Source organism: Streptomyces sp. NPDC096310 (assembly GCF_044763125.1).
In the GTDB taxonomy this organism is placed as follows: domain Bacteria; phylum Actinomycetota; class Actinomycetes; order Streptomycetales; family Streptomycetaceae; genus Streptomyces.
Genome location: NZ_JBIWFO010000004.1, coordinates 291,559 through 404,077 on the forward strand (window position 1 = coordinate 291,559; position 112,519 = coordinate 404,077).

Annotated in this window: 99 protein-coding genes, 2 tRNA genes, 4 pseudogenes and 1 riboswitch (1 of these 106 cut by a window edge); of the genes and pseudogenes, 42 read left to right on the forward strand and 63 right to left on the reverse strand. The window is 70.7% G+C overall.

What is annotated here, in order from left to right:
- Positions 1-148: 148 nt before the first annotated feature.
- From fxsA to ACIQ7D_RS12285, 5 genes are all read right to left on the reverse strand, one after another.
- On the reverse strand, positions 149-391 hold the full coding sequence (gene fxsA / locus ACIQ7D_RS12265) for an FxSxx-COOH cyclophane-containing RiPP peptide (protein WP_403936510.1): 243 nt from the start codon (positions 389-391) through the stop codon (positions 149-151).
- A 36-nt stretch (positions 392-427) separates the two neighbouring features.
- Positions 428-4,015: an SAV_2336 N-terminal domain-related protein gene (locus ACIQ7D_RS12270; protein ID WP_403936512.1), complete on the reverse strand. Its 3,588-nt coding sequence runs from the start codon at positions 4,013-4,015 to the stop codon at positions 428-430.
- Positions 4,016-4,022: 7 nt separating this feature from the next.
- Complete coding sequence (locus ACIQ7D_RS12275; RefSeq protein WP_403936514.1) at positions 4,023-5,111, reverse strand: AAA family ATPase; 1,089 nt, start codon at positions 5,109-5,111, stop codon at positions 4,023-4,025.
- Positions 5,112-5,238: 127 nt separating this feature from the next.
- Entirely contained in the window at positions 5,239-7,347 is a 2,109-nt protein-coding gene (locus tag ACIQ7D_RS12280) for a trypsin-like peptidase domain-containing protein (protein WP_403936515.1), read from the reverse strand.
- A complete protein-coding gene (locus ACIQ7D_RS12285) occupies positions 7,344-7,892 on the reverse strand; it encodes a CU044_2847 family protein (protein ID WP_403936517.1) in 549 nt (182 codons plus the stop codon). The genes ACIQ7D_RS12280 and ACIQ7D_RS12285 overlap by 4 nt, the downstream gene beginning before the upstream one ends.
- 165 nt (positions 7,893-8,057) lie before the next feature.
- Between ACIQ7D_RS12285 and ACIQ7D_RS12290 the strand changes: the two genes are divergently transcribed.
- Positions 8,058-8,249, forward strand: coding sequence for a DUF6104 family protein (locus tag ACIQ7D_RS12290; RefSeq protein ID WP_403936519.1), 192 nt, complete (start codon positions 8,058-8,060; stop codon positions 8,247-8,249).
- A 9-nt stretch (positions 8,250-8,258) separates the two neighbouring features.
- Here ACIQ7D_RS12290 and ACIQ7D_RS12295 read toward each other — a convergent pair whose 3' ends face one another.
- On the reverse strand, positions 8,259-9,068 hold the full coding sequence (locus ACIQ7D_RS12295) for a hypothetical protein (protein WP_403936521.1): 810 nt from the start codon (positions 9,066-9,068) through the stop codon (positions 8,259-8,261).
- 149 nt (positions 9,069-9,217) lie between these two features.
- On the opposite strand from ACIQ7D_RS12295, the gene ACIQ7D_RS12300 reads away from it, so the two are divergent.
- Positions 9,218-10,126 (forward strand): DUF4097 family beta strand repeat-containing protein, encoded by a 909-nt coding sequence (locus tag ACIQ7D_RS12300; RefSeq protein WP_403936523.1) that lies wholly within the window; start codon positions 9,218-9,220, stop codon positions 10,124-10,126.
- A gap of 1 nt (position 10,127) precedes the next feature.
- Positions 10,128-11,117 carry a helix-turn-helix transcriptional regulator gene (locus tag ACIQ7D_RS12305; protein ID WP_403936525.1) on the forward strand — a complete coding sequence of 330 codons (990 nt, stop codon included), beginning with the start codon at positions 10,128-10,130 and terminating at the stop codon, positions 11,115-11,117.
- Positions 11,118-11,158: 41 nt separating this feature from the next.
- On the opposite strand, the gene ACIQ7D_RS12310 is transcribed toward ACIQ7D_RS12305, so the two are convergent.
- The 5 genes from ACIQ7D_RS12310 to ACIQ7D_RS12330 form a co-directional block, all read right to left on the reverse strand.
- A complete protein-coding gene (locus tag ACIQ7D_RS12310; protein WP_403936527.1) occupies positions 11,159-11,746 on the reverse strand; it encodes a Clp protease N-terminal domain-containing protein in 588 nt (195 codons plus the stop codon).
- Positions 11,747-11,764: 18 nt separating this feature from the next.
- The gene (locus ACIQ7D_RS12315) at positions 11,765-12,718 is read right to left on the reverse strand and encodes a zinc-binding dehydrogenase (protein ID WP_403936529.1); all 954 of its coding nucleotides are present in this window, start codon (positions 12,716-12,718) and stop codon (positions 11,765-11,767) included.
- A gap of 113 nt (positions 12,719-12,831) precedes the next feature.
- The gene (locus ACIQ7D_RS12320; protein ID WP_403936983.1) at positions 12,832-14,409 is read right to left on the reverse strand and encodes an alkaline phosphatase D family protein; all 1,578 of its coding nucleotides are present in this window, start codon (positions 14,407-14,409) and stop codon (positions 12,832-12,834) included.
- A 5-nt stretch (positions 14,410-14,414) separates the two neighbouring features.
- Positions 14,415-14,993, reverse strand: coding sequence for a phosphoesterase (locus tag ACIQ7D_RS12325; protein WP_403936531.1), 579 nt, complete (start codon positions 14,991-14,993; stop codon positions 14,415-14,417).
- Positions 14,994-15,233: 240 nt separating this feature from the next.
- Positions 15,234-16,463, reverse strand: a complete 1,230-nt coding sequence (locus ACIQ7D_RS12330) for an NADP-dependent malic enzyme (protein WP_403936986.1) — start codon at positions 16,461-16,463, stop codon at positions 15,234-15,236.
- 511 nt (positions 16,464-16,974) lie between these two features.
- Here ACIQ7D_RS12330 and ACIQ7D_RS12335 point away from each other — a divergent pair.
- The 3 genes from ACIQ7D_RS12335 to ACIQ7D_RS12345 are packed head-to-tail and all read left to right on the forward strand — an operon-like array spanning position 16,975 to position 19,667.
- Positions 16,975-17,928: an ABC transporter substrate-binding protein gene (locus tag ACIQ7D_RS12335; protein WP_403936533.1), complete on the forward strand. Its 954-nt coding sequence runs from the start codon at positions 16,975-16,977 to the stop codon at positions 17,926-17,928.
- Between the two features lie 36 nt (positions 17,929-17,964).
- A complete protein-coding gene (locus ACIQ7D_RS12340; protein WP_403936535.1) occupies positions 17,965-18,909 on the forward strand; it encodes an amino acid ABC transporter permease in 945 nt (314 codons plus the stop codon).
- Between the two features lie 5 nt (positions 18,910-18,914).
- Entirely contained in the window at positions 18,915-19,667 is a 753-nt protein-coding gene (locus tag ACIQ7D_RS12345) for an amino acid ABC transporter ATP-binding protein (RefSeq protein WP_403936989.1), read from the forward strand.
- A gap of 132 nt (positions 19,668-19,799) precedes the next feature.
- On the opposite strand, the gene ACIQ7D_RS12350 is transcribed toward ACIQ7D_RS12345, so the two are convergent.
- Positions 19,800-20,582, reverse strand: a complete 783-nt coding sequence (locus ACIQ7D_RS12350; RefSeq protein WP_403936536.1) for a class I SAM-dependent methyltransferase — start codon at positions 20,580-20,582, stop codon at positions 19,800-19,802.
- A 97-nt stretch (positions 20,583-20,679) separates the two neighbouring features.
- Between ACIQ7D_RS12350 and ACIQ7D_RS12355 the strand changes: the two genes are divergently transcribed.
- Positions 20,680-21,327 carry a CGNR zinc finger domain-containing protein gene (locus tag ACIQ7D_RS12355; RefSeq protein WP_403936538.1) on the forward strand — a complete coding sequence of 216 codons (648 nt, stop codon included), beginning with the start codon at positions 20,680-20,682 and terminating at the stop codon, positions 21,325-21,327.
- Here ACIQ7D_RS12355 and sodX read toward each other — a convergent pair.
- Positions 21,213-21,683 (reverse strand): nickel-type superoxide dismutase maturation protease, encoded by a 471-nt coding sequence (gene sodX, locus ACIQ7D_RS12360; protein ID WP_403936540.1) that lies wholly within the window; start codon positions 21,681-21,683, stop codon positions 21,213-21,215. The two genes, ACIQ7D_RS12355 and sodX, sit on opposite strands and share 115 nt — an antisense overlap.
- Positions 21,684-21,833: 150 nt before the next feature.
- On the opposite strand from sodX, the gene sodN reads away from it, so the two are divergent.
- A complete protein-coding gene (gene sodN / locus ACIQ7D_RS12365) occupies positions 21,834-22,229 on the forward strand; it encodes a superoxide dismutase, Ni (RefSeq protein WP_403936542.1) in 396 nt (131 codons plus the stop codon).
- A gap of 10 nt (positions 22,230-22,239) precedes the next feature.
- Here sodN and ACIQ7D_RS12370 read toward each other — a convergent pair.
- Positions 22,240-22,863: pseudogene (locus tag ACIQ7D_RS12370) on the reverse strand (site-specific integrase); the annotation flags it as partial.
- Positions 22,864-22,898: 35 nt separating this feature from the next.
- Positions 22,899-23,834, reverse strand: coding sequence for a helix-turn-helix domain-containing protein (locus ACIQ7D_RS12375; protein WP_403936991.1), 936 nt, complete (start codon positions 23,832-23,834; stop codon positions 22,899-22,901).
- A gap of 128 nt (positions 23,835-23,962) precedes the next feature.
- Here ACIQ7D_RS12375 and ACIQ7D_RS12380 point away from each other — a divergent pair, with 128 nt between their 5' ends.
- Positions 23,963-24,901, forward strand: coding sequence for an SDR family NAD(P)-dependent oxidoreductase (locus tag ACIQ7D_RS12380; RefSeq protein ID WP_403936543.1), 939 nt, complete (start codon positions 23,963-23,965; stop codon positions 24,899-24,901).
- Positions 24,902-25,056: 155 nt separating this feature from the next.
- On the opposite strand, the pseudogene ACIQ7D_RS12385 reads toward ACIQ7D_RS12380, so the two are convergent.
- From ACIQ7D_RS12385 to ACIQ7D_RS12405, 5 genes and pseudogenes are all read right to left on the reverse strand, one after another.
- Positions 25,057-25,320, reverse strand: a pseudogene (locus ACIQ7D_RS12385) (NmrA family NAD(P)-binding protein); the annotation flags it as partial.
- 73 nt (positions 25,321-25,393) lie between these two features.
- Positions 25,394-25,837 (reverse strand): MarR family winged helix-turn-helix transcriptional regulator, encoded by a 444-nt coding sequence (locus ACIQ7D_RS12390; protein WP_403936545.1) that lies wholly within the window; start codon positions 25,835-25,837, stop codon positions 25,394-25,396.
- A 472-nt stretch (positions 25,838-26,309) separates the two neighbouring features.
- Positions 26,310-26,498: a hypothetical protein gene (locus ACIQ7D_RS12395; protein ID WP_403936546.1), complete on the reverse strand. Its 189-nt coding sequence runs from the start codon at positions 26,496-26,498 to the stop codon at positions 26,310-26,312.
- A 133-nt stretch (positions 26,499-26,631) separates the two neighbouring features.
- Complete coding sequence (locus ACIQ7D_RS12400; protein WP_403936548.1) at positions 26,632-27,030, reverse strand: RidA family protein; 399 nt, start codon at positions 27,028-27,030, stop codon at positions 26,632-26,634.
- Positions 27,031-27,153: 123 nt separating this feature from the next.
- Entirely contained in the window at positions 27,154-28,149 is a 996-nt protein-coding gene (locus tag ACIQ7D_RS12405; protein ID WP_403936550.1) for a LysR family transcriptional regulator, read from the reverse strand.
- Between the two features lie 211 nt (positions 28,150-28,360).
- Between ACIQ7D_RS12405 and snpA the strand changes: the two genes are divergently transcribed.
- On the forward strand, positions 28,361-29,017 hold the full coding sequence (gene snpA, locus ACIQ7D_RS12410) for a snapalysin (RefSeq protein ID WP_403936552.1): 657 nt from the start codon (positions 28,361-28,363) through the stop codon (positions 29,015-29,017).
- Between the two features lie 103 nt (positions 29,018-29,120).
- On the opposite strand, the gene ACIQ7D_RS12415 is transcribed toward snpA, so the two are convergent.
- The 4 genes from ACIQ7D_RS12415 to ACIQ7D_RS12430 all read right to left on the reverse strand — a co-directional run bounded on the left by ACIQ7D_RS12415 (position 29,121) and on the right by ACIQ7D_RS12430 (position 33,304).
- On the reverse strand, positions 29,121-29,564 hold the full coding sequence (locus ACIQ7D_RS12415; RefSeq protein WP_403936554.1) for a DUF6304 family protein: 444 nt from the start codon (positions 29,562-29,564) through the stop codon (positions 29,121-29,123).
- Positions 29,565-29,884: 320 nt separating this feature from the next.
- Positions 29,885-30,469: a GNAT family N-acetyltransferase gene (locus ACIQ7D_RS12420; protein WP_403936994.1), complete on the reverse strand. Its 585-nt coding sequence runs from the start codon at positions 30,467-30,469 to the stop codon at positions 29,885-29,887.
- A 202-nt stretch (positions 30,470-30,671) separates the two neighbouring features.
- Positions 30,672-31,721 (reverse strand): family 2 encapsulin nanocompartment cargo protein polyprenyl transferase, encoded by a 1,050-nt coding sequence (locus ACIQ7D_RS12425; protein WP_403936996.1) that lies wholly within the window; start codon positions 31,719-31,721, stop codon positions 30,672-30,674.
- 170 nt (positions 31,722-31,891) lie between these two features.
- Entirely contained in the window at positions 31,892-33,304 is a 1,413-nt protein-coding gene (locus ACIQ7D_RS12430; protein ID WP_403936556.1) for a family 2B encapsulin nanocompartment shell protein, read from the reverse strand.
- A gap of 306 nt (positions 33,305-33,610) precedes the next feature.
- Between ACIQ7D_RS12430 and ACIQ7D_RS12435 the strand changes: the two genes are divergently transcribed.
- The gene (locus ACIQ7D_RS12435; protein WP_403936999.1) at positions 33,611-34,525 is read left to right on the forward strand and encodes a 1-aminocyclopropane-1-carboxylate deaminase/D-cysteine desulfhydrase; all 915 of its coding nucleotides are present in this window, start codon (positions 33,611-33,613) and stop codon (positions 34,523-34,525) included.
- Between the two features lie 91 nt (positions 34,526-34,616).
- Here the strand turns inward: ACIQ7D_RS12435 and ACIQ7D_RS12440 are convergent, their stop codons facing one another.
- Positions 34,617-36,218 (reverse strand): Na+/H+ antiporter, encoded by a 1,602-nt coding sequence (locus tag ACIQ7D_RS12440; RefSeq protein ID WP_403936558.1) that lies wholly within the window; start codon positions 36,216-36,218, stop codon positions 34,617-34,619.
- Between the two features lie 222 nt (positions 36,219-36,440).
- Between ACIQ7D_RS12440 and ACIQ7D_RS12445 the strand changes: the two genes are divergently transcribed.
- The 3 genes from ACIQ7D_RS12445 to ACIQ7D_RS12455 all read left to right on the forward strand — a co-directional run bounded on the left by ACIQ7D_RS12445 (position 36,441) and on the right by ACIQ7D_RS12455 (position 38,426).
- Positions 36,441-36,701 carry a UBP-type zinc finger domain-containing protein gene (locus ACIQ7D_RS12445; RefSeq protein ID WP_403936559.1) on the forward strand — a complete coding sequence of 87 codons (261 nt, stop codon included), beginning with the start codon at positions 36,441-36,443 and terminating at the stop codon, positions 36,699-36,701.
- A 241-nt stretch (positions 36,702-36,942) separates the two neighbouring features.
- Positions 36,943-37,356: an anti-sigma regulatory factor gene (locus ACIQ7D_RS12450; protein ID WP_329829332.1), complete on the forward strand. Its 414-nt coding sequence runs from the start codon at positions 36,943-36,945 to the stop codon at positions 37,354-37,356.
- The gene (locus ACIQ7D_RS12455; RefSeq protein WP_403936561.1) at positions 37,245-38,426 is read left to right on the forward strand and encodes a SigB/SigF/SigG family RNA polymerase sigma factor; all 1,182 of its coding nucleotides are present in this window, start codon (positions 37,245-37,247) and stop codon (positions 38,424-38,426) included. The genes ACIQ7D_RS12450 and ACIQ7D_RS12455 overlap by 112 nt, the downstream gene beginning before the upstream one ends.
- Positions 38,427-38,629: 203 nt before the next feature.
- Here the strand turns inward: ACIQ7D_RS12455 and ACIQ7D_RS12460 are convergent, their stop codons facing one another.
- A complete protein-coding gene (locus tag ACIQ7D_RS12460) occupies positions 38,630-39,061 on the reverse strand; it encodes a hypothetical protein (RefSeq protein ID WP_403936563.1) in 432 nt (143 codons plus the stop codon).
- 104 nt (positions 39,062-39,165) lie between these two features.
- On the opposite strand from ACIQ7D_RS12460, the gene ACIQ7D_RS12465 reads away from it, so the two are divergent.
- Both ACIQ7D_RS12465 and ACIQ7D_RS12470 read left to right on the forward strand, forming a co-directional pair.
- Positions 39,166-40,134 (forward strand): diacylglycerol/lipid kinase family protein, encoded by a 969-nt coding sequence (locus ACIQ7D_RS12465; RefSeq protein WP_403936565.1) that lies wholly within the window; start codon positions 39,166-39,168, stop codon positions 40,132-40,134.
- 316 nt (positions 40,135-40,450) lie between these two features.
- Positions 40,451-40,708, forward strand: coding sequence for a WhiB family transcriptional regulator (locus tag ACIQ7D_RS12470; protein ID WP_004937597.1), 258 nt, complete (start codon positions 40,451-40,453; stop codon positions 40,706-40,708).
- Between the two features lie 200 nt (positions 40,709-40,908).
- On the opposite strand, the gene ACIQ7D_RS12475 is transcribed toward ACIQ7D_RS12470, so the two are convergent.
- Both ACIQ7D_RS12475 and ACIQ7D_RS12480 read right to left on the reverse strand, forming a co-directional pair.
- Positions 40,909-42,414: a PAS domain-containing sensor histidine kinase gene (locus ACIQ7D_RS12475; protein ID WP_403937001.1), complete on the reverse strand. Its 1,506-nt coding sequence runs from the start codon at positions 42,412-42,414 to the stop codon at positions 40,909-40,911.
- A 409-nt stretch (positions 42,415-42,823) separates the two neighbouring features.
- Positions 42,824-43,897, reverse strand: coding sequence for an SIS domain-containing protein (locus ACIQ7D_RS12480; protein WP_403936567.1), 1,074 nt, complete (start codon positions 43,895-43,897; stop codon positions 42,824-42,826).
- 234 nt (positions 43,898-44,131) lie between these two features.
- Here ACIQ7D_RS12480 and nagB point away from each other — a divergent pair, with 234 nt between their 5' ends.
- From nagB to ACIQ7D_RS12500, 4 genes are all read left to right on the forward strand, one after another.
- Complete coding sequence (nagB, locus tag ACIQ7D_RS12485) at positions 44,132-44,914, forward strand: glucosamine-6-phosphate deaminase (protein WP_403936569.1); 783 nt, start codon at positions 44,132-44,134, stop codon at positions 44,912-44,914.
- A gap of 121 nt (positions 44,915-45,035) precedes the next feature.
- Positions 45,036-49,373, forward strand: a complete 4,338-nt coding sequence (locus ACIQ7D_RS12490) for a LamG-like jellyroll fold domain-containing protein (RefSeq protein ID WP_403936571.1) — start codon at positions 45,036-45,038, stop codon at positions 49,371-49,373.
- Positions 49,374-49,606: 233 nt separating this feature from the next.
- Positions 49,607-56,488: a polymorphic toxin-type HINT domain-containing protein gene (locus ACIQ7D_RS12495; protein WP_403936573.1), complete on the forward strand. Its 6,882-nt coding sequence runs from the start codon at positions 49,607-49,609 to the stop codon at positions 56,486-56,488.
- Between the two features lie 13 nt (positions 56,489-56,501).
- A complete protein-coding gene (locus ACIQ7D_RS12500) occupies positions 56,502-57,008 on the forward strand; it encodes a hypothetical protein (protein WP_403936575.1) in 507 nt (168 codons plus the stop codon).
- Positions 57,009-57,174: 166 nt separating this feature from the next.
- On the opposite strand, the gene ACIQ7D_RS12505 is transcribed toward ACIQ7D_RS12500, so the two are convergent.
- Genes ACIQ7D_RS12505 through ACIQ7D_RS12515 form a run of 3 tightly spaced genes read right to left on the reverse strand, consistent with a single transcriptional unit; the run spans position 57,175 to position 60,301 of the window.
- The gene (locus tag ACIQ7D_RS12505) at positions 57,175-58,431 is read right to left on the reverse strand and encodes a tyrosine-type recombinase/integrase (RefSeq protein ID WP_403936577.1); all 1,257 of its coding nucleotides are present in this window, start codon (positions 58,429-58,431) and stop codon (positions 57,175-57,177) included.
- On the reverse strand, positions 58,431-58,619 hold the full coding sequence (locus tag ACIQ7D_RS12510) for a helix-turn-helix domain-containing protein (RefSeq protein WP_403936578.1): 189 nt from the start codon (positions 58,617-58,619) through the stop codon (positions 58,431-58,433). Before ACIQ7D_RS12510 ends, ACIQ7D_RS12505 begins: the two co-directional genes overlap by 1 nt.
- Positions 58,616-60,301: a replication initiator gene (locus ACIQ7D_RS12515; protein ID WP_403936580.1), complete on the reverse strand. Its 1,686-nt coding sequence runs from the start codon at positions 60,299-60,301 to the stop codon at positions 58,616-58,618. Before ACIQ7D_RS12515 ends, ACIQ7D_RS12510 begins: the two co-directional genes overlap by 4 nt.
- A gap of 352 nt (positions 60,302-60,653) precedes the next feature.
- On the opposite strand from ACIQ7D_RS12515, the gene ACIQ7D_RS12520 reads away from it, so the two are divergent.
- The gene (locus ACIQ7D_RS12520) at positions 60,654-61,034 is read left to right on the forward strand and encodes a winged helix-turn-helix domain-containing protein (protein WP_403936582.1); all 381 of its coding nucleotides are present in this window, start codon (positions 60,654-60,656) and stop codon (positions 61,032-61,034) included.
- Between the two features lie 571 nt (positions 61,035-61,605).
- Here ACIQ7D_RS12520 and ACIQ7D_RS12525 read toward each other — a convergent pair.
- Together ACIQ7D_RS12525 and ACIQ7D_RS12530 are read right to left on the reverse strand one after the other, a co-directional pair.
- The gene (locus ACIQ7D_RS12525; protein WP_403936584.1) at positions 61,606-62,016 is read right to left on the reverse strand and encodes a type II toxin-antitoxin system VapC family toxin; all 411 of its coding nucleotides are present in this window, start codon (positions 62,014-62,016) and stop codon (positions 61,606-61,608) included.
- Entirely contained in the window at positions 62,013-62,234 is a 222-nt protein-coding gene (locus ACIQ7D_RS12530; protein WP_403936586.1) for a hypothetical protein, read from the reverse strand. Before ACIQ7D_RS12530 ends, ACIQ7D_RS12525 begins: the two co-directional genes overlap by 4 nt.
- Before the next feature lie 580 nt (positions 62,235-62,814).
- Here ACIQ7D_RS12530 and ACIQ7D_RS12535 point away from each other — a divergent pair.
- Complete coding sequence (locus ACIQ7D_RS12535) at positions 62,815-63,012, forward strand: hypothetical protein (RefSeq protein ID WP_403936589.1); 198 nt, start codon at positions 62,815-62,817, stop codon at positions 63,010-63,012.
- Between the two features lie 82 nt (positions 63,013-63,094).
- Here the strand turns inward: ACIQ7D_RS12535 and ACIQ7D_RS12540 are convergent, their stop codons facing one another.
- Complete coding sequence (locus ACIQ7D_RS12540) at positions 63,095-63,817, reverse strand: GntR family transcriptional regulator (protein ID WP_403936591.1); 723 nt, start codon at positions 63,815-63,817, stop codon at positions 63,095-63,097.
- Between the two features lie 156 nt (positions 63,818-63,973).
- Between ACIQ7D_RS12540 and ACIQ7D_RS12545 the strand changes: the two genes are divergently transcribed.
- Positions 63,974-64,171 (forward strand): hypothetical protein, encoded by a 198-nt coding sequence (locus ACIQ7D_RS12545; protein WP_403936593.1) that lies wholly within the window; start codon positions 63,974-63,976, stop codon positions 64,169-64,171.
- A gap of 4 nt (positions 64,172-64,175) precedes the next feature.
- Here ACIQ7D_RS12545 and ACIQ7D_RS12550 read toward each other — a convergent pair whose 3' ends face one another.
- The 4 genes from ACIQ7D_RS12550 to ACIQ7D_RS12565 all read right to left on the reverse strand — a co-directional run bounded on the left by ACIQ7D_RS12550 (position 64,176) and on the right by ACIQ7D_RS12565 (position 69,000).
- A complete protein-coding gene (locus ACIQ7D_RS12550) occupies positions 64,176-65,705 on the reverse strand; it encodes a glycoside hydrolase family 3 protein (RefSeq protein ID WP_403936596.1) in 1,530 nt (509 codons plus the stop codon).
- Between the two features lie 8 nt (positions 65,706-65,713).
- Positions 65,714-66,574 (reverse strand): carbohydrate ABC transporter permease, encoded by an 861-nt coding sequence (locus ACIQ7D_RS12555; RefSeq protein WP_403936598.1) that lies wholly within the window; start codon positions 66,572-66,574, stop codon positions 65,714-65,716.
- On the reverse strand, positions 66,571-67,572 hold the full coding sequence (locus tag ACIQ7D_RS12560) for a carbohydrate ABC transporter permease (protein ID WP_403936600.1): 1,002 nt from the start codon (positions 67,570-67,572) through the stop codon (positions 66,571-66,573). Before ACIQ7D_RS12560 ends, ACIQ7D_RS12555 begins: the two co-directional genes overlap by 4 nt.
- A gap of 144 nt (positions 67,573-67,716) precedes the next feature.
- Complete coding sequence (locus ACIQ7D_RS12565; protein ID WP_403936601.1) at positions 67,717-69,000, reverse strand: extracellular solute-binding protein; 1,284 nt, start codon at positions 68,998-69,000, stop codon at positions 67,717-67,719.
- A 248-nt stretch (positions 69,001-69,248) separates the two neighbouring features.
- Here ACIQ7D_RS12565 and ACIQ7D_RS12570 point away from each other — a divergent pair, with 248 nt between their 5' ends.
- The 3 genes from ACIQ7D_RS12570 (at position 69,249) to ACIQ7D_RS12580 (ending at position 72,700) form a co-directional block, all read left to right on the forward strand.
- A complete protein-coding gene (locus ACIQ7D_RS12570) occupies positions 69,249-70,013 on the forward strand; it encodes a GntR family transcriptional regulator (protein WP_403937002.1) in 765 nt (254 codons plus the stop codon).
- Positions 70,014-70,250: 237 nt separating this feature from the next.
- Positions 70,251-72,473, forward strand: a complete 2,223-nt coding sequence (locus ACIQ7D_RS12575; protein ID WP_403936603.1) for a carbon starvation CstA family protein — start codon at positions 70,251-70,253, stop codon at positions 72,471-72,473.
- Complete coding sequence (locus ACIQ7D_RS12580) at positions 72,470-72,700, forward strand: YbdD/YjiX family protein (protein WP_403936605.1); 231 nt, start codon at positions 72,470-72,472, stop codon at positions 72,698-72,700. Before ACIQ7D_RS12575 ends, ACIQ7D_RS12580 begins: the two co-directional genes overlap by 4 nt.
- Before the next feature lie 78 nt (positions 72,701-72,778).
- On the opposite strand, the gene ACIQ7D_RS12585 is transcribed toward ACIQ7D_RS12580, so the two are convergent.
- A complete protein-coding gene (locus ACIQ7D_RS12585; protein WP_403936607.1) occupies positions 72,779-73,363 on the reverse strand; it encodes a Uma2 family endonuclease in 585 nt (194 codons plus the stop codon).
- Positions 73,364-73,459: 96 nt separating this feature from the next.
- A riboswitch (cobalamin riboswitch) is annotated at positions 73,460-73,602 on the forward strand.
- Between the two features lie 146 nt (positions 73,603-73,748).
- On the opposite strand from ACIQ7D_RS12585, the gene ACIQ7D_RS12590 reads away from it, so the two are divergent.
- Positions 73,749-76,163 carry a ribonucleoside-diphosphate reductase subunit alpha gene (locus tag ACIQ7D_RS12590; RefSeq protein ID WP_403936609.1) on the forward strand — a complete coding sequence of 805 codons (2,415 nt, stop codon included), beginning with the start codon at positions 73,749-73,751 and terminating at the stop codon, positions 76,161-76,163.
- Positions 76,163-77,185 (forward strand): ribonucleotide-diphosphate reductase subunit beta, encoded by a 1,023-nt coding sequence (locus ACIQ7D_RS12595; RefSeq protein ID WP_403936611.1) that lies wholly within the window; start codon positions 76,163-76,165, stop codon positions 77,183-77,185. Before ACIQ7D_RS12590 ends, ACIQ7D_RS12595 begins: the two co-directional genes overlap by 1 nt.
- Here ACIQ7D_RS12595 and ACIQ7D_RS12600 read toward each other — a convergent pair.
- Complete coding sequence (locus tag ACIQ7D_RS12600) at positions 77,182-77,718, reverse strand: ATP-binding protein (protein WP_403936613.1); 537 nt, start codon at positions 77,716-77,718, stop codon at positions 77,182-77,184. The genes ACIQ7D_RS12595 and ACIQ7D_RS12600 overlap by 4 nt on opposite strands.
- A gap of 177 nt (positions 77,719-77,895) precedes the next feature.
- Between ACIQ7D_RS12600 and ACIQ7D_RS12605 the strand changes: the two genes are divergently transcribed.
- Together ACIQ7D_RS12605 and ACIQ7D_RS12610 are read left to right on the forward strand one after the other, a co-directional pair.
- Entirely contained in the window at positions 77,896-78,717 is an 822-nt protein-coding gene (locus ACIQ7D_RS12605) for a Scr1 family TA system antitoxin-like transcriptional regulator (protein ID WP_403936615.1), read from the forward strand.
- Between the two features lie 22 nt (positions 78,718-78,739).
- Positions 78,740-79,024 carry a DUF397 domain-containing protein gene (locus ACIQ7D_RS12610; protein WP_403936617.1) on the forward strand — a complete coding sequence of 95 codons (285 nt, stop codon included), beginning with the start codon at positions 78,740-78,742 and terminating at the stop codon, positions 79,022-79,024.
- Here the strand turns inward: ACIQ7D_RS12610 and ACIQ7D_RS12615 are convergent.
- From ACIQ7D_RS12615 to ACIQ7D_RS12630, 4 genes are all read right to left on the reverse strand, one after another.
- Positions 78,990-79,667: a DUF3159 domain-containing protein gene (locus ACIQ7D_RS12615; protein WP_403936619.1), complete on the reverse strand. Its 678-nt coding sequence runs from the start codon at positions 79,665-79,667 to the stop codon at positions 78,990-78,992. The genes ACIQ7D_RS12610 and ACIQ7D_RS12615 overlap by 35 nt on opposite strands.
- A 6-nt stretch (positions 79,668-79,673) precedes the next feature.
- A complete protein-coding gene (locus tag ACIQ7D_RS12620; protein ID WP_403936622.1) occupies positions 79,674-81,674 on the reverse strand; it encodes a S9 family peptidase in 2,001 nt (666 codons plus the stop codon).
- A 139-nt stretch (positions 81,675-81,813) separates the two neighbouring features.
- Positions 81,814-82,476: a TetR/AcrR family transcriptional regulator gene (locus tag ACIQ7D_RS12625; protein ID WP_403936624.1), complete on the reverse strand. Its 663-nt coding sequence runs from the start codon at positions 82,474-82,476 to the stop codon at positions 81,814-81,816.
- A gap of 147 nt (positions 82,477-82,623) precedes the next feature.
- Complete coding sequence (locus ACIQ7D_RS12630) at positions 82,624-83,373, reverse strand: SDR family oxidoreductase (protein ID WP_403936626.1); 750 nt, start codon at positions 83,371-83,373, stop codon at positions 82,624-82,626.
- 218 nt (positions 83,374-83,591) lie between these two features.
- Between ACIQ7D_RS12630 and ACIQ7D_RS12635 the strand changes: the two genes are divergently transcribed.
- Both ACIQ7D_RS12635 and ACIQ7D_RS12640 read left to right on the forward strand, forming a co-directional pair.
- Positions 83,592-84,515: a D-alanyl-D-alanine carboxypeptidase family protein gene (locus tag ACIQ7D_RS12635; protein ID WP_403936628.1), complete on the forward strand. Its 924-nt coding sequence runs from the start codon at positions 83,592-83,594 to the stop codon at positions 84,513-84,515.
- Positions 84,516-84,614: 99 nt separating this feature from the next.
- Positions 84,615-85,151 (forward strand): hypothetical protein, encoded by a 537-nt coding sequence (locus ACIQ7D_RS12640; RefSeq protein ID WP_403936629.1) that lies wholly within the window; start codon positions 84,615-84,617, stop codon positions 85,149-85,151.
- A gap of 38 nt (positions 85,152-85,189) precedes the next feature.
- Here the strand turns inward: ACIQ7D_RS12640 and ACIQ7D_RS12645 are convergent, their stop codons facing one another.
- Complete coding sequence (locus tag ACIQ7D_RS12645) at positions 85,190-85,789, reverse strand: DinB family protein (RefSeq protein WP_403936631.1); 600 nt, start codon at positions 85,787-85,789, stop codon at positions 85,190-85,192.
- Between the two features lie 162 nt (positions 85,790-85,951).
- The gene (locus ACIQ7D_RS12650; protein ID WP_403936633.1) at positions 85,952-86,830 is read right to left on the reverse strand and encodes an aminoglycoside phosphotransferase family protein; all 879 of its coding nucleotides are present in this window, start codon (positions 86,828-86,830) and stop codon (positions 85,952-85,954) included.
- A gap of 134 nt (positions 86,831-86,964) precedes the next feature.
- On the opposite strand from ACIQ7D_RS12650, the pseudogene ACIQ7D_RS12655 reads away from it, so the two are divergent.
- Positions 86,965-87,315 (forward strand): annotated as a pseudogene (locus ACIQ7D_RS12655) (DUF2809 domain-containing protein); the annotation flags it as partial.
- A 333-nt stretch (positions 87,316-87,648) separates the two neighbouring features.
- Entirely contained in the window at positions 87,649-88,650 is a 1,002-nt protein-coding gene (locus ACIQ7D_RS12660) for a GlxA family transcriptional regulator (protein ID WP_403936635.1), read from the forward strand.
- On the opposite strand, the gene def is transcribed toward ACIQ7D_RS12660, so the two are convergent.
- The 8 genes and pseudogenes from def to ACIQ7D_RS12700 all read right to left on the reverse strand — a co-directional run bounded on the left by def (position 88,626) and on the right by ACIQ7D_RS12700 (position 96,733).
- On the reverse strand, positions 88,626-89,282 hold the full coding sequence (def, locus tag ACIQ7D_RS12665; protein WP_403936637.1) for a peptide deformylase: 657 nt from the start codon (positions 89,280-89,282) through the stop codon (positions 88,626-88,628). The two genes, ACIQ7D_RS12660 and def, sit on opposite strands and share 25 nt — an antisense overlap.
- Before the next feature lie 154 nt (positions 89,283-89,436).
- Complete coding sequence (locus ACIQ7D_RS12670; protein WP_403936639.1) at positions 89,437-90,441, reverse strand: tetratricopeptide repeat protein; 1,005 nt, start codon at positions 90,439-90,441, stop codon at positions 89,437-89,439.
- A 95-nt stretch (positions 90,442-90,536) separates the two neighbouring features.
- Positions 90,537-91,829 (reverse strand): HD-GYP domain-containing protein, encoded by a 1,293-nt coding sequence (locus ACIQ7D_RS12675; RefSeq protein ID WP_403936641.1) that lies wholly within the window; start codon positions 91,827-91,829, stop codon positions 90,537-90,539.
- A 287-nt stretch (positions 91,830-92,116) separates the two neighbouring features.
- Positions 92,117-93,481, reverse strand: a pseudogene (locus tag ACIQ7D_RS12680) (HD-GYP domain-containing protein); the annotation flags it as partial.
- 422 nt (positions 93,482-93,903) lie between these two features.
- The gene (gene rsrA, locus ACIQ7D_RS12685; protein WP_403936643.1) at positions 93,904-94,260 is read right to left on the reverse strand and encodes a mycothiol system anti-sigma-R factor; all 357 of its coding nucleotides are present in this window, start codon (positions 94,258-94,260) and stop codon (positions 93,904-93,906) included.
- Complete coding sequence (locus ACIQ7D_RS12690; protein WP_365812177.1) at positions 94,257-94,916, reverse strand: sigma-70 family RNA polymerase sigma factor; 660 nt, start codon at positions 94,914-94,916, stop codon at positions 94,257-94,259. The genes rsrA and ACIQ7D_RS12690 overlap by 4 nt, the downstream gene beginning before the upstream one ends.
- Before the next feature lie 289 nt (positions 94,917-95,205).
- Positions 95,206-95,895, reverse strand: coding sequence for an alpha/beta family hydrolase (locus ACIQ7D_RS12695; RefSeq protein WP_403936645.1), 690 nt, complete (start codon positions 95,893-95,895; stop codon positions 95,206-95,208).
- Between the two features lie 22 nt (positions 95,896-95,917).
- A complete protein-coding gene (locus ACIQ7D_RS12700) occupies positions 95,918-96,733 on the reverse strand; it encodes an SOS response-associated peptidase (RefSeq protein WP_403936647.1) in 816 nt (271 codons plus the stop codon).
- A gap of 148 nt (positions 96,734-96,881) precedes the next feature.
- Between ACIQ7D_RS12700 and ACIQ7D_RS12705 the strand changes: the two genes are divergently transcribed.
- The 4 genes from ACIQ7D_RS12705 (at position 96,882) to ACIQ7D_RS12720 (ending at position 100,571) form a co-directional block, all read left to right on the forward strand.
- Positions 96,882-97,595, forward strand: coding sequence for a M50 family metallopeptidase (locus ACIQ7D_RS12705; protein ID WP_403937004.1), 714 nt, complete (start codon positions 96,882-96,884; stop codon positions 97,593-97,595).
- 144 nt (positions 97,596-97,739) lie between these two features.
- Entirely contained in the window at positions 97,740-99,089 is a 1,350-nt protein-coding gene (gene aroA / locus ACIQ7D_RS12710; protein WP_403936649.1) for a 3-phosphoshikimate 1-carboxyvinyltransferase, read from the forward strand.
- Between the two features lie 4 nt (positions 99,090-99,093).
- Entirely contained in the window at positions 99,094-100,104 is a 1,011-nt protein-coding gene (gene rsgA / locus ACIQ7D_RS12715; protein WP_384996585.1) for a ribosome small subunit-dependent GTPase A, read from the forward strand.
- A gap of 143 nt (positions 100,105-100,247) precedes the next feature.
- Complete coding sequence (locus ACIQ7D_RS12720) at positions 100,248-100,571, forward strand: DMT family transporter (RefSeq protein WP_403936652.1); 324 nt, start codon at positions 100,248-100,250, stop codon at positions 100,569-100,571.
- Here ACIQ7D_RS12720 and ACIQ7D_RS12725 read toward each other — a convergent pair.
- Positions 100,537-101,274, reverse strand: a complete 738-nt coding sequence (locus ACIQ7D_RS12725) for a TetR/AcrR family transcriptional regulator (protein WP_403936654.1) — start codon at positions 101,272-101,274, stop codon at positions 100,537-100,539. The two genes, ACIQ7D_RS12720 and ACIQ7D_RS12725, sit on opposite strands and share 35 nt — an antisense overlap.
- Positions 101,275-101,404: 130 nt before the next feature.
- Here ACIQ7D_RS12725 and hisN point away from each other — a divergent pair, with 130 nt between their 5' ends.
- The 3 genes from hisN to ACIQ7D_RS12740 all read left to right on the forward strand — a co-directional run bounded on the left by hisN (position 101,405) and on the right by ACIQ7D_RS12740 (position 103,498).
- Positions 101,405-102,205 carry a histidinol-phosphatase gene (gene hisN, locus ACIQ7D_RS12730; protein WP_403936656.1) on the forward strand — a complete coding sequence of 267 codons (801 nt, stop codon included), beginning with the start codon at positions 101,405-101,407 and terminating at the stop codon, positions 102,203-102,205.
- Between the two features lie 211 nt (positions 102,206-102,416).
- Entirely contained in the window at positions 102,417-102,818 is a 402-nt protein-coding gene (locus ACIQ7D_RS12735; protein ID WP_403936657.1) for a cyclic nucleotide-binding/CBS domain-containing protein, read from the forward strand.
- A gap of 263 nt (positions 102,819-103,081) precedes the next feature.
- Positions 103,082-103,498, forward strand: a complete 417-nt coding sequence (locus tag ACIQ7D_RS12740) for a Fur family transcriptional regulator (protein ID WP_403936659.1) — start codon at positions 103,082-103,084, stop codon at positions 103,496-103,498.
- Between the two features lie 108 nt (positions 103,499-103,606).
- Here the strand turns inward: ACIQ7D_RS12740 and ACIQ7D_RS12745 are convergent.
- From ACIQ7D_RS12745 to ACIQ7D_RS12760, 4 genes are all read right to left on the reverse strand, one after another.
- Positions 103,607-103,680, reverse strand: a tRNA-Met gene (locus tag ACIQ7D_RS12745).
- A 133-nt stretch (positions 103,681-103,813) separates the two neighbouring features.
- Positions 103,814-105,781, reverse strand: coding sequence for a tetratricopeptide repeat protein (locus ACIQ7D_RS12750; RefSeq protein ID WP_403936661.1), 1,968 nt, complete (start codon positions 105,779-105,781; stop codon positions 103,814-103,816).
- Between the two features lie 192 nt (positions 105,782-105,973).
- A tRNA-Met gene (locus ACIQ7D_RS12755) sits at positions 105,974-106,047 on the reverse strand.
- 43 nt (positions 106,048-106,090) lie between these two features.
- Complete coding sequence (locus ACIQ7D_RS12760) at positions 106,091-109,057, reverse strand: UPF0182 family protein (RefSeq protein ID WP_403937006.1); 2,967 nt, start codon at positions 109,055-109,057, stop codon at positions 106,091-106,093.
- A 125-nt stretch (positions 109,058-109,182) separates the two neighbouring features.
- Here ACIQ7D_RS12760 and ACIQ7D_RS12765 point away from each other — a divergent pair, with 125 nt between their 5' ends.
- Positions 109,183-109,743 carry a PPA1309 family protein gene (locus tag ACIQ7D_RS12765; protein WP_403936663.1) on the forward strand — a complete coding sequence of 187 codons (561 nt, stop codon included), beginning with the start codon at positions 109,183-109,185 and terminating at the stop codon, positions 109,741-109,743.
- 135 nt (positions 109,744-109,878) lie between these two features.
- On the opposite strand, the gene ACIQ7D_RS12770 is transcribed toward ACIQ7D_RS12765, so the two are convergent.
- From ACIQ7D_RS12770 to ACIQ7D_RS12785, 4 genes are all read right to left on the reverse strand, one after another.
- Entirely contained in the window at positions 109,879-110,967 is a 1,089-nt protein-coding gene (locus ACIQ7D_RS12770) for a PDZ domain-containing protein (RefSeq protein ID WP_403936665.1), read from the reverse strand.
- A gap of 108 nt (positions 110,968-111,075) precedes the next feature.
- Entirely contained in the window at positions 111,076-111,309 is a 234-nt protein-coding gene (locus ACIQ7D_RS12775; RefSeq protein WP_403937013.1) for a hypothetical protein, read from the reverse strand.
- A gap of 122 nt (positions 111,310-111,431) precedes the next feature.
- A complete protein-coding gene (locus ACIQ7D_RS12780) occupies positions 111,432-111,890 on the reverse strand; it encodes a molybdenum cofactor biosynthesis protein MoaE (protein ID WP_403936667.1) in 459 nt (152 codons plus the stop codon).
- Positions 111,891-111,975: 85 nt separating this feature from the next.
- A protein-coding gene (locus tag ACIQ7D_RS12785; RefSeq protein WP_403936669.1) for an SDR family oxidoreductase crosses the window boundary here: on the reverse strand, positions 111,976-112,519 show its 3' end. 569 nt of this gene lie beyond the right edge of the window; the window shows 544 of its 1,113 coding nt (coding positions 570-1,113); its start codon lies beyond the right edge, outside the window — the gene reads right to left on this strand; the stop codon is at positions 111,976-111,978.

A 112,519-nucleotide genomic window follows, 5' to 3' on the forward strand; every position in this document is an offset into this window, starting at 1 on the left:
GCCCGGCGCGGGCTCGGCGCCGCGCGGCGTCCCCTGTCGAGACACCACTGCGCACCCCCATGCCGTACAGAGTCGTCGGGCGGCCCGGTCCCGGGCGCCGGCGGAACCGAACTCTCCGCCCAGAGGGTCCTGCCCCGTAACGTCCTCCTCAGAACGCGTTGTTGAATCCCCAGAGCATTTCGCGGGGCTGCTCGGCCCGGCCGCGCAGATCCGCCATCACCTCGCTGAGCACCGGGTGGTCGAGGGTCCGCAGGGACGCCAGGTCGAGGGCCAGCAGATCCGGCAGCTCACCGGCCGTACCGGACGGCGTGCCCGCCGCGCCGCCGGGCCCGGCCTCGTACCCCTCGTACTTCTCGTTCTCCCGCTCCGTGCCGTGCGCCGCGTCGGTCATCACGCCTCCCCCTCATGTCACTACGGCGCGCACCGCTCAGCGTTCCAGCTCGGCCAGCCGGTCCGCGGTCGAACGGGCCGTCTCGCCGCCGCCGTCCGGCAGCTTGCGCCACTCCGTGCGGGCCGACCGGTACGCCTCACGCGCCGCCCGGGGCCGACCCGCCTCCTCATAGGTCCTACCCCGCCAGTGGCCGGCCGCAGCACGCAACGCGATGGCTTCCAGTCGTTGGCGCGGATTCTCCATCTCCTCCTCGGCGGTCCTGGCCGCGTCCGCCGCGTCCCGGAACGCCTCGGCCGCGTCGTCCAGCCGGGCCGGGCGGTGCAGCGTGCGGTAGGCGTCGAAGTGGGAGCGGCCCAGCTCCAGCCAGCAGCGCGCGGCCGTCAGCGGGTCGCGGGCCTCCTGCGCGGCGAGCCCGAAGAGGTGTTCCGCCTCGCGCAGATCCACCCGGTCGTCGTTGATCCGGTGGCGCAGCATCAGCGCCTGGCCCAGCATCAGCAGCCGCTCCGCCTGGCGGGCGGTGCCGGTCGCCGTCTCCGTACGGCAGTCGCGCAGCACCCGTACCGCCGCGCCGGCGTACGGCGCCCCGTCCGGGAGCCCGGCGCGCCGCAGCACGGTGGCGCCCCACTCGGCGAGCAGGTCCGCGTGGGCCCGGGAGTCGCGCGCGGTGGAGCGGGCGGCGCGGGCGAAGAAGTCGGCGGCGTCGTCCAGATCGTCAGGGTCCTCGGACCGTTCGTAGCGGGCCACCCTGACCCGTCCGGCGCGGATCCTGAGCGAGGCGAGCAGCCGCTCGTCCCGTACGGTCGCCAGCGACTGGTCGACGAGGGTCGCGGCCTCCTCCAGGCCCTCCCCGGAGCGGAGCAGCGCGTCCACCAGGTCGAGCAGGATACGGGCCTGAGTGCCCACGGTGTGACCGCCGGGGGTGAGCGCCTTGCGCAGCGAGCGGGCCGCCTGGGCGGCGTACACCTGGGCCTGTTCGGGGTCGGCGGTCGCACCGGAGAGCCGCAGCAGGGTCCTGCCGTGCGCGAGCGGGAGCCCCGTCGGCCGGTTCTCCTGGTCGGGCCAGACGTCGGCGAACGCCTCCAGCATGCCGATCGCCCCCTGGAGCAGCGCGCTGTCGCCGCCGAGCCGCCACTGCGCCTCCAGGGCGCGCACCCGGTCCAGCGTGAGCCGCAGCGCCTCGCCGGGGGCGAGTCCGGGCGCCGCGCAGGCCACGGTGTACTCGCGGTCGGCGCGGCGCAGCAGCTCCAGGGCGCCGGACCGGTCGCCGCGCCGCCGCCGGTCGTCGGCCGCCGCGTGCAACACCTTGGCCAGGACGGCCCGTTCGCGTACGGCCCGGGGGTGGGCGGTGGCCCGTTCGGCGGCGCGCTCCGCCTCGCCGAGCAGTTCGCCGCCGCCCTGGACCTCCCAGAGCCGGAGCAGACAGCGGGCGAACTCGGCCCACAGCTCGGGGTCGGAGCCGCCGGGCGCCTCGCGTTCGGTGGCGCCGCGCAGCAGTTGTACGGCGTCGATCAGGTACTGGACCATGCTGTCCGACTCGAACTGCGCGGTCAGTTCGCGGGCGCTCTCGACGGCCGCGTTGACCGGTTGCGGCGCGGTGCCGGGCCCGCCGCCGTTGAGTCCGTACGCCGCGAACTGCTCGGGCAGCGGCATGAACTGCTCCAGTACGCGGGCGGCGACCTCGGCGAAGGGGTGCGGGACGCGCGGTCCGCCGCCGGGACCGCCACCGTCCGGGCCGAACTCCCCGCCGAACTCGGCGTCCTCGTCCGGGTCGTCGCCCGGGTGGAGGGGTCCGTGGCGTTCGTTGCCGAGCTGTGCGAGGGCCAGCGCGGGGAAGTTGGGGCCGCCGCGGCCGAAGCGCTGCTCTATGTACTCGGAGCAGTGCTTCAGTACGAGGATGGCCTCGTCCCGGCCCAGCGGGCCGAGCAGCGCCTCCTGGACGCCGGGGGTGAACTCGTACCAGGGTCCGTCGTCCGCGCCGTCGCCCTTGCTGCGTGAGAGCAGGCCGCTGAGCAGCACCTCGGCGAGTTCGGAGGGGCCCGAGTCGGGCAGCATCGTGCGCTGGACGAGCTGCATCACCGGCAGACAGAGCGGGGCCGCGGCGAGATAGACGGCGAGCTGTCCGGCGACCGGGGAGGCCGCCGAGCGGAAGCGGCTGACGAGCTGGAGCGAGGACATCCGGTCGCCAGGGCGCGGTGCGGGCGCCGGAGGCTGGTCGGCGCGCACCCAGCCGACCGCGCCGGAGATCCGGCCCGCGCCGGTGCCGGAGAGCAGCCGCGCCCAGGCGCCGAGCGCGCCCGCGACGGGCGGCAGTACGGGGACGGCGAGGGCGCCGGGCCGGGCGGCGGGCGCGGTGGCCGCGTCGCCGCCGACCTTCAGCACGGCGGCGCCGGCCGGTCCCTCGCCCCGGGAGAGGACCCCGTAGGTGACGGGCAGTCTGGTCCGGTTCCACATGCGCTGCGGCAGCGGCTGGAGGACGGCGGTGGGCGCCTGGCGGCCGAGCTGGTGCAGCAGCCGGTGGGCACGCCCGCTGTGCCAGAGGGGGCCCGCGCAGTCGCTGACGACGACGGTGACGCGGCGTCCGGTCGGATCGCTGAGCCGGTCGGCCGAACTGAGCGGCGCGGCGGCCGGGTCGGGGCTTCTGCTGACGGCGGGCGCGCCGTCGGGCCCCTGGTGGAGATAGCGCGTCTGCACATCACGGAAGGCGCCCAACTGGCCGAAGATCTGCTGGAGTTCGGCGAAGAGCCGTTCCCAGACCCGCATCGACGACGAGGCATCCATCACGAGCTGCAGAATCGCGTCCCCGCGCGAGACCCCACGGAACACCGGAATGATCAGCCCGCCGGCCCGGGCACTCAGCTCTACGGTCGCCACCTCGTCAAGGGTACGGCGCAGCGGGGGCGCGGAGGGCCGGTACCGCTGAAGCGGACGAAGGGCGCGCTGGAGTTCGAGGGGCGCGGGGAGCGCGGGGGCGGCCGGTACGCCCAGGGTGAGCGCGGCGGCGGCGCCCCCCGAACGGGTCCCGGAGGCGCGCGCTCCGGCCGGGCGCGGCACGGGGTGGAGGGCGATGCGCGGGTCCTCGACCGGGAGGCCCTGCAGCCGCTCGGGCGTGTCGTCGCCGTTCGCCCGAGACGTTCCCTCCGTACCGCCGGGACCGGGCGGGACGCGGGGGTCCTGCGCTCCGGCCCGCCCCGGTCCCCGCAGGCCGGCGCGGGGGGCCTCGCCGGGCCCGGCACCGGCCGGCGCTCCACGGTCGCGTCGGGTCTGCTGCGCGAGCCAGAGGGCGTCGCAGAGCTGCTCGGCATCGGGGTCGAGCCCGGCGCCGCGCAGCCGCGCGACGAGCGCGGCGAGGCGCGAACTGTCGTACGGGGGCGGCTCACCGGCGCCGCGGTCCGCCGCGCCCGCGTCATCCTCGGCCGGACTCCCCGCGCCGGGGACGCCGGGAAGCGGAACCGGAGCCGAAGCCGCCGGAACCGGAGCGCCAGGAGCCGTGCCTGCCGGATTCGGAGCGCCCGGCACCGGGACCGCCGGATCCGGAGTCGAAGGTTCCGCCCCGGTGACGGCTCCGTACCCGTGTCCCGGTTCCGGCTCGCTCGCCGGGCCGTGGCGCCCCGTGACGTCGGGCATCAGCGCATCACCTCGGTCGGTCGAGTCGCTGGATGAGCAGGTCGGCGAGGCGGTCACGGCCGGCGGGCGCGGCGGTGTCGGTGAGGTAGATCGCGTTCAGGAGCTGGTCGGTGGCGATCAGTTCGCTGCGCGAGCGCTCCAGGAAGTGCGCGATGAGATCATCGCCCGCGCGCGCCGCCTCGTCGCCGAGGTGGGCCCGTACGAAGGTGGCGAGCCGCTGGTGGTCAGGCCGGCCCAGCTCCAGATGGATGCAGCGGCGCATCAGGGGCGCCGGGAAGTCGCGCTCCCCGTTGCTGGTCAGGACGGTGAACGGGAAGGCGCGGCACTGCACCCGGCCGCCCCTGATCCGTACCTTCCTGCCGTCGTCGGTCAGGACCTCGGCCTCGCCGTCGGGCAGCCGGTCGGCGATCCGCTCCAGCTCCGGAATGCCGAACTCGCCCTCTTCCAAGACGTTGAGCAGGTCGTTCGGCAGGTCGATGTCGCTCTTGTCCAGCTCGTCGATGAGCAGGACGCGCGGCTGCCCGGAGGGGAGCAGCGCCGTACCGAGCGGGCCGAGCCTGATGTAGCTGCCGATGTCCGCAGACGGGTCCTGACCCGGGCTCACCCCGGTGCCGGCCGCGGCGCTGTGCGCGGCGAGCTGGACGTCCTGGAGGCGGGCGATCGCGTCGTAGTGGTAGAGCCCGTCCTGCAGCGTGGAGCGGCTGACGATGGGCCAGCGCAGCACCCGGCCGAGCCCGAGTTCGTGCGCGACGGAGTGGGCCAGGGTGGACTTGCCCGCGCCGGGGCTGCCGGTGACGAGCAGCGGACGGCGCAGATAGAGCGCCGCGTTGATCATCTCCAGCTCCTCGGCGCCGGGGCGGTGCAGCTCCGCCTCGTGCCGGTACCCGCCGAGCCGCCGGTCGGCGGAGCCGTCACCACCACCGGATCCGTCACCACCGGAGCCGTCCGCGCCCGCGCCGTCACCGGCCCCGTTCTCCGGCAGGGAGCCACCACGGCCCGCGAAGTCCCGCCAGGGCGGCGGCGGGGGCAGTTGGGCGATGCCGTCGTGCGGTTCGCCGGCCCCTCGGTAGATGAGCCATTCGCTGGGTTCACTCATGGTGATGTCCTCGTCCTCACTCGTCCGCCGGGGGCGGCAGCCGCCGAAGCTGCTTCACCGTAGCGATCCGGGCCGTACCCCGTAAGGGTCTTCCACGAGCCGGGCCCTGGACGGTGCTCCACATCTCTCACGGCGCCTCCAGCAACTGTCCTGAGCCGGGCAGCGGATGGTGCGGATCGTCGTAGAACAGCGCCACTCCGTCCGACCAGAACATCTCCGCACGGCCCGCGTGCACGCCCTGCCGCAGCTCCATCAGGATCCGCGGCAACTGCGCGGCGCCGTCCGCCTCCGCCACCGTGTGCACGGCCCGCCGGTGGAACTCCGCGCAGACCGACTCGGGCCGGCTCTCGCCGCGCCGCAGCAGCGCGACATGGAAGCCGCCGCGCACGACCCTGCCCAGACCGGCCGCGGTCTCGCCGTCCGGCTGGGCCGCGTAACGGCAGAGCACGGGCACCGTCTCGTACGCCAGGGAGCGCAGCCGCTCCTCCTGCGGTACGGGTACCCGTAATCCGTCCTCGCAGTCGATGATCTCGGCCTGTACCGCGGCCCCCGCCGTACGGCTCCAGCGCGAGCGGTGCTCCCTGGCCTCCTCCTCGGAGAGCGGCGGCTCCCGGTCGGAGCAGCGCACCACCACCGGGCGCAGGGCGCCGAGCGGCGGTTCGTCCGGTGCGAGGCGCCACGCCTCGACCTCCAGACCGAGCTGCTGGGGGGCGACGGCGACCTGGAGCACGGCCGGGCTGTCCGGCTCGTCGCACCGGCGGAACGCCTCCGTCAGCGACCCGGTCAGCCGGGCGGGCAGCGCGCTGCCCGAGGTGCCGCGGCTGTCCTCGGCGACGGGCAGCACCTCCCCGCTGTGCCGGGCGACACCGACGCGCCAGTCGTAGCTGTCGCGCTCCCAGCCGCGCGGCTCCAGCTCCAGCAGGACGAAGGAGTGCTCACCGGCGCGGGGCCGCTCCCCGTACGCCGGGGCCGCGCGCCGCTGAGCGCGGTCCGTACGGTGGCGGGCCGCGGACCACAGCAGCGCGATCTCGTTGCGGAAGTTCCGCGAGAGCTGGTCGTCGGCGACGAACTTCACCCAGTCCCAGAGCGCTTCCTCGGCCGCCGCGGTGGCCCCCGTGACATACGGGCGCTCGGCGGCGATGGCGCTCATGCAGTAGCGCAGGACGAGTTCGAGCGCGGCGCCGCCGCCGCGCGTCTCGTACAGCGCGCCGAGCCCGTCCCGCCAGCTCCGCGGCGCCGGATAGCGCTCCACGCGGTCCACGCCCGGCAGCCGGACCAGCAGATCGAGCAGGCTGTGCGTGGAGACCGGCGGCGGCAGCTCGGCCAGCTTGCCGAGCAGCAGGATCCGCTGCTGCGGGCTGAGCGCGCGGTCGGCCCCCGCGCCCAGCGAGTTCTGTACGTCGGCCCAGGTCCAGCCGGCGCCCGCCCGGGTCAGCTGCCGGTCCGCGTGGTACCGGTCATGGGCGTGGAAGACCGCCTGGTAGTCGTCGTCGGCCTCGGCCCCGGCCATCGCCGCGGGCACGGGCAGCGAGCGCAGCCGCTCGATACCGATGGACGTGCCGCCCATCCCGCCGACGAGCTGGGACTTCAGTACGCCGACCACCTCGCCGCGCGCCAGGTCGACCGCGGGCCCGCCGGACACCCCCGGCGGCAGCACGTCCCCGCCGAGCCGCACCTGCTCGTCCTCCGGGTCCGACCAGCCGCCGACCGTGCCCTGGACGGACAACTGCCCGCTGAGCCGCTTGATCCGGCCGCCGACCTCCGTCCAGCCGGAGTAGAGCACCGAGCCGCCGCCGAAGAACGCGGCGGGGCGCTCCGTGACGTACACGCAGGCGTGCTCGACGGGCCGGCGGAGCCGGACGAGCGCGAGATCGGGGGCGGGCCAGCCGCCCCCGCGTACCCCCGCCGGGCCGGGGTCGCCGGGCGACGGCTCGGGCAGCGCGGCGACCACCGTGCCGGACACGGCGGTCTCGCCGCTGCGGGGGCCGGTTTCGAAGATCACTGTCACGTCCCGCCCCTCCCCCTGCAACGCCACATGCGCGCACGTGAGAACCCAGCTCGGGGCGATGAAGAAGCCACTCCCCAGAAAGCTTCCGCCCGGCCCCTCAGGGACATACCCCCGGTCCGGGCCATGGATGCGCACGGTCGCCGCCATGACGAGGTCGCGCAGCGCACTGCGGGTGCTCCCCCCATCGGCCGGCCCGCCCTGCTCGACCCGGCCGAGCCCGTCGATCATGTGCCGCTCCCGGCCGGGGGCGTGGACCCGTCGGGGTGCGCCGGTGCGCCGGGGGGCGCGCCCCCGGGCGGTGCCGGCGCCCGCGGCGGCGCGGGGTGCGGGACCGCCGGCGGGGCCGACGGTGGCGGTGGTGTCGGCGGTACGGGCGGCCGCTGCGCCTGCGGCGGCACCAGCGGCGGCGCGGACAGGTCGGCGGGCGGTCCGCCGCCGGTCCAGGTGAGCGTGACCTTGATCCCTCCCTTGGCCTCGCCGTCGGCGAGCAGCCCGACGACCTTCCCCGATTTCGCGGTGAGTTCGATCCCGAACTCGATACTGACCTCGTCGGGCCTGACCGCGCGCAGCGGCCCGACGAGCGAACGCGCGACGCTGGTCACGACTCCCTGCAGGCTCTCGACCCGGGCCTGTACCTGGTCGGCGAACCCGGTGTCCGAGTACGTCAGCCCCCCGGAAGGGCCGGTCAGCTCCTCGGCACCGGAGATCCGGGCCCATACGGGTGTGCCGTCCGGCATCTCGATGCGCGCGACACTGGCCTCTCCATCACCCATGGCATCCCCATTTCCCCCAATTCCCCGCAGGTTAGCGGCAGTACGCCGCCGACGCGAGGCGCACCGGTGAGGACGGCGGTTCGCGCCCGAACGGTTCTCGCGTCCCTCACCGGCGCCGGCCGGCCGTCACGGCAGGCATGAAGACCAGGCATTAAGCTGAGGACCATGTACTTCACGGACCGCGGGATCGAGGAACTGGAGAAGCGGCGCGGCGAGGAGGAGGTCACTTTCGAGTGGCTGGCCGAGCAGTTGCGCACCTTCGTCGACCTCAACCCCGACTTCGAGGTGCCGGTCGAGCGGCTGGCCACCTGGCTGGCCCGGCTGGACGACGAAGACGAAGACGACGAGGACGCGTAGCCGGCCGGCTCACTCCCCGCCGGTTCGGAGCCGGTCGTACGCCAGTCCCAGCACCCCCTGCGCGATCAGCAGCGCCCCCGCGAAGGCCCAGCCCGCGCTGCGTCGGCGTACCGCCCACACCGCCAGCGGGGCGCCCGCCGCGAGCTGTACGGCGCCGAGCAGCCGCGCCCGGGGCCCGTGCAGCCAGGGGCCGAGCGGTCCGTCCTCGACCTCGTCCAGCTCGGCCCGTACCGCGTCGCGCCAGCCCGCCCACTCGATCTGCTCGGCCCCAGGCTGCACCCGGGCCACCTCGCGGAGCCGGTCGGCCGGTTCGCCCGGGGTGAGGCCCGCCGGGAGGATGAGGCCGGTGCGGGTGAGGACCGCGGAGAGCGCGAGCAGCCGGGCCCGCGCGTCGGCGTCCGGGTCGCCCAGGGTCAGCGGCTCCAGCGCCTGGAGGTCCAGTACGGGGTCGAGGCCGAGCCGGGCCGCGAAGGTCCGCATCGCCTCGTCCTCACCGGCCGCGGTGCCGTCCGCGAGCCAGGTGTAGCCGACCGTACGGCGGAAGCCCGCGGCCAGGACGTAGCCCGCCCGGTCCGGGTCCCACCACAGCGCGAGCACCGGCCAGTTCACGCCGACGGCGAGCGCGGTGGCCCATCCCGCGACCACCCGGTCGACCGGTTCCGTACCGTCGAGCCACGGCTTTCCCTCCGGGACCAGCAGGCTCCAGCCCTGGCCGGCCGGGGTCAGCAGCAGCTTCTCGCGGAGCAGATGGGCGGCGGGCCGTACCGCCGCCGGTTCGGCCCGGCAGAGCAGCAGCGCACCTGCGGATGTCGCGTTCATGGCCCTTACGCTAGGGCACTTTGCCCCGATAAGAGCGCCGGCCGTGGCCCGTTCCGCCGTCCGGTCTTGACTTTCCGTAACCGCGATATATCGTGTTCTCCAAGAGACGCGATATGTTGCGTCAAGCCGTGCCCCGGGAGGTCAGCACCATGGCAGAGTCGACGTGGCAGGTCACCGAGGACGAGCGGCTCACCTTCGACGAGCCGGTGACCACGCTGGACGTGCGCCTCGTCAACGGCACGGTGAACGTGGTCGGCACGGACGAGGCCCTGCCGGACCGGCGGGGCGGCACCCGGCTGGAGATCTCCCGCGTCGAGGGACCGCCGCTGATCGTGACCCTGGACGGCTCGACCCTGACGGTCGCCTATGAGGACCTGCCCTGGAAGAACCTTCTGAGCTGGCTCGACCCCAAGGGCCGGCGGCGCAGCGCCGTCGTCTCGCTCGCCGTCCCCACCGGGACCGCGGTGGGGGTGGGCGTCGTCGGCGCCGAGACCGTGATCACCGGGGTCCGGGGGCGTACGGCGGTTCGCGGGGTCAGTGGCGACACCACACTCGTGGGGCTGTCCGGCGAGGTACGCGCGGAGACGGTCTCGGGCGATCTGGAGGCCCAGGCGGTCACCGGCAGCCTCCACTACCACTCCGTGTCGGGCCGCCTGACGGTCGTCGAGGGCTCCGGATCGCGCGTACGGGCCGACTCGGTCAGCGGCGACATGGTCATCGACCTCGACCACCCGGCGGGCGAACCCACCGACATCAGCCTCACCACCGTCTCGGGCGAGGTCGCGATCCGGCTGCCGCACCCGACGGACGCACAGGTCGAGGCGCACACGGCGAGCGGTTCCGTGACCAACGCGTTCGACGATCTGCGGGTCAGCGGCCAGTGGGGCGCCCACCGGATCACCGGCACCCTGGGCGCGGGCGGGGGGACGCTCAAGGCGAACACGGTGTCCGGCTCGATCGCCCTGCTCAGAAAGCCACCGTCGGAGGACGACCGCCACGACGGACCGCACGGACCCGCCCCGGCCGGCGCGGCGCCCTCCCTGACGAAGGAGCTGTGACATGCCCCCGGTCTTCGCCCACGGCCGACTCCGCCTCTATCTGCTCAAGCTGCTGGACGAGGCGCCGCGCCACGGCTACGAGGTGATACGGCTGCTGGAGGAGCGCTTCCAGGGCCTGTACGCGCCCTCCGCCGGCACGGTCTACCCGCGGCTGGCCAAACTGGAGGCCGAGGGCCTGGTCACGCACGCCACCGAGGGCGGCCGCAAGGTCTACTCGATCACCGAGGCGGGCCGCGCCGAACTGGCCGGGCGCGGCGGCGAACTGGCCGATCTGGAGCTGGAGATCCGCGAGTCCGTCTCCGAACTGGCCTCGGAGATCCGCGAGGACGTACGGGGCGCGGCGGGCCGGCTCCGCAGCGAGATGCGGGCGGCGGCCTCCCACACCCGTACCGCCGCCGGTGCCCGGTCCCGCCCGGGGGCCGACGGGGAAGCGCCCCGCGGGGAGGCCCCCTTCGGGGACCCCGAGTCCTGGCGCGCGGCGAAGGAGGAGCTGAAGCGCGCGAAGCAGGAGTGGAAGGAACAGGCCCGCCGCGCGAAGGACGAGTCGCGCCGGGCCCGCGACGACGCCCAGCAGGCCCGCCGCCAGGCCAAGGAGGCCCAGGAGAACGCGCGGGAGGAGATGCGGCGCATGGCCGAGCAGGTCCAGGACCAGGTGCGGCACCACTTCGTACGGGGCGACTGGCCGACCGGCCTGCGGGAGGGCCTGTCCGAACTGGCCGGCCAGCTCGGCGGCCTGACCGGGTCCGCGTGGCCCCCGTACAGCAGGCCGGACGCGGCCGGGACGCAGGACGCCCCGGAGTGGGCACAGGACACCCCGGAGTCCGGCGATCCGGCCCGGGACCTGGACCGGCTGCTGGACCGCTTCCGCGACGAGATCCGCGACGTGGCCCGGGACCACGGGGTCACGGCCGCCCAACTCGACGAGAGCCGCCGCCACCTGGCGACGGCGGTGGACCGTATCGGGGCGCTGCTGCGCACTCCCGAGGAGTGACGGGTGGGGGGGGGAGGGCGGTGTCGCCCCTCCCCCACTGCTCACCCGGGCGGCGTCGCCGTACCCTCCCCGCCCCCTTCGGCCCCTCCGGTCCCCGCCGCGCCGAACATCGCCCGCTCCACCGCCGCGTACGTCGCCCCGTGGTCCGCCAGGACCTCCGACACCACCCCCGGGCGGGCGGTCAGCGCCAGCAGAAGGTGCGCGTCGCCGATGGTGCGGTCACCGCGGCCCTGGGCCATCCGCAGGGAGCGCGCCAGGGCCGCCTTCGCGCCGGGGGCGAACGGGCGGCGCTTTGGCCACCGCGTCCGGCCGGGCCTCACCGCGACGCGCAGCGCGCCCTCGCCGTGGGTCTCCTCGACCCGCGCGACGATCTCGTCCACGTCGATCCCGAGCCCCGCCAGCGCCTGCGTCTCCGCCTTCGACAGGCCGCCCCTGCGCCGGGCCTCCCGGAGCCCGTCCTCCACCGACGCGCGGCGGCCGGCCAGGCCCAGCGCGGCGAAGGCGAAGGAGACGCGGGTGCCCCGGCGTTCGAAGAGCGCGAGCAGCAGGTGCTCCTCGGTGACGGTGGCCGCGCCGGTGCGGCAGGAAACGTACGTTGACAGGTGAGCGACGTCAACCCTGGTTGACATGAAGGTGCGGCGGGAGGCTCAGACCGTCAGGACCACCTTCCCGAACAGGCCCCCGGCCGCCATCTTCTCGAAGCCCTCCCGCGCCCGGTCCAGCGGCAGCACCTCGTCGATGACCGGCCGCACTCCCCTCAGCGCGCAGAACGAGAGCAGGTCCTCCAGCTCGGCCCGCGACCCCATCGTCGAGCCCACCACCCGCAGCTCCAGGAAGAAGATCCGGGTCAGCTCGGCGTGGTCGGGGCGGTCCCCGCTCGTCGCGCCCGAGATCACCAGCGTGCCGCCGCGCCGCAGGCACTTGACGGAGTGCGACCAGGTGGCCGCGCCGACCGTCTCGATGACGGCGTCCACACGGTGCGGCAGCCGCGCGCCCGGTTCGTACGCCTCCACCGCGCCCAGCTCCACCGCACGCGCCCGCTTCCCGGCGTCGCGGCTCGTCGCGTACACCCGCAGCCCCGCCGCGCTGCCCAGCGCGATCGCCGCCGTGGCGACCCCGCCGCCCGCGCCCTGGACCAGGACCGAATCACCGGGCCGTACACCGGCGTTGGTGAAGAGCATGCGGTACGCGGTCAGCCAGGCCGTGGGCAGACAGGCGGCCTCCTCGAAGGACAGCTCGGCGGGCTTGGGCAGGACGTTGGAGGCCGGTACGGTGACGCGCTCGGCGAAGGTGCCCTGGTGGTGCTCGGTGAGGATGGAGCGCGGCTCGGTGCCGTGGTCGCCACCGCCGATGACGGAGTGGACGACGACCTCGTTGCCGTCCTCGTCCACCCCGGCGGCGTCGCAGCCGAGGATCATCGGCAGCTTGTCCTGGGAGAGGCCCACCCCCCGCAGCGACCACAGGTCGTGGTGGTTGAGGGAGGCGGCCTTCACCGTGACGGTGGTCCAGCCGGGGCGTGGCGCGGGGGCCGGGCGTTCGCCCAGCTCCAGACCGTCGAGGGGGTGGGCGAAGTCCGTGTGGGCTGCGTAGGCGGCAAACATGGCCCCGACGATAGGACGGCGGGGCGACGGGCGGGACCCGGCGTACCGGTGACACGCACGACACGCGCCCGCACCCGTCCCCCGTCCCCGCCCCGGGGCCCGGGGTCCGGGGCTCAGTCCCTGCGGTACTGCGCGGGCGACCCCTTCGTCGCCGGGTCCTCGTACGCGCCCACCGTGCCCCGGTCGACATGGAAGGTGGTCAGGGTGGAGACCGGTGACACGGGGTCACGGCGGTCCTCGATCACCCGCATGTGCGTGCTGAAGCGCTCGGGAGTCACCTCGTACACGTCGTAGCCGTAACGGTTCCCCTCGAAGTACTGGAGGTGCGGGTTGGCCCGGCCCATGAGCGGGCCGTTGGCCGCGTTCCACGCCGCGTCGTACGCGCTGGAGGTCACCGAGTGCGCCGTGAACTCCGTGCCGAGGACGGGCGATTCGGGGTTGTCGTAGTCCGGCCGTATGTCGTCGACGAAGGCGGAGTGCCAGTCCCCGGTGAGCACGACCAGGTCCTCCAGACCGCTCGTACGGACATGCTCCAGGACCTCCTTGCGCTCGGCGAGGAAGCCGTCCCACTGATCGGTGAACATGTACCGGCCGCCGGGCGAGCCGCGCAGTTGGCTGAGCATGATCGAGTTGGCCCAGATGTGCCAGGAGTCCGGGGCCCGGTCGACCGTCCGCTTGAGCCACGCCTTCTGGTCCGCGCCGAGGATCGTGCCGTCGGCGAGGTTCTGCGCGGAGCGGTACTGGCGCAGGTCGAGCACGGCCAGCTCCAGCAGATCGCCCCAGCGGCGCACCCGGTGGATCTCCGGGTCCGGCAGAGCGGCGGAGAGGCCGTCGCCGTCCCCCGCGTCGCGGTGCGGCAGATGCTCGTACCACGCCTGGTAGGCGGCGGCCCGGCGCTGGAGGAACGGCGCGCCCCCGCCCGTACCGCTGTAGTCGTTGGCGACCTCGTGGTCGTCCCAGGTCAGGAACCAGGGGTGGGCGGCGTGGGCGGCGCGCAGCGAGGGGTCGCCCTTGTAGAGGGCGTGGCGTCTGCGGTAGTCGGCGAGGGTCTGGATCACCGGGCCGTTGTTGTCACGGACGGAGTCGCCGCCCTCGGGCCCGTACTCGTAGATGTAGTCGCCGAGATGGATGACGAAGTCCAGCCGCTCACGGGCGATCCCGCGCAGCGCGGCATAGTAACCCTGCGGGTAGTTCTGGCAGTTGGCGGTGGCGAAGCGTACGGAGCCCACCCGTCCGGCCGGCGCGGTGCGGGTCCTGCCGGTGCGGCTGGTCCGGCCCAGGGCGCTGAACGCGTACCAGTACGTACGGCCGGGGCGCAGCCCGGTCACCGGTACGTGCACGCTGTGCGCGAGCGTCGCGGACGCCGGGACGGTGCCCCGGGCGACGACCCGGCGCAGCGCCCGGTCCTCGGCGACGACCCACCGCACCTCGGCGACCTCGGGCAGCGGCTGCTCGCCGGGCTCGGCGAAGGGCTCGGGGGCGAGCCGGGTCCACAGCACGACGCTCGTCGGCCGCGGGTCGCCGGAGGCGACGCCGAGGGTGAACGGGGCGTCGTCGTACGTCGAGCCGAGCGCGGCGGCGGCCTCGCGGGCCTGTGCGGGGGAGAGTCCGGCGCTCAGCGGCCAGACGGTGCCGAGCGCTCCGGCGGCGCCGGCGGCCTTGAGCAGATCGCGCCGGTTCAGTCCTGTCATGGCGTTCACGGCCGTACCCCTTCGGCGTGGAGGGTCAGTGAGATCCCGTCGGCGTAGCCGTCGTTGGAGGTGCCGGAACCGGTCCGGGTGAGGACCAGCAGCACCCGCGCGGAGCGGGCGCCGGGCGGTACGGCGGCCTCGGCGGCGCGCTCCACGAGGGCGGTACGGCCACCCCGTTCCGCGGCGGTGACCGGGCCGAGGACGGAGAGCGCGACCGGAGTGCCCCGGCCGTCGCGGAACTCCACCGAGAGCCGGGCCCCGTCCTCCTGCGCCGCGTATCCGCCGAGCCAGGCGGAGAGGGCGTACCGCACCCGCCCCGCGTCCACGGCGGCGCGGCCGGTGGCGCCCTTCGCGGGCAGCGGCACGTCCTGGACGAGCGCGGTGCGCGGGCTGTTCCCGCCGGAGAAGAACCGGCTGCCGCGCCGGGCGGGGCCGGGGTCGGCCGCGGTCGGGTAGCCGTTCCCGTGGGCGTACGCGACGAGGGCGGGCGCCCCCTGGCGTACGGACCAGCCGTCGACCGACGCCACCGGTTCGGCGTCCCCTCCCGGCCCGCTCTCGGCGTCCCCGTTCACAAGCAGGTTCACAAGCGCCTCCTGGTGTCGTCGTCAACGCCAGGCATCCCAGCAGCCCCACATGAACCGGTAAAGGCCGCCTGCCGAACTTCCGGGCGCCGGGCCGCCGGACGGGGCCCGGCGACGCCGAACGCCGGACGGACCGCGGTCGGTCCGCCCGGCGTTCGTTTCTTCGCGGATCGACGGATCCCTGGATCCACGGATCCCTGAATCGCAGGATCCCCGAATCCCCGAATCCCCGGAGGCGCGGGGTCAGCGGCGCGCGACGCCCTCCGCGCGGGCCGCCGCGGCCACCGCGGCCGTCACCGCCGGCGCCACCCGCTCGTCGAACGGCGACGGGATGACGTAGTCGGCGGCCAGCTCGTCACCGACGACGTCCGCCAGCGCGTCCGCCGCCGCGATCTTCATCCCCTCGGTGATGCGGGAGGCCCGCACCTGGAGTGCGCCCGCGAAGATCCCCGGGAAGGCGAGCACGTTGTTGATCTGGTTCGGGTAGTCGCTGCGGCCCGTCGCCACGACCGCCGCGTACCGGTGGGCGATGTCCGGGTGCACCTCGGGGTTCGGGTTGGCCATCGCGAAGACGAACGCGCCGGGCGCCATCGAGGCGATCGCCGGCTCCGGGACCGTACCCCCGGAGACGCCGATGAAGACGTCGGCGCCGGCCAGGGCGGCCTCCAGCGAGCCGGAGAGCCCCGCGCGGTTGGTCAGGGCGGCCAGTTCGCGCTTGACGTCCGTCAGGTCGTCGCGGTCGGCGCTGACGACACCCTTGCGGTCGGCCACCGCGACATCGCCGATCCCCGCCTCCAGCAGGAACTTGGCGATGGCGACGCCCGCCGCGCCCGCCCCGGAGATGACGGCGCGCAGCTCGCCGAGGGTGCGTCCGGTCAGCTTCGCCGCGTTGCGCAGGGCCGCCAGGGTGACGACGGCGGTGCCGTGCTGGTCGTCGTGGAAGACGGGGATGTCCAGCCGCTCCTGGAGCCGGCGCTCGATCTCGAAGCAGCGCGGCGCCGAGATGTCCTCCAGGTTGACCCCGCCGAAGGAGGGCGCGAGCCGGACGACGGTCTCGACGATCTCGTCCGTGTCGGTGGTGGCGAGCGCCAGCGGCACCGCGTCCACTCCGCCGAACTGCTTGAACAGGATCGCCTTGCCCTCCATCACGGGGAGCGAAGCCTCCGGGCCGATGTCGCCGAGCCCGAGCACCGCCGTACCGTCCGTCACGACGGCGACGACCTGTGACTTCCAGGTGTAGTCGTGCACCAGCTCGGGACGCTCGGCGATCGCGGTGCAGACCTTCGCCACGCCCGGTGTGTACGCGAGGGACAGGTCGTCCCGGTCCCGCACCGGCACCGTGGCCTGGATGGCCATCTTGCCGCCGCGGTGCAGCGCGAAGGCCGGATCGAAGGGCTCCTCCGAGGAACCCTCCGCCCCGGCGGCGCCGCTGCCGACGCTTCCGTCGCGATGATTGACGATCTCCGCTGCCATGTAGGTGACCCCTTGTGTCTTCATCAGTTGAGGGTGACCACTCCCCGGATGAGGAGGAGTGGGGTTGGGCACCGCGTCCGTACCCGCGCTCATGTGCTTGCCTGCCGGCTCGCTCGCCTGCATGCACACGTACGTACGGAGCGGGCGCGTCGCACACGCGCGCCGCAGCGGTGTCCGCGCGCGGTCCCCCACGGTGAGATGACTCATAGCCGTTTATGCCGACCAATGCCGCGCAATGCCGACACTTCCGGATAGCGGCATGAATCATGCCCGGTAAGGGATACGGACCGGAGATTCTACGGCCGCAAGAAGATGTACCGACAGAAGGTCCGGCTGTGATGGGCTGCCTTGTCGATGTGCCGGGGGTCTCCCGTTACCCGATTTTGACATGCCCGGCGCCCTTGAGGGGACCGTCCGAATGGCAAGATGCCACTCATCACACTAGGTCGCGACACTCGAAGACGCGTGCTCGGCCATTGGCAGCTCCCTCATCCGCCGGAGGACCCTGATCATGACCGCAAGCACCATCTGTCGTACGACCACCGCGAAGTCCCGGATGGCCGCGGTGGGCGCGATCGCGGTCGCGGGCACCCTGCTGCTGACCGCCTGCGGCGACCAGACGAAGAGCGGTTCCGACACGGGCGGGTCCTCCTCCGCCGCCAAGGGCCCCCTCTTCGACAAGCTGCCGAAGGAGATCCAGAGCAAGGGCGTCGTCAAGGTCGGCTCCGACATCGCGTACGCGCCGGTGGAATTCAAGGACAAGAACGGCGCGATCGCCGGTATCGACCCGGACATCGCCGCCGCGCTCGGCAAGCAGCTCGGCGTGAAGTTCGCATTCGAGAACGCCACCTTCGACACCCTGGTCACCGGCCTGCGCGCCAAGCGGTACGACATCGCCATGTCCGCGATGACCGACACCAAGGACCGGCAGAACGGTGTCGAGGACGGCAAGAAGGTCGGCGAGGGCGTCGACTTCGTCGACTACTTCACCGCCGGGGTGTCCATCTACACGCCCAAGGGCAAGGACCAGGGGATCAAGACCTGGGCCGACCTCTGCGGCAAGAAGATCGTCGTGCAGCGTGGCTCGGTCTCCGACGACCTCGCCAAGAAGCAGGCGACGGAGTGCCCGGCCGGCAAGAAGCTCACCATCGAGTCGTTCGACAACGACCAGCAGGCCCAGACCCGGCTGCGCGGCGGCGGCGGCGACGCCGGCTCCTCCGACTCCCCGATCGCCGCGTACGCGGTGAAGACCTCGGGCGGCGGCAACGACTTCCAGCTGGTCGGCGAGCCGGTCGAGGCCGCCCCGTACGGCATCGCGGTCTCCAAGGGCAACAAGCAGCTCTCCAGCGCCCTCCAGGAGGCCATGAACGCGATCATCAAGAACGGTGAGTACGGGAAGGTCCTCGCGAAGTGGGGCGCCGAGTCCGGCGCCGTCACCGAGGCCACGCTCAACGGCGGCTCGTGACCGGGCGGCGGGCTGGGCGCTGAGAGGCATACATCTGTGACTACCGACATCGACAAGGCGGGCCCCACCGGCCCCTCGGGCCCGCCGTCCGCCGCACCCGAGGCCATCAAGGCCATCCCGGTCCGGCACTACGGGCGCTACGTGGCCGGGGCGGTCGCCGTCGCCCTGCTCGCGAGCCTCGTCTACGCCTTCTCGCAGGGGAAGGTGAACTGGGCGGCGATCCCCGACTTCTTCTTCGACGGCCGGATCATCTCCGGCGTCTGGCACACCCTGCTGCTCACCGTCCTCGCGATGGTGATGGGTGTGGCGCTGGGCGTGATCCTCTCGGTGATGCGCCTGTCGAAGAACCCGGTGACGTCCTCCGTCGCCTGGTTCTACATCTGGTTCTTCCGCGGAACGCCGGTCTACGTACAGCTGCTGGTCTGGTTCAATCTCGGCCTGGTCTTCGAGTACATCAACCTCGGGCCGATCTACAAGGACTACTGGTCCTCGTTCATGACGCCGTTCCTGACGGCGCTGCTGGGGCTCGGCCTGAACGAGGCCGCGTACATGGCCGAGATCTGCCGGGCCGGTCTGCTCTCCGTCGACGAGGGGCAGAGCGAGGCGTCGCACGCGCTGGGCATGAGCCAGGGCAGGACGCTGCGCCGGGTCGTGATCCCGCAGGCGATGCGGGTCATCGTGCCGCCGACGGGCAACGAGGTCATCAACATGCTGAAGACCACCTCGCTGGTCTCGGCGGTGCAGTATCCCGATCTGCTGAGAGCGGCGCTGGACATCGGGCAGACCTCGGGCGCCGCGGCGGAGATGCTGTTCCTCGCGGCCGCCTGGTACCTGATCCTGACCACGGTCTTCAGCATCGGCCAGTTCTATCTGGAGCGGTACTACGCGCGCGGCTCCAGCCGCTCGCTGCCGCTCACACCGTGGCAGAAGGTCGTCAAGAACGTGTCCACCCTCCGTCGAACCCCTGAGGCGGTCTCATGAACGCCATGGTGCAGGCCCAGGCCGTGCACAAGTCCTTCGGCGCCGCGCACATCCTCAAGGGCATCGACCTGGAGGTGGCGCCGCGCGAGGTGTTCTGTCTGATCGGCCCGTCGGGCTCGGGCAAGTCGACCTTCCTGCGGTGCATCAACCACCTGGAGAAGATCAACGCCGGCCGGCTGTACGTCGACGGCGAGCTGGTCGGCTACCGCCAGAAGGGCGACAAGCTGTACGAGCTCAAGGACAGCGAGGTCGCCAGGAAGCGCCGGGACATCGGCATGGTCTTCCAGCGCTTCAACCTCTTCCCGCACATGACGGCGATCGAGAACGTCATGGAGGCGCCGGTCCAGGTACGGGGCGAGGCGAAGGCCGTCGCCCGCGCCCGCGCCGAGCGGCTGCTGGACCGGGTGGGGCTCGCCGACAAGGCGGCCAACTTCCCCTCGCAGCTCTCCGGCGGCCAGCAGCAGCGCGTGGCGATCGCCCGCGCGCTGGCGATGGAGCCGAAGCTGATGCTCTTCGACGAGCCGACGTCGGCGCTCGACCCGGAGCTGGTGGGCGACGTCCTGGACGTGATGCGCGATCTCGCCGCCGACGGCATGACGATGATCGTGGTGACGCACGAGATGGGCTTCGCCCGCGAGGTGGGCGACGCGCTGGTCTTCATGGACGACGGCGTGGTGGTCGAGGCGGGCCACCCGCGCGACGTACTGACCAGTCCGCGGCACGAGCGGACGAAGTCGTTCCTGTCGAAGGTCCTCTGAGGGCCCCTGAAGTCTTCTGAGGCCTCTGAGGGCTTCTGCTCTACGGGGAGGGTGCGCCGGAGCAGCTTCCGGCGCACCCTCCCGCCCACCCTGTTCACCACCGAGAGCACCCGGGACGGACGGCGATTCCCGCTATTTCAGCGCGAGGACGAGCGAGTCGGACGGCGAGGACCAGACGGCGCGGGCCTCCCCGAAGCCGGCCTCGCGCAGGGTGCGCGTGTGCCACTCCGCCGACGGGGTGTCGCAGTCCGCGTGCTCGCCGAAGATCCGGAAGCGCTCGGCGGTCGGCTCCGCGAGGACGGGGTCCCGGCCCGCCAGCTCCCACCACCCCGGCCAGTCGACGGCGCCCGCGGCCTTGGCCCGGTCCATGGCGAGGTGCCGGTGGGCGCGTTCGGCCTCGTTGATCCGGGGTGTGGACGCGTCCGGCATATGGTCGGCGTTCATGAAGACGCCGCCCTCCCTGACGACCCCCGCGAGTTGCCCGTACAGCACGGCCAGCGGCTCCCGGTGGAGCCAGTGCAGGGCGGTGGCGGTCAGGACGGCGTCGTACGCGCGGTACGGCAGCAGCCGCGGCCAGGCGGGGTCCTTGAGGTCGGCGGTCACGAAGGTGACCCGGTCGTCCCCGGCGAAGGAGCCGCGGGCGATGGTGAGCAGGGCGGGATCGAGATCGACCCCGGTACTGACGGCTCGGGGGAACCGATTCAGCAGTCTGTCCGTGATACTTCCCGTACCGCAGGCGAGGTCCAGCACCCGCGGTTCGGGGCCCACCGTGGCCTCGACCATGTCCAGCATGACCCGGAAGCGCTCCTCCCGGTCCGGGAGGTACCACTCCTGCTGGCGGTCCCAGCTCTCCTGCCAGGCCCGCCAGTCGGTCGCGGCGGCTCCTGCGACGCCACTGGTCCCCGTCTCCGTCATGACACCCTCCCCACGCCTCGGTAATACCCTAGAAGCAGTACGAGCCATTACATCCTTCACTCATTCAGACCCTAGACCGCTTCCGTAAGGACTACAAGTGGAACTGGCCTCTTACTCGGACTATGCCGTACGCCTGGTGAACACCGAGGAACCGGCCCGCGGCACGGACACCCTCACCTCGGTCGAGGCCGTGCGCTCTCTCTTCGGACCCAACTCGCAGGCGGCCCGCCGCGCCGCCGACGCCGACGTCACGCGCTTCCGTTCCGTACGGGCGCGACTGCGGGCCGTCTTCACCGCCGCCGACTCCGGCGAGGCCACCCAGGCGGTCGACCTGCTCAACTCGCTGCTGCTGGAGTTCCCGGTGAGTCCCCAGATCTCCGGGCACGACTTCCTGGACGACGAGGGCCGGCCCCGCTGGCACATGCACCTCGCCGAGCACCCGTCGAACGCGACGGCGGGGTACGCGGCCACCGCCGCCATGGGCCTCGCCTTCCACCTCACGGAGTACGGCGTCGACCGGCTCGGCCTCTGCCAGGCGGCGCCGTGCCGCAACGCGTACCTGGACACCTCCACCAACCGCTCACGCCGCTACTGCTCGGACCGCTGCGCGACCCGCGCCAACGTCGCCGCCTACCGGGCCCGCAAACGCCTGGAGAGCGACAGGCGCCTGGCGGACGAGCGCTCGGCGAGCACCGGACGCACCCCGCGGAGCAGCCAGGACACCACCGCGCGCGCCGAACGCTGATCGCCCAGCGGCCGGTACCGCGCCCTGACCCGCCCCAGCAGCAGCTCCTCGGGCACCGTCCCGAACACCCGGCTGTCCCCCTCGGCGCCCGGATTGTCCCCGAGCACCCACCATCCGCCGTCGCGCCGCTCGGCCAGCCGCTTCACGATGAGCAGATCCTGCTGAAGCGGATGTTTCAGCACGGCCACGTCCCCGGCGCTGACCGGGGCGCCGTACCGGACGAGAAGCTGATCGCCATGTCTGAGCGTCGGATACATGGACGGCCCGGTCACCTCCGCGATCCCCCACGGCACCCGCGGCTCCCGCCCCGGCACCGGCTCGGGCCCCAGCCCCGGCTCCTGCCCCAGTTCCGTCATACGGCACCTCCCGGTCCCACCGTACGTTCCGCCGCCGGTCCCGTACCGACCCCGGACTTTTGTCCTAAGCCCTAGGGGGCACTCGCGAAATACCTCTTCTCACGGAGTAATGTCCCACCTGAGAAGACGATCACGAGGAAGGACAGCACCATGCTTTCCCGCCTGTTTGCCCCCAAGGTGACGGTCAGCGCCCACTGCGACCTCCCCTGCGGCGTGTACGACCCCGCCCAGGCCCGCATCGAGGCCGAGTCCGTCAAGGCCGTCCAGGAAAAGATGGCCGGCAACGACGACCCCCACTTCCAGACGCGCGCCACCGTCATCAAGGAGCAGCGCGCCGAGCTCGCCAAGCACCACGTCTCGGTGCTGTGGAGCGACTACTTCAAGCCCCCGCACTTCGAGAAGTACCCGGAGCTGCACCAGCTCGTCAACGACGCCCTCAAGGCCCTCTCGACCGCCAAGGGTTCGACCGACCCGGCGACGGGCCAGAAGGCCCTCGACTACATCGCCCAGATCGACAAGATCTTCTGGGAGACGAAGAAGGCCTGATCTGTGCCCGGGCCGTCTGACCTGCACTTTCGCAGGTCGCACCGCCTACTGGTCCGCACCCGGTCCGCAGGCCGCCGAGAACGGCGTCCATGACGGACCGGGTGCGGTCCTCTTCTCCCGGCCACAGGTGCGCGTAGATCCGCAGGGTGATGACGGCGGACGCGTGGCCGGGGACGAGCTGAACCTGCTTGACGCTCGCGCCGCCGGCGATGAGCGCGGAGGCGTCGAAGTGCCGCAGGTCGTGGGTCACCATGTGCGGCAGTTCGACGGACTTGCGGCTCTGACGCTCGGCTGCCTCGTTCTCCGCCGCCTGGATGGCCCTGCGGGCGCAGTTCCACTCGGTCTTCCAACGGCGGTAGTCGAGCGGCTCGCCTCCTCCATCGTGAACAGCCATTCCTTCGAGGCCGCGCGGCGAGATGCCCGAGCAGTGGCTCAATGACCACCTCACGGGCCGGAACCGTACGCCGGGACTTGCCGGTCTTCGGCGGACCGATCAGCCCGGACTGGAAGCACTGACGCTCGACGCGGACGGTGCCGCGCTTGAAGTCGATCTCCGAGACCTTCACCCGAGCAACTCACCTACGCGCAAGCCTGATCCGGCCAGGACGACGATCGCGGCGCGTAGGTACGGTGGTCCCGACAGCCCCTGTCACCACCTCAGTGGTGGGGCTACAGCCACGCCGAAGGTCGAACCGGGAAGTGGGCTGGAGCGTGCTGGCCGCCTTTTTCGTCGCCCGCCTGCTGACGCGTTGACAGCGGCGTGGGGGACAGCGTGCGGGGCGTGAAGAGCATGACCCAGTGGTCGTTCTCGGGGTCGTGCAGCATCTCGCTGTCGAACGCGAGCAGACCTCTCGTCGGATGGTTGACGCGCTTCATCGCGGACCGCCATGTTCCGATCTCTCCTCGCTCCCACTGGCTGCCGAACTCGGGGCTGCTCGTCGACAGTTCGTGAAACAAGGAGCGAAGACGCTCATCGTCCGGGTAGAGACTGAGCGCTTTGCGAAGTTCGGCGGCGGCCACCCGGGCGATCTGTTCCACTCCCTCGTTCCCGAGAACCTCTCGGAGTCCCGCCGATGTAAAGGCCTGGTGGACGATGTTGTGACCATAGGGTCCGTCGCCGAACATGGGCCCGAACAGATCCGCCGCGGCGACGTTGAACGCCAGCATGTCGAGCCGGCCGTCGTGGATGGTGACCGGCATGGTGTCGTCCAGGCTGTCGAGCAAGTGTCGGAGCCCCGGCCGGATTTCCGCAGCGGGTGCTCGCGGCTGCGGAGGCCGTTCGTCGGCGAGGCGGAACAGGTGGTCCCGCTCGGCATCCGAGAGCCGGAATGCCCGCGCCAGTGCGGTGAGGATCTCCCGCGAGGGTCGGGACGCGCGCCCCTGTTCGAGACGGGTGTAGTACTCGACCGAGATGCCCGCGACGTCGGCGAGCTCCTGGCGCCGCAATCCCGGCACACGCCTATGGGACAGAGCGGACGCCCCAGGCCGATCTCGGGGTGTCATCTCCGAGCGACGACGACGCAGGTACTCGCCCAGGCCCAACCGCTCATCTCCCACCATGAATTCATTGTCCCTCCACCCAGGTGGGCAGCAGGCCGGGTGCATGGCCCTGCGGATACCAGGCTCGACGAAATCTCCCTGATCGTCGAACAGACCGTCAGTGTCGATGGCGACGGAGAACGCCGAAGTCCGGCACACCAGCACGCGCCCGATCTCACCCAGGGAGTCCACACATGACCGCAGCGAACCGAACCCTGATCATGACCGGGGCCACTCGGGGGATCGGCCTGGAAGCCGCGCGAGACATCCTCGGACGCGGCCCCGACACCCACCTCGTGGTCCTTGCACGAGGCTCCTCTGCCGCCGAGGTGCTGCCGAGGCTGCGAGAGATCTCTCCGTACGTTTCGACCGTCGACACCGATCTGTCGAGCAAGGCGAGCGTCGCCAGCGCCGGCGCACAGCTGGAAGACCTTCTCGATTCCGGCGAGTTGCCTCCGCTGCGGGGCCTCGTCTTCAACGCGGGTGTCCACCTCTCCAACGCGCTGGAGACCACGGTCGACGGATACGAGAGGACCTTCGCCGTGAACGTCATGTCCACCCACCAGCTTCTCCGGCAACTACACCCTCACGTTCAGGCGCCGGCGCGCATCGTCGTCACGGTCAGCGACGCCCACTTCGGTGATATCCGGCACACGGGAGGGACCATGCCCGCACCTCGGTGGGCCATCCCGGAGATCTCCCGGCCCGGAGCGTTCGACCGTTCGGGACATGTGCGAGCCGGCCGTCGTGCTTATGTGACGAGCAAACTCGGCGGCGTGCACCTGGTCCACGAATGGGCCCGCCGCCTGCCCGACGGCATCGACATCGTCTCTTACAACCCCAGCCTCGTTGTCGGAACCGGGCTGGCGCGCGAGACCGGTGGAGCCCTTCCCTTCCTGATGAGAAGGGTCATCCCCCTGCTCGCCGTCACACCCCTCGTGGACACCCCGGTGCCGGCGGGCAGGAAACTCGCCGACGCCGTTCTCGGCGTCACCCCCGCCGCGACCGGTGCCTACATCCACCGGGAGAAGGTCACGGCGTCATCCACCGAGTCGTACGACACCGACCGCGAACGCGCCCTCTGGAACTGGCTGGAACAGGTTCCACTGACGACTCCCGAGGACCACCGCTGATCGGCTCCGCACGTGTATCGCCCCGACCGCCGTTCGACGGCACCGGGGCCCGCCAGCCAGCGGTCGAAGCGCAGCAGGAAGGGGAACGAGTGCCCCCAACTTGCCGAGGACCTCATCCTGTGCGAGCAGGGTCGTCGGCAGGCGGCTGTAGCTGATCAGCCGGCCGGCGGCCGGCTCAGATGCCCGGCCAGGGCCCTGCCGCTGAGAGCGTCTCCGGCGACTGCGCCTGCGCCTGCCTGCCCGGAGTTCGGCTGGACACCGAAGACACCGTGGGCGTCGGAGAAGGCCGCGCGGAGCGGTTCCGGATCGCCCAGGTCGCCGCGAACGGTCTCGACGCCGAGGGTGGCGAGGGACCTGGCCCGGGCGCCGGACGGGTCTCGCCCGACCGCGCGCACCGCCCAGCCGTCGGCCAGCAGCGCCGCGGCGACCGATCATCCCTGCTGTCCCGTGGCGGCTGCTCACCAGCCGACCAGCCGCTCGGCGATCTTGCAACTACGGTGAGGTTTCGGGCTGAGCCGACGCCCCAGAGCCCGTGTCGAGCTGCTCGCGCTTGATGGCTGCGTCGACTGCGGAGCCGATCCGGCGCAGTGTCGCCAGCTCTTGGGGCTCGAGCTCGTCCACCAGGTATTCACGGACCGCGGCGACATGTCCAGGCGCCGCCGCCACAACCGCCTGGTAACCGGCCTCGGTCAGCGTCGCGTTGGTGCGTCTGCCGGAGCCGGGGATCCGGACCCGAGCGAGCAGCTCGCGCTTCTCCAGCCGTCCCACGACATGCGACAGCCGCGACAGCGACGCCGCCGTTCGCGCAGCCAGAGCGCTCATCCGCAGCGTGTGAGCCGGCTGTTCGGACAGAACCGAGAGCACCATGTACTCGAAGAAGGTCAGCTGGGCCTCGCGCTGCATCCGCGCGTCCAGGGCGGCCGGCAGGCTGATCATGATCGCGGAGTTGGCCAGCCACGCCGCTCGCTCGTCGCGGTTCAGCCACCGCGTTTCGACAACCGGGCCAGTGGGCTCCGCCGAGCCGGAGCCTTCTTCGGCAGGCGCAGTTGCCCCGGATGCCGACCCGTTTCGGGGACGCCGACGGCGTTGTCCGCGGTGTCGACGCCACATCATCCGCTCGGCCATCACCGCTGTCACGTCCTGGGGACGTGGCCCGCCGCGATGGTCAGGAAGCTCGCTCCGGCCGCCGCCTTGTCGGATCGCCGGTCAGCTTCAGCCAGCCGTCCGACCCACGTACTTCCAGGCTGAAGTGTGCGTCGGACGCGGCCCGAGAAGTGGGCGCCGACACCGGTCGTCGGACGCCAGGTGGACGCTGACCTGGACTTTCGGCGATGGGGCGTGACGGTCTTGGCTGGGTGTCTTGCGGACTGTGTGCGGACTGAGAGGGATCCGCCCGGCAGTGAAGGTGCTACACCACGCCCGGCTCGTCACCTTGCACCACCGGGGTGTGGTGGGTCCCGTTCGCGATGTCACCCGCGAGGCTGGCGTACACCTCGCCCACGTTGCTGGACGCACCCGTCCAGATCTCGGCGGCGGTCGGACCGGTACCGGTGGCGACGGGACTGTCGGGCGCGTTGAAGTCCACGCTCGACGACACCGTTCAAAGCTGGTGTCCGCGACCTTGATCGCGGACACCCAGCCCGGTCCGCAGGACCGCCGCAGACGGCGTCCACGGCGGTCCGGGTGCGGTCGTGTTCGCGGATGCCGCCGTCCCGCATGGGTTCCGCCGCTCAAGGGATCTCCGCCACCGCCGTGATCTCCACGAGCTGGCCCGTGTACCCCAGGCACGCCACCCCGAGCAGCGTCGACGCGTGCGGGCCCAGGGTCAGGCCGCTCGCGCGTACCACCTCCCAGACGCGGCTGAGGTCCGCCGGGTCCGAGGTCGCCACCGAGACCGTGGTGGACACGACGTCGGGCAGGCCGCAGCCGATGGCCGTCAGCGCGCTCTCCAGGTTGGCGAGGACCTGTTCCGTCTGGGCGACGAAGTCGTCGGGGCCGACCAGTTTGCCGTCGCTGTCGAGCGGGACGGCGCCGGCCAGGAAGGCCAGCCGCCGGTCCGTGGCGACGATCGCTGCGTGCGCGTAGTCCGGCGGCGGGAAGAGGCCGGGCACGGTCATGCGGTGGGCCATCTCAATACGCTCCTCGAATCGCCCCTGGGGTGTCCACCTGGGGATACGGCTGAACGCCCCGGCCTGCTCAGCCCGACCGGCCGTATTCGTACCGTTGAACGGTTTCCACCGTTACGGCGCCGCTCAGGCCGCCGGGGCGTGGAGCAGGGGGCTCTTGTGGCGGGTGAGCCAGCGGCGGTAGTCGACCGCTCGTAGCGCCGCTTCCCGGTAGGCCGCTTCCAGGTCGGCGAAGACCGCCGCTTCGAGGGCGCGTTCGCCGGGGGCGCCGTCGCCGACCGCGCCGTCCACGGGGGAGATCCGTGAGAAGAGCAGCAGTCGTACCGCCAGCGGGTCGTCCCGCAGGGGGCGGATGACCATGTCGTCGCGCGGGCCCGAGGTCGGCTGGCAGGGTGCGACCGCCTCGCCGACCGCGATCAGTGAGGCGGCGGTGAGGTAATCGCCGTGCACGACACGGGGGTTGAGCCCGGCGGCGCCCAGTACGCGGCGCAGGCCGTCCCATTCGCCGTCCACCGTCGGATCGACCATCCAGCGGTCCCCGGCGAGGTCGGCCAGCTCCACGACCTGGCGGGCCGCCGCCGGGTGGTCCCGGGCCATGGAGACGAACTGCGGCTCCCGTTCGACCAGTACGCGATGGGCGAGCCCGTCGGGGACCGCCAGCGGGCAGCCCTCCACCTCGTGGACGAAGGCCATGTCGAGCTGGCCGGCCGCGACCATCCGCAGCAGCGCGCTCGGCGAGACGTCCATGTGGAGCGAGATGTCCGTGCCGGGCAGCCGGTGCCGCAGCCGGCGCAGCCAGCCCGCGAGGACGCGGCTGGCGGTGGAGCCGACGCGCAGCCGGGGTCCGGCGCTGCGGTCGGCCGCCGCGCGCGCCTCGGCGACGAGGGTGGCCATGCCCGAGACGAGCGGCCGGGCGCGGCTCAGCACGGAGTGGCCCAGCGGGGTCGGCCGGCAGCCGGTGCGTTCGCGGGAGAACAGCTCGGCCCCCAACGCGTTCTCGATCCGCCGTAGTTGTGTGGTGAGGGACGGCTGGCTCATCCCCAACTGGCGTGCCGCTTTGTGCAGGCTGCCGGTGTCGGCGATGGCGCACAAGGCGCGCAGGTGTCTCACCTCCAGCTCCATGCCCCAGAGAGTAGAGCCGCCGAATGAGCCGCACCAGATGGTCAAAACGCAGTAATTGGCGTCTGATTCGAAGAAATACCGCCAGGATTCTACGCGGGGTGATGCGCTGGTGTTATCGGCGGCTGACATCATCCGCGCCGGGGCGAACTCATCGAGACTCTGCGGTACCCGAATCCGTGCACCGGACGAGCAGGAAGCAGGAGCCCCCCACATGAGACACCCCAAGCCCGCACTTTCGGCAGCTCTCACCGTCGGTATCGCCTTCGCGACCGCCTTCGCCCTCACCCCAGCCGCCTCCGCCGCGGACTCCGAGACCGCGCCCACGGCCTCGTACGCCGCGTACGAGGGCTCGAAGGAGGAGGCGGCGAACAACAGGGCGTTCTTCGACGCCGTCGTGAAGTCGGTCGCCGAGAAGCGCGCCGCGAACCCCGGCATCCAGGCCGTCACCGTCGTCTACAACGCCTCGGCGGCGCCGCGCTTCGCGAGCCAGATAGCCGCGAGCACGTCGATCTGGAACGCCGCCGTCTCCAACGTGAAGCTCCAGGCCGGCACCAGCGGCGTCGACTTCACCTACCGGGAGGGCAACGACCCGCGCGGCTCGTACGCGAGCACCAACGGCCACGGTTCGGGTTACATCTTCCTGGACTACGCGCAGAACCAGCAGTACAACTCGACGCGGGTCACCGCCCATGAGACCGGGCACGTCCTCGGTCTGCCGGACCACTACTCGGGCCCGTGCAGCGAGCTGATGTCGGGCGGCGGCCCCGGCACCTCCTGCCAGAACGCCCAGCCGAACGCGGCGGAGCGCTCCCGGGTCAACACCCTGTGGGCGAACGGCCTCGCCGCCGCCCTGGCCAAGCTCTCCTGATCTTTCCCCCCGCACCGCACGCGAAGGGGCGTCCCCGTATCCACCCCCCACGGGACGCCCCTTCCGTGTTCCCGCTTCCTTCCGGACCAGGGAACTCAGCGGTTCAGGAAGCCCCCACCAGCGGCCGGTCCGCCAGCTCCGTGTTCACCGGGAGCTGGCGCCTGATCCGGCCGAGCGCCTCCTCGAAGCCGCCGCCGGCGATACCCGACGCGTACGCCGCCCCGCCGCAGTGCAGGGTCAGGCTCAGCTCCGCCCGGCCGACCGGCCCTTCCGCGTCCCGCTCACCCAGCGCGAGCAGACAGCTCAGCGTGGCCTGTTCGACCGTGCCGTCCGAGCTGACGGGCAGGGGGATGTCCCACTCCATGACACAGGAGGACAGCACCCCGCCCGCTCCCACCGCTTCCAGTACGGCGAAATCCACCCCTTCGTACTCAACTCCCCTGATCCGCGTGCGCACTTGCTGTCCACCCGCGGTCAGGGTGATCGCTTCCGCCCCCTGGCGGTCCCGGTACCAACCCGCCCATGAATCCGTCGACTCCGCTGTCATGGCGCGGACTGTAGCGGTAGCAGATCTTCCGCCGCAGCACGGGTCACCACTCGTGTGCGTAGTTCCTGACGAGTACCCCGTTTGCGAAGTCCCGCCAGAACCAAGGCACATACCCGGTCATGGCGAGATCCGTCCCGCCGGGGTCCGTCGCGGGGGCTCGGACCTGTGGGTACGGTGTGATCATCAACTCGCCTGTACGGAGTGGATGTTGCCCCGCACGGTCCGGACCCGCCGGTGAGGTGGGGGCCGGTGCGTCCGCCCGCCGCGGCGGCCCGCCGTAGCTTTCCGGCCACATCTTCGTCGGGCGGCCGGCCGAAGGCTCAGCGGTCCCGCGGCTCGCGCCACATCGGCCACATGTGCGGCCCGTCCGGCAGGTCGACGGTGGTGCCCGTGAAGTCGAACCCGAGCCGCTCGTAGAGGCGCTTGCTGCGTGCGCTGCTCGCCTCCAGATAGGCGGGCACACCGTCCCGGTCGCACCGCTCCAGCACGGATTCGATCAGCGTGCGGCCCACTCCACGGCCCTGGTGTTCCGGGGACACGGCTATCATCAGCAGATACGCGTGTGCCCGGTCATGCGGGTGGACGGCGCCCGTCAGCCGGCCGACCAGTTCGGTCCGCTCGTTGTCCGGGTCGGACACCTCCCGCATCCGCGCCGGCGTCTCGTCCTCCTCCTCGGGCAGCCCCGCCTCCACCCGGAGCCAGAGCGCCATGGCCGTCTCGTCCTCCAGGAGGTCGACCCACCCCTCGGCCAGCGCGACATCGGCGAAGACCCCGAAGAAGAGGCCGCTCAGCTTCCTGCGGCTGTCCGCCTCGGGGAACACCCACCGGGTCACCGGGTCGGCCTCGAACGCGTCCTCCAGCAGCCGGATCAGCGTTGGCCGGTCCGCCTCGGTGGCCCGTCTGATCCCGCCGGTATTGCCGCTGCCCGCGTTGTCCACGCTCACGTTCCGATCCTCCAGTCATGACGTCAACTTGCCGTCCTGATAATAGAGTTGAGGTACATGCGCTGAGTGGGGGGCCGGGCGCTTTCCGCGATGACAGTGGTCAGCGGGGTGCGTGCGGGCAGCGGGGCGGCGGAGGTACGGCGGGCGGCGGAGTAACGCGGGTTCAGCGGCTGCGACGGGTGACGAACTCCGCGAGCGAGAGCAGGTCGCCCGCCGCCGCCAGGTCGGGCACCGCCCGGGAGAGCTGCTGGACGGCGCGGGACATCCGCTCGGCCGCCTCCTGCTGCGCCCAGTCCCGGGCGCCGGCCCGCTCGACGGCGTCGGCGGCGCGCCGCACCCCCTCGGCGTCCAGCGGACGCCGGTACAGCTCCGCCAGCTCCTCGGCGGCCGGGGTGCCGGAGGCCAGCGCCGCGACCACCGGCAGCGACTTCTTGTGGGCGGCCAGATCGGCGCCGACCGGCTTGCCCGTACGGTCGGGGTCGCCCCAGATGCCGATCAGGTCGTCGATGAGCTGGAAGGCGAGCCCCGCCTCCCGGCCGAAGGCGTCCACGGCCTCGGCCTGTTCGGGCCCCGCGCCCGCGTAGAGCGCGCCCAGCGCGCACGAAGCACCCAGCAGGGCGCCGGTCTTGGCGGTCGCCATGGCGACGCACTCGTCGAGCGTGACCTCGTGCGGGTCCCTGGACTCGAAGGCGCAGTCCGCCTGCTGGCCCGCGCACAGCTCGATCACGCAGGACGCGAGGCGCCCCGAGGCGGCTGCCGACGCCGGGTGCGGATCCTCCGCGAGGAGCCGTAACGCGACGGCGAGCATGGCGTCGCCCGTGATGATGGCGTCCGCCGTGCCGAAGACCGTCCAGGCGGTGGCGCGATGGCGCCGTACGGGGTCCTCGTCGATCACGTCGTCATGGAGGAGCGTGAAGTTGTGCGCCAGCTCCACGGCGACGGCCGCCCGTACGGCGGCGCGCGCGTCCCCGCCCAGCGAACGGGCGGCGGCGAGCACGAGCGCGGGCCTGATCGCCTTGCCGTTCCGCCTCGTACCCCCAGGCGCCTGGGTCCCGTCCGCGTCCACCCAGCCGAAGTGGTAGAGCGCGACCCCGCGCATGGCGCCGGGCAACGTCTCGACGGCGGAGCGCAGTTCGGGATCGACCTCGGTGCGGGTGCGCTCCAGGAGGGCCACGGCCTCGTGGCCCTCGGTGGCGGCACCGGTGCTGGTCATGGTCACGCGTCAACTTCCTCTTAACGGCTCTACGGCTTACGGCTGCACGGCTGCACGGCTTTACGGATGACGGCTGTACGGCCGCATGGGGCCAGGGCCCGGGCGGGCCGACGGTCGGCCCGCCCGGGCCCGTACCTCGCGCCGTACGGCGCGCGTCAGATCGCCTCAGCTCACTGCCAGCGGCCCACTTCCACGTTCTCCAGCACACCGAGGGCGTCCGGCACGAGGACGGCCGCCGAGTAGTACGCCGTGACCAGGTACGAGATGATCGCCTGCTCGTCGATGCCCATGAAACGGACGGACATGCTCGGCTCGATCTCGTCCGGGATCCCGCTCTGCTGAAGGCCCACTACCCCCTGCTCGGTCTCGCCCGTACGCATACAGATGATCGAGGTCGTCCTGGCATCCGAGACGGGGATCTTGTCGCACGGAAAGATCGGCACCCCGCGCCAGGCCGGTACATGGGTGCCCGCGACCTCCACGGTGTCCGGGTAGAGCCCCCGCTTGTTGCACTCACGGCCGAAGGCGGCGATGGCCCGCGGGTGCGCGAGGAACAGCTTCGAACCACGGCGGCGCGACAGCAGCTCGTCCATGTCGTCCGGGCTGGGGCCGCCGTCGTGCGGCTGGAGCCGCTGGCCGTAGTCGCAGTTGTGGAGGAGGCCGAACCCACGGTTGTTGATCAGCTCGTGCTCCTGGCGCTCCCTGAGCGCCTCGACCGTGAGCCGCAACTGCTGCTCGGTCTGGTTCATCGGCTGGTTGTAGAGGTCCGCGACCCGGCTGTGGACTTTCAGCACGGTCTGCGCGACGCTCAGCTCGTACTCGCGCGGCGCACCCTCGTAGTCCACGAACGTGTGCGGGACGACGGCTTCCCCGACATGGCCGGCGGACAAATCGATGGCGGCCTCGCCGTACTTGTTGGTCCGCTGCTCCGGTACGGAGCGCAGCGTCTCCAGGTGGCGGCGCAGGGAGTCCTCGTGCTCCGCCAGGTTCCGCACCTCCCGTCCGGTCAGCACCAGCACCGTGCACGCCGTCGCGGCGCGCGCCGTGTAGGCCCAGGTGGCCTCCCCGTCCACCAGCGCCTGGTCGCCGAAGTACGCCCCGTCGGCGAGCACTTCGAGCACCGTCGCGTCCCCGTAGGGGCCCGTGCCCGTCTTCTCCACCCGGCCGTGCGCCAGCAGGAAGACCTCGTCCGCCGCCTCACCGGAGGCGGCCAGCACCTGTCCGGCCTCGAACTGCCGCTGTTCGCAGCGGCGCGCCAGCTCGGCCAGCACCTCCTCGTTGCCGTAATCGCGCAGCGCGGGCAGCTCGCCCAGCTCGGCCGGGATGACCGCGACGCGGTCGCCCGTCTGCACGAACGTCACCCGCCCGTCGCCGACCGCGTAGCTGAGCCGGCGGTTCACCCGGTAGGTGCCGCCCTGCACCTGTACCCACGGCAGCATCCGCAGCAGCCACCGCGAGGTGATCTCCTGCATCTGCGGTGCCGACTTGGTGGTGGTCGCCAGGTTCCGGGCGGCATCCGTCCCAAGACTCTGCTGGGGCGGCGGTTGCACCGCGCGGACCTCGTCACCAACCGAAACCGACATGAAGTCTTCCTCTCAAACTTTCGATCATGTACGACCTGCGAGAAGAATGGTTCCATCACGTGGCGTGCGGGCGCCATTACACAAACGAGTGGGACTGAACAGCGCGATACGGGGCACAACACGCGGAAGTTCATCCCGACGGCGCACCCGGACGGCGCACCCCGGGCCGCCCGACCTGGCCGCCGGCGGCCCCCGGCCGACAATGGGACGGTGACCCCGCACGTACCGCCCGGACCCCACGTACCTCCCGGACCACCTCGATCCCCCGAACCCCCCGGACCTCCCGGGCCCCTTGACCTCGCCGCCCTGCGCCCGCGTCTCCCCTCGCCGCTCCACCCCGCCGAGGACGAACGCTTCACCGACCGTGGTGTACGGCTGCTCCTCAAGCGCGACGACCTGATCCACCCCGAGCTGCCGGGCAACAAGTGGCGCAAACTGGCGCCCAATCTGCGGGCCGCCGCCACCTCCGGCAGGCGCACGCTGCTGACCTTCGGCGGCGCGTACTCCAACCACCTGCGCGCGACCGCCGCCGCCGGGCGGCTGCTCGGTTTCGCCACCGTCGGTGTCGTACGCGGCGAGGAGCTGGCCGCCCGCCCCCTCAACCCGTCGCTGGCCCGCTGCGCCGCCGACGGGATGCGGCTGCTCTTCGCCGAACGCGCCGAGTACCGCCGCAAGGCGGAGCCCGCCGTTGTCGCCGCGCTGCTGGCACGGGCGGGGCTGGACCCCGGCCACGTGTACGTCGTACCGGAGGGCGGCAGCAACGCGCTCGCCGCACGCGGCTGCGCCGAGCTGGGCCGGGAGCTGCGCGGCGCGGCCGCCACCGTCGCGGTGGCCTGCGGCACCGGCGGCACGCTCGCGGGGCTCGCCGCCGGGCTGGGAGCGGGGCAGACGGCGCTCGGCTTCCCGGTGCTCAGGGGCGGCTTCCTGGACGGGGAGATACGGGGGCTCCAGCACGCCGCGTTCTCGCGGCCGGCCGGTCACTGGCGCCTCGACGACCGCTTCCACTTCGGCGGCTTCGCCCGTGTCCCTCCCGAGCTGGAGTCCTTCGCCCGGGACTTCGAGGACCGGCACGGATTCGCCGTGGAACGTCTCTATGTCGCCAAAATGCTGTACGGGCTCACCACACTGGCCGCGGAGGGCGCCTTCCCGCCCGGCACGGCGGTCGCGGCCGTCGTCACCGGCGCCCCCGAACCCTCCGCCGCGCCCCGGCCGGCCCCGTAGAACGGCCCGCCGCGCGGAACCGTGAAACGCCCGCCCCGCGGCCCCGCCCGGCGCGCACACCGCGCGGATCCGTCCGGCCCGTACGCCCCGCTCAGTCCGAACCGTCCTCCCGGTACGCCGCCGCCTCCTCCAGGTCCAGCCGGCGCAGCAGCGTCCGCAGCATCTCGTCGTCGATCCGCCGCCGGTCGCGCAGCTCGACGAAGACGGTGCGCTCCGCCTGGATCATCTCCGTGGACAGTCGGCGGTAGGTGTCGTCCGCCGATTCCCCGGTGATCTCGTTGACGGCGCCCAGCCGCTCCCACACGGCGTTGCGGCGGCGCTCCAGCACCGTACGGAGCCGGTCGGCGAGCGGTGACGGCAGGGCGTTGCGTTCGTCGGCCAGCAGCTCGTCCAGCCGTCGTTCCGCCGCCGCCGAGGCCTCGCTCTGCGCCTGCGCCTCCGCGAGCGTCTCGGCCTGCCGGTCGCGGCCCGGCACCTTCAGCAGCCGGATGAGCGGCGGCAGCGTGAGCCCCTGCACCACGAGCGTGCCGATGACCGTCGCGAACGTCAGGAACAGCACGAGGTTGCGTCCCGGGAACGGTGTGCCGTCGTGGGCCGTCAGCGGGATCGAGAAGGCGATGGCCAGCGACACCACACCGCGCATCCCCGCCCAGCCGACGATCAGCGGCGCGGTCCAGGTCGTGTCGGGCTCGCGCTCCCTGATCCGCGGGAAGAGCGCGCGCGGCAGGAAGGTCGCCGGATAGACCCAGACGAACCGGACGAGGACCACCGCCACGAAGACCCCCAGGGCGTAGAGCAGCGCCTCGGCGACCCCGTACTCCCCGAGCCCCTTGAGGACGAAGGGCAACTGGAGCCCGATGAGCGCGAAGACGGCCGACTCCAGGACGAACGCGACCATCTTCCACACCGCGGCCTCCTGGAGCCGCGTCGCGAAGTCCACCTGCCAGGAGCGGTGGCCGAGGTAGAGCGCCACCACCACGACGGCCAGCACACCGGACGCGCCGACCTGCTCGGCCGCCGCGTAGGCGACGAAGGGGATGAGCAGCGAGAGTGTGTTCTGGAGCAGCGCCTCGGTGAGGTGGGTGCGCAGCCAGTGCAGTGGGACCATCAGGACGAGCCCGACACCGACACCGCCGAGCGCGGCGAGCGCGAACTCCTCCACCCCGCCCGCCCAGCTCGCGCCGGCGCCGACCGCCGCGGCCAGCGCCACCTTGAAGGCCGTGATGGCGGTCGCGTCGTTGAGCAGCGACTCACCCTGAAGGATGGTGGTGATCCGGCTCGGCAGCCCCAGTTTGCGGGCGATGGCGGTGGCCGCCACCGCGTCGGGCGGTGCGACGACCGCGCCCAGCACCAGCGCCGTGGTGAGCGGCAGGTCGGGGACGAGGAGGTAGGTGAGCCAGCCCACCGCGAGGGTCGCGAAGAGGACATAGCCGACCGAGAGCAGTGCCACCGGCCGGATGTTGGCCCGCAGGTCGAGGTACGAGCTGTCCACCGCGGCGGTGTAGAGCAGGGGCGGCAGGATCAGCGGCAGCACGATGTGCGGATCCAGTGTGTAGTCCGGCACACCGGGTACGTACGCGGCCCCCAGTCCGGCCGCGACCAGCAGCAGGGGCGCGGCGACCGGCGTCCTGCGGGCGGCCCCGGCGATCGCCGCGCTGCCCGCCACCAGCGCGATCAGCGGCAGTACATCCATCCGGATCCGTCTTTCCCTCGTGTGCGTACGGCCTGTGCGTACGCCCGTGTGTGTGCGTCCGTGTGTGAGTCCGTGTGGGGACGCCTGTGTGTGGGCGCCCGTGTGGGGACGCCGGTGTGGGGGACGCCCTCGGGGCGTACGCCCGTGTGTCCGTGTACGTCCTTGTGCGTGCTGTGTGCCTGCGTTCGTCCGTGTGCGCGCGCACGTCGTAATCTCGCCATCATGAGCCAGTGCAACCACATCGCGGAACTTCCTCATCCCGAGCCCGCTCCGAGGGGTGACACCTGCGCCGAGTGTCTGGCCGTCGGCAGCCACCCCGTACAACTGCGGCTCTGCCTGGAGTGCGGGAACGTCGGGTGCTGTGATTCGTCGCCGTACCGGCACGCGACACTCCACTTCCAGCGGACGGGCCACGCCGTGATGCGAAGTTTCGAGCCGGGCGAGAGCTGGCGCTGGTGCTTCGTGGACGGTTCGATCGTCTGACGACTGGGTACGTCAACCCTCCGCCGGTTGTTCTGAATTGGATGCCGCAGACCCCTAGCCACTTTCCGTGGTCATATGCTTACCATGAGTGACGGTATCGGATAGGGGTCCCGGCGACACGGCACTATGGATCGCGATAGCGTCGCCACCCAGACCGGCTACGTAATGACACGTACCAGCAAGGCTCCGCGACATGTCCTGTCCGGAGCCCTGAAGAGCTTGTGCCACCTTGGAGGTGAGGGTGTCCCAGATCGCAGGCGAGCCCGGGACCCAGGACTTCGTGGAAGTCCGGCTGCCCGCTGCGGGTGCCTACCTGTCCGTGCTGCGTACGGCCACGGCCGGCCTCGCGGCGCGCTTGGACTTCACCCTCGACGAGATCGAGGACCTCCGCATCGCGGTGGACGAAGCCTGCGCGATCCTGCTCCAGCAGGCCGTACCGGGCTCCGTTCTCAGTTGTGTCTTCCGTCTTGTCGAGGACTCGCTCGAAGTGACCGTCTCGGCCCCTACCACCGACGGACGCGCGCCCGAGCGCGACACGTTCGCGTGGACCGTGCTCTCCGCACTGGCAGGCAAGGTCGAGTCGACGGTCGCCGAGGACCGTACGGTCACCATCAGCCTCTACAAACAGCGCGGCGCGGGACCCGGGCCGGCGTGAGGAACGGGGACGGTCCGGTGCGTGACGAGGGGCGCATCCCACCAGAGCCGCGGGGAGGGCACGAGGCTCCGGCGGAGCCGGTGCTCGCCCCCGCGGGCATCCCCGAGCAGCAGGCCCGTCCCCATCCGGAGGACGGGCTTGAGGGCCAGACGGCCGCGGCGGAACAGGCGCGGACAGAGCGGGCGCAGGCAGAGCGGGCGGCCTTTATGAGCGAGCAGCACAGCGAGCAGGAGAGCGCGCCGCGGGGTGAGCAGCGCAGCGAGCGGCGCAGTGAGCCGCGCGACGCGTCCCGCGGTGAGCGGCAGCACCACGACCCACATGACCGCAGCGGCGCGCGGGCGATGTTCATCGAGCTGCGCGACCTGCCGGACGGCTCGCCCCAGAAGGCGGCCCTGCGCAATCAGCTTGTCCGGATGCACCTGCCCCTGGTCGAGCATCTCGCGCGGCGGTTCCGCAACCGCGGCGAGCCGCTGGACGACCTCACGCAGGTCGCGACCATCGGGCTGATCAAGTCGGTGGACCGTTTCGACCCGGAGCGCGGGGTCGAGTTCTCGACGTACGCGACACCGACGGTCGTCGGGGAGATCAAGCGGCACTTCCGGGACAAGGGCTGGGCGGTACGGGTGCCGCGCCGCCTCCAGGAGCTGCGGCTGGCCCTGACGACCGCGACGGCGGAGCTGTCGCAGCAGCACGGCAGATCGCCGACGGTGCACGAGCTGGCGGAGCGGCTCGGCATCTCGGAGGAGGAGGTCCTGGAGGGCCTGGAGTCCGCCAACGCGTACTCCACGCTCTCGCTGGACGTGCCGGACACGGACGACGAGTCCCCGGCGGTGGCGGACACGCTGGGCGCGGAGGACGAGGCGCTGGAGGGCGTCGAGTACCGGGAGTCGCTCAAGCCGCTGCTGGAGGATCTGCCGCCCCGAGAGAAGCGGATTCTGCTGCTCCGGTTCTTCGGCAACATGACGCAGTCGCAGATCGCGCAGGAGGTCGGCATCTCGCAGATGCATGTCTCGCGGCTGCTGGCGCGCACGCTGGCACAGTTGCGCGAACGGCTGCTCGTCGAGGAGTAGGGGCGGCGCAGGAGCAGGGGTGGCACAGGGTTACGGAGACGATCCGGCCCGGTCACGGACAGGTCCCGCAACCGTACGGACGCGGGACCTGGACGAATTCACGCCCCTCCGCCCGCTTTCACGCTCGTTCGCGCGCTTTCGCGCCCCCTCCGCGCGCTTTCGCACTCCTCCGCGCGCTTCGCACTCCTTCGCACGCTTCATCGCTACGCGTCGCCACCCGGACCCCGGATCCCCAGGGCCTCGGTGGTCGTCGGGTTGACGAGCAGGACCAGCCCCGTCACCGCCACGGCCGCCAGCGCGATCCCGGCCGGGATGCCGGCGCCGTCCGAGGTGAGCAGGGTGTACGCGACCGGCAGCGCGAGGATCTGCGTGATCAGCGCGGGCCCCCGGCTCCAGCTACGGCGCAGCAGCAGCCCCCGTGCGGCGAGCAGCGGGATGATCCCGAGCGCGATCAGGGTCACTCCGCCCATCTCGGCCTGCTGCGGGGAGTCGGGGCGGCCGAGCAACCCCATGACCAGCAGAAATACCCCGCCGGCGATCAGCGCCAGGGCCTCCAGACCGCTGACCGCCGCCGCGGCGGTCAGCCGGGTGGGGCGCGGGATCGGCTCGGGGTCGGGCTGCGTCGCTGTACTCACCGTTGCAGGGTATCGGCCCGCGGACCTGGCCCCGGGGCCCCGCCCCCGTGCCGCCCCGCTGCCCGAGGACGACCCGCCGTGCCTCGGCCGGTAATCTGCTGGGCATGCGCGCACTCCTCGTGGTCAACCCGGCAGCAACCACCACCAGTGCCCGCACCCGTGACGTACTCATCCACGCGCTGGCCAGCGAGATGAAGCTGGAGGCGGTGACGACGGAGTACCGCGGGCACGCCCGCGACCTGGGCCGGCGGGCCGCCGACTCCGACGACATCGAGCTGGTGGTGGCCCTGGGCGGGGACGGCACCGTCAACGAGGTCGTGAACGGTCTGCTGCACAACGGTCCGGACCCCGAGCGGCTGCCGCGGCTCGCGGTGGTCCCCGGCGGCTCGACCAATGTCTTCGCCCGCGCGCTCGGGCTGCCGAACGACGCGGTGGAGGCGACCGGCGCGATCCTTCAGGCGCTGGAGGAGAAGAGCGAACGTACGGTCGGTCTGGGACTGGCGGCCGGGACGCCGGGTTCGGAGGACGAGGCCGTGCCGGCCCGCTGGTTCACCTTCAACGCGGGGTTCGGATTCGACGCGGGGGTCGTCGGCCGGGTCGAACAGCACCGCGAACGCGGAAAGCGCTCGACGCACGCGCTCTATGTGCGCCAGGTGATACGTCAGTTCCTGGACGAGCCGCACCGCCGCCATGGAATGATCACTTTGGAACGGCCGGGTGAGGATCCGGTCGAAGATCTCGTCCTGTCGATAATCTGCAACACCGCTCCCTACACTTACCTGGGGAATCGCCCGCTGTACTCGTCCCCCACGGCGTCCTTCGACCTGGCCCTCGATGTCCTCGGCCTGACCAGGATGTCGACCTCGGCGGCGGCCGTATATGGGACGCAACTGCTCACTTCGACCCCGGACAAGGGCCCCCACGGACGCCATGCGGTGTCCCTGCATGACCTGACCGACTTCACCTTGCATTCCAAGGCGCCCCTGCCTTTCCAGATGGACGGCGACCATCTCGGAGTGCGTACGAGCGTGACGTTCACAGGCGTTCGCCGTGCACTGCGTGTGATTGTGTGAGCGGAAGGGCCCAAACTCCTTTCACTCGAACGTTTAGGCTGGCATCCACCCCATGGAAGTACGGCTGTGACCTAGTCGACACCGAGGAATCAAAAAAAACTTTCCAGAAGGGGTTGTATCCGCCGCCGAGGTTTGCGAATCTCTACATGGCGCTCGGGACGGCCCGCAACACCGGCCTCCCTGAGAGCCAGAACCCCTCCTCGATGCAAGGACCCCGTCAGTTCCGCTGGCGGTCGACCCTTCCCTTGTCGAGGGATTCGTGAAAGCGTTCACATTCACAAGCAATCCGCACGTCACACCAAGAGAGGTAGCAGCCATGGACTGGCGTCACAACGCCGTTTGCCGCGAGGAAGACCCCGAGCTGTTCTTCCCCATCGGCAACACCGGTCCTGCGCTGCTGCAGATCGAGGAAGCCAAGGCCGTCTGCCGTCGCTGCCCCGTCATGGAGCAGTGCCTGCAGTGGGCGCTCGAGTCCGGCCAGGACTCCGGCGTCTGGGGTGGACTCAGCGAGGACGAGCGCCGCGCGATGAAGCGTCGCGCCGCTCGTAACCGGGCGCGCAACGCGACCGCCTGAACCACCCTTGTAACAGCCTCAGCCGGCGGAGCGTACAGCGTGTACGCATAGCCCCGCCCCCGAACCGCAGCGCGCAGTACCCCCCGATGCGCATCGCACAGTGAGCTTCGAACCGAGCCCCGGACCGTAGAACGGTCCGGGGCTCGATGCTGTGACCGGGTACGTACCTCCGCCGGCGCGGCCACTTCTCTGTGGCGCGGCTACTTCTGCGGCTCCACCGGAATGTCCAGCAGGACGCGCGTGCCGCGTACCGGCGCGGGCACCATGTCGAACGTGCCGCCCAACTCGCCCTCCACCAGCGTCCGTACGATCTGGAGCCCGAGATTCCCGGCCCGCTGCGGATCGAACCCCTCGGGCAGCCCGCGCCCGTCGTCCTGGACAGTGATCATCAGCCGGGTGTCCGATGTGCCCGAGGTGCCCGTACGGCGCTGCTTCTTCGCCGGCGAGTCCCCGCTGCGGACCGCGGAGACATCCACCCGGCCCTCCTCCCCCGGCGCGAAGGCGTGCTCCAGCGCGTTCTGGAGGATTTCGGTGAGGACCATGGAGAGCGGGGTGGCCACCTCGGCGTCCAGGATGCCGAACCGTCCCGTACGCCGGCAGAGGATCTTGCCTGGCGAGATCTCCGCCACCATCGCCAGCACCCGGTCGGCGATCTCGTCGAACTCCACCCGCTCGTCCAGGTTCTGAGACAGCGTCTCATGGACGATCGCGATCGAACCGACGCGCCGCACCGCCTCGTTGAGGGCTTCCCTGCCCCGCACCGAGTCCATCCGCCTGGCCTGGAGGCGCAGCAGCGCCGCGACCGTCTGGAGGTTGTTCTTCACCCGGTGGTGGATCTCCCGGATGGTGGCGTCCTTCGTGATCAACTCGCGCTCGCGGCGACGGAGTTCCGTCACATCGCGCAGGAGCACCAGGGAGCCGATCCGGGTGCCCTTCGGCTTGAGCGGGATGGTGCGGAGCTGGATGACGCCGCCGTTCCCCTCGACCTCGGTCTCCCGGGGCGCGTAACCGCTGGCCAGTTTGACCATGGCCTCGTCCACCGGGCCGCGGGCGGGCGCGAGTTGGTCGGTGGCCCGGCCGAGATGCTGTCCCACCAGGTCGGACGCGAGTCCCAGCCGGTGATACGCGGAGAGCGCGTTGGGGCTGGCGTACTGGACGACCCCGTCGGCGTCGAGCCGGATCAGCCCGTCCCCGACGCGGGGCGAGGCGTCCATGTCGACCTGCTGGCCGGGGAAGGGGAAGGACCCGGCGGCGATCATCTGGGCCAGGTCCGAGGCGGACTGGAGGTAGCTCAGCTCCAGCCGGCTCGGGGTGCGGACGGTGAGCAGGTTGGTGTTGCGGGCGATGACCCCGAGAACCCGGCCCTCGCGTCGTACGGGGATGGACTCGACCCGTACGGGCACCTCCTCACGCCACTCGGGGTCGCCCTCCCGGACGATCCGCCCCTCGTCCAGCGCGGCGTCCAGCAGGGGCCGGCGCCCGCGCGGCACGAGATGGCCGACCATGTCGTCCTGGTAGGAGGTGGGCCCGGTGTTGGGCCGCATCTGGGCGACGGAGACATAGCGGGTGCCGTCCCGGGTGGGGACCCAGAGGACGAGGTCGGCGAAGGAGAGGTCGGAGAGCAGTTGCCACTCCGAGACCAGCAGATGCAGCCACTCCAGGTCGGATTCACCGAGGGCTGTGTGCTGGCGTACGAGTTCGTTCATGGAGGGCACACGTGCGAGCGTACCCGCGGAACGGATCGGGGGAGCCCGTGGTCTGTACCGGAGGGTAGGCGGCGAATTAGGCTCACCGTACGCACCGCGGGCATGGACACCTCTGAATGGTCTAGTCCACAATGGGTGCAACAGACTTCCGCCCTCCCCGCACAGGAGGGTGGAGCGAGGTGCCGGCGCTCTCTGCCCTGACTGCGGCGGAACCTCTCCCCACGGCCGCCGGGACCGCACACCTGTCGGCCGTAGCAACTCCGGGCTGCGGTGCCGTACGGGTTGAGGGTCCCGTCGCGGCGCCGCGGCCCGCGGGTGTGTCCGGGGCCGGTACGGCCTACGGCCCTCGGCTCGACCAGGGGGCCCTTCAGCTCGACTCCGGGGCCCTTCAGCTCGACTCCGGGACCCTTCAGCTCGACTCCGGCGTCTTGGCCATCGTCCGGGGAGCGTCCGGGTCGTACCCCCGGGCGAGCGCGATCTCGTAGGCCAGAAGGTGGAGCGGCAGGATCTCCAGGAGCGGCTGAAGCTCCTCCCCCACCCCCTCCACCGGCAGGACGAAGCCCGCCGAGGCGGCGCCGACCCGCGCCGCGGGGCCCACCACGAACAGGTCGGCGCCCCGGCCGCGCAGCCGGTCCAGGACCGGGCGGAGGACTTCGCCGCCCTTTCCCTCGGGGACGACGGTGATCACCGGTGTCCGGTTGTCGATCACGGCGAGCGGGCCGTGCAGCAGATCGGCGCCGGAGTAGGCGAGCGCGGGAAGATAGCTGGTCTCCATCAGCTTCAGGGCCGCTTCCCTGGCCGTGGGGTACCCGTACCCCCGCGAGATCACCGCCATCCCGCCGGCGAACCGGTAGCGGGTGGCGAGCGCCCGCACCTCCTCGCCCCGGGCGAGGACCTGGTCCGCGAGGTCCGGTACGGCGGACGCGGCGCCCGTACCGTCGACGCCGCCGAGCCCCTCGGCGAAGAGGTAGAGCGCGAGCAGGGAGGCGGTGTACGACTTGGTGGCGGGCAGCGCCCGTTCCGCGCCGGCCAGGACGTCGATATGGAACTCGGCCACGGCCGCGAGCGCCGAGTCCGGGTTGTTCGTCACCGCGAGCGTGACCGCGCCCGCCTCCCGCGCCGCCCAGGTCGCGGCCACCAGGTCCGGCGAGCCGCCCCACTGGCTCACGCCGACGAAGAGCACGCCGGCGAAATCGGGGCGCGCGCCGTACGCCGTCATGGTGGACATGGACGCGAGCCCGCAGGGCAGCCCGCGCCGGATCTCCAGCAGGTACTTCGCGTACAGCGCGGCGTGGTCGGACGTGCCGCGCGCCGCGAGCAGCACGAAACGGGGCTTACGCGCCGCGATGGCGTCCGCCACCTCACGGATCCGGGGCGCCCCCTCGCCGAGCACCCGCCGCAGCACCGCGGGCTGTTCCAGCACCTCGGTGGACATGATGCGGCCCGGGTACTCGCTCGGCCCGGCGGGAAACGCGGCAGACATGCTGGGTGTCCTCCAAGTCACTGACGCCCCCGGTCACCAGTCGAACACGCCCGGTGGAGCCCCCGCCACCGGGCTCGGCCGCCTCCGCGCCCGCTTGCCTCTTTCCCTTACCTCTCTCCTTTGTCTCTCTCCCTTGCCTCTCTCCTTCGCCCGATCGAAGAATCGATCAGGCCCCCTCTGCTAGAATTGGTCTATACCACAAGAGACTCACCCATCAGAACGGCAGGGCCCAGCGTGGAAGTGGTCATCGTCCAGGACGCCGCCGCGGGCGGCGCACTCATCGCCGACAGCATCGCCGCACTGCTGCGCCGCAAGCCCGACGCCCTGCTCGGCGTGGCCACCGGCTCCACCCCCCTGCCCGTCTACCAGGCACTGGCGGCCCAGGTCAGGGCGGGCACCGTGGACGCCTCGGCCGCCCGGATAGCCCAGCTCGACGAGTACGTGGGCCTGCCGCCGGGCCACCGGGAGTCGTACCGCTCCGTCGTCCTGCGCGAGGTCGTCGAACCGCTCGGCCTGGACCCGAGCGCCTTCCTCGGCCCCGACGGCAGCGCCGAGGACGTACAGGCCGCGTGCGAGGCGTACGACCGGGCACTCGCCGAGGCGGGCGGCGTCGACCTCCAGCTCCTCGGCATCGGCACGGACGGCCACATCGGCTTCAACGAACCCTGCTCGTCGCTCGCCTCCCGCACCCGGATCAAGACCCTGACCCGTCGGACCCGCGAGGACAACGCGCGCTTCTTCGACAGCCCGGACGAGGTCCCCCACCACGTGATCACCCAGGGCATCGGCACCATCCTGGAAGCCCGCCACCTGGTCCTCCTCGCCACGGGCGAGGGCAAGGCGGACGCCGTGGCCCAGGCGGTCGAGGGCCCCGTCGCCGCCCTCGTCCCCGCGTCCGCGCTCCAGCTCCACCCGCACGCGACGGTGGTCGTGGACGAGGCGGCGGCCTCACGGCTGAAACTGGCCGACTACTTCCGCGCGACGTTCGCGTCCAAGCCGGACTGGCAGGGCATCTGACAGCTTCACCCCGCCCCGGCTCGGCCCGGGTAGGCCCAAAGATCTCTATTGACAACCCTGCGCGACGAGCAGTTAACTCAGCGAAGTTATGTACTTCCTGTGAGGCTTGGGGCGGGGATCCATGGGTGGGGTGTGGGGAAATCGTGATGTCCGGGAGAAGAGACGCAGGCGCGGTCCGCCGTACGCGGGAGGCCTGGTGTGTGGGCTCGCCGTCGTGCTGGCGGCGGGTCTCGTCCCGCTGACCGCTCTGCCGGCCGCCGCACGACCGGCTCCCGCGCCTGCCGGCTCCACGCCGGCCACCCACGCGAACCAGGACTCCGGCGACGGCGAGGCCGGCGCGGAGGCGACCACCGACGGTGCGCTCGCCGAGGCGAAACGTTCTGGCAAGCCGGTCGAGATCGCGTCCCTCCGCGGTGAACACAGCGACGTGTTCGCCACCCCGGACGGCGCCCTGGAAGCGCGCGAGTATCTGCGGCCCGTACGGGCCCGCGTCGACGGCGCGTGGCGGCCCGTCGACACCGAGCTGGCCAAGTCCCCTGACGGAACGGTCGCCCCGAAGGTGTCCACCGTGGGGATCCGGTTCTCGTCCGGGGGTGCGGACCCGCTCGTACGGATGGACAAGGCGGGGCGCGAGGTCGCGCTCTCCTGGCCCGGCTCCCTGCCCGCGCCGGATCTTGACGGCTCCACCGCCACGTACCGCGACGTGCTCCCCGGAGTCGATCTGCGGATGGGCGCGCAGGAGGACGGCTTCACCCAGCTGTTCGTCGTGAAGACGGCCGAGGCCGCGGCGAGCGAGAAGCTGGCCGCGCTCCGTCTCGACCTCGCCGCGGAAGGCGTGGACGTACGCGAGACGGCGGAAGGCGGCCTCGAAGCGGTCGACCAGGGCGCGCGGGGCGCGGTGTTCGAGGCGCCGAAGCCGATGATGTGGGACTCCAGCACCCCGGCCGGCGACGGTACGGGGCCGGCCCGCCGGCGGGCGGCCGTCGGGAGCGGCGAGGGCGAAGGCGCGGCGCGGGAACCCGGCGCGAGCGAGTCGGGCAAGCTGGCGGCCGTGGACGTGGCCGTGCCCGCGACGGGCGACGCCCTGGTACTGACTCCGGACACCGAGGTGTTGTCGGGCGCGGACACCGTGTACCCGGTGTTCATCGACCCGCAGTGGTACTCGCCGCGGGCGTCGGCCTGGACGATGGCCTCGGAGTACTGGGCGTCGTCCCCGCAGTGGAAGTTCAACGGCGAGTCGACGGCCGGTATGGGCTACTGCAACTGGGACTACTGCAAGCCGAACGACACCAAGCGGCTCTTCTACCGCATCCCCACCTCGAAGTTCGCCGGGAAGACGGTCCTGTCGGCCGAGTTCGTGGTGCGCAACACCTGGTCGGCGTCGTGCGGCGCGCGCAGCGTGGAGCTGTGGCGTACGAAGGACATCTCCTCCTCGACGACGTGGAATTCGCAGAAGGCCCCCGGTTTCTGGATCAAGGAGCTGCGATCCAGCTCCTTCGCCTACGGCTACGACGGGTGTGCGGCGAAGGACGCGGAGTTCGACGTGAAGCCGGCCGTGCAGGAAGCCGCGAACGGCAAGTGGTCCACGATGACGTTCGGGCTGCGCGCGGCCAGTGAGTCGGACGCGTACGGCTGGAAGCGCTTCTCGGACAAGGCGTATCTGCGAGTCAAGTACAACCGTCCGCCCCCGCAGATCAAGATGTCGCAGCTCGCGATGGAGTACGGCGGGACCTGCAAGAAGCCGGCGAGCGCGGCCAGGGTGCGGACCCTGGGCAAGATCTACGCGAACAAGGTGACCGACCCGGACGCGGACAACGTCTCCGTGCAGTTCCAGGCGTCCTGGGACACCGGGGACGGCAAGGGGATGGTGGCCCGCTGGAGCCCCGCCCGCACCACGGCGAAGCCGTCGGGGTCGAGCTTCTCGATCGGGCTGCCGTCGTCGATCCCGAAGAACAAGCAGGTGGCCTGGTACGTGCGCTCGTACGACGGGGCGCAGTACTCCCCCTGGTCGACCGCCGGGGATCCCACGGGCTGTTACTTCACGTACGACACGAGTGTGCCCCGGGCTCCGGCGATCACCTCCGGGGAGTATCCGGCCTCCGATCCGGAGGATCCGGACGACCCGTGGTCGGACGGGGTGGGCAAGTACGGCGCGTTCGAACTGAAGGCCGCCGACAGCGACGTGGTCAGGTACTGGTTCGGCGTCAACACCGACCCGTCCTCGAAGAACGCGCTGACCACCACGGGCGGCGCGGCGAAGACCACCCAAGTACTGCCCTCCGAGCCCGGGCTGAACTTCGTCACCGCCCAGGCCTTCGACACCGCCGGCAACGGCAGTGAGATCCGCACCTACCAGTACCGGGTCAAGGCCGGCCAGCCCGAGCGGGCCGCCTGGAACCTCGACGACCCGACCGGCGCCACTTCGGCCGAGGGCACGGCCGGCTCCCGCGTCGCCGAGCTGCGCGGCGGCGCCGCACCGGGGGTGGCGGGCGCGATCGGCACGGCGGTCTCGTTCGACGGGGTCGACGACTACGCGCAGACGGACATCCCCACGGTGGCCACCGAGAGCGGCTTCTCCGCGGCGGCCTGGGTGAAGCTGTCCAGGATGCCGGACACGGCGGCGATCATCGCCACGCAGCCGGGCAATCACAGCCCCGGTTTCGAGCTGTACTACTCCAAGTCCTACGACCGCTGGGTCTTCAACCAGTACCTCGCCGACTCCGCGGACTCCAACGCGGTACGCGTCATGTCGACGACACCGGGCGACGCGAAGGCCGGGACCTGGACGCATCTCGCCGGTACGTACAGCCAGACCGACGGCGAGCTGAAGCTGTACGTCCAAGGGAAGCTGGTCGGCACGACCCCGTACACCACGCCGTGGGACGCGCGCCGCGGACTCCAGATCGGCGCGGGCTCGTACAGCGGCCGGCCCGCCTCGTTCTTCCCGGGGACCATCGACGACGTACGGATCTACGACAAGCCGCTCACGGCCACCGAGGTCACCCGCCTGCACACCAAGCAGCCCATCGGAACGGGCCGCCCGGCCCGCGCGGTCTTCCCCCTGGACGAACCGGCCGACGCGACCCGCGTCACCGGCCGCGCCGACGTCCACCCGGCCGTCCTCAAGGGCGGCGCCACCCCGGGCCGCGCCGGGATGACCGGCAAGGCGCTGACGCTGGACGGCAAGGACGACTACGCCACCGCCGCGGCACCGCACGTCAACAACCGGCGCAGCTTCACGGTCTCGGCCTGGGCGAAACTCTCCAAGACCAAGCCCGACCACGCGGCGATCATCGCGACGCAGGCCGGGGACCACAAATCCGGCTTCGAGCTGTACTACTCCAGCTCCTACGACCGGTGGGTCTTCAACCAGTACATCTCCGACACCCCCGACTCCAACGCCATCCGCGCCATGCAGGCCGAGGGCAGAACCGCGTACGGCGGCGAATGGGCCCACCTGGTGGGCGTCCACGACACCGTCGCCAACCAGCTCACCCTGTACGTCAACGGCGTCGAGGCGGGCCGCGCGGCCGTCTCCGAAACCTGGTACGCGGGAGGCCAGGTCCAGATCGGCGCCGGTTCCTACGAGGGCGAGCCCGACTCGTCCTTCCCCGGCCAGATCGACGAGGTGAAGATCTTCGACCGGCCGGTCTCGGCGGACGAGGTACGGCAGTTGTTCAAGCAGAGCCCGGTGGTCAAGGGCCGCTGGAACTTCGAGGGGGCCAACAGCGCCACTCCGGCCACCACGCCCGACCTCTCCGACGAGAACAACCCCCTGAGCCTGTCGGGCGGAGCCCGGATCGGCACCGGAATGATCGACTCCAGCGGACTGGAACTGGACGGTGTCGACGACTACGCCGCCACCAGCACGGTCCCCATCGACACCAGCTCCAGCTTCACCGTCACCGCGTGGGCCCGCGGCGCGGCGGTTCCGACCAAGCCTGTGACGGTCATGAGTGGCGAAGGCACCGACCGGAGCGCGTTCGGCCTCCGCTTCGTTCCCGACAGCAAGCAGGCCGAGGGGCTGGGGCGGTGGGAGGTGGCGCTGCCCGACTCGGACGGCAGCGACGCGACCGTCCGGCTGGTGGGGAACACCGAGTTCTACGACATGCGTGACTGGAACCATCTGGCCGTGGTCTACGACGGGTTCGCGAAGGAGGCCCGCATGTACGTCAACGGCGTCCTCCAGGAAGCCGCGTGCGGTGACGAGGACGGCGACGGCCCGACGGATGACACGTCGTGCGAAGACCTCATCTCCTGGGCCGACGACGTACTGACCTTCAAGGCCGGGAAATCCCTCCAGGTCGGCAGGGTGAAGACGGCGGGCAAGTGGGGCGAGTACTTCCCCGGCTCGGTCGACGACGTATGGACCTTCCAGGGGGCTCTCAGTGATGTCCAGGTCGAGAAAATGACGAATTCGTTCTTCGACATCCCCACCGAGGTGCCCTCCGGCGGCTGATCTCCGGGCGGGGCGCGTCCGACCGGTCTGTCCGAGCGCGCCCCGCCAGACGCTCCTTTCGTTGCCCCTCCCCTCTTCCCTGCTTTCATCCTCACTCCGCTCCTCCTCCTTCCTTCTCCTTCCTTCATGGTTCGCGCCGTGCCCGCCTTCTTACGGGCATGCGGCGCCCGGCAGCGATGGACACCCACATGAGATCCCGCTCCACTCGACTTTCCGGGGTGCTACTCCGGCGCATGTCCCTGGCCGTCTCCACGGTGATGGTCGCCACCATTCTGCAGAGTGCCGCGATACCCGCTCAGGCGGCGAGCAACAACCTGCCCGGTCTGCCGGAAGCGGAAAAGCCGGTGGCCGGTTCGTACGGTGCCAAGGCCATCCCTCGTACCCGACCCTCGCAGCCCGTCGGGCCGCTCCGGGCGCCGCGCGCGTCCTGGCCCGGTGCGTCCTCCGCCGTGGTGCGCGTCCCGGGTGCCGGCGCCGAGGGGAAGAGCGGTTTCGCCAAGGCCGGAAACACTCCCCTCGCCGTCGCGGCTCCCGATCCCTCCGACGCGGCGTCCGCGCCCGGCTCCGGCTCCGCGAAGTCGTCGCGTACGAAGGCGACGCCGAAGCGCGCCGTACCGTCCACGGTGGCCACGCGCGTGTTCTCGCGTGAACAGGCCGACCGGGCCGGTGTGAAGGGCCTGCTCTTCAGCGTCGAGGCGACGGCGCCCGCCCGGGAAGCGGGCACGAGGAGCGGAGAGAAGGCCGCAGTCGCCCTCAGTGTCGACTACGCGGACTTCGCGGAAGCCTTCGGCGGTTCGTACGCCTCCCGGATGCGGCTGATCGAGCTCCCGTCCTGCGCGCTGACCGCCCCCGCCAAGGACTCCTGCCGTACCTCCACTCCCGTCGCCGCCGCCAATGACACCGCGGCACAGACGCTGACCGCTCCCGCCGTCCCGCTCAGGGCCGCGGGAACTCCCACGGTCCTGGCAGCGGTAGCGGCGGCGGAAGGCGACAAGGGCGATTACAAAGCCACCGCCCTGTCCGCGTCCTCCTCCTGGAACACGAACCTCAACTCCGGCGATTTCTCCTGGTCCTACGACATGCCGGTACCGGATGTGCCCGGCAGCCTCATGCCGAAGGTCGGGCTCTCGTACGCGTCGGGCAATGTCGACGGACGGACGGGAAGCACGAACAACCAGGGTTCCTGGGCGGGTGACGGCTTCGACCTGTGGCCCGGTTCCATCGAACGCCGCTACAAGCCCTGCTCCGACGACGGCGAAAAGAACGCCGACGGCAACAAGCCCGGGGACCTGTGCTGGGCCTACGACAACGCCTTCCTTTCCTTCAACGGAAAGGGCGGCGAGCTCGTCCCGGTCAGCAAGGACGAGTTCAAGCTCAAGAAGGACGACGGCACAAAGATCACCCGCCTGCGGTCCACCAACCGGGACAACGGCGACAACGACGGTGAATACTGGCGCCTGACCGCCCCGGACGGCATCCGCTACTACTTCGGCTATAACCGGATGCCGGGCTGGACCGAGGGCAAGGAGACCACCGACTCCACCTGGACCGCCCCCGTCTTCGGGAACAACACGGGCGAGGAGTGTCACGCCGACACCTTCAAGGACTCCTGGTGCCAGCAGGCCTGGCGCTGGAACCTCGACTACGCGGTCGACACCCATGGCAACGCCATCGCCTATCACTACACCAAGGAGTCCAACTCCTACGGCCGCAACCTCAAGGCCGACGACAACACGACGTACACCCGTGGCGGCCACCTCAAGCGCATCGACTACGGGCTGAAGTCCAACCGCATGTTCGCGGACAAGCCGTTGGCACAGGTCGTCTTCACCAACGCCGAGCGCTGCCTGCCGCAGTCGGGGGTGACCTGCGACGCCTCCACCATCGGCGACAAAGCGTTCTACTGGTACGACACTCCCTGGGACCTCAACTGCGCGCCCGGCGCCAAGTGCGACAACGGCCGCCTCTCGCCGTCGTTCTGGACTCGCAAGCGCCTGACCGAGGTCACCACCCAGACCCTGGCCAACGACGGAACGTACGCAAAGGCCGACAGTTGGCGGCTGGGCCACCGCTGGGGCATGGCGGACACGGACTACCAACTCCTGCTCGACTCGGTCCAGCACACCGGAGAGTCGGCCGCACCCACCATCACCCTGCCGAAGACGACCTTCGCCTACACCCAGTTGGAGAACCGTCTCGACAAGACAGGCGACGGCTACGCACCGTTCATCAAGAGCCGCCTGTCCACGGTGTCCGACGAGTCCGGCGGCCAGACGGACGTCAACTACTCGGCGCCCACCTGTGACTGGAACGCCCTGCCCACTCCGGAGACCAACACCACCCGGTGCTTCCCCCAGTACATCGGGGACAGCGATTCGAACGAGCCGATGCAGTGGTTCAACAAGTACGTGGTCACCTCCGTCACCGGCACCGACCGAACCGGCGGCGCGCCCGACAGCGTCACGCGCTACCAGTATCTGGACGGCGCGGCCTGGCACTTCGACGAGGACGACGGGCTGACCAAGGAGAAGCACCGCACCTGGTCCCAGTGGCGCGGCTACGGTCACGTCCGGGTACAGACGGGCGGACAGGGTGACGCCTCGGCCATGAAGTCCCAGCAGGACACGTACTTCCTGCGCGGTATGGACGGAGACCGAGAGAAGAAGAGCGGAGGCACCAAGGCGGTATCCGTCTCCCTGGGCGAGGGGGAAGGCGATCCGATCACCGAACACCCCTCGACGGCCGGCCTCAACTACAAGACCGTCACCTTCGACAAGCCCGGCGGCAAGGTCCTCGCCAAGTCGGTCAGCCGTCCCTGGCACCACGAGACGGCGAAGAAGGTACGCGACTGGGGCACGGTGACCGCCGACTTCACCGGCACCTCCGCCACCAAGAGCTGGCAGTCGCTCGACGACGGCGCCGGCGCGTCCTGGCGCGTCACCTCCACCGCTACCAAGCGGGACACCGTCGCCGGCCGGGTGATCCAGGTCCACGATCTCGGAGACCACGCCACCGCCTCCGACAACCAGTGCACCCGGACCAGTTACGCGGCCGAGGGAGACACCGGCCTCCTCAACGCGGTTTCCCGCGTCGAGACCGTCGCCGCGACCTGTGACGCAACGCCCGACCGTACGAAGGACGTCATCTCCGACGTACGGACCGCCTACGACGGCGGTGCGTACGGGGCGGCGCCCACCAAGGGCGACATCACGGCCAAGGCGACACTCAAGAGCCACAACGGCACCAAGGCCACCTACCTGGAGAGCGGCTCCACCTACGACGCGTACGGCCGGGTCGTCACCACGACCGATCTGACCGCAGAGGTCACCGCGGAGGGCGACGGCACTCCGGCACTCACCGCCCGCGGCGACGGCCGTACGACCACGACCGTCTTCACCCCGGCCACCGGCTTCGCCACCCGGATCGTCACCACCTCGCCCCCCGCCAAGGCGGGCGACGTCTCCACCGTCCAGACCACGACCCAGGACCTCGGGCCCCGAGGTCTGCCGGTGAAGCTGACCGACACGAACGGCAACGTCACCGAGTCCACGTACGACGCGCTCGGCCGTGCCGGCAACATCTGGCTCGCCGACCGGCGCAACACCCAGACGCCCAGCTACGGGTTCAGCTATCTGATCGCGGAGGGCAAGCCCACCGCCATCGCCACCAAGGTCCTCGACAACAACGGTGGGCAGATCACGTCCTACACCCTGTACGACGGTTTCCTCCGCGAACGCCAGACCCAGGCTCCCGGACCGGACGGCGGCAGCATCCTCACCGATGTCTTCTACGACGAACGGGGACAGACCGCCAAGACGTTCGCGCCGTACTACAGCACCGGAAAACCGTCGAGCACGCTGTTCCGGCCCGAGAACGCCCTCAGCGTCGAGACCCAGACCCGCACCGCCTATGACGGGCTGGGCCGCGCGACAGAGACCCGTCAGATCGCCGGAAACGGGGACGGTGGCACCGTGCTCAACACGATCAAGACCCTCTACGGGGGCGACCGCAGCACCGTCATCCCGCCGGTCGGTGGTATCGCCACGACCACAGTCGTCGACGCCCGCGGCCGGACCACCCGGCTGCTCCAGCACCACGAGCGCAGCGCCGACGCGCCGTACGACACCACGACGTACTCCTACACCCCGCGCGGTGAAATGGAGAAGATGACCGGCCCGACCGGTGCCGTCTGGAGTTACGCCTACGACCAGTTCGGTCACCAGACCAAGGCGGTCGACCCGGACAAGGGCACCACCACCAGAATCTACGACGACCGGGGCCAACTCACCTCCTCCACCGACGCACGCGGCACGACGCTGGTGAGCGGTTACGACAACCTGGGCCGCAAGACATCCCTGCGCGAAGGCTCGTCCACCGGCACCCTGCGGTCCGCGTGGGTGTACGACACGGTCGCCGATGCCAAGGGCCAACTCGCCGAATCCACCCGCTACGTCAACGACCAGGCGTACACGTCCAAGGTCACCGCCTACGACCGGCTCTACCGGGCGACCAGGTCCGCCGTCGTCATCCCCGCCACCGAGGGCAAGCTCCAAGGCACGTACCAGGCCGCCGGCACCTTCAAGCCGTCCGGGCTGCCATCAGGTGTCAGCTACTCCGCGGCGGGCTCCCTGCCCGGTGCCGTGGTCACGTACGGCTATGAGGACGATACGCTGCGGCTCACCGGCACTTTCGGGCCCGGAATCAGCGGCAGCGTCAAGTACAGCCTCACCGGCAAACCCCTCCAGTACGCCATGAACCTGGCCGACGGCGGCAAGAAGACGCAGGTCACCAACGTCTACGAGTGGGGAACCCAGCGGCTCGCCACCTCGCGCGTGGACCGCGAGGAGCAGAACGGCGTCGACCGCAGTGTCGGCTACCGCTACGACGAGGCGGGCAACGTCCTGTCGATGGCGGACGTCTCGCGCACCGGCACCGACAACCAGTGCTTCACCTACGACTACCTCGGCCGCATGACCGAGGCCTGGACGCAGAACACCACCCAGTGCGCGGCCACCCCGGCAACGGCCAAGATCACCGGCCCTGCGCCGTACTGGCAGAGCTTCACCTACGACAAGGCAAGCAACCGCGCGACCGAGACCCAGCACAACCCGGCCGGTGACACCGCCAAGGACCTCAAGCGGACGTATGCCTACCCCGGGGCGGGCAAGCCGCTGGCGCACTCGCTGACCTCCGTCACCAACACCGCGCCCACCGGCACGAGTACGGACGACTACACCTACGACCAGACCGGTAACACCACCGGCCGCCCGGGTCAGAAGCTCACCTGGGACGCCGAAGGCCACCTCTCCAAGGTCACCGAAGGCGCCAAGACCACCGAGTACCTGTACGACGCCGACGGCAACCGGCTCATCGGCCGCACCGGCACGGAGAGCACGCTCTACCTCGGGCACACCGAAATCGTCCTGGCCAAGGGCGCCGACAAGGCGAAGGCAACCCGCTACGTCGAACTCGGCGGCGGCAACGCCGGCATCCAGAACGACGACGCCACCTGGTCCTTCACCATCGCCGACCACCATGGCACGGGCCAACTCGCCATCAACGCCGCCGACCTGTCCCTCACTCAGCGCCGAGCCCTCCCCTTCGGTGCCCCCCGGGGCGACACCCCGAAGGCATGGCCCGGCACACGGGGTTTCGTGGGCGGCACGGACGACACGAAGGCCACGGGCCTCACCCACCTGGGAGCCCGCGAATACGACCCGTCCACGGGCCGCTTCGTCTCCGTCGACATGCTCATCGACCCGAAGGACCCCGAATCCCTCAGCGGCTACGCCTACGCCCACAACTCCCCGGTCAGCTATAGCGACCCGAGCGGCCTGAGCGATCCTGGCGGCACCCTGTGCGGGATCACTTTCCCGTGCAATGTCTCGGAAAAGGGGAATGACAAGTGGATACCGGACGAAAAAGAAAGATGGGAAAAGAGTAAGTCCGGCAATACACTTACGCCCGGCGGCGGCGGAGACTGGGAGATCGAGGCCTCGAACAACGCAGACTTCGACGGCGACGGGTTCATCAATGTGTATCCCGGGGTGAAAATATCCGCCAAAACAACCCCAAAGGTATCCAAGGCGTTTATCGTCGCCTTCTACGAGCGCGTGGAAGAATGGTGTGGAAGCAGCGGGCTCACATGTCTGGAGGAATACCCGGACATCTACACAACCGCCATGCTCGCCTACCGTGCATGCTCAGCCAGTAAATGCCCTGACAGAAAAAACATCTTCACCGATGTCATACGCGCAGGCGCCGAAGAGATCTTCGCGTACGGCCCACTCGGTGCAGGAAGAGGAGCGCCTGGCGGTAAGGGCAAGACAGGGAGCAAGGGCTCCGGATGCACCCAGTGCTTCCTGGCCGGCACAGACGTCCTCATGGCCGACGGAACGACCAAGGACATCGAAGACGTCGAAATCGGTGACATGGTGCTGGCCACGGACCCCGAAACGGGTGAGACCGGCCCCCGGGAAGTAACCCGCCTCATCGTCACCGAGGACGACAAGCACTTCAACACGCTGTCCATCGCGACCGAGGACGGCATCGAAGAACTCACGGCAACGTACGAGCACCCGTTCTGGTCCCCTTCCGAGAAGCGCTGGCTGGACGCGGGAGACCTCGAAGCGGGGATGACTCTGCTCACCGACGACGGCACCACGGTCATCGTCACCGGGAACCGTGCGTTCGAACAGCGCGCCAGAACGTACAACCTGACCGTCGCCGACATCCACACGTACTATGTGCTGGCGGGGGCCACTCCGGTACTCGTTCACAACAGCAACTGCCCAAATTGGGCCGCCAATAGCGTGAAGACGTGGGGACACACATTCAAGACTCATGGTGCCGGAGCGAAGAACACGAAGGCTCTGACCGATCGCGCTCGTAGTACCGGGAATCAGCAGGGTCAATGGCTGGATAATGACGGCGCTGCAGAGTTCTTGAAGGGACTCCATGTCGAAGGGGCCGGTCCCAGGTCGGTGCGCATTCCGGATGGGTTGGGGCAGGTGATCATGCCGGATGGGAGTATCGCCCAAGCGCGGGCAGCTACCATCGTCCCAAGTCCAAATGGACTGTACAAGACGGGATTCCCGATTATTGGCCCGAACTAGGAGGCTGGTAGAGATGAGCTTCTCTGTGTCGTTCAATCCGGCCGTGCAGTCTGGTGCTGCGGCTCCTGCTCTAGCGAGTCTGGAGCCGGGTGACGATTACGAAACCCTCGTCATGGAGGCGTGTAGCGCCCTCTCCGATGCTGGAGGCAGCAGATTCCACATTGGCGGTTTCGGGAACGATGAGTGGCCGCTCGATGTCGGGTATGACTTGTCTGCCTTCATGGAGCAGTTCCCGTCACTGATGACGAGTGTGCGTGAACGTCGCGAAGTCGAGGTAGATCTTTACTCGCAGGGCATCGAGAGGACTTTGACCTTCCGACCAAGCGATGATCTGGTGATGATTCACTGCGAGTCGCGGACCAATTGGGTTCCAAACCCAGAGTGCGAGAGTATTGCGCAAAGTGAGCTAGTCGCGATGCTCTCGAAATTGGCCGAAGACTTCGCACGGGGGTTGAAGGAGATTAAGTTCGACCTGTCGGAGGCCGCACCATTCGATCGCTGGCTGGAGGGTGAGGTGTAGCCTCACGGCCCGATCCTGCAATCCACGTGTTGGATAGCGGTAGCAAAATTGAAGCCCCGCCAGGTGCGTCCTGGCGGGGCTTCTGCGGTGGGTGACGGCAGTAGTTGACGGCAACGTCAGTGGACGGTGGCTCCGCACAGCGGCGGGTCATCGCCGTTGTCGCGAGTTACTCGTCGTTGCCAGGGACGTCAAGGGCGGTGCCGAGGGTGTCTATGGCCTGGCGCTGGAGGCGGAGTCGCACGTGGGCGTAGACGGTGGCGGTGACTCCGATGTGTGCGTGGCCGAGGAGTTCCTTGATCACGACGAGTTCGACGCCCTGTTCCAGGAGCAGGGTGGCGGTGGAGTGTCGGAGGTCGTGGAAGCGGATGCGGCGGAGGCCGGCCTTACGGAGGAGTGTGGTGAAGGTCCGGGTGAGGTTGGTCGGGTCGATCGCTCTCCCCTGCGGCGTGGTGAACACGTGCGCGTCGTGCTGCCACGTGCTGCCTGCGGTCGCACGTTCGCGCTGCTGCTGTTCGAGGTGGAGCTTCAGGGACTGGACGCAGCGGGTGGGGATGGCGATGCGGCGCTCGGAAGCCCGCGTCTTGGTGGGCAGCGTGGTGAGCCCGCCTGCGCTGGTGCGCTGCAAGGTTCGGCGGATGGCGGCGGTGCCCACGTCGAGGTCGAGGTCTTCCCAGCAGAGGCCGAGGAGTTCGCCCTTGCGGAGCCCGGTGTGGAGAGCGAGTTCGAACAGGGCGTGCAGCCGGTGTTCGTTCGCGGCGGCAAGGAGCTGGCGGGCTTCTTCAGCGGTGAGGGGTTCGAAGCGTCGGGGCCGAGGCGTGCCGGTGCGGACGTTGCGGGCGACGTTGCGCGGGATCTCCTCCTCGCGCACGGCGTGTTCCAGGGCGGACTTGAGGACGGAGTGGATGTAGGCCAGCGTCAGCGGCGAGAGCCGCTTGGAGCAGCATGTTCCGGTGGCGCAGCAACGGGGTTGATCGCGGCCGGCGTCGATGCCGCGGGCACAGCACTGGCAGGTGGTGCGGAGTTGGTTGAGCCAGGTGCGGACGTCCCTGGCGGTGAGCTTGGCGAGCTTCTTCTTGCCCAGGCCGGGGATGAGGTAGTTGTTCACGCAGGCGGTGTAGCGGGTGTGGGTGTTCTCGCGGAGGTGGTGGACGGCAACGGCCTCCAGCCAGTATGTCAGGTACGCGGCCAGGCTGCCCTGCGCGGAGGGTACGGGAAGTCCGCGGTTGCTGTTGGCGACCTTCTCGGTGAGCTTGGCGAGTGCTTCCTTGCGGGTGGTGCCGTAGACGCGGACGCGGCGGCGGGTGTTGCCGGGGGCGAGGACGTATCCGGCGGCTTCCCAGCGGCTGTCCTTGCGCTGGTAGACGGTTCCGTCGCCGTTGGCGCGGCTGCGGCGGGAGGTGGGGGTGTCGCGAGGTGTGGTCATCAGGCGGCGTCCTGTTCGAGGCGGGTGCGGATGAAGTCGGTGAGGGCGTGGGTGGGGATGCGGCGGGCGCGGCCGAGGGTGAGGGAGGGGAGTTGGTGGGTGCGGAGGAGGTCGTAGACGGCGGTGCGGCCGAGTTGGAGGCGTTCCATGACTTGGGGGACGGTGAGGAGTTCCGTGCCGGCGGTCACGCGACGGCCCCCGTCCGGACGGCACTGGTCAGCCGGTCAGTGGAGTGACCGACCGGGTGACCGGCGCGGTCACCAGAGTGGTCCGAGCGTCGGGTTCGGGTCGGTTGCTCGGGTCGGGTCTGCCGTGTTGCGGTCAGGAGGTCGGCGAGGTGTTCGTGTTCGGGCAGGAGTCCGGTTCCGGCGTACTGCCAGTGGGAGATGACCAGCGTCGTGTCCGAGTCCACGCGTTGACCGGCGATGTTGTGGTGACCGGCGGTCGGGTCAGTGGAGTGCTGGGCCTGGTCACCGATCGGACTGCCGCTTGTCTGGCCGGACTGCGTCGACGCCGGGGCCGGGGCCGGGGCGGGGGTCTGGGTTTCGGTTCGGTTGGTTCGCCAGGCGGTGCGTTCGGCTCGGAGGTGGGCCAGGGTGGTGGAGTAGTGGCGGGTGCGGGTGGAGAAGTGGCCTCGGAAGCCGAGCATGTGGGCCCACTGGCGCAGGCGGAGGTGGGCGTACTCGGGTCGCACACCGAGGTGCCAGGCGGTGTGGATCATGCGGCGGGCATGGTCGGTGAGGTCGAACTGGGCGAGTTCGGCAAGGAAGCGGAGTCGGCGGTCGAGGGTGCCGGTGGTGGTTTCGGCTCCCTTGGTGGCGTACTTGGCGATGTAGGCGGCGACGTGCCGGTCGGTGACGGGGGCGGCGCCGGTGAAGTCGGGACTGCGGATCGCGCGGACGTCGATCTGCCGCCCGAACCGGAACACCATCGACTCCGGCGGCCGTGTCCGGTTGGCCTCCCTGGCCCCGGAGCGGTGTTGGTGCTGGACGCGAGTGCGCTTGGCGGCGGCGCGGACTGCGTGGTCGAGGAGTTCGGTCGTGGCCCAGGTGGGTGGGGTGCTGGCGGGGCCGGTGGGTCCGTCGATGCGGATGACGGTGTGGAAGTGGATCTGGCCGCGCTTTTGGTATTCGGCGACCTTGGCGTAGGAGAGCGTGGCGTGGTGGCGAAGGGTGCGCTGGGTGAGTCCGGCGGCGTGGGCGATCTCGCGGCGCAGGTGGGTGGTGAAGCGGGACCACAGGGCGGGGGCGTGGGCGTTCCACAGCACCGCGCCGGTGTAGTCGTAGTGCTGCGGGTTCAGCGGCGTGCCGAGGAACGGGTCGCAGTCGCCATGCCGGGTGCCGCAGACACACGGGGCCGCACCGGGCTGATTGTGGACGGGGCCGAAGCCGGGGGCGGTGAGGGTCGCGAACACGCGCGGATGGGTGGAGACGCTGGCCGGTACGGTCTTGCCGCCGCGTAGTCCGGCGGCGATGAGTTGGTAGGTGTCGTAGCGGTAGCGGGTGGAGCAGGCCGGGCAGCGGGTGGCGCGGCGGTTGCCGCACCGCACCAGGAGTTCACCGGCGGGCAGGTGGCGGCTTTCGAGGTGGGCGAGGATCTGGCCGGTGGCGGCGTCCAGGCGGGTGCGGTGGCCGGTCATCCGGATCGGGCGGGCGCAGCCGCCCAGCGAGCCGATCTGTCGGGCCAGGGGCACGAGGTGTCCGGCGGCGGCGAGTTTGGCCAGCCTGGCGGTCAGCCGCGCCCGGCGTTCCAGCGCCGAGCCCCTGTTCACGGGCGCGTCGGCCTTCCTGCCGTGCGCTGGTGAGGCGAACGCCGCGTTCGAGATCGCAGACGTGGTTGTAGGAGAAGGGAGTTGGAGCTGTGCGGGCATGCGGACAGACCTCCGGCAGGAGTCGGGAGAAGAGGGGAGGCGGTTGAGGGCGCCCCAGGGGCGTCGACGCGCGAGGGAACGGGGCGTGCTATGACGGGCGCGGGCGGTGGGCCGGGGGCATCTGCCCTGGTCAGCGGTGCTGCCCTGCGGCGGTGCGTGAAGTTAGCATCGCTTCAACGGCGCATTCAAGTGCATCCCTCCTCATCTATTTCGGTGGCCGGTGGGGACGCGGGTACTGTGGCCCCGGTCTTCCGTTTTGGACGGGCCGGATTTCGGTGGTAATAGCGCAGAGAAGGCGGGGTGACCTGCGGTGACGGTCGGGCGGCGGGGGCGCAGGCCGGCGGGTAGCACAGTGCTGCTGACGTTCGAGGTCATCGCCGAGGCCCTGCGGGAGCGGATCTCCTCCGGCGGGCTGAAGCCGGGGGACGCGTTGCCGACGCAGGCCGTGTTGATGGCGGAGTTCGGGGCCTCCAGCCTGTCCGTGCAGAAGGCCATGGCCCTGCTGAAGCGGGACGGCTACGCGATCGCCCGCCCCGGCAAGGGAGCCTTCGTCGCCCACCCCGACGCCGACACCGACTCAGGTGACGGGGAGGCGGGGAACGTGCCCGTCGGCGGGACGGCGGCGCGCGTCGAGGCACTGGAGCTGGCACTTACCGAGACACGTGATCAGCTCACCGCTCTGCGTGCTCGCGTCGAGGCCCTGGAAGCGGGCGGTGCCGGTCGGGGCCGCTGACCCGCCGTGCCGGGACGCTGAGCAGGGCTGTGCGTCCAGATTTTCTCTACGAGGTTCAAGGCGGGCCCCGCCCGCCGGGGCTGGCCGCTGTCGCCGACGAGTCCGCCGTTCACTCGGGCGGTCTGCACTGCAGGTGGCGTGCCGCCTCGGCAGCCGGGGCGTGATCCAGAGCTGCGGGAGCGGCAACCGGGCAGATCGCCGGGCTGACCGTAACTGGGCTCCTGGCGGAGCAAGTTGTCGCCCGCGACCGTCCTACGGTCGGATCGCAGGCACAGGGCCGACCAGGGGGCCGGCCCTTCACGCCCGTCGGGGCGGGCGCACCGAGGGCGGTGGTCGAACCGCCTCCAGCGGGGAGCGATGCTCCAGGCGGCCCGCCGTCGGCAGGATCCTCCCCGTCCGGCCTCCGCGCCGCCAGACTGCCGAGAACACCAGCACTGCTCCGCCCCCGAGGACCGCCCTCCCCGGCCAACGGGCCGCCGGGCCGGGCCGCTGGGGAAGCACCGGACAGGGCACCGGTCCAAGATCGCGCCGACGTCAGTGTGCGACCGGGCAGGTCAGCGCGGCGGCCCGGTTACGGCAGGAGAGTGAAGGAGTGGGGCGCCCTGGGGCGGACGACGCTGAAGTGGCGGCGGTCCAAGGTCGCGATGGCGTCCGCGCCGAGTCGCTCGGACACGGCGAGAACGGACGCGTCGACCGCGCCGAGGGGGAAGTCGGCGTACTTCTCGACCAGTTCGACCATGCGGTCGATGTCCGAGGCGGCCAGGGGGATCAGACTGATCTGCCCGAGGCTGATCGAGCGGAGGAACGCGGCCTCCGCGCGGGTGCCGTGCTCGCGTTCCAGGAGGTAGCAGACCTCGGTGAGGACCGGGTAGGGCACCAGCAGCGGGCGAGGCGTGCGGCGCATCAGCTCTACACAGCGGGCGTGGTCCTGATCGTCGGCGTCGGCGGCGGCGACCAGCGCCCCGGTATCCCAGATGATCACTCGGCGTCGCGCCCCAGCTCGGCCCGCAGGATCTCGCCGGAGCGGGCGCCCAGGTCGCCCTTGCCGCTGGACAGCGCGCCGACGAAGTCGGGCAGCGGCCACTCCTCCCCGCCGTCGCTGGCGGGGGTGCTCTCCCGCACGAGGGCGAGTATCGGCGCGACCTGCGACTCCGGCAGCCGGTCGATCAGCTCGTGCAGTTCTTCCCGCATAGTGCTCATGAGGCCAGGATAGGGACAACCGTCGAGGTACGGGAACTGATCGGAGCCGGTCGGCCAACCGTAGCCAAGTGATCTATACCTCTGACGGCAGCGCTGACGGCAACAACCCCGGACACCAGTGCACAACCACGGACACCAGCGGAACCCGAAACCGCCGATGACCTGCGAAAACGCAGGTAGGTAGGGGTTGCATAGCACACGTACTATGTGCTGGCGGGTGATACGCCTGTCCTCGTTCACAATTCGGGTGGCTGCAACGTTGCGGATGGCCCCCGACTTCAAGCTCGGCTCGCAGCGAAGGAACTCGCTGGAGCGGACGGGCACGCCTTCCAGAAGCATGTTGTAGAGCAGAGGGAATTCCCCGGAATTCGGACTCGCGCACAATTCTCCGACATGATTGAAGGTGTAATCCTGAACGGAGAGCGTCGCGTGCGATCCGATGGCGCGTCTGCCTATTGGCGGAACGGGGTAATAGTAATCCGCAACCCCGGATCGAGGGACGGTGGTACTGTCTTCGCACCCCAAGAGGGCTATAGGTACTTCACCAGGAACTTCAAGTCAGAGTGAGAGGACGATTCCGATGCATGTGGAGGATCACGGTGAGCAGGTCGTGATCACGATGCCTAGAGCGGAATTCTTTCTGGTCGAAGCGTTGATGATGGAAGCGCTTGAGACCGGGGATAACCGCGACTTTCAGACGCGCGTAGGGGCGACCAAGGATGAGGTGAGAGCTCTCTTGGACAGTCTGCCGGATATGCCAATCGTTGGTGGGGGTTGACTGCCGTGATGTGATCGCTTATGCACATCTGAAGCCCCGTCAGGTGTCCTGGCGGGGCTTTTGCGTGTTCTGCTTCGAGCTGTCAGGGCTGGTACTCGTAACCGATCGTGAACCGGGGCGGCAGGCACCACTCCCCGTATTCGATGATCCCCTCCACGTCCGACCAACGGTGGGCACCGGCCAGGATCGGCGAGTCGACCGGCAGCGCCAGTGCACTTGCCTCGCGGGCGTCGGCGGGGCGGGCGTGCATGTCGTCGCGGGCGTGGGTGATCGCGCGCCCTGTGGCTTCGAGGATACGGGTGGTCAGGCCGTGGTTGCGGCCCGGGGCGGTGTTCAGCAAGTCGGGGACCAGGGCGGCGAACGGGGCCGGGTACCAGGTGACCGCGAACACCGTCCTCGTCTTGCCCCGGCCGGCCAGCCACTCGCGCCGGACGACCTGGTCTCCGGTGTCCAGGTCGAAGAGCTCCGCCACATACAGCGGCGGGGCGACCAACTCGGCGGCCGTGACCCGGCTCGTCTCACCCTCCGCCAGGAAGGACTTCACCCGCTGGATCCTGGCCAGCCGGTCCCGCGCGGACAAGGTCCATCTGGGGTCATCGGCGACGAATGTGCCTCTTGGCGTGGTGCGGATGTAGTTCTCGACCTGGAGAGCTTGCAGGGCCCTGGAGACGGTGGCGGCCGCGGCCTGCCACTGCCCGGCGATTTCCCGGTTCGTCGGCAGCTTGGCACCCGGCTCAAGCTCCCCCGCCAGGATGCGCTCCCGGAAGTGATCCGCGATCTTCGTGAACGTCTTGGGGGTAGGCATACGTGTCGCCCCTCCGCTGAGTTGACGTGCCGTCAGGGAGAGCACACTAGTGCACTACGAACCGTAGCGGGAGTGCTTCGGCCACTCGAATACCGAACTAGAGCACCGACCTGTCAAGAGGTCGGCCATGTGATGTTCGAGAGGTGTCGATGCCCCATGACTGAGCCGACCCGGTACTCAACTCCACCGGTCGAACTCCCTTTGCGGTGGGAGCTGGAACCGACGCCCGTACAAGGCTGCGCGGGCTGTGCCGAGCTGGCCGACGTCCGTGAGCGGGCCCGCACAGTCGGCGACATGACGAGTGTCACCGACTGCAACGTCTATCTGAGACGGCACCCGGAGGGCCACCAGTAAGCCCTCACCCCCGCCCCGCGATGACCTCCGCCGCCGCCTGGGCGCAGACGCGGGCCGCGCCGTGGGTGGCGATGTGGAGGGCTCCCCTCGGCGGGGCCTCGTTGAGGCCCATCTCGACCACCAGCGTGTCCGGGCGGGCCGTGAGCAGGGCGTCCAGCGTGGCCGACATCCAGGGGTGGCGGTGGGCGTCGCGGACCACCGCGATCGGGGTGCGGTCGCCCGCCGCCGTGAGGATGCGGGGCGCCGGGGCGTCCGGGGCCGGGGTGTCTCCGTACGTGGCCGACTCCGTGCCCGGGAGGAGGTGGCCCAGTTCGGTCGCCAGGCCCCAGGGGGTCTCCTCGCCGACCGCGATGTTCGCCACCGGGGTGAGGACCGCGACGTACGGGGCCCGGGTGAGCGGAGCCACCGTGCCCGTGACGCGCAGTGCCCTGCGGGCCGCCAGCAGGCCGATCCCGGGAAGGGGATCCGCGCCGGGCGCGGTCCCCTCCTGTGTGGCCGCGCCCGGCACCGAAGCCCCCCTGGCCCCTCGGGTCCAGTCGGCGAGGCCGCGCATCCGCGCGGCCGCGTCGGCCAGGCGCTCCTCGGGGAGTTCGCCGCTCCGTACGGCGGCCACCAGGGCGTCCCGCAGCCGCAGTACGGTGTCCTCGTCCGCCAGGCCGCCGCCGACGCAGATGGCGTCGGCGCCCGCCGCGATCGCGAGGACGGAGCCGCGTTCGATCCCGTACGCCTCGGCGATGGCCCGCATCTCGATGCCGTCGGTGATGATCGGGCCCTGGAAACCCAGTTCCTCGCGCAGCAGTCCGGTCAGGATCCGCGGGCTCAGGGTCGCCGGGTGGTCCGGGTCGAGCGCGGGGAGCAGGATATGCGCGCTCATCACCGATCGGGAACCCGCCGCGACGGCCGCGCGGAAGGGCAGCAGGTCGCGGGCGTGGAGTGTGGCGAGGTCCGCGTCGATGCGGGGCAGCGAGTGGTGCGAGTCGACGGCCGTGTCGCCGTGGCCGGGGAAGTGCTTGACGCAGGCGGCGACCCCGGCGGACTGGAGCCCTTCGACGTACGCGACGGTGTGCCGGGCCACCAGCTCGGGGTCGGCGCCGAAGGACCGTACCCCGATGACCGGATTGTCCGGGTTGGAGTTGACGTCGGCGGAGGGCGCCCAGTTGAGGTTGACCCCGCAGGCGGCGAGCCGCCGGCCCAGTTCGCGGGCGACGTCGCGGGTGAGGTCGGGGTCGTCGACGGCCCCGAGCGCGTGGTTGCCGGGGAAGGACGAGCCCTGCCGTACTTCGAGGCGGGTGACGTCGCCGCCCTCCTCGTCGATGGCGACGAGGATGTCGTCCCGCTCCTCCCGCAGCCGTCGGGTGAGGGCCGCGAGCTGTTCGGAGGTGGCGATGTTACGGCCGAACAGACCGACCGAGACGAGCCCGTCACCGATCGCCCGGAGCAGCCAGTCGGGGGCCGTGGTGCCGACGAAACCCGGCTGGAGGACGGCGAGGGCGTCGCGGGTGAGGGTGTCGGTGCTGGATACGAGTGTGGCCATCGGTGGTTCTAACCCTTCACTGCGCCGGCTGTCAGACCCGCCGCCATCTTGCGCTGGACGAGCAGGAACAGAATCACGATGGGCACGGCCATCATCGTGGAGCCCGCCATCATCGGGGCGAACTCGGTTCCGTGTTTGGTGGAGAAATTGGAGAGCCAGACGGTCGCGGTCTGGTTCTGCTGGCTCATCAGCATGAGCGCGTACAGGTACTCGTTCCACGCCTGGATGAAGCCGTACACCGAGGTGGCCACCATGCCGGGCGCGAGCAGCGGGAAGACCACCCGGACAAAGGCGCCGGTGCGGCTGCATCCGTCGACCATCGCCGCCTCCTCCAGCTCCTTCGGGATGTTGACGATGAAGCCCCGCAGGGTCCACACGGTGAAGGGGAGGATGAAGGTGAGGTACGTGATGACCAGGCCGGAGAGCTTGTCGTACTGACCGAGGTCGTTGAGCAGCAGGAAGACCGGGATGATCATGGCGACCAGCGGCACCATCTGTACGGCGAGGATCCCGACGATCACGACCTTGCGGCCCCGGAACGCGAACCGGGAGATGGCGAGCGCGGCGAGCAGCCCGACCGCGACACCGATGACGACCACGACGGACGAGACGAGCAGCGAGCGCCCGACCGGTCCCCAGAAGTCGGCGATGTCCAGCGCCCGGCGGAAGTTGTCCAGGGTGAAGGTACGGGGGAAGAAGTGCGGGTCGGGGTCGATGGCGTCGCCGGCCGGTTTGAACGCCGTGTTCAGCATCCAGTAGACGGGGAAGCCGAGGACGACGAAGACGAGCACGCCGAGGACGTTCCAGCCGGCCTTGCGTCCGCCGACGCGGCGCCCACCGGGTGCCACCACAGGGGTCGAAGCGCTCACTCCACCTCTCCGATCTTGAGCATCTGGCGCATGTAGACCGCGATCACACCCAGCAGGAGCAGGACCGTGAGCAGCGCGATCGCCGAGCCCTGGGAGTAGTCGTTGACGACGAACGCCTTGTCGTACGAGTAGGTGGTGAGGAGCTGGAACTCCGCCTCGGGGTGGCCATTGCGCATCACGAACACCTGCGGGAAGACCCCCATGTCCCAGATCACCGAGAGCGTCGCGAGCATCACGATGATGGGCTTGAGGATCGGAACGGTGACATGGCGGAAGACGCCCCAGGCGCCCGCCCCGTCGAGCCGCGCGGCCTCCTCCAGCTCCGCGGGCACCTGGGTGAGCCCGGCGGTGAGGGTGATGGCGACGAACGGTACGGCGCCCCAGACCACCAGCAGCATGATCACGGCGAGGCCCTGCGGTCCGCTCGCGAACCAGTTGTGGCCGATGAGGTCGACGCCGGGGATCCGGGACAGCACCCAGTTGAGGACGCCGTAGTCGGTGTCGAACATCCACTTGAAGACGGTGACGGCGACCAGGATCGGCATGCCCCAGCTCGCCACCAGGGCGATGTTGATCAGGGTCTTCACCCAGCCGGAGACCCGCTGCTGGAGCAGGGCGATGAGCATGCCGAGCACCATGGTGAGGATGACGGCCCCGGCCGCGAAGACGATCGTACGGAGGACGACCGCCCAGAACTCCCCGTCGCCGAGGACCGTGGCGAAGTTGTCGAAGCCCGCGGACTCCGGGGCCTGGAACCCCCAGAGCTGGGGCTGGCCGAACTTCTGGAAGGAGAGGGTGACCAGCCGCGTCAGCGGGTAGCCGAGCACCAGCGCGAGGACGGCCAGGCAGGGCGCGAGCAGCAGCCAGGGTACGGAGCTCCCGCCGGCCCCCCGGCCCCGGCGCCCGTTTTTGCCGGGTCTCGCCCCGGGCCCGGAAGGACCCGCGGGCGGATCGTGCCGCGTGGGCGGGTCACCGGCCGTCGTCGGGGTCGTCGTCATCTCCATGGCACTGCCACCGGTACTCGTAGGGGCACTGGCACTGGCACTCATCGCGCGCTCCTCAGCGGGCCGGGCGGGGGCTCCCGTCCGGCAGATCGCCCGGACGGCGGCGGATCGTGCCGGACGGGAGCCCCCGCCCTCAGGTCACTTGGTGTTGATGACCTTGTCGATGGCGGCGTCCGCCTCCTTGGCGGCTTCCTCCACCGACTGCTTGCCGGTGCCGATGGACTGGAGCATCGTCTGGAGCACCTGGGCCTTCTCGACCTGGCCCCAGCCCGGCGCCATCGGCACGAACCAGCTCGACTCGGCCGCGGTGGCCGGGACCGCGGTCGCCGGGTCGTCCTTCAGCGTCGCGAGGTCCGTCTTGTTGTTCGGCAGGTTGCCCTTGCCCATCAGGCCCTTCTGGCCCTTGGCGCCGGTGAAGGCGTTGATCCACTCGGCGGCGGTGGCCTGCGCCTTCGACTTGACCGGTACGGCCAGGTCGGAACCGCCGAGGAAGACGGGCATGTTGGCGCCGGACGGACCCGGCATCACGAAGTTCTCCAGGTTGCCCTTGAGCTTGCCGGTCTTGTCGCTCTTCGGGTCCTCGGCGGTCGCGCCCTCCCAGGCGGCGGCGAAGATCATGCCGGACTGGCCCTGGCCGTACACGATGTAACGGTCGGACTCGTCCTTGGTCTTGTCCGCGTGCATGTACGTGTCCAGGACCTTCTTGTACTCCTTCAGCCCCTTGAGGGACTCGGGCGAGGAGAGGTTCGCCTTGAAGGTGCCGCCGCTGTCCTCGGCGATGGAGCCGCCGGCGTCGTACACGAAGGACATGGCCGCGTACCAGTCGCGCGAGGGCTGGTACCAGGCGCTGAACTTGTCGCCCCGCTTCGCCTGGATCTTGTCGAGTCCGGCGGTCAGCTCGGCGTAGGTCTTCGGTACGGCGGTGACCCCGGCCTCCTTGGCGACGTCCTTGCGCCAGTTGGCGACCCGGCCCCCGGCGTAGTACGGCACGCCGTAGGTCTTGCCGTTGTACGTCACCGACGACTTGAGCCCGTCGAGCCAGGCGTCCGAGTTGTCGAACTTCGCCGGGTCCAGCTCGGCGAAGGCGCCCTTCACCGTGTAGCCCAGCATCTCCGTGTTGCCCATCTCGACCACGTCGGGGGCCTTGTCGGTGGCGAGCACGGCGTCGAGCTTGGTGTTCTTGTCGGGCCATCCGTAGTACTCGTGCTTGATCTTGATGCCCGGGTGCTTCTTGACCACCGCGTCGTCCGCGGCCTTGACCAGCTCCGGCCAGTTGTTCTGGGCGTCCACCGTCAGCCAGACGGTGAGCTCCTTCGCCGAATCTCCGCCGGACGCCCCGCCCTTCGGGTCGTCGGAACCACACGCCGCGAGGCCGATCACCATGCCTGCGACGCCGACCGCCGCGATGAGCTTGCGCTTCACGCCACCCTCCTCAGGGACACTGCAACCCCCCTGGTCCCTTTAATGGTTTAGACCACTAGACCAGTAGGGAGTGAGCTTGGCCTAGACCTTTAGGGGTGTCAAGGGTGTATAAGAAGGGCAGTCGTGTCCGTTATCGGACCGACACCTGAGAGAGGGCGACGACCCGTGGCCGGACCGTGCCACCATGTGAGCCGCGACAGACGGAGGAGCCGGTGACGGCAGCAGCGCAGGAGTCGGGAAGGCAGGCCATGGCCACGGACGGGGTCGGTACGGAGACCGAGGGCGGACCCGCCACCCGTACGGCCCGCGTACCCAAGTACTACCGCTTGAAGCGGCACTTGCTCGACATGACGCAGACGCTGCCGCCCGGGACGCCCGTACCGCCGGAGCGCACGCTGGCCGCCGAGTTCGACACCTCGCGGACGACCGTGCGCCAGGCGCTCCAGGAACTGGTCGTCGAAGGCCGGCTCGAACGCATTCAGGGCAAGGGCACCTTCGTCGCCAAGCCCAAGGTCTCCCAGGCCCTCCAGCTCACCTCGTACACCGAGGACATGCGCGCCCAGGGGCTCGAACCGACCTCGCAACTCCTCGACATCGGCTATGTCACGGCCGACGACACCCTCGCGGGGCTTCTCGACATCACCGCCGGCGGGCGGGTCCTGCGGATCGAGCGGCTGCGGCTGGCGAGCGGTGAGCCGATGGCCATCGAGACCACGCACCTCTCGGCGAAGCGCTTCCCGGCACTGCGCCGCTCGCTCGTCAAGTACACGTCCCTGTACACGGCGTTGGCGGAGGTGTACGACGTCCATCTCGCCGAGGCCGAGGAGACCATCGAGACCGCCCTGGCCAACCCGCGCGAGGCCGGGCTGCTCGGTACGGACGTGGGCCTGCCGATGCTGATGCTGTCGCGCCACTCGCTGGACGCGGCCGGTGAACCGGTGGAGTGGGTACGGTCCGTCTACCGCGGCGACCGCTACAAGTTCGTGGCCCGCCTCCAGCGCCCGCGCCCGTGACCTAGGAGCGGACCGGACCGAAGGCCCGGCGCGAGAAGCCCGTGCACAAAAAAACCGCCACGCCCACATAAACCCACCCCCTGCGGGCAGTTAACGTACCGGGATATGGGCTGGTGGTGGCGTGTCCCGGGATGGTCCCCTAGATTTCCTGCGCATTACGCGTGATGCACGTCGCATGACGCATCGGGCGTGACGCGTCAGGCAGTACGCAGGTGACCAGTGAGGGGACGACTCGCCATGCCAGAGCCCGCGCCGACCGACACCTCGTCGGCGGACACCCGGCCGAAGACCCCAGGTGGTCTCAGCCCGAGATCCATCGCCGTCTGGACCCTGGTCGCGCTGGTGGGCGCGGCGGGCTGGGGGGTGCTCGCCCTCTCCCGGGGCGAGGAGGTCTCGGCGGCGTGGATGCTGGCCGCCGCCCTCGGCTCGTACGCGATCGCCTACCGCTTCTACTCGCGCTTCATCGCGAACCGCGTCCTCAAGGTCGACAAGACCCGGGCCACCCCGGCGGAACGGCTCGACAACGGGGTCGACTTCCACCCCACCGACCGGCGTGTGCTGTTCGGCCACCACTTCGCGGCCATCGCGGGCGCCGGGCCCCTGGTCGGTCCCGTACTCGCCGCGCAGATGGGATATCTGCCCGGCACCATCTGGATCGTCGCGGGCGTCATCTTCGCCGGTGCCGTCCAGGACATGGTGACGCTGTTCTTCTCCACCCGCCGCGACGGCCGTTCCCTCGGTCAGATCGCCCGGGACGAGATCGGCCCCTTCGGCGGCGCCGCCGCGCTCATCGCCGTCTTCATGATCATGATCATCCTGCTGGCGGTGCTGGCGCTGGTCATCGTCAACGCCCTGGCGCACTCGCCGTGGGGCGTCTTCTCCATCGCCATGACCATCCCGATCGCTCTCTTCATGGGCGTCTACCTGCGGGTGCTGCGCCCCGGCCGGGTCACCGAGGTCTCGCTCATCGGAGTGGCGCTGCTGCTGCTCGCCATCGTGTCGGGCGGCTGGGTCGCGGAGTCCTCGCTCGCCGACACCTTCACGCTGGAAGCCGGGACGCTGGTCATCTGGATGATCGCGTACGGCTTCCTCGCCTCCGTGCTCCCGGTGTGGATGCTGCTGGCGCCGCGCGACTACCTGTCGACGTTCATGAAGGTCGGCACGATCGTGCTGCTGGCGCTGGGTGTGGCGGTCGCGCTGCCGACGATGAAGATGGACGCGGTCACCGAGTTCGCGAGCCGCGGTGACGGCCCGGTCTTCGCCGGGTCCATGTTCCCGTTCGTCTTCATCACCATCGCGTGCGGCGCGCTCTCGGGCTTCCACTCCCTGATCTCCTCGGGCACGACGCCGAAGATGGTCCAGAAGGAGACCCAGATCCGGATGATCGGTTACGGCGCGATGCTGACCGAGTCGTTCGTCGCGATCATGGCGCTGATCGCCGCCTGCATCATCGACCCGGGCCTCTACTTCGCGGTCAACTCCCCCGCCGGGGTCATCGGCGGTACAGTCGAATCCGCCTCGCAGGCGGTCGCGAACCTGGGCTTCACCATCTCGCCCGACCAGCTCGCCCAGGCGGCGAAGGACGTCGAGGAGACCAGCCTGCTGTCGCGGACCGGCGGGGCGCCGACCTTCGCCCTCGGCATGGCGGAGATCTTCTCGTCGGTCGTCGGCGGCACCGCCATGAAGGCGTTCTGGTACCACTTCGCCATCATGTTCGAGGCGCTGTTCATCCTCACCACGGTGGACGCGGGGACGCGCGTCGGGCGCTTCATGCTCCAGGACATGCTCGGCAACATCTACAAGCCGATGCGCCAGGTGAGCTGGAAGCCGGGCGTCTGGTTCGCCAGCGCGGTCGTGGTCGGCGGCTGGGGCTACTTCCTCTGGGTCGGAGTCCACGACCCGCTGGGCGGTATCAACCAGCTCTTCCCGCTCTTCGGCATCGCCAACCAGCTCCTGGCGGCCGTGGCGCTCGCCGTCTGCACCACGCTGCTGGTCAAGTCCGGCCGCCTGAAGTGGGCCTGGGTGACGGCCGTGCCACTCGCGTGGGACGCCGCCGTCACGCTCACCGCGAGCTGGCAGAAGATCTTCTCGGGCGACCCGAGGGTGGGCTTCTTCACCCAGCGCGACGTGTACCGGTCGGCCATCGACCGGGGCGAGGTGCTGGCCCCGGCCAAGACCATGGACGACATGCACACCGTCGTCACCAACTCCACGGTGGACGGGGTCCTCTCGGCGCTCTTCGCGGTCCTCATCCTGGTCGTCATCGCGGACGCCGGGCGGGTCTGCTTCAAGGCGATCCGTGATCCGGAGAGCGTGAAGCTGGTGGAGGTCCCGTACACCGAGTCCAGGATCGTCGCCCCGGCCGGCATGATCCCCACCAAGGAGGAGAAGGCTGAGCTGGCCGCCGCCGGGACCGCCAGGGAGCGGGAGAGCGTCCCGGCGGGAACGGGCCCGGCATGACCCGGCCCCGGAGCCGGGCGGAGCGGGTCCGGCAGGTGGCGGGGCGGATCCGCTGGTACGTACGGGAGTTCACCGGCGAGTCCGCGTACGAGCGGTACGTGGCCCACGCGCGGGCCCACGCGGACGCCGGTGCCCCGACGGGGGAGGTCATGACCCGCCGCGCCTTCGAACGCAGCCGCACGGACGCCCGCGAGGCCGACCCGCGCGAGGGCTTCCGCTGCTGCTGAGCCTTTGCCGAGCCGCACCGCGCGAACCACGGGCCGCCGGACCTCTTCCACGGGTCCGGCGGCCCGTTCGTCGTCACCTCAGCGCACCCAGTCCTTGAGCTGCTCGGTCTCCAGCGTGATCCCGACCGGTTCGGGGAGAGTGATCTCCTTGCCGAACGGCACGGTGTGGATGGTCTCGTACCGCACTCCGTCGGGCTCGCTGTGGACCGTCACAACGCAGTTGTCCCGGTCGATCAGCAGGTAGACCGGGATGTCGGTCTGGGCGTAGGCACGCGGCTTCTCCACCCGGTCACGGTTGTCGGTGTCGGAGTCGTACGACGTGACTTCGACCGTCATCAGGACCGGGGCAGGATCGGCCCACTCCCCCTGGCCGACGAAGGCATCCGTGGGGGCGAGTGAGGCATCCGGACGGGCTCGGCCCTTCCGATACGTCTGCGCTTTGAGTCCCTGGTCGGGATGGAGCCACAGCTCCGGACGGGACTGCATACAGATACGGGTCAGCCACTGCACGATGCGTCCGTGGTCCCCATCCGGCACAACCCTGCTCCTGATCTTCCCGTCGATGAGTTCCAGCCGAATGCTCGTAATGGTGCGGGCCATTATCGCGGTGGCCTCGTCGAACTCCTCGGGATGGATCTGAGACTCGTAGTCGATGACCGTCATGGGGATACCTCCTCCTTGTCACAACGACGATAGCGGAGGGGTCCGACAACGACCGTCGAAGCGACCCACGACACAACATCTGGGGGGTGGCGCACCGCGCGCCCCCCAGATGTATGCTCGACCTCGCTGTCGACGCAGGGGAATCCGGTGTGAATCCGGAACTGTCCCGCAACGGTGTACTGTGGCGCGCTTTGTCGTGCCCGCCAGTCCGAACACCTGCCGGCAGTGCGTCCGGCTCGACCGATCCGGGCGCCCAGACGTCCGGGCCTCGCGGTTGGGCCGGTGGACGCGGCGCGGTGTGCCGCCCTGCGAAGGCATGGGGTGCGGCCGTGCGCGCGGACCCGTGCCTCCTCGTGGCCCAGAGCCGAGCGAGGGAGAGCACCACGTGACCATCGCGCCAGCGGATCCGGTTTCAGTTGCCCCGGAGGCACCGTCCGAGAACGGGGCGACGACCGTCCCCGGGCAGGCCGACGCCCCCGGCACCGCGCTGCTGCGGACCCTGACCGAGCTGACCGCCGATCTGCCCGACGCCGACCCGGGCAGGATCGCCGCCGCCGCGCTGCGCGGCCGCAACGCCCGCTCGGACGAGGCCGAGCTGCGCGAGCTGGCCACGGAGGCGGCGGCCGGGCAGATCTCCGACGACCCGGCGTACTCCCGCCTCGCCGCCCGGCTGCTCACCCGTACGATCGCCGACGAGGCGGCCTCCCAGGGCGCCGTGTCGTTCTCCGCGTCCGTCGCCACCGGCCATCGCGAGGGCCTGATCGCGGACCGTACGGCCGCCTTCGTCACGCTCCACGCCGACCGCCTCGACGCGCTGATCGACCCGGCCGCCGACGACCGCTTCGGCTACTTCGGGCTGCGTACGCTCTACAGCCGCTATCTGCTCCGGCACCCGCTCACCCGCCAGGTGATCGAGACGCCGCAGCACTTCATGCTGCGGGTCGCCGCCGGGCTGGCCGAGGACGAGAGCGCGCACGCGCTGGACGAGGTCGAGAAGCTGTACCGGCTGATGAGCCGGCTGGACTACCTCCCCTCCTCCCCCACGCTCTTCAACTCCGGTACCCGCCACCCGCAGATGTCGTCCTGCTACCTGCTGGACTCGCCGCTGGACGAGCTGGACTCCATCTACGACCGGTACCACCAGGTGGCGCGGCTTTCCAAGCACGCGGGTGGGATCGGACTGTCGTACTCCCGTATCCGTTCGCGCGGTTCACTGATCCGGGGGACGAACGGCCACTCCAACGGCATCGTCCCGTTCCTGCGGACCCTCGACTCCTCCGTCGCGGCCGTCAACCAGGGCGGCCGGCGCAAGGGCGCCGCCTGTGTCTATCTGGAGACCTGGCACGCGGATCTGGAGGAGTTCCTCGAACTGCGCGACAACACGGGCGAGGACGCGCGCCGTACCCACAATCTCAACCTCGCGCACTGGATCCCCGACGAGTTCATGCGCCGGGTCGAGGCGGACGGCGTCTGGTCGCTGTTCTCGCCGGTGGACGTGCCGGACCTGGTCGACCTGTGGGGCGACGCGTTCGACACCGCGTACCGCAAGGCGGAGGCCGACGGTCTCGCCCGCAGGACGATCAAGGCCCGTGAGCTGTACGGCCGGATGATGCGCACCCTCGCGCAGACCGGCAACGGCTGGATGACCTTCAAGGACGCGTCGAACCGTACGGCGAACCAGACCGCCGAGCCCGGCCACACCGTCCACTCCTCCAACCTCTGCACAGAAATCCTTGAGGTGACGGACGACGGCGAGACGGCCGTCTGCAACCTCGGCTCGGTCAACCTGGGCGCGTTCGTGGACGCGGCCACCGGTGAGATCGACTGGGAGCGGCTGGACGAGACCGTCCGTACCGCCGTCACCTTCCTCGACCGGGTCGTGGACATCAACTTCTACCCGACCGAGCAGGCGGGCCGCTCCAACGCCAAGTGGCGTCCGGTGGGCCTGGGCGCGATGGGCCTTCAGGACGTCTTCTTCAAGAAGCGGCTGCCCTTCGACTCCCCGGAGGCCGCCGCGCTCTCCACCCGGATCGCCGAGCGGATCATGCTCGCGGCGTACGAGGCGTCCTGCGACCTCGCCGAGCGGAGCGGCCCCCTGCCCGTCTGGTCGAAGACGCGCGCCGCACGCGGGGTGCTCCACCCCGACCACTACGAGGTGGAGCTGAACTGGCCCGAGCGCTGGGCGGCGCTGCGCGCCCGGGTCGCGGAGACCGGTATGCGAAACTCCCTCCTCCTGGCCATCGCGCCGACGGCGACCATCGCGTCGATCGCGGGCGTGTACGAGTGCATCGAGCCGCAGGTCTCGAACCTGTTCAAGCGCGAGACGCTCTCCGGGGAGTTCCTTCAGGTCAACTCCTACCTGGTGGCGGAGTTGAAGCGGCTCGGCGTCTGGGACGCGCAGACCCGCGAGGCGCTGCGCGAGTCCAGCGGCTCGGTGGCGGGCTTCACCTGGATCCCGGCCGAGGTGCGGGAGCTGTTCCGTACGGCGTGGGAGATCCCGCAGCGCGGCCTGATCGACATGGCGGCGGCCCGTACGCCGTTCCTGGACCAGAGCCAGTCGCTGAACCTGTTCCTGGAGACGCCGACCATCGGAAAGCTCAGCTCGATGTACGCGTACGCGTGGAAGAAGGGGCTGAAGACGACGTACTACCTGCGCTCGCGCCCGGCGACCCGCATCGCGCGCGCGGCCGGCGGGCAGTCGGCACCGGCACCGAAGCCCGTCCCCGCACAGATCACCCCGGCCGACGAGGCGATCGCCTGCTCCCTGGAAAACCCCGAGTCCTGCGAGGCATGCCAGTAATGACCACGGAAACGACGACGCGGAAGAACCTCCTGGACCCGGGGTTCGAGCTGACGCTCCGGCCCATGCGCTACCCGGACTTCTACGAGCGCTACCGCGACGCGATCAAGAACACCTGGACGGTGGAGGAGGTCGACCTCCACTCCGACGTCGCCGACCTCGCCAAACTCTCCCCCGGCGAGCAGCACATGATCGGCCGGCTGGTCGCGTTCTTCGCGACGGGCGACTCGATCGTCTCCAACAACCTGGTGCTGACGCTCTACAAGCACATCAACTCCCCGGAGGCGCGGCTCTACCTCTCGCGCCAGCTCTTCGAGGAGGCCGTACACGTCCAGTTCTATCTGACGCTGCTGGACACCTACCTCCCCGACCCGGAGGACCGCGCTGCGGCCTTCGACGCGGTCGAGGAGATCCCGTCGATCCGCGAGAAGGCGCGGTTCTGCTTCCGCTGGATGGACTCGGTCGAGCGGATCGACCGCCTGGAGTCCCAGGCGGACCGGCGCCGTTTCCTGCTCAACCTGATCTGCTTCGCGGCGTGCATCGAGGGCCTGTTCTTCTACGGGGCGTTCGCGTACGTCTACTGGTTCCGCTCGCGCGGCCTGCTGCACGGCCTGGCCACCGGCACGAACTGGGTCTTCCGTGACGAGACCATGCACATGAACTTCGCCTTCGAGGTCGTGGACACGGTCCGCAAGGAGGAGCCGGAGCTGTTCGACGACGCACTCCAGCAGCAGGTCACGGACATGCTGAAGGAAGCGGTCGAGGCGGAGCTTCAGTTCGGCCGCGACCTGTGCGGGGACGGGCTGCCGGGCATGAACACGGAGTCGATGCGCGCGTACCTGGAGTGCGTCGCGGACCAGCGGCTCCAGCGCCTGGGCTTCCCGCCGGTGTACGGATCACAGAACCCGTTCGCGTTCATGGAGCTCCAGGGCGTCCAGGAGCTGACGAACTTCTTCGAGCGCCGCCCGTCGGCGTACCAGGTGGCGGTGGAGGGCACGGTCGGCTTCGACGACGACTTCTAGTTCCGGAGTCCTGGAGTCGGGGAGAGGTACTCGGAGCCGCGGTACCCCACCTCCGCCCAGACGGTCTTGGTGTACGGATCCCGGACGCCCCACCCCCACCGGTCCGCGTAGGCGGCGACCAGCAACAGCCCCCGCCCGCCGGTCGATTCGACGGCGGGCGGGGAGGAGATCCCGGGCGCGCGGGGCAGCCGGTCGGGCCGGGTGTCGATGACCTCGACCCGCACCCGGTCGACCCCGCGCCCGAGCCGCACCTCGAAGTCCCGCCCGGGGGTGCGCCCGTGGGTCACGGCATTGGCGGCCAGCTCGGCCACGACGACGGCGACGACCGAACCGGAGGCGGGGACGGTACGCGGGATGTCCCACGAGTCGAGCTGCTCGGCGCAGAGCAACCGGGCGAGGCGGGCGCCACGATGGCTGGAACTGAGCCTGATCCGGGAGAGCGGAAGCAGCGGCGAGAACGGCGGCGGAGGGCCGGGCTCTGCGGGTACGGCTGGTCCGGTGGAGACGGCGGCGGGGGGAATTTCCGACTTCATAGGGTAACCGTCCCGTCACTCATCTATCGTGACCAGGGCGGACACCCGTACCTGACGATCTGGTACGGGCCGGACCCTGGTTCTGTACGGGTCGCGGCCCGTGACGGCGGCGGGACGCGGGACGTTGCGCAGGGAAGGTTATTCACGCAGCGGCACGCACGATGGAGTGTGAGGCGTATGGGAACCAGCCGTCAGCAGAACCCGAAGAAGACACGGATCCAGGACGACGGCCGACCGCGCATCTGGGTCGGCTACGGAAAGATGGTCAGGCTCCACCGCGACCGGGCGGGTCTGACGCAGCAGGAACTCGCGGACGCGGTGGGCTACTCGTGCGAGCAGGTCGCCTCGATCGAACAGGGCAGGCGGCCGGCGAAGTCCGCGTTCACGGATGCGGCGGAGACGGTACTGAAGGCGGCCGGAACGCTGGCGGTGTTGCAGGACGACGTGGACCTGGCCAAACTGCCCGCGTTCTTCCAGGATTTCGCGAAGTTCGAGCTGGAGGCGGTCAGCCGGTACGACTTCGAACCGTTACTGATCCCAGGACTGCTCCAGACCGAAAGCTACGCAGAGGCGCTCTTCACGACCCACTGCCCACCCCTCAGCGACGAGATGATCGAGCAGCATGTCGAGGCCAGGCTCGGCCGACAGAGGCTGCTCACGCGGACCCCCATGGTGGAGACCTGCTTCATCATCGGCGAGGCAGCCCTGACCACAGTGGTGGGCAACCGTGAGGTGATGAGGGCACAGCTTCAACACCTCCTGAAACAGAGCCAGATGCGGAACGTCGAGATCCAGGTCATGCCGTCGAACAGCGCGTTCCACCCCGGGCACAACGGACCTATGGTGCTTCTGGAGACTCTGGAGCATCGCCGGGTCGGCTACATCGAGTCGCAGGACGTGGGTTTTGTGATCACCGATGCCTCAACGGTCAGTAGCTTCGGACTGCGCTATGGCAAGCTGCGTACGCAGGCCCTGAACGCGGTGAGTCTGCCCGTCTGATCGAGCGCCTGGCAGGAGAAGCATGAGTACCGAGCAGGTTACGGCCGACCCCATCCAGCCGACGTGGTTCAAGAGCAGCTACAGCGGCTCAGGGGGCGGAAACTGCGTTGAGGTGGCGTGGGTCAAGAGCAGCTACAGCGGCTCGGGCGGCGGAGACTGCGTAGAAGTGGCCCGCACCCCCACCACCGTCCACGTACGCGACTCGAAGTCCCTGCCGGGTCCCATACTTCACGTCACCGCCGAGCCGTGGTCCGCCTTCATCACCTTCACCGTCACCCAGCAGGCTGCTGTGCCGCCTGGGCCTTGAGCCGCTTGGCCGAGCGGCGGCCCGCCCACAGGACCACCAGGATGGCCAGGACGAGGGGCGGGTAGCCCATCGCGATCCTCGCGAAGGCCAGCCAGCCGGTGCGGTCTTCCTCGTAGAGCCACTGCCAGACGGTGAACCGGGAGGCGAAGACCGTCGCGAACGCGAGCGTGGCGATGTCGTAGTAGCGCCGCGAGGGCTTGTCCTTCAGCCAGGCGGTCCCGGTGCCGTTGAGCGCGCCCCAGATGAGTCCGGCCAGTGGCCGGCGTACGAGGACCGAGGCCAGGAAGAGCACACAGAGGGCGATGTTGATCCAGATGCCCGTCAGGAAGAAGTCCTTGGCCGAGCCGGTCTTCCAGGCGATGAACGCGGCGAACGCGACACCGAACAGGCCGGAGATCGCGGGCTGGACCGGTTCCTTGCGCACCAGGCGCAGTACGGAGACGGCCGCCGCGACGCCGATGGCGGTACCGATGGCCGCCCCCAGTCCGAAGAGGGCGTTGACGATGACGAAGGCCGTGATCGGCAGCGCCGTGTACACCAGGCCGGTCGGGCCGCCCATCTGATCCAGCAGGCTCTGCTTCGCCGGGCGGTCCTCCGTCCCGTTCGGCGCGGACGGCGCGGCGGGGGATATGAATTCGGGCATGCGGGATCAACTCACCAGGTCGTTGTTGCGTGGAGGGCATGAAGCTTCGGGGAGCGGAAGCACCCGCTCCGTCTTGGGCCAGCGGTGTCCGCCCAGGTCCGGGCCCGGGTCCAGGCCCAGGTGGCGGGCGAGAAAGCGGTCGGCGGCCTCGTACATCTCGATGATGTTCTCCGGATTGACGAAGCCGTGCCCCTCGTTCTCCTTCACCAGGTACTCGACCTCGACGCCCCGGGCCCGGAGCGCGTCGACGATCCGGTCGGACTCCGCCTTGACCACGCGGACGTCGTTGCCGCCCTGGATCACCATCAGCGGTGTCCGGATGTCGTCCACCCGGCTGACCGGCGAGCGGGCCAGCAGCTCCGCCTCCTGTCGCGGGTCGTCGGGGTCGCCGGCGTAGAGGTGCCAGTTGTTGGTCAGGTGCGCTTTCGCGAACTCCGGCACGGTCCGCAGGAAGGTGACGAGGTTCGAGACACCGCAGAAGTCGATCGCGGCGGCGAAGACGTCCGGGGTGAAGGCGGCGCCGACCAGGGCGGCGTAACCGCCGTACGAGCCACCGAAGACGGCGACGCGTTCCCGGTCCGCGTACCCCTCCCGGACCGCCCATTCGACGGCGTCGATCAGGTCGTCGTGCATCTTCCCGGCCAGTTCCCCGATGCCTGCCTTGAGGAACGCCTTGCCGAAGCCGGTCGAGCCGCGGAAGTTGACCTGGAGCACCCCGCAGCCGCGGTTGGCCAGCAGTTGGGCGACGGGGTCGTAGCCCCAGCTGTCGCGGGACCAGGGGCCGCCGTGGACCAGCAGGACCAGCGGGAGCCCGGTCGGCCGCTCGGTTGCCGGCGGCAGCGTCAGGTACGAGGGGAGCGGGAGTCCGTCCCGTGCCGTGAGGGTGACCGGCGTCTTGGGCGCGAGGACTTCGGGGTTCAGGTGCGGGAGCGGCCGGAAGAGCAGTCGGCTCCCGCCCGTGGAGTGGTCGTAGAAGTAGGTGACACCGGGGTCGCGGTCGCGGGTGAAGCTGACCACCCAGCGCTCGCCGCTCAGGTCGGACGACACGGCGGCCAGGTCGCCGTCGGACAGCTTCTCCAGGTTGTCCAGCACCTCGGCGAAGTGCGGGTCCAGCGGGTGGATCACCTGCCGTTCGCCGAGGTAGCGGGCGCCGATCAGCTCCCCGGTGCGGCGGTCGTGGAGGAGCGTCGACGGCAGGGTGGGGAAGACGGTGCAGCGGGTGTCGAGATCGAAGACCGGGTGGCTGTCGACCTCGGTCTCCTTCCCCGTGGTCAGATCGAGCCGGACCAGCCGGAGCCGGTCGCTGTCGCGGTACGAGCCGAGCCACACTCCGGTGCTGTCCGGCGTGAACACGAACGGCGCGACGCCCAGCGGGTAGTCGGTGCCGTCGAACGTGGTGACCAGGTGCTCCTCCCCCGTACCGGCGTCCCACCGCACCAGCGCGACGGTGCCGTCCGGCCGCTCGGTCCGGGCGTAGAGGTCCCCGTTCGGCGCGTGGAGCCAGCCGGCGGTGCCGCCGGGGTTCTCCGCCAGCACTGTCGGCTCACCCGTGGCGATGTCCAGCTCGTACAGGTCGAATTCGGCGGGGTTCCGGTGGTTCAGCCGCAGGATCGCCCGGCCCGGCCGGGAGACCGGCATCTCGAAACCTATGGCCGTGGCCCCGGGGAAGGGGGTGAGGTCGACCGCCCCGGCGTCCGGGTTCTCCAGGTCGACGCGGTAGATGTGCCACTTCTCGTCGCCGTCGCCGTCCTGTTCGTAGAGCAGCCAGCGCGGGTCGTCGGTCCAGTGGTAGACGTGCACGCTGCGGTTCTTGTCGGCGGTGACGCAGCGCGCCTCCTCCCCCGGGTCCGGATCGACGCTCTCCACCCATACGTTCAACCGCCCGTGCCAGGGCGCCAGATACGCGATCCTGGTGCCGTCGGGCGAGAGGGACGCGCGGCCCCGGACGGGCGAGCCGAAGAGTTCCGCGACGGTGAGGTGGGGGACCTCGCGGGTGACAGTGGACATGCGGACGCTCCTCCTGAAGTCGTCTCGGTATGGCGGACAGGTCCCGGCACCATGGACCAGGTCCCGGCACCATGGACCAGGTCCCGGCACCGTGGACATGTCCCGGCACGGTGGGCGTACGAAGCCCGGGGGCGATGCCTCAGTCGACCGGGTCGCCGACGATGCCGCCGGTCGCGGTGCGGATCGCGTGCGCGTAGCGCCGGGAGGCGACCTTCACGTCCTTCAGCTCCCCGAGGTCGGCGCCGGCGAGGAGGGCGGCCCCGATGTACTCGTCCAGCACCCGCACGGCCGCGACGGCGGACGCCGCGTGCATCCGTACCTCCAGATCGGCGGGCGGACGTCCGAGGCGGTCGGCGATGATGACGACCATCGCCTGTTCCGTCTGGTCACAGGCCATCAGCCAGGCCGTACGGAGCGCGGGTTCGGTGTCGGCGAGCCGGATCATCTTCATCGCCAGCATCTCGTCGGCGAGATCGACGGGCGGTCTCTCGCGGCCGAGTCTGGCCAGCTCCCCGGCCAGATGGTCTTCGAGGGAACTGCCCCGGGGCCAGCTCCGCAACACGCTCATCAGGGTGACGACGCCCTGCGCGACGATCGGCTCGGCGCAGCTCTCCTTGCTGCGGAAGTGCCGCCAGATGGTGCGCGTGGAGAGGCCCACGGCCTCCGCGATCTGATCACCGCTCGTGGCGGCCACCCCCTGCTCCCAGAACAGGCGGGCCGCCTCCCGGGAGATCTCCAGCCGCAGCCGCAGCCGCCGCTGCTCGCTCATCCCTCCTCCGCCGCGCTTCTCCGTCGTCGTCATGGCGTCCCCGTCACCCTTCCCTCTATGTCTTTCAACGACACTACGTCACTAAGTGACAGACTGGCAAACGTGCGGAACCGCCGCGGCTTCCCCGAGGGAACCGCGGCGGCCCGGTACGGATCACACACGCGCCCGCCGGCCGGTGGTCTACCAGGGCAGCGGGTGGTGGCTCAGATCCTCGTCGGCGGTGACGGCCGTGCCCGTGGGGCCGCCGGGCGGCAGGGTGGCCATCCGGATGGGCAGCAGGGCCCCCTCCGCGGCGGTCAGGGCGCCCGCGTGCCCGTTCTGGTCGGTCGCCACGGATCCGGGTGAGACGGCGTTGACAAGGATCCGTTCGGCACGCAGTTCGTTGGCGTACGTGACGGTGAGGGCGTTCAGCGCGGCCTTCGAGGAGTTGTAGGCCAGCAACTGCGGAAAGGCCCGGTTCGACGCGGCCAGGGAGACGGAGCCGAGGTTGCTCGTGAGGTTCACGATGCGCGCGGCCGAGGACCGGCGCAGCAGCGGCAGCATCGCGTTGGTCACCGCCACGACGCCGAACACGTTGATCTCGTAGGTCCCCCGCATCTCGTCGACCGAGGTCCCGCTCGGCGCGTGGATGGGCGTGGCGAGCACCCCGGCGTTGTTGACCAGGATGTCGAGTCCGCCGGCCTCGCGGGCGACCGTCTCCGCCGCCGTGTCGACCGACGCCTGGTCGGTGACGTCGAGCTGGACGAAGCGCGCGTCGTAGCCACGCGCGGCCAGGGCGGACACGGCCGAGGTACCGCGGTACGTGTCCCGGGCACCGAGGTAGACCGTCATCCCCATGCCGAGGAGCCCTTCGGCGACCGCGAACCCGATGCCCTTGTTGGCGCCGGTGACCAGCGCCAGCCGCTGCGTGGGACTGATGTGAGTATCCATGATCTGCCCATAGTGGCCGAGCGCGTCACCCCGGCTCGGCCGTTCCGCGGAATCGCTCCCATGACCGTCCCTCGAACAGACTCCCCAGGATCTTTACAAGGGGGGACGCAACCAACCGGCCCCGCCGACACGTTTTCCTGTAGGGGCCACTTAAACCCCACAGGCCCCTTCAGTACGACAGTTCCACCGCAAGCAATGCAGAGACGGAGCATTTCCTCTTGACTGCCACAATACTGACCAAGCGCAGGGCCGCCGCCGTCGCCGGTGGCGCGCTGCTCGCGCTCTCCCCACTGGTCGCCCAGACCGCCGTCGCCGCCCCCCAGCCGGAGCCCGCGGTCACCGCCCAGGGCGCCGCCCTGATGGACGGCGACAGCGGCGAGACGCTCTACGGCAAGGACGCGGACACCGTCCGCCCCATGGCCAGCACGGCGAAGATCATGACCGCGTACGTGGTGCTCGACAAGGGCCTGGACCTGGACCGCCAGGTGCCCGTCAAGCAGGAGTACCGCGACTACGTCACCCAGCACAGCACCAGCACGGCGGACCTCCAGACGGGCGACAAGCTCACCGTCCGCCAGCTCCTCTACGCGTCGCTGCTCCCCTCCGGCGCCGACGCCGGTTACGCCCTCGCCGACACCTTCGGCATCGGTGACACCAGCGAGGAGCGGGCCGAGTCCTTCGTCGACCAGATGAACGCGAAGGCCGACGAGCTGTACCTCCCGAAGACGGAGTTCGACTCCTTCGACGGTGTGGGCACGGACTCCAGCACCCCCACGGAGCTGGCGAAGCTCGCGCAGCACGCGATGACGAACGACACCTTCCGTACGGTCGTCGGGACCAAGCAGTACAAGGGCGAGGCCCCGGCCGCCAACGGCCGTACGCGCTACTACACCTGGAACAACACGAACCAGCTGCTCGGTTCGTACGACGGTGTCATCGGCATCAAGACCGGTACGACGACCCCGGCGGGCGAGTGCCTGGTCTTCGCGGCCACCCGTGACGACAAGACCCTCGTCGGCACGGTCCTGAACAGCACGGACCGGTACGGCGACGCGGCGAAGATCCTGGACTACGGGTTCGGTACGGACACCGCCAAGGACATGCAGCTCCGCAAGCTCCCGGCGAACGCGCAGCGCGACTGATCACGCTCCGCGCCCGCTCGCACAGGACGGCCCGCCGGTACTTCGGCGGGCCGTTCCCGTGAACTGGCCAGAAAGCCCACCGGTGACGAGAATCCGACCATGACCAACAGCAGCAGCGACAGGGACGACGCGGACCGCGTCCTCATCCGCAGCAAGTGGGGCACCAGCCGCTACGTCTACAACCCGCGCAACCCCGTCGGCCGCGCCCTCATCGTGGGTTCACTGCTGTTCGCCGCGGGCGGCATGTTCCTGCTCCACCATCCGGACCTCCTCAGCCCCTCCGACGACTGGGACGGAGACGAGTTGCGGACCGCCGTCACCACGGCGGCCGCCGAACTGTCACGAGAGGCCCAGTTCGGCCCCGGCGGCGCGGCTCTCACGTACGACGACATCCTGCGGGGCCGCATAGCGCGGGCGGGTCAGGGTTCCGAGGACGGGCTCACCGTCGCGCTCGCCTCGGACCGTCCGAAGTCCGCCCTGTACGACGGCGGTCCGGAACAGGCCGACTACACCGTCACCGCGGCAGGCACGGACGCCGCCTTCTGCCTCAGCGTCCACGCCATGAAGACCAAGCGCGCCATGGGCTACGACTACGTGTCCATCTCCGTCGACGACAGCGCGTGCCCCGCCTCCTGACAGAGGATTCCCGGGCTGCCCGAGGTGGCCCGGACGCGTCAGCGCTCGCCCGCTTCTCGCGCCACCTGTTCCAGGTTGCGCCGGTGCTCCTCCCACCAGGCCTGGTCGCCCGGCGGCATGTTGCCCTTGGTCTTCAGCAGGCCTGCCGCGCCGTCGATGAGTTCGCGGACGATGTCGGCGTGGCCGGCGTGGCGTTGGGCGTCGCCGATCACGTGGATCAGGATGCGGTGCAGGGTCACCTCGCGGCGGTCCTCCGGCCACCACGGCACGTGGCCGATCGCGTCGAGGGGCAGCGCGGCTATCGTGGCGTCGGCGTGCTCCCATGTCCGGTGGTAGAGGCCGATGATCTCTTCGCGTGACTCGTCCGCCGTGGCCCACATGTCCGCGTTGGCGTCGGCGTCCTCCGTGTACCACCAGGGCGGCGGCTCCTCCACGAAGTACGGCCGTCCGAACGTGTCGCCGAAGTAGCCCAGTTCCACACTGGCGACATGCTTGACCAGCCCCAGCAGGTTGGTGCCGGTGGGGGTCAGGGGGCGGCGGACGTCGTACTCGGAGAGCCCGTCGAGCTTCCACAGCAACGCGTCGCGCGCCTCTTGCAGGTAGCGGAGAAGGTCTGCTTTCGGGTCTGGTTCGGTCATGTCGGCAGTCTCGCACCCGGCACTGACAACCGGGCCTCGTGAGACGACAGGCCCGTCTCGGCCCTCACCGGGCAGCCTGCCCATGGCCCAGCCGCGCGTCGGCCCACGCGACGCGGGAGTCGATCAGCCCCGCTCCCCGTACCCCGCTCCCCGTCGGCCGTGTCACCACGCCAGCACCCGGTCGAGCGCCGCCCGGCCCGCCGGGCCCCACGTCACCTTGCCGCCGGGCAGCCCCAGGTCCCCGGCCCGGCCGACGCTGACGAGCATCAGGCCGCGCAGGACCGCCCAGCCGCGGGCGCGCCGGATCATCGCCTCGTCCGCGTGTCCGTAGCCGTCCAGGAAGCGGGTGGCCGCGCCCTCTGGGAGGAGGACCCACGCGGCGGCCAGGTCCGTCGCCGGGTCGCCGGCGCAGACGTCGCCGAAGTCGACCACGCCCGTCAGGGTGCCGTCCGCGACGACGACGTTGGCGGGGTGCAGATCGCTGTGGATCCACATCGGGGGCCCCTGCCACACCGGGGCCGCGAGCGCGTCCTCCCAGACGTCCCGGACCTTGTCGTCCACGCCCTCGACCGACTGGAACATGTCCTCGCCCCCCTGGCGCACCGCGAGCGGGCCCCCGCGGTCCTCCCTGACCGGTGCCTCGGCGGGCGCCTCCTGGTGGAGGAGCCCGAGGAAGGCCGCCAAGGCGTCGGCCGCGTGCGGGCCGCGCGTGACCGGGGTCCGGTCGGCCGGTTCGCCGGGCACCCAGGTCGCGATGGTCCACGGGCGCGGGAAGCGCTCGGACGGTTCACCGACGCGTACGGGAACGGGCACCGGGAGCGGAAGGCGCGCGGCCAGTTCGGGCATCCAGCGGTGCTCGGCGCGCAGCAGGGTCGGGGCGCGGGGCGAGCGCGGCATGCGTACGGCCAGCTCGTCCCCGAGGCGCCACATCTGGTTGTCCCAGCCGCCGTCCACCGCGCGCAGGTCCAGATCGGCGAGGTCGGGATGCTGCTCGCGGACCAGGACGCGCACCAGGTCCTCGTCGATGTCGAAACTGTTCATGGCTCAGAGTCTGGCAGCGGGCCCGTCCGGCCGGGGAGCCCCGACCGCGCCGGCCGGCGGTGCTGGATCCGGAGCTGTCCCCCGCGCTCGGCCTGCCGCGTGGAGTCCGTCCCCATGACGACGACTCCCGCCTCATGAGAACGCGCCTGGCCGCGTGTGGTGCCGCCGTGCTGACCGTCGCCGCCGGGCTGGGACTGCGGTCCGCCGGCTCCGGCGATCTCGCCAAGTATGGGGGCGACACGCTCTACACCGTGCTGGTGTACGTCCTGGTGGTGCTGGCCGTGCCGCGCGTGCGGCACCGTACGGCGGCCGGGGTCGCGTTGGCCTTCAGTGTCGCCGTCGAACTGCTCCAGCTCACCGGCGTCCCCGCCGAGCCGGCCGCGCGCACCGCGGTGGCGCGGCTGGTGCTCGGCTCGACCTTCAACGCGCCTGACCTGTTGTGGTACGCGGTCGGTGCGGCAGCCGCGTGGGGCGTGCACGCGAGGTGTGCGCGGGTGTGCGGTCCGTGGGCCTCCCGCGCGCGGGACGGGTCCGTACGGGACCGGTCCGTACCGTCTGCGGGGCCGGCCGGGGTTCCGCCGATTGCGGGGACTCTGGCGGCTCCGGGTGCTCGGCGCGCCGTATCCGGCGGTCGACCGCCCGGTCCTTGAGGTGCCAGAACAGCGGCGGCGCCAGCACCAGGGCGAAGAGAACGATCAGGGCGAGAACGGTGAGGATGGTGTCCATGTCCCCACTGTCGCCACCGGGCGCCGCCGGCGGCAGTGGCAGGACTGTCATCGACCCTCGAATTACTGCCACACCCCTGGCAGACTGGCCCCATGCTGACCAATGTGGCCGCCGTCCTCCTCGACGGTGTGCACCCCTTCGAGCTGGGGGTCCTCTGCGAGGTCTTCGGCCTCGACCGCAGCGATCAGGGCCTGCCGGTCCATGACTTCGCCGTCGTCTCGGCGGAGGGGCCCGTCCTGCGGACCCACGCCGGGTTCACGGTGAGCGGTCTGCACGGTCTCGACCGGCTGGAGGAGGCCGATCTGATCGCCGTGCCCGCCGGGGACACGTACACCACCCGCAGCTACCCGCCCGAGCTGCTGGACGCCCTGCGCCGCGCCGTGGACCGCGGTTCGCGGGTGTTCAGCGTCTGCTCCGGGGTCTTCGTGCTCGGCGCCGCCGGGCTGCTGGACGGCCGGCGGTGCGCCGGGCACTGGCGGCACGCGGAGGAGCTGGCCCGCGCCTTCCCCCGGGCCGTCGTCGAACCGGATGTGCTGTACGTGGACGAGGACCCGGTCATCACCTCGGCGGGCACCGCGGCCGGGATCGACGCCTGTCTCCATCTCGTACGCAAGGAGTACGGCCCCGAGGTCGCCAACGCGATCGCCCGCCGGATGGTCGTCCCGCCGCACCGGGACGGCGGGCAGGCGCAGTTCGTCGCGCGCCCGCTGCCCACCTCCCCCTGCGACACGGTGGGCGAGGTACTCGGCTGGATGGAGCGCCACCTCGACCGGGACATGACGGTCGAACAGCTCGCCGTACGGGCGCACATGTCGCCGCGTACGTTCGCGCGCCGCTTCCAGCAGGAGACGGGGACCACTCCGTACCGCTGGCTGCTGCGTCAACGCGTCCTGCTGGCACAGGAGTTGCTGGAGGGTACGGACGAGACGGTGGACAGTGTGGCGGGGCGGGCCGGGTTCGGGAACGCGGCCGCGCTGCGCCACCACTTCCTGCGGACGCTCGGGACGACCCCGCACGCGTACCGCCGTACCTTCCGGGGCCCTTCGGGCCTCGAAGCGGCCCAGACGGCTCAGTCGTTGGGGACGACCTCGTAGCGCGGCGTGTTCTCCTCCATCTGCCGCAGCGCGTCCTTGCGGTCACGCTTCGACAGCCGGTCGATGTACAGGTAGCCGTACAGGTGGTCCGTCTCGTGCTGGAGGCAGCGCGCGAAGTAGCCGGTGCCCGCGACCCTGATCGGGTTGCCCCGGGCGTCCTGGCCGCGGACCACCGCGTAGTCGGGGCGGGCCAGCGCGGCGTACGCGGTCGGCACGGAGAGGCAGCCCTCGTTGGAGTCGTCGAGATGGCGCTCCGCCGGGGGCAGTTCCTCCAGCACCGGGTTGCAGACGGCACCCACGTGCCGCACGCCGTCGTCGTCCGGGCAGTCGTAGATGAAGACCTTCAGGTCCACACCGATCTGGTTGGCCGCCAGGCCCACGCCCTCGGCCGTGTGCTGGCTGGCGAACATGTCGTCGATCAGCGCGGCCAGCTCGTCGCCGAACTCCGTGACGTCCTGGCACTCCTTGTGGAGCACCGGGTTCCCGACGACGGTGATCGGGCGGGACGTGCCGCGCTCGCGGTGCGCCAGCTCACGGGCCGCCGCGTCCTCCGTGTCCACGACGAACCCGTCCCCCGGCTCCGCCACCGAGGTGCCGCTCTCGTATCCCTGGTCCGTCTCCTGCTGCGCCATGTCCGCAGTACGCCTTCCTCGGTACCGATGCTGCTTGCACGGTCCCCGGCGATGCGCCGGTGGTGCCCGTGCAGACTTGTGCCCGTACAGACTAAGGGCAGCTCGCGTACCGCTCACCGGAACCCGGATCCGGCTCCTCCGCCCGCCCGAGCCGTCAGCACACTTCTTCGAGGTCGCGCCACTCCCGGCTGTCCGGGCTGTCGGCCACCCACCCGTCGAGCAGCCCGCGCACCAGCCCCGGCGGCGCCGCGATCCCGCACTCGCGCTCGGGGGCCCACTGCTCGCCTGCCGTACGGTGGCCCAGCGGCCCCGGGTGGCCCGGCTCGCTGTGGTCGTGCGGGTCGAGATGTTCGCCGTCGCCCTCGGCGCTCGGCATCGTGGACTCCGAACAGGCACGGCAGAGCAGCCGTACGGACGAGGACCAGTCCTCGGCGGCGAAGCCGGCGTCGGCGGCCAGCCGCTCCAGGGCGTCCCTGTCCCCTTCCGTGGCCGCTTCGAGCAGGACGACCCAGGTCGGTACGGGCGAGGGCGCCCACAGCTCGATCTCGTCGAAGACGGGGTAGGCGCGGACGGCGCCGTCGGGGCTCGCCGCGGTGGTGCGCTCCCCGTTCGGCACGCCGTCGTGCAGGACGACCTCGCCCCAGCGGCGGCCCGAGGAGGGCAGCGGGATCGACAGGATCTCGATCCGCGCCGGATCCAGCCTGCGGCCCCAGACCACCTCGGCCTCGCCCTCGGGGGAGAGCCGGACGGCCGCGCTGCCCAGCTCCATGCCGTCGGGCTCGCCGTTCGCCTCGACGCTGTGCGGATTGCCGGGTACACGCAGTCCGTACGCCTGCCAGGCGCGGCGGGCCAGCGGCCAGTCCTGGAGCGCGGTCGCCGCGATCCCCACGTTCCACCAGTCGGGGGCGCCCGTCTCCTTGTCGAGCAGGGCCACGGCGCGCAGCCCGGCGGCGCGTGCCTGCTCCCAGTCGTGCCGGAACTTGTGCAGCAGTGCCAGATTGAACCAGGACTCGGAGAGCCACGGTTCCAGATCGGCGGCGCGCGTGAGCAGCGCGCCCGCGTCCTCGTACCGGCCGTCACCGATCAGCGTGAACGCGCGGTCGGTGGCCTGCCGCCACGAGGCGGAGGGCCGATGCCGTACCTTCCCGAAGATCCTCACGATTCCCGCCTGCCGGTCGTTCGGGCAGTGCCCCCTGACACCCTCTTCTTCGCATCCAACCATGCCCGGTCGGACGCCCGCTCATTACCCATGGGTTACCCCGCCTCACCAGGGGCCGGGCGGCCCCGGGAGAGGACGCGCGCCAGGGATTCGACCACCTCTGGCTGGTAGTCGTGCCCCGTGCCGAGCCGCAGCCGCTCCAGCGCTCTGAGCGGGCCGCTCGCACTGGCACTTTCCCCGGCCAGGTCGTCGTACGCATTGACGGCGCGGACAATGCGGGCCGGGAGCGGCTGTTCGCGGTACGGATCCGCCTGGCGCTCCACCACCATCGCGACGGCGGTGGGCACCCCGGTCTGGCGGACCACGGCGCCGCCGAGCAGGGCGATACGGCGCTGTTCCGCGACCGGGAGCAGCGCGGTGGCGCCCTCGGGGACCGGGTCGACGAGGGAGAGCTGACCGATGTCGTGCATGAGGGCGGCGTACTCCAGGACGGTCAGCTCGGGCCCGGACAGCCCCAGCTCGCGGCCGACGGCGCGGCTGAGGTCGGCGACCCTGCGGGCGTGCCCGTGCCGGGTGTATCCGGCGATCTCGGTGGCGCGGGCGAGTGAGGCGATGGTCTGCCGGTAGGTGGTGCGTACGGCGGTGTACCGGCGGAAGGAGACCTGCGTGAGCAGCAGCGGTACGCAGAACACGGGCAGCGCCCAGAGCCCCGCGACGGCGACACCGAGGGCGATGACGGCGCCGGTGGCGCAGACGGCGGAGCCGATGTGCAGCAGGGCGCGCAGCTCGTCGCGGAGCAGCGGTCCGAAGGGGTGGCGGGTGCGGGCGCGCAGCATCACGGCGGCGAGAACGGCGTCGCAGAGCGCGGTGAGGACCAGCAGGAGGAGGAGCAGGAGCGCGTGGCCCGGACCGGCGCCGAGGTGTTCGCGCAGTTCGCCGGAGTTGTAGAGCGGCTGGAAGCAGACGGCGGCGAAGCCGACGGTGAGGACGCGTCTGACCAGGTGGTCGAGGGTGGGCCCGTGGCCGCGCGCGACATGGGGTACGGCTCCGGCGAGGGTGGCGGCGAGGACGACGGTGACGGTCTGGAGCACACCGTGGCTGGTCTGCTGTCCGGCGTTCTCGCCGAGCAGGGCGTAGCCGAGCGCCCCGGCGGCGCCGAGCGGCGCGGGCTCGCGCTCGCCGGGGAGCGCGCCCCAGCGGGCGAGTTCGCCGACGGCGATGAGAACGCCGAAGGCGAGGGCGATCCGGGGTTCTGCGAGTCCGTACCAGAGGGTCGAGGCGAGTCCGGCGGCGGTGAGCAGCGCGGCCGTGGCGTGGACGGCGACGACGGGGAGGGGGACGGTACGGGCGTGGCCGGCCGGGGCCCGGGCGGTGGTGGTGGCGGTCATCGGGGGCCGCCCCGGCGCCCGCTCCGCCCTGGCGCGCCGCCGGCCGTACGGGGGCGGCGCTCGGCGGACGCGGCCGATCCGGCCGATCCGGCGGATGCCGCCGATCCGGTGGACGCGGTGGAGCCGCTGGGCGCGGCCGATCCGGTGGGCGTTCCGGAGGAGGACGTTCCGGTGGCGGCGGGCGGGGCCGATGGGGCGGACGGGGCCATAGGGGCGGACGGGCCCGACGGGGCCGTCGCGCCGGGCTGGGCGGCGCGGGCCGAAGGGACGTTTCCGCGCGGCCCCGGGGCGGGCGGGGACTCCGGGGCGGGCGGGGTCCCCGGGGCGGGCGGGGTCGTCCCCTCGTCCGCCGTGACCGCCGTCCGCCAGCCGTGCCGGTCCAGGGCCCGCACCAGCGCCCGTACCATCGCCGGGTCGAACTGCGTCCCCGCGCACCGCTCCAGCTCCGCGACCGCCGTCCCGACGGGCCGTCCGCGCCGGTACGAGCGGGTCGAGGTCATCGCGTCGAAGGCGTCGGCCACCGCCACCACCCGGGCGAACTCGGGGATCCGGTCCCCGGCGAGCCCGTACGGATAGCCGCTGCCGTCCAGCCGCTCATGGTGGTGGAGGATCGCCCCCCGCGCCTCGCCCAGGAAGGCGATGCCGCGCACCATCTCGTGTCCGTACTCGGGATGCAGCTCGATGACGCGGCGCTCCTCGGGGGTCAGGGGTCCGTCCTTGCGCAGCACCCGGGTCGGCACGCCGAGCTTGCCGACGTCGTGCAGGATCCCGGCGAAGCGGAGGACTTCGATCCGCTCCTGCTCCATGCCCATCTCCTGGGCGATCAGGACGGAGGCGTGCCCGACGCGCTCGCTGTGCCCCCGGGTGTACGTGTCCTTGATGTCGACCGCCTGGACGAGCGCCCTGATGGTGGCCTGGTGGGCGGCGCGCTCGCGGTGGTACTGGGCGAAGACCCAGCAGGAGATGTACATCGGCAGCAGGACCAGCAGCGCGGAGAGCGGCCCGTACGGGCTGCGCCACAGGACGGCCATCATCAGCCCGGCCAGCCCGTGCGCGGCGTGCGGGGCGAGGGAACCGGCGAGCAGTCCGCGCCAGGCGGCGCGCGGCGCCATCCGTTCGGCGACGACGAGGATCGAGCCGTCCAGCACGGTGAGCACCAGGCAGAAGGCGAGAGTGGCGGCGCCCGCGGGGAGCAGCACGTAGGGGAAGTCGGGCACCGTGAGCCCGTACCCCCCGCCGCCGAGCGCCACCGGCCCGCCGAAGAGCACCTGCGCCCGGGATGCCGCCCAGGTGGCGAGGGCGAGCTGGGCCGCGCGCCAGACCCGCCGGGCGCTCCGCGGCCGCTGCTCGATCCGGCCGAGCAGCGCGCCCGGCACCGCGACCAGCGCAGCGGCGGCGGGCGGCAGCAGCAGGGCGGCGGCGAGCAGCACGGGGAAGAACGACCCGGCGGCGACGGGTACGGACCCGTTCAGCGAGCGCCCGAGGACGCGGCAGCGCGCGGGCAGCTCGCAGAGCGCGTAGAGCGTGGCGAGCAGAACGGCTTCCGCCCAGGGCGTGGAGCCGGGTTCGCGCAGGGCGGGCTGGACACAGGCGGCGGCGCAGAGCGCGGTCACCAGAATGTACGCGCGCGCCGCGCCCGGTATGGCCCTCACGCGTCTCCGCCCCTCCCTCGGCTCCGCCCAAACAGACGGTCAGGCTAGCGAGTTGGGGGGCGATCATCGGGTAGTTGGCGCTGATTAGCACCTTCGGGTGAATAAGAGGTCGCGCGGATAGGTGGGGTGGAGGAAGGAGCGGGGCGAGGGGCAAGTCTGGCAAGGCGGAGGAGGGAGGCGACGCGGAGGGGGTACCTCCCACGCCCTTAAGGCAGTGGGGGAGTCGTGGACCGACGACAACGCCGCCAGGCGCCGCCCATCGGCACGCGACGCCGCCCCACCTATCCGCGCGACCTCTCAGGTGCTATGAACCGTGACGGGGGCGCACCGCACATCGTGCGATACGCCCCCGTCATGGCACCGGAGGTCGCGCCGTCCGTCACGGACGGCGGGACGGCGGCCGGCTCACTCCTTCGTCCGGCTCACTCCTTGGCGACACCCGGCAGATCGCTGCCGGACGGTTCCGCGCGCGCGGCGGTGGTGACGGACGTCGTCGCCGACACGTCATGGTCGGGCACGGTCTCGCCCGAGCGGATCAGGTCGATCCGCCCCAGCACCTTGGCGCGCAGGTCGGCCGGTACGTCGTCGTGCCCGCAGCACCGTTTCACCAGCTTCTTCACGGCCTGTTCGAGGCCGTACTTCTCCAGGCACGGGGAGCACTCCTCGAAGTGGACCTCGAACTTGGTGCAGTCGCTGTCGGGCATCTCCCGGTCGAGGAACTCGTAGAGGTGGTCGAGAACCTCGGCGCAATCCGTCTCATGCGGCCCTCCGCAGCTCATGAGCCCGAACCTTTCCGATCGTCCGACGACTCCCCGGCGCCCGCCGGGACGAGCCCGCGGTCGCGGGCGTAATCCTCCAGCATGCCGCGCAGCTGACGGCGGCCACGGTGGAGTCGTGACATCACCGTACCGATGGGTGTCCCCATGATGTCCGCGATCTCCTTGTAGGCAAAGCCCTCTACATCGGCGAGATAGACGGCGATGCGGAACTCCTCCGGGATCGCCTGGAGCGCCGACTTCACATCGGAGTCGGGGAGGTGGTCCAGTGCCTGCGACTCGGCGGAGCGCAGCCCGGTCGACATGTGCGACTCGGCGCGCGCGAGCTGCCAGTCCTCGATCTCCTCGGCGGCGCTGCGCTGGGGTTCCCGCTGCTTCTTGCGGTACGAGTTGATGAAGGTGTTCGTGAGGATGCGGTACATCCACGCCTTGAGGTTGGTGCCCTCACGGAACTGGTGGAAAGAGGCGTACGCCTTGGCATAGGTCTCCTGCACCAGGTCCTCGGCATCGGCCGGATTGCGCGTCATGCGCAGCGCGGCCGAGTACATCTGATCGAGGTAGCCCAGAGCGTCCCGCTCGAAGCGGGCGTTGCGCTCGGCAGTGGTCTCTTCGATGTGGCCGTCGTCGGTCGCTCCGTCGGTCCCAGTGACCGGACCCACCTCCTCCAACGCTGTGGCGGATCCGAATGCGGACCCACTCGAATCGGAGAATAGTCGACCTTGCCGGGACGGGGCCTGTCGGTCCGTCCCGGCGCCGGCCCGACCGGGGGCGTTCCTGGCCGCGGAAAGCACAGTCCACTCCAGGTCAGTGGCGTCTGAGCGGCGCGGGCAGATGGTCGAACCCATACGACGGACTCCCTTTCGATGCGCTGAGTACCGATGTTCGTCACAACAGCGCCCTCTCGCGCATCATTCCCGCCCGGAGCGATCCGGGGCCCACCCGTCCGGATCAGGCCGGACCGAGCCCGTCCAGCCAGGCGGCCACGCCCTCGGTGATCGTCTCCAGGGCCTCGTCCTGCCCGAGCGGGGCCCGCTTGGGTACGGCGAAGGAGTGGTCGCCGTAGGGCACCTCAAGAAGGCCGTACCCACGTACGGGCCCGCCTCCGGGCCCGGCCGCGGGCCCGCCCGGGAACTCCGCGGGCCTCCCGAAGGGGTCGTTCCCTCCCTGGACCACCAGGGTGGGCACCCCCGAGCCCAGCAGCTCCGCCGCCCGGGACTTCTCGGGGCGGCCCGGCGGATGCAGCGGGAAGCTCAGCGCGAGGACGGCGCGGGCGCCCAGCCCGCGCGCCGTACGGCAGGCCACGCGGGCTCCGGCGCTGCGCCCGCCCGCGACGAGGCCGAGCCCCGGCTCCCGCTCCGCCAGCGCGGGCCACAGCGCCCGCCAGCCGGTGTCCAGGGTCGCGGGCGCGGGCGCCACCTTCTTCCCCGCCACCCGCCAGGGCTGCTCCACCAGGGCGACGGTCACTCCGAGCGGCGGCAGCGCGGCGGCGAGGGCCCGCAGGTCGCGCGCCTCGATCCCGCCGCCCGCGCCATGGCCGAGGGCGAGGACGAGCCGGGGGCGCGGGGCGGGGTGCCAGGTGATCCTGGCGTCCCCGGCGGGGGTGTCGACGGTCCGGGTCTCTGGGGTCACCCGGCCCATCCTGCCGCCCCGGGCCGGATCCTCAGAACAGCGTGCTCTCCTCCGGCGCGGCCAGCTCCGCCAGCAGCTCGGGCCCGTTGTTGCGCACGCTGCTGACCGCCGTCGCGACCGGGTACGCCCGCATCAGCCCGGCCGGCGGCGGCGTCAGCAGCCCCCGCAGGTCGTCCGGGTCCGTACGGGCGGGGTCCAGCCAGGCGTCCCAGCGGTCCGGGGTCAGCATCAGCGGCATCCGGGGGTGGATGTCGGCCAGCGTCGCGGGCCCCTCCGCCGGGGCCACCCCGAGCGGGGTCGTCTCCGCCTCCGTGGTGATCACCGAGCAGGTCGCCCACCAGGCCAGCGGATGGTCGGGCGGCAGGGTCGGGTCGCGCCAGAACTCGTAGACCCCGGCCAGCGCCATCACCGAGCCGTCGGCGGGGGTCACGAAGTACGGCTGTTTGCGCGTCCGCTTCTTCCTGCCCTGTTCCTCAAGCTGCCGCTCGTCGGAGCCGGTGACCCACTCGTAGTAGCCGTCGGCGGGCAGGATGCACCGCCGCGAGGCGAAGGGCCGGCGGAAGGACGGCTTCTCGTGGACCGTCTCGGCCCGCGCGTTGATCATCCGGGCGGCGCCCTCGGGCGTCTTCGACCAGGACGGTACGAGCCCCCATCGCAGCCGCCGGAGCTGGCGCACCGGCCGCGGCATGGGCGCGTCCTTCACCGGGCGCTCAAGGACCGCGTAGACCTCTTTGGTGGGCGCCACGTTCCAGTCCGGGGCGAGCGTCTCCTCCGGCTCCCACTTCTCGATCCCGAAGATCCCCTGAAGCTCCTCGGGCCGCCGGCTCGCCGCGTACCTGCCGCACATACCCCATCAACTTCCTTATGAACTGCCTGTGCGTTCTCGTCCGCCGGAACGGTGCGCGGCGGGTGAGCGTCTTTCACCCGTACCGCGTATGAGTGCCAGACTGCCACGACGCCCACCCAGTTGAGGAGCCGCCCGAGAAATGGCCAGCATCGACCCGACCCCTCTCGGCGATCTCTGGGATCGCGTCTTCGGCACCCAGTCCCCACCGGACGCGTGGCTGGTGCTCGTCACGGCGGCCGTCGCGCTCGCCGTCGTCGTCCCGCGCGCCCTGTGGCGCCTCTCCCGTAACGCGATCACCATCGCGCACGAGGGCGGCCACGGGCTGATAGCCCTGGTCACCGGACGCAGGCTCGACGGAATACGGCTGCACTCCGACACCTCGGGGCTCACCGTCAGCCGGGGAAAGCCCACCGGCCTCGGCATGATCCTCACCGCCGCCGCCGGCTACACCGCCCCGCCCCTGCTGGGACTCGGCGGCGCCTGGCTGCTCTCCGCCGACCACATCACCCTGCTGCTGTGGCTGACGACCGCGCTGCTGCTCGCCATGCTGGTGATGATCCGTAACGCGTACGGGGCGCTCACCGTGATCGTCACCGGCGCCGCCTTCCTCCTCATCTCCTGGCTGACCAGCCCCGACGTCCAGGCCGCGTTCACGTACACCGCCGTCTGGTTCCTGCTGCTCGGCGGGGTCCGCCCGGCCTTCGAGCTCCAGTCCAAGCGGCGGTACGGCGGCGCCGGGGACTCGGACGCGGACCAGCTCGGCCGGCTCACCCACACGCCGCCCACGCTCTGGCTGCTCTTCTTCCACGCCGTCTCGCTCTGCTCCCTGATCGGCGGCGGACGCTGGCTGCTGGACCTCTGACCCTCCGGCCCTTTGACCACCCGGCCGCCGGGCCCGTGGTTCTGCCGCGCGCCTCCACACTTGGTCACGACGCGGGGATTACGCCCGGGTTGCCGCGTATTTGATCAGAATCGGGCTCCGTCAAGAGCCACTAAAGTGTGAGGCATGACCGAGAGCTCCGTGCAGTCCGCCCCCTGGCCCGCCCCCTACGCGAGCGGGGCCGTCGAAGCGACGGTCACCGTGCCCGGTTCGAAGTCGGTCACCAACCGCGGCCTCGTCCTCGCCGCGCTGGCCGCCGAGCCCGGCTGGCTGCGCCGTCCGCTGCGCTCCCGCGACACGCTGCTCATGGCGGAGGCGCTGCGGGCGATGGGCGTCGGCATCGAGGAGACCGTCTCGTCCAGCTCCGGCGGCGGCCCCAGCGGCGAGGCGTGGCGCGTGATCCCCGCCGGGCTGCACGGCCCGGCCTCGGTCGACGTCGGCAACGCCGGTACGGTGATGCGCTTCCTGCCGCCCGTGGCGACCCTCGCCGACGGGCCCGTCCGTTTCGACGGCGACCCCCGCTCGTACGAGCGCCCGCTGCACAGCGTCATCGACGCGCTGCGCGTCCTCGGCGCCCGGATCGACGACGACGACCGCGGCTCGCTCCCGCTCACCGTGCACGGCGGCGGCGCGCTGGACGGGGGCACGGTCGAGATCGACGCCTCCGCGTCCTCCCAGTTCGTCTCGGCGCTGCTGCTCTCCGCGCCGCGCTTCAACCAGGGCGTGGAGGTGCGGCACACGGGCTCCGTCCTGCCGTCCCTGCCGCACATCCGGATGACCGTCGACATGCTGCGCGGGGTCGGCGCCCAGGTGGACGAGCCCGAGACGGGCGGGGAGCCGAACGTCTGGCGGGTCTCCCCCAGCGCGCTCCTCGGCCGCGACCTGACGGTCGAGCCCGATCTGTCCAACGCCCAGCCGTTCCTGGCCGCCGCGCTGGTCGCCGGCGGCCGGGTGACCGTCCCCGACTGGCCCGCGCGGACCACTCAGCCGGGTGACGCGTTGCGCGAGATCTTCACCGCGATGGGCGGCTCCTGCGAGTTCACCGAGACCGCCGGGTCCACCAGCCTCACCCTCACCGGTTCGGGCCGGATCCACGGCGTCGACCTCGACCTGAGCGAGGTCGGCGAGCTGACGCCCGGCATCGCCGCGGTCGCCGCGCTCGCCGACTCTCCGTCCACCCTGCGCGGCGTCGCCCATCTGCGGCTCCACGAGACGGACCGGCTGGCCGCGCTCACCAAGGAGATCAACGAGCTGGGCGGCGATGTCACCGAGACCGCGGACGGTCTGCACATCCGCCCGCGCCCGCTGCACGGCGGCGTGTTCCACACGTACGACGACCACCGCATGGCCACGGCGGGCTCGATCATCGGCCTCGTCGTTCCCGGGGTGGAGATCGAGAACGTCGGCACGACCGCGAAGACCCTGCCCGACTTCCCGCGGATGTGGACAGAGATGCTCGCGGGAGCGGGAGCCTGAGGGCATGCGGCGCTACGGCAAGAACCCCGACGAGGACGACATCCGCTCCCGTCCCAACCCCAAGGGCAACCGGCCCCGCACCAACATCAGGCCCAAGCACGAGGACGCCTCCGAAGGCATGGTCCTCACCGTCGACCGCGGCCGGCTGACCTGTCTCGTCGGGGACCGCGTCGTCCTCGCGATGAAGGCGCGCGAGCTGGGCCGCAAGGCCGCCGTCGTCGGGGACCAGGTCTTCCTCGTCGGGGACCTCTCCGGGAAGAAGGACACCCTCGCCCGGATCGTACGGATCGAGAAGCGCCGCTCCGTACTGCGCCGCACCGCGGACGACGACGACCCGTACGAGCGTGTGGTCGTCGCCAACGCCGACCAGCTCGCCGTGGTCACCGCGCTCGCCGACCCGGAGCCTCGCCCCCGGCTGATCGACCGCTGTCTGGTCGCCGCGTACGACGGTGGGCTCGAACCGCTCCTCGTCCTCACCAAGTCCGACCTCGCACCGCCGGACGAGCTGCTGGAGACCTACCGGGCGCTCGGTATCCGCCATGTCGTCACCCGGCGGGACGAACTGATGAGCGGGCACGCGGCCGAGCTCGTCCGCGAATACCTCGACGGCCGGGTCACCGCCTTCGTCGGCCACTCGGGCGTCGGCAAGACGACCCTGGTCAACGCGCTCGTACCGGACGACCGGCAGCGGATCACCGGTGATGTCAACGCCGTGACGGGGCGCGGCCGGCACACCACCACCTCGGCGCTCGCGCTGCCGCTGGCCAAGGCGGAGGGCTGGGTGATCGACACCCCCGGCATCCGCTCCTTCGGGCTCCACCACGTCGATCCGTCCCGGGTCATCCTCGCCTTCCCCGATCTGGTGCCGGGTACCGAGGGGTGCCCGCGCGCGTGCAGCCACGACGAGGCGGAGTGCGCGCTCGACGCCTGGGTGGCCGAGGGCCACGCCGATCCCGCGCGCCTGTACTCGCTCCGGCGGCTGCTCTCCACCCGGGAGCGGCGCGAGGGTGACTGACCGCGCCGGGCCATGGCCACGTTTGCGGACCCGGACGACTGGTAAGGGCATAATCACACCAGGTGGGACAGTTGGTCACAGAGGGTCGTCAGTGCCTGCCGGCAGGCCGGCAGGACGGTCACTGACGTGGGGAGACGTGTGACATGGCGTGGCTGCTCGTTGTGGTGGCGGGGATCCTGGAGACCGGCTTCGCCGTCTGTCTCAAGCTGTCCCACGGATTCACCCGGCTCTGGCCGACGATCGCCTTCGCGGCGTTCGCGCTCGGCAGCTTCGGACTGCTGACGCTCGCGCTGAGAAAGCTCGACGTGGGCCCGGCGTACGCGGTGTGGACGGGCATCGGCGCGGCCGGTACGGCGATCTACGGCATGGTCTTCCTGGGCGACATCGTGTCCGTGCTCAAACTCATCTCCATCTCGCTGGTGATCGTCGGCGTCATCGGGCTCCAGCTCTCGGGCTCGGCGCACTGAGCAGCGCGGACGGCGGCGCCGTGACGGCGGTACGGACCAGCGGGCCCACGGGCTCGGCGCCTGGCGCGACCAGATGGGCGAGCGCGAGCCGCATGGCCAGTTCACAGCGGTAGAGCAGTTCGGTACGGCCGTACGCGGCGAACCTGCTGTGGCCGACGGGCCCGGTGTGGCCCGCGTGCCCGTGCTCGGGGCGGGCATGGTCCGGGCGCCCCGGGTCCGGCCGCGCGTGGTCCTTGCGGGTGGGATCCAGCGCCGCCGCCGATCTGTCCCGTACGAGCGCCACCAGCTCGGTGGTCGCGGGCGGCCCCGCGTCGGCGCGGCGCTGCGCCGGGACACCGGACGGGGTCGCGCCGGCCCGGGCGGGGCGCGGAGCGGGCAGCCACTCGCCCCAGCAGCCGGTGAGCAGAGCTCGTAACAACGGCCGGGCGCGCGCCTCCCCCACCGTCCACTCCGCGACCGCCACCAGCCGGTCGGCGGCGTCGGCGCGTTCGCGCAGCAGCCGCTCCACACCGTGCAGATAGCGGTCGGCCTCGCGCCGTACGAGGGCGCGGGCCAGACCGTCCTTGCTGCCGAACTCGTTGTACAGGGTCTGCCGGGAGACCCCGCCGGCCGCCGCCACATCGACCATGCGCACCGCGGACCACGGCTGGTCCGCGAGGGCCGAAAGGGCAGCACTGAGCAGGGCTTCACGCGCGCTGGGCATCGTCGCCTCCGGGGCCGTGCGGCTCTGCGCACAGAGTTGACGGACCGTCGCTCAGTGTCAAGACCGTCGTCGGGTTCCGGCCGATGGGGCCCGTGGCAGCGGCACGGCCCCGGTGGATACTGTGGCGGGCATGCCCGACTACCACGATGACCTGCGTCTCGCCCACGTACTGGCGGACGCCGCCGACGCCGCGACGATGGACCGGTTCAAGGCTCTGGACCTCAAGGTCGAGACAAAACCGGACATGACCCCGGTGAGTGAGGCCGACAAGGCGGCCGAGGAGCTGATCCGCGGCAACCTCCAGCGGGCGAGGCCACGCGACGCGATCCTGGGCGAGGAGTACGGCGTCGAGGGCACGGGCCCGCGCCGCTGGGTCATCGACCCGATCGACGGCACGAAGAACTATGTACGCGGCGTACCCGTCTGGGCGACGCTGATCGCGCTGATGGTGGCGGGTGAGGGCGGTTACGAGCCGGTCGTGGGCGTGGTGTCCGCGCCCGCGCTGGGCCGCCGCTGGTGGGCCGCGAAGGGCGGCGGCGCCTACACGGGACGCAGTCTGTCGTCCGCGACCCGGCTGCGCGTCTCGAACGTCTCGCGCGTCCCGGACGCCTCGTTCGCGTACTCCTCGCTCACCGGCTGGGAGGAACAGGGCCGGCTCGACGGATTCCTGGACCTGTCCAAAGCGTGCTGGCGAACGCGCGGTTATGGCGACTTCTGGCCCTACATGATGGTCGCCGAGGGCTCGGTGGACATGTGCGCGGAGCCCGAACTGTCACTCTGGGACATGGCGGCCACCGCGATCGTCGTCGAAGAGGCGGGCGGCAGCTTCACCGGTCTGGACGGCCGCCCGGGCCCGCACAGCGGCAATGCGGCGGCATCGAACGGAATCCTCCACGAAGAGCTCCTGGGCTACCTGAACCAGAGGTACTGATTATTTGGCGGACTCGGTTCGCCTCCGGGAGGGGGCTTTTGTCGGGTTTTTGGGCGCCCCCTGCGGCGCACCGCCCGCCCCCTTGTTGACTCAGGGCAACCGTGCCACTCTGAGAGTCCCCCCACTTGTGAACTTGTGAATCGTTTCTCCAGGGTCCCCCCGCTCTCCAGGGCCCCCGGAAACCGGCTCACCAAGGAGGTGGCTCCACCCCATGCTTGTCCGTGACGCCATGAGTTCGGTGGTTCTGACCATCGGGCCCACGCATACGCTCCGCCAGGCCGCCGGGCTGATGTCGGCCCGCCGTGTCGGCGCCGCCGTCGTCCTCGACACCGATCACTGCGGTATCGGCATCCTCACCGAACGTGACATTCTCAACTCGCTCGGCGCGGGCCAGAGCCCGGACGTCGAGACGGCCTGTTCGCACACCACGAACGATGTCGTCTTCGCCTCGCCGGTGTGGACGCTGGAGGAAGCCGCGGCGGCCATGTCGACCGGCGGTTTCCGCCATCTGATCGTGCTCGACGAGCGCGAGCCCGTCGGCATCGTCTCCGTACGCGACATCCTCCGCTGCTGGGCCCCGGTCCGGCGCGAGACGGCCGTCCTCGCAGGCTGATCCCGGAGCGGACCCGCCTGGCCCCACCAGCCGGGTCCGCTCCGCGGGGCTCCTTTGCGGGCTCAGCTCCGCAGGGTTCGCACCGCGGCGTCCAGGCGCTTGCCGAAGTCGCCGCCCGCCCCGCCTCCCGCGTCCTTCGGTGCGAGTCTTTCGCCCATCCAGCCCCTGACCCAGGTCCCACAATGGACTTAGTCCAAGTTAACCAGACATCCAAAGTCACACTCGTTCGGAACCTGGGGTTCTTCACTGTTAGGCTGGATTTCATGAGTGACCTGTTGGAACGACTCCGCGAACGTGGCTGGCGCATGACGGCGCAGCGACGCGTCGTGGCCGAGGTCCTCGATGGGGACCATGTCCATCTGACCGCCGACGAGGTGCACGAACGGGCCGTGGCGAGACTCCCGGAGATCTCCCGCGCGACCGTCTACAACACGCTGGGCGAGATGGTGACGCTGGGGGAGGTCATCGAGGTCTCGACGGACCGCCGTGCCAAGCGGTACGACCCGAACGCGCACCGGCCGCACCACCATCTGGTGTGCGCGCGGTGCGGTGCCATCAGGGACGTGCATCCGTCGGGCGACCCGCTGGCCGATCTGCCGGCCGGTGAGCGCTTCGGCTTCACCGTCTCGGACGTCGAGGTGACGTACCGGGGCACGTGCCCCGACTGCGCTTCCGCGTAACGGAAAAGGCCCCGGAGACGGGGCCTTCCGTCCCTCCCGGGCCGTGTGGCGCCGTACACATGCCTGAGGCCCGGATCTCATCAGGAGATCCGGGCCTCAGGTCTTCAGTAGCGGGGACAGGATTTGAACCTGCGACCTCTGGGTTATGAGCCCAGCGAGCTACCGAGCTGCTCCACCCCGCGCCGTTGAATGAAACATTACGTCACGGTGCCGGGCAGTGCAAATCCCTTCCCGCGCGGGCACGACGCCATCGGCGCAGGTCACACGGTGGGAGCCACGCGAGAGGGCCGCGTGGCTCCCGGCCGGTGACCCGGCTCACGCGGTCAGCTCCTGGTGCAGTGCCTCGCGCAGCCGCGCCGCGCGCTCCGCGACCTCCGCCGGGCCCAGCTCGACGGCGCGCGCGCACCAGCGCTGCCCCTCGGTCAGCTCGCCCCGCCGCGCGGCCAGCAGCGCGAGCCGGAGCGCCGCCCTGCCGTGCCCGGCCTGGGCGGCCCTGGTCCACCAGAGCGCGGCCTCCCGCTCGCCGCCCTCGCGGGCCAGCAGCAGCCCGAGGTTGAAGGCGCCGTTGCGGCTGCCCGCCTCCGCGGCCTCCCGGTACCAGCGGGCGGCCTCGTTGATGTCGCCCCGGGCGGCGGCGAGCATGCCGACGCGCACCTGGGCGCGGCGGTGGCCCTGCTCTGCGGCGCGCTCGTACCACTGCTCGCACTCGCTCTTCACGCCGTACGGCTCGCCGAGCGCGGGCGGCCCCGGCGGCGGCTCGCGCGAGTCGAGGACGGTGGCCAGCCGGAAGGCCGCCTCGGCGCTGCCGCCGCCCGCCGCGCAGCGCAGATGCCGCTCGGCGGTGCGGTCGTCGCCGTCGCGCAGCCGGGCGATGCCGACCTGGAGGGCCGCTTCCGTGTGCCCGGCGGCCGCGGCGCGCTCGTACCAGCGCAGGGCCGCCCCGTCGTCGTCGCGACCCGCGTACAGGATGCCGAGGTTGAACGCGGCGTCCACGCTGCCCGCCTCGGCGGCCTTGGAGAACCAGGGCTCGGCGCCGGTCGGGTCGTCGGCCTGGAGGAGCAGGACGGCGAGCGCGTTGGCGGCCTCGCGATGGCCCGCGTAGGCGGCGCGGCGATACCACTGCTCGGCCTGGACGGTACGGTCCTGGGCGGCGCAGAGCAGCCCGAGGTTGTACGCGCCGTTGACGTCGCCCGCGTCCATGGCCGCGCGGTACCAGCGCTCGGCGGTCTGCGGTTCGCCCCGGGCCGCGTGCAGCGCGCCGAGGGCGTTGGCGGCGTTCCCGTCGCCCTCCTGGGCGGCGCGCAGCCACCAGACGGCGGCGCTCTCCTCGTCCCCGGCGTCGCGCAGCAGGAAACCGAGGGCGCAGGCGGCCCGCGCCTCGCCGTCCTTGGCGGCGCTGAGGTACCAGCGGCCGGCCTGCTTCAGCTCGCCGCGCCGCTCCAGGATCGCCCCGAGGTGCAGGGCGGCGCGCCGGTGGCCGCGCGCGGCGGCCTGCTGGTACCACTGGGCGGCCTCGCCGACGAGGGAGGCCGCGGCGCCCGAGCCGGCGGTCGCGGGGTCCGGTTTCCCGGTGTACGCGGGCATCCGGGGGTCGGTGAAGGGATCCATGGAGAGCAGCGGCTCCTGGCCCGTACGGCGGCCACGGGTGGACGGACCGGCCGTACCGGCCCGGTAGACCACGTCGGCGCCGGAGCGGGCGCTCTCGCGGGCTCTGCGCTCCAGTGCGCGGGCGAGCCGGTAGGCCGCCTCGCGGTGGCCCTGCTCGGCGGCGGCGCGCAGCCAGCGCTCGGCCCCCACGTCGCTGCGGTGCTCCAGCAGATCGGCGAGGGCGTAGGCGCCCAGCGCGTGGCCCTGCTCGGCGGACTGGCGCAGCCAGTACTCGGCGGCGGGTTCGTCGCCGAGTTCACGGTAGTGGCGGCCGAGGGCGTGGGCCGCCGGGGCGGAGCCGGCGACGGCGGCGATCCGCCACCAGCCGGCGGCCTCGTCGACATAGCCGCGCTGGTGCAGGAGTACACCCAGATTGTTGGCGGCGGCGCGTTCGCCCTCGCCGGTCGCGGCGCGCAGGTACGGCTCGGCGCCGTCGAGATCCCCGCGGCGCAGCAGCAGGGCGCCGAGCACGCTCATCGACGCGGTGTCCCCGGCGTCGGCGGCGCGGCGGTGTCTCGCCTCGGCCTCGGTGTCGGCCCCGTCGGCGGCTCCGGTCCCACCGGCCGTGTCGTTCACGTGTGACTGCACATACCGCCCTGTCTCCAACAGAGTTGCCCTATCCCCCATATTTTCCATCGTCGCACCACCCGCCGGCCGCGTACAGCCGGTATACCGCGCCCCACAAGGTCACTACAGCGTTTTGTCGACATGCCCACAGAGAGACACATCAAACCCGCCGGGACCAACTGGGCCCATCTACTACCCAGTTGGGACGGGCACATGGCAAGGGCCCGGATCCTAGAAGGATCCGGGCCCTTGACTTCGCCGTAGCGGGGACAGGATTTGAACCTGCGACCTCTGGGTTATGAGCCCAGCGAGCTACCGAGCTGCTCCACCCCGCGTCGTTGTGTCCCAACCGTACCACGGGGTGGAGGTGTTGCCAGGTCAGCTCGTGTCGCCACCGCCGGCCGCGCTGTCGGACCGGGCGCCGTCCGCGCTGCCCGCACCGCCGGAGTCGGCGCCGGAGTCGCTGCTGGACTCCGCGCCCGCGCCCGGCTTCGCCTTGGCTGCCCGTTCCAGCGCGCTCTGCAGGTCCTTCTGCGCCTTGGCGTACGCGTCCCAGTCCGGCTTCTTCAGGGCCTCCTCGCCCGCCTCGTACGCCTTCTGGGCGTCCGCGATGGCCTGCTGGAGGGCCTTGTCGCCGGTGGCCGGCGGCGTGGTGGTGTCGCCCGGCGGCTCCGTGGTGTCCGGCGGCTGCGTGCTCTCCGCTCCGAACACCGCGTTCAGCGCCTCGGGAAGGGTGTCCTTGAAGACCGGCTTGCCTCCGTAGGAGACGGCCACCTTCTTCAGCAGCGGATAGTTGGCGCTGCCACCGCGCGCGTACACCGGTTCGATGTAGAGGAAGCCTCCGTCGAGCGGCACCGTCAGGAGGTTGCCGTACTCGATGTCCGAGTCGGTGCCTCTCAGGTTCCTGACGAACTCGGCGACTTCAGGCACACCGTTCAGCTCGCTCTGCACCTGTTGCGGCCCCTGGACCGTGGACGTCACCCTCAGCACTCTGATCTTGCCGTAGTCCGTACTGGTGGCGTCGGCGTCCACCGCCATGAACGCCCCCAGGTTGGGCCGCCCGTTGGGCGTGAAGGTCGTCGTCAGCGAGAACTTCTGATCGTCCTGGCCGGGCATCTTGAGGCTCAGGTAGTACGGCGGGACCGAGTTGCTGTCCTTGGTGGTCGGGTCGTCCGGCACCTGCCACGCGTCACTGCCGCTGTAGAACTGGGCGGGGTCCGTGACGTGGTAGCGGGTGAGCAGTTCCCGCTGCACCTTGAACATGTCCTGCGGGTAGCGCAGATGGTCCTTGAGCGTCGCGTCGATCTGGGACTTCGGCTTCACGGTGCCCGGGAACGCCTTCATCCAGGTCTTGAGCACCGGGTCCTCGGTGTCCCACTGGTACAGGTTGACCGAGCCGTCGTACGCGTCGACCGTGGCCTTCACCGAGTTCCGGATGTAGTTGACCTGGTTCTGCTGGGCGACGACCGCACGCTGGCTGTCGGTCAGCGAGTCGGCCGTGGTGTCGCCGAGCGTCGTACGGGACGCGTACGGGTAGCCGTTCGTCGTCGTGTACGCATCGACGATCCACTGGATCCGGCCGTCGACCACGGCGGGATACGCGTCGCCGTCGATGGTCAGCCAGGGCGCGACGGCCTCGACGCGCTCCTTGGGCGTGCGGTTGTACAGAATCCGCGAGCCGTCGCCGATGGCGCCGGAGTAGAGCATCTGGGGCTCGCTGAAGGCCACGGCGTACGCCGCGCGGTTCAGCGGGTTGGAGAGGTCGACGCCGCTCTTCCCCTTGTAGCTCGTGGTCTGCTCACCGTTCTTCTCGTAGTCCAGCTCCTTCTGCGGGCCGCCCACGATCGAGTACTGCTCGGTCTTCTCCCCGTAGTAGATGCGCTGCTCGTACTTGGGGATGTCACCGGTGGTCGGCAGGCCGGACTCGGTGAAGTCGGGGGCGCCGATCGTGCCCTCGTTCTCATCCGTCACCGTGTTCGTGCCCTTGGACGCGATCAGTCCGTACCCATGGGTGTACGTGAAGTGATCGTTGATCCAGTTGCGCTTCGGGATACCGGTGATGTTCAGCTCGCGCAGACCGACCACCGTGTCCTGCGGCTTGCCGTCGGGGCCGGGGTACCGGTCGACGTCCAGCGTGGAGGGGAACTGGTAGTACTTACGCTCCTGCTGGAGCTGCTGGAACGCGGGCGAGACGACATTCGGGTCGACCAGCCGGTAGCTGGCCGCCGTGTCGGCCGCCTTGCGCTGCTCGGCCTTCTTGTCCGGGTCGCCCTTGCCCCCGTAGTCCTGCACATCGGCGGTGTCGATGCCGTACGCCTGACGCGTGGCGTCGATGTTCTTCTTGATGTACGGGGCTTCCTTGGCCTGCTCGTTCGGCTCGACCTGGAACTTCTGCACGATCCCCGGGTAGAGACCGCCGATCAGGATCGCCGAGAGCACCATCAGGCCGAAGCCGATCACCGGGAGCTGCCAGGTACGGCGCCAGAGCGTCGCGAAGAACAGCACGGCGCAGATGACCGCGATGCAGAAGAGGATCGTCTTGGCGGGCAGGAAGGCGTTGGCATCCGTGAACCGCAGACCGGTCCAGTTGCCCGTCGCCTTGAAGTCGCTGGACTTCACGGCCAGGCCGTACCGGTCGAGCCAGTACGCGACGGCCTTGAGCGAGACGAAGACACCGAGCAGCACCGAGAGATGGCCGGTGGCCGCCGCGGTGGCCCGCGCGCCGGGGCTGGTGATCCGCAGCCCGCCGTAGAGGTAGTGGGTCAGCGCGGCCGCGATCAGCGACAGCACGGTCGCCGCGAAGCCGAACGCCAGCATGAAGCGGTACCAGGGCAGGTCGAACGCGTAGAACGCCACGTCCAGCTTGAACTGGGGGTCCTTCTGCCCGAACGGCACCCCGTTGATCCACATCAGCCACGTACGCCACTGTCCCGCGGCGGAGGCACCGGCGATCAGACCGACCAGCGCGGTGATCCCGAGGAGCACCCACTTCTTGTACGGCGCGATCCCCATCCGGTACCGATCGAGGTTCTGCTGCTCCATGGACATCGCGCTGAGCGGCGGCCGCAACCGGTGCGCCAGCCAGATGTTCAGCCCGACCGCGACGGCCATCAGCAGTCCGAAGACCGCGAACAGACCGATCTTGGTCCAGAGAGTGGTGGTGAAAACCGATGAGTACTTCACCGAGCGGTACCAGAGCCAGTCGGTCCAGAACCCCGCGAACATGACGAAGAGCATGGCCAGAACGGCCAGTACGCCCAATGTCATGAGCAGGGTCCGAGCCCGACGGGAAGGCCGGCCCACTCTGATCCGTGGCCCGGTCGGGCCTCCGCCGCGGTCCGGCATCTGGAAAGCCAACGTGCGCACCTCGAAGTTCGCGGTCGTGTGAATGCGTGTGGTTCAGTCTGTTCAACTTACTCAGGCTTTACCTAGTTCCCGCATCCGGGTCCGAAGGAGGCAGGATATTGACCATGTCCACTGTTTCTCCCTCAGGCACCCCCATGGCCGCGAGCCCGCTGACCCGCGCGGTACTCGAAATCGACGAATACGCCTCGACGCTGGGATGGGACCAGCCCGCCCGGCTCTTCGCGCTCGTCGACACCACGCGGCTGCGCACCGACGAACCCGAACTCGCGGCCCAGTTGGGTCTCGACGAGGACGGCGGCTCCGTCGCCCCCCTCACCCCCGTGGAACAGGACGAGATCCCCGCGGGCACCCCGCTCGACGAGTTCCTCGGCACGATCGCGTGGCCCGGGGCGGTGGCGGGCTGCGCGATGACCGTGGAGCGGCTGATGCTTCCGCCGTCGGCGGAGGCGTCCGTACCGGACAATCTGGACGAGACGGCGCTCGCCGCGTGGGTCGCCTCCCACCCCGAGCGCCAGGAGGTACGGATGACCGTGGCCGTGCTGCGGGACGGCGCCCGGGAGTCCGCGCTGCGGCTGCGCGAGAAGGACTCCCCCAACGAGGTCCTCACGGGCGCCGGGCTGGTCCCGGGGCTGGCGGAGGCGCTGTCGGCCACCTTCGAGTCGTAACACAGGCCCTCCGGACGGCGCGGGAGCGGCGCAGGCGCCCGGGGGACGGCGGAAGCCTCCCCGCGGGCGCGCTCGGGCGCCGTACCTCGCCGTCCCGGGCCGTCGCGGACACGGCCCCCGGGCGGATACGGCCGGTCAGCTTGCCGAACAGCTCGGCAGGCCGGCCGTGTCCCCGGTACGGATCTTCTCCAGCGACTTCGTCGCGTCCTTGATCGTCTTGACCCGGACCAGGGTGAGACCGCTCGGGATGTCGGAGGAGGCGGCGGCGCAGTTCTGGTCGGGCGTGAGGAAGTAACGCGCGCCCGCGTTCCGCGCGCCGACGAGCTTCATCTCGATCCCGCCGATCGGGCCGACCTCGCCCTTGTCGTCAATCGTCCCCGTACCCGCGACGAACTTTCCGCCGGTCAGCGAGCCGGGCGTGAGTTTGTCGACGATGCCGAGCGAGAACATCAGCCCGGCGCTCGGACCGCCCACGTCGGCCAGCTTGATGTCCATGGTGAACGGGAACGTGTGATCCGTCCCCGCCTGGATGCCGACGATCGCGCGGTCGCCCTCGTCGGACTTCCGCGTGGTGATCCTGACCTTCTCGGTGGCCGTCGGCTCCTTGCCGGACTTCTCCGCGGCCTTCGCGTCCTTCTCGGGCACGATGGTGAAGACGACGTCCTCGCCCGGCTTGTGCTTCGTGACGAGTTTCGCGACGTCCTCGGGCGCCTTGATCTCCGTACCGTCCACGGCCTTGATCACATCACCGGCGTGCAGGATGTCCTCGGAAGGGCTGTCCTTCACCACCGAGGAGACGATCGTGCGGGAGGAGTACGGGATGCCGAGCTCGGCCAGGGCGGAGACCTTGGCGCTCTCCTGGGACTGGCTGAACTCCTCGGCGTTCTCCTGCGTGGACTGCTCTTCCGTCTTGCCGTCCGGATACAGGGTGTCGTGCGGCACCACAACACTGTCGTGGGCCAGCCAGCCGTAGGCCGCCTCGACGATATTCATGTTGTAGTCCGCGCCGGTGACCCTGACCGTCGTCATATTCAGATGACCCGACGTCGGGTACGTCTTACGACCGGAGATCTGGAGCACGGGCTCGCCGCCGGCCTCACCCAGTGTGTTCACCGTCGGCCCCGGGCTCATTTCCGAATACGGGACCTTGATGAGCACACCCGCGCAGAGCAGCGCGATGAGGACGAGGGTGGAAGCGAGCATCGTCGCGGTGCGGCGTGGCATGGAACGACAGTACGGGAAGGCTCTGTCAGTGCACCCCCGGGGCCGGTCCGTACGAGGTCACAGGGGACCTGGTCCCGAACCCGAGGGGCCTGCGGGAGCCACCGGACTTCAGACCGGCTCGGACCGGGTCTCCGCCTTCTCCATCGCGTCACGGAACCGGGCATAGCCGTTCAGCTCCGCCATGTCTCCTATCGTGCGGTCCCTGGAGACCCAGCTTCCCCATATCGCCGCGCCAACGACGGCGAACAGCGGAATCAACAACCAGACGAGCGCGGTCATACCGACCTCCGACCCATGAGTGTCCGCGAACTGACCGATCAGCAGATAAACCATCTGCAGCACCAACGCTGCTGGCCGAAAGGCGGTTACGCAAATCGGGCCGTACGGGTGGAGCCTCTCCGTATGGGAGGCGCTACGCGCCCACCGGCCCACCGGTCGCCCGACCGCCACCCCTCAACGGGGCGCTACGCGCCCACCCACTCCTCTGTTCCGTCCGAGAACGTCTGGTGTTTCCAGATCGGAACCTCGTGCTTGAGGTCGTCGATCAGCTTTCTGCACGCCTCGAACGCCTCCGCCCGATGCGGACAGGAGACCGCGACGACCACCGCCAGATCCCCGACCGCCAGATCACCCACACGGTGGACGGCGGCCAGCGCGCGGACCGGATGACCGGCGACGATCTTCTCCGCGACCCGCCGCAGCTCGGCCTCCGCCGAGGGATGGCAGGAGTAGCCGAGGGCGTCGACGTCCGCGCCGCCGTCGTGGTCGCGCACCGTGCCCACGAAGAGCGCCGTACCGCCCGCCGCGTCGTCCCCCACCGCGCGGAAGACCTCGTCGACGCTGAGCGGGGTGTCACGGATCGCGAGCAGCCGGATCGGGTCCTGCGCCGCCTGCTCGCCCGGGTGGGAACGCGTACTCGCCATGCGCCCATCGTGCCGTACGGCACCGCCGTCATGGAACCGCCGTCCCCCGGAACGGAGCGGGGACGGGCCGGGGGCGGCGGGCCGCTCAGATCCGGCGCCGGGCCTTGCGCGCGCGCCGTACCAGCGCGGCCGTGCCGAGCAGCGCGACCGTGGCGCCCGCCGCGCCCGCCGCCGTGGCGTCCTTGCGGCCCAGCCGGCGCCCGGCCACCGTGTGGCGGCCCTCCACCTCTTCGAGGAGGGCGGTGAGCACTTCCTCGTTGGTCCACCGGGGGCGCCAGCCAGCGTCGTGCAGCCGGCTCACGCTGACCACCCAGGGGTGCATCGTGTACGCGAGATCGCCCGCCGGGGACGGTGTGAGACCGATCCGGTGCAGCCGGGCCGCCGCGCCCAGGGCGACCGCCGAGGGCAGCTCCATGCGGCGGATACCGCTCAGCTCCTCGACCTCCTCCTGTTCCAGCCAGCCGTCGCAGCCGACCGCGAACTCCCCGTCGACCTTTTCGAGCGCCGCGTACTCCAGCGCGCTCACCAGGTCCTCGACATGGCAGAACTGCCAGGTGGGGCGGGATCCAGCGACGACGAGCAGCCGTGGCGACTCGAAGTAGCGGGTGAGGGCCGTGTCCGTACCGCCG

Bases quoted from the DNA above. Each gene is read 5' to 3' on its own strand.
- ACIQ7D_RS12605 (WP_403936615.1), top strand. From the start codon at position 77,896: ATGGGAACCAGCCGTCAGCAGAACCCGAAGAAGACACGGATCCAGGAC.
- ACIQ7D_RS12375 (WP_403936991.1), bottom strand. From the start codon at position 23,834: ATGCACCCGGCCTGCTGCCCACCTGGGTGGAGGGACAATGAATTCATG.
- ACIQ7D_RS12345 (WP_403936989.1), top strand. From the start codon at position 18,915: ATGGTGCAGGCCCAGGCCGTGCACAAGTCCTTCGGCGCCGCGCACATC.
- ACIQ7D_RS12735 (WP_403936657.1), top strand. From the start codon at position 102,417: ATGCTTGTCCGTGACGCCATGAGTTCGGTGGTTCTGACCATCGGGCCC.
- ACIQ7D_RS12515 (WP_403936580.1), bottom strand. From the start codon at position 60,301: ATGCCCGCACAGCTCCAACTCCCTTCTCCTACAACCACGTCTGCGATC.
- ACIQ7D_RS12465 (WP_403936565.1), top strand. From the start codon at position 39,166: ATGCGCGCACTCCTCGTGGTCAACCCGGCAGCAACCACCACCAGTGCC.
- ACIQ7D_RS12610 (WP_403936617.1), top strand. From the start codon at position 78,740: ATGAGTACCGAGCAGGTTACGGCCGACCCCATCCAGCCGACGTGGTTC.
- fxsA (WP_403936510.1), bottom strand. From the start codon at position 391: ATGACCGACGCGGCGCACGGCACGGAGCGGGAGAACGAGAAGTACGAG.
- ACIQ7D_RS12280 (WP_403936515.1), bottom strand. From the start codon at position 7,347: ATGATCGACGGGCTCGGCCGGGTCGAGCAGGGCGGGCCGGCCGATGGG.
- ACIQ7D_RS12780 (WP_403936667.1), bottom strand. From the start codon at position 111,890: ATGGCGAGTACGCGTTCCCACCCGGGCGAGCAGGCGGCGCAGGACCCG.
- ACIQ7D_RS12620 (WP_403936622.1), bottom strand. From the start codon at position 81,674: ATGTCCACTGTCACCCGCGAGGTCCCCCACCTCACCGTCGCGGAACTC.
- ACIQ7D_RS12585 (WP_403936607.1), bottom strand. From the start codon at position 73,363: ATGACGGTCATCGACTACGAGTCTCAGATCCATCCCGAGGAGTTCGAC.
- ACIQ7D_RS12615 (WP_403936619.1), bottom strand. From the start codon at position 79,667: ATGCCCGAATTCATATCCCCCGCCGCGCCGTCCGCGCCGAACGGGACG.
- ACIQ7D_RS12320 (WP_403936983.1), bottom strand. From the start codon at position 14,409: ATGACAGGACTGAACCGGCGCGATCTGCTCAAGGCCGCCGGCGCCGCC.
- ACIQ7D_RS12695 (WP_403936645.1), bottom strand. From the start codon at position 95,895: ATGGGCCGGGTGACCCCAGAGACCCGGACCGTCGACACCCCCGCCGGG.
- ACIQ7D_RS12480 (WP_403936567.1), bottom strand. From the start codon at position 43,897: ATGTCTGCCGCGTTTCCCGCCGGGCCGAGCGAGTACCCGGGCCGCATC.
- ACIQ7D_RS12740 (WP_403936659.1), top strand. From the start codon at position 103,082: ATGAGTGACCTGTTGGAACGACTCCGCGAACGTGGCTGGCGCATGACG.
- ACIQ7D_RS12350 (WP_403936536.1), bottom strand. From the start codon at position 20,582: ATGACGGAGACGGGGACCAGTGGCGTCGCAGGAGCCGCCGCGACCGAC.
- ACIQ7D_RS12595 (WP_403936611.1), top strand. From the start codon at position 76,163: ATGACCACGGAAACGACGACGCGGAAGAACCTCCTGGACCCGGGGTTC.
- ACIQ7D_RS12390 (WP_403936545.1), bottom strand. From the start codon at position 25,837: ATGATCAGCCTGCCGGCCGCCCTGGACGCGCGGATGCAGCGCGAGGCC.
- ACIQ7D_RS12330 (WP_403936986.1), bottom strand. From the start codon at position 16,463: ATGGCAGCGGAGATCGTCAATCATCGCGACGGAAGCGTCGGCAGCGGC.
- def (WP_403936637.1), bottom strand. From the start codon at position 89,282: ATGGCGCAGCAGGAGACGGACCAGGGATACGAGAGCGGCACCTCGGTG.
- ACIQ7D_RS12290 (WP_403936519.1), top strand. From the start codon at position 8,058: ATGTACTTCACGGACCGCGGGATCGAGGAACTGGAGAAGCGGCGCGGC.
- ACIQ7D_RS12640 (WP_403936629.1), top strand. From the start codon at position 84,615: ATGACCAACAGCAGCAGCGACAGGGACGACGCGGACCGCGTCCTCATC.
- ACIQ7D_RS12625 (WP_403936624.1), bottom strand. From the start codon at position 82,476: ATGACGACGACGGAGAAGCGCGGCGGAGGAGGGATGAGCGAGCAGCGG.
- ACIQ7D_RS12505 (WP_403936577.1), bottom strand. From the start codon at position 58,431: ATGACCACACCTCGCGACACCCCCACCTCCCGCCGCAGCCGCGCCAAC.
- ACIQ7D_RS12275 (WP_403936514.1), bottom strand. From the start codon at position 5,111: ATGAGTGAACCCAGCGAATGGCTCATCTACCGAGGGGCCGGCGAACCG.
- ACIQ7D_RS12495 (WP_403936573.1), top strand. From the start codon at position 49,607: ATGTCCCTGGCCGTCTCCACGGTGATGGTCGCCACCATTCTGCAGAGT.
- ACIQ7D_RS12630 (WP_403936626.1), bottom strand. From the start codon at position 83,373: ATGGATACTCACATCAGTCCCACGCAGCGGCTGGCGCTGGTCACCGGC.
- sodN (WP_403936542.1), top strand. From the start codon at position 21,834: ATGCTTTCCCGCCTGTTTGCCCCCAAGGTGACGGTCAGCGCCCACTGC.
- ACIQ7D_RS12645 (WP_403936631.1), bottom strand. From the start codon at position 85,789: ATGACCGAACCAGACCCGAAAGCAGACCTTCTCCGCTACCTGCAAGAG.
- ACIQ7D_RS12540 (WP_403936591.1), bottom strand. From the start codon at position 63,817: ATGCCTACCCCCAAGACGTTCACGAAGATCGCGGATCACTTCCGGGAG.
- ACIQ7D_RS12285 (WP_403936517.1), bottom strand. From the start codon at position 7,892: ATGGGTGATGGAGAGGCCAGTGTCGCGCGCATCGAGATGCCGGACGGC.
- ACIQ7D_RS12300 (WP_403936523.1), top strand. From the start codon at position 9,218: ATGGCAGAGTCGACGTGGCAGGTCACCGAGGACGAGCGGCTCACCTTC.
- ACIQ7D_RS12500 (WP_403936575.1), top strand. From the start codon at position 56,502: ATGAGCTTCTCTGTGTCGTTCAATCCGGCCGTGCAGTCTGGTGCTGCG.
- ACIQ7D_RS12570 (WP_403937002.1), top strand. From the start codon at position 69,249: ATGGCCACGGACGGGGTCGGTACGGAGACCGAGGGCGGACCCGCCACC.
- ACIQ7D_RS12725 (WP_403936654.1), bottom strand. From the start codon at position 101,274: ATGCCCAGCGCGCGTGAAGCCCTGCTCAGTGCTGCCCTTTCGGCCCTC.
- ACIQ7D_RS12760 (WP_403937006.1), bottom strand. From the start codon at position 109,057: ATGCCGGACCGCGGCGGAGGCCCGACCGGGCCACGGATCAGAGTGGGC.
- ACIQ7D_RS12400 (WP_403936548.1), bottom strand. From the start codon at position 27,030: ATGGCCCACCGCATGACCGTGCCCGGCCTCTTCCCGCCGCCGGACTAC.
- ACIQ7D_RS12415 (WP_403936554.1), bottom strand. From the start codon at position 29,564: ATGACAGCGGAGTCGACGGATTCATGGGCGGGTTGGTACCGGGACCGC.
- sodX (WP_403936540.1), bottom strand. From the start codon at position 21,683: ATGACGGAACTGGGGCAGGAGCCGGGGCTGGGGCCCGAGCCGGTGCCG.
- ACIQ7D_RS12580 (WP_403936605.1), top strand. From the start codon at position 72,470: ATGACCCGGCCCCGGAGCCGGGCGGAGCGGGTCCGGCAGGTGGCGGGG.
- ACIQ7D_RS12650 (WP_403936633.1), bottom strand. From the start codon at position 86,830: ATGAACAGTTTCGACATCGACGAGGACCTGGTGCGCGTCCTGGTCCGC.
- aroA (WP_403936649.1), top strand. From the start codon at position 97,740: ATGACCGAGAGCTCCGTGCAGTCCGCCCCCTGGCCCGCCCCCTACGCG.
- ACIQ7D_RS12315 (WP_403936529.1), bottom strand. From the start codon at position 12,718: ATGTTTGCCGCCTACGCAGCCCACACGGACTTCGCCCACCCCCTCGAC.
- ACIQ7D_RS12530 (WP_403936586.1), bottom strand. From the start codon at position 62,234: ATGAGCACTATGCGGGAAGAACTGCACGAGCTGATCGACCGGCTGCCG.
- rsrA (WP_403936643.1), bottom strand. From the start codon at position 94,260: ATGAGCTGCGGAGGGCCGCATGAGACGGATTGCGCCGAGGTTCTCGAC.
- ACIQ7D_RS12765 (WP_403936663.1), top strand. From the start codon at position 109,183: ATGTCCACTGTTTCTCCCTCAGGCACCCCCATGGCCGCGAGCCCGCTG.
- ACIQ7D_RS12700 (WP_403936647.1), bottom strand. From the start codon at position 96,733: ATGTGCGGCAGGTACGCGGCGAGCCGGCGGCCCGAGGAGCTTCAGGGG.
- ACIQ7D_RS12550 (WP_403936596.1), bottom strand. From the start codon at position 65,705: ATGGCCACACTCGTATCCAGCACCGACACCCTCACCCGCGACGCCCTC.
- ACIQ7D_RS12600 (WP_403936613.1), bottom strand. From the start codon at position 77,718: ATGAAGTCGGAAATTCCCCCCGCCGCCGTCTCCACCGGACCAGCCGTA.
- hisN (WP_403936656.1), top strand. From the start codon at position 101,405: ATGCCCGACTACCACGATGACCTGCGTCTCGCCCACGTACTGGCGGAC.
- ACIQ7D_RS12535 (WP_403936589.1), top strand. From the start codon at position 62,815: ATGCATGTGGAGGATCACGGTGAGCAGGTCGTGATCACGATGCCTAGA.
- ACIQ7D_RS12445 (WP_403936559.1), top strand. From the start codon at position 36,441: ATGAGCCAGTGCAACCACATCGCGGAACTTCCTCATCCCGAGCCCGCT.
- ACIQ7D_RS12770 (WP_403936665.1), bottom strand. From the start codon at position 110,967: ATGCCACGCCGCACCGCGACGATGCTCGCTTCCACCCTCGTCCTCATC.
- rsgA (WP_384996585.1), top strand. From the start codon at position 99,094: ATGCGGCGCTACGGCAAGAACCCCGACGAGGACGACATCCGCTCCCGT.
- ACIQ7D_RS12560 (WP_403936600.1), bottom strand. From the start codon at position 67,572: ATGACGACGACCCCGACGACGGCCGGTGACCCGCCCACGCGGCACGAT.
- ACIQ7D_RS12310 (WP_403936527.1), bottom strand. From the start codon at position 11,746: ATGTCAACCAGGGTTGACGTCGCTCACCTGTCAACGTACGTTTCCTGC.
- snpA (WP_403936552.1), top strand. From the start codon at position 28,361: ATGAGACACCCCAAGCCCGCACTTTCGGCAGCTCTCACCGTCGGTATC.
- ACIQ7D_RS12470 (WP_004937597.1), top strand. From the start codon at position 40,451: ATGGACTGGCGTCACAACGCCGTTTGCCGCGAGGAAGACCCCGAGCTG.
- ACIQ7D_RS12545 (WP_403936593.1), top strand. From the start codon at position 63,974: ATGACTGAGCCGACCCGGTACTCAACTCCACCGGTCGAACTCCCTTTG.
- ACIQ7D_RS12335 (WP_403936533.1), top strand. From the start codon at position 16,975: ATGACCGCAAGCACCATCTGTCGTACGACCACCGCGAAGTCCCGGATG.
- ACIQ7D_RS12575 (WP_403936603.1), top strand. From the start codon at position 70,251: ATGCCAGAGCCCGCGCCGACCGACACCTCGTCGGCGGACACCCGGCCG.
- ACIQ7D_RS12720 (WP_403936652.1), top strand. From the start codon at position 100,248: ATGGCGTGGCTGCTCGTTGTGGTGGCGGGGATCCTGGAGACCGGCTTC.
- ACIQ7D_RS12405 (WP_403936550.1), bottom strand. From the start codon at position 28,149: ATGGAGCTGGAGGTGAGACACCTGCGCGCCTTGTGCGCCATCGCCGAC.
- ACIQ7D_RS12490 (WP_403936571.1), top strand. From the start codon at position 45,036: ATGGGTGGGGTGTGGGGAAATCGTGATGTCCGGGAGAAGAGACGCAGG.
- ACIQ7D_RS12475 (WP_403937001.1), bottom strand. From the start codon at position 42,414: ATGAACGAACTCGTACGCCAGCACACAGCCCTCGGTGAATCCGACCTG.
- ACIQ7D_RS12660 (WP_403936635.1), top strand. From the start codon at position 87,649: ATGCTGACCAATGTGGCCGCCGTCCTCCTCGACGGTGTGCACCCCTTC.
- ACIQ7D_RS12270 (WP_403936512.1), bottom strand. From the start codon at position 4,015: ATGCCCGACGTCACGGGGCGCCACGGCCCGGCGAGCGAGCCGGAACCG.
- ACIQ7D_RS12380 (WP_403936543.1), top strand. From the start codon at position 23,963: ATGACCGCAGCGAACCGAACCCTGATCATGACCGGGGCCACTCGGGGG.
- ACIQ7D_RS12440 (WP_403936558.1), bottom strand. From the start codon at position 36,218: ATGGATGTACTGCCGCTGATCGCGCTGGTGGCGGGCAGCGCGGCGATC.
- ACIQ7D_RS12425 (WP_403936996.1), bottom strand. From the start codon at position 31,721: ATGACCAGCACCGGTGCCGCCACCGAGGGCCACGAGGCCGTGGCCCTC.
- ACIQ7D_RS12305 (WP_403936525.1), top strand. From the start codon at position 10,128: ATGCCCCCGGTCTTCGCCCACGGCCGACTCCGCCTCTATCTGCTCAAG.
- ACIQ7D_RS12295 (WP_403936521.1), bottom strand. From the start codon at position 9,068: ATGAACGCGACATCCGCAGGTGCGCTGCTGCTCTGCCGGGCCGAACCG.
- ACIQ7D_RS12675 (WP_403936641.1), bottom strand. From the start codon at position 91,829: ATGACCGCCACCACCACCGCCCGGGCCCCGGCCGGCCACGCCCGTACC.
- ACIQ7D_RS12750 (WP_403936661.1), bottom strand. From the start codon at position 105,781: ATGGAAAATATGGGGGATAGGGCAACTCTGTTGGAGACAGGGCGGTAT.
- ACIQ7D_RS12430 (WP_403936556.1), bottom strand. From the start codon at position 33,304: ATGTCGGTTTCGGTTGGTGACGAGGTCCGCGCGGTGCAACCGCCGCCC.